Annotated in this window: 98 protein-coding genes and 3 tRNA genes (2 of these 101 cut by a window edge); 47 read left to right on the forward strand and 54 right to left on the reverse strand. The window is 65.3% G+C overall.

The features are described 5' to 3' along the window. Window positions 1-958: the 3' portion of an FAD/NAD(P)-binding protein gene (locus tag HGK27_RS04300; protein WP_206239005.1), read on the forward strand. Its footprint begins 416 nt before the window's first position; only the last 958 of its 1,374 coding nucleotides appear in the window; its start codon lies beyond the left edge, outside the window; it ends in the stop codon at window positions 956-958. A 4-nt stretch (window positions 959-962) separates the two neighbouring features. Here the strand turns inward: HGK27_RS04300 and HGK27_RS04305 are convergent, their stop codons facing one another. After that, on the reverse strand, window positions 963-1,931 hold the full coding sequence (locus tag HGK27_RS04305; protein ID WP_206239008.1) for an AraC family transcriptional regulator: 969 nt from the start codon (window positions 1,929-1,931) through the stop codon (window positions 963-965). Window positions 1,932-2,038: 107 nt separating this feature from the next. On the opposite strand from HGK27_RS04305, the gene HGK27_RS04310 reads away from it, so the two are divergent. The 3 genes from HGK27_RS04310 (at window position 2,039) to HGK27_RS04320 (ending at window position 6,198) form a co-directional block, all read left to right on the forward strand. Beyond that, a complete protein-coding gene (locus HGK27_RS04310) occupies window positions 2,039-3,346 on the forward strand; it encodes an MFS transporter (RefSeq protein WP_206239010.1) in 1,308 nt (435 codons plus the stop codon). Window positions 3,347-3,458: 112 nt separating this feature from the next. After that, complete coding sequence (locus HGK27_RS04315; RefSeq protein ID WP_206239012.1) at window positions 3,459-4,985, forward strand: alginate export family protein; 1,527 nt, start codon at window positions 3,459-3,461, stop codon at window positions 4,983-4,985. 181 nt (window positions 4,986-5,166) lie between these two features. Continuing rightward, the gene (locus tag HGK27_RS04320; protein ID WP_241126837.1) at window positions 5,167-6,198 is read left to right on the forward strand and encodes a lysylphosphatidylglycerol synthase transmembrane domain-containing protein; all 1,032 of its coding nucleotides are present in this window, start codon (window positions 5,167-5,169) and stop codon (window positions 6,196-6,198) included. Between the two features lie 37 nt (window positions 6,199-6,235). Here HGK27_RS04320 and HGK27_RS04325 read toward each other — a convergent pair whose 3' ends face one another. The 3 genes from HGK27_RS04325 to HGK27_RS04335 form a co-directional block, all read right to left on the reverse strand. Beyond that, a complete protein-coding gene (locus HGK27_RS04325; RefSeq protein ID WP_206239014.1) occupies window positions 6,236-6,730 on the reverse strand; it encodes a MucR family transcriptional regulator in 495 nt (164 codons plus the stop codon). Between the two features lie 229 nt (window positions 6,731-6,959). Further along, window positions 6,960-7,034 (reverse strand) — tRNA-Val (locus HGK27_RS04330). Window positions 7,035-7,084: 50 nt separating this feature from the next. Further along, window positions 7,085-7,159, reverse strand: a tRNA-Val gene (locus HGK27_RS04335). A 79-nt stretch (window positions 7,160-7,238) separates the two neighbouring features. On the opposite strand from HGK27_RS04335, the gene HGK27_RS04340 reads away from it, so the two are divergent. Beyond that, entirely contained in the window at window positions 7,239-7,547 is a 309-nt protein-coding gene (locus HGK27_RS04340) for a DUF3297 family protein (RefSeq protein ID WP_206239016.1), read from the forward strand. Window positions 7,548-7,818: 271 nt separating this feature from the next. Here the strand turns inward: HGK27_RS04340 and HGK27_RS31005 are convergent, their stop codons facing one another. Beyond that, window positions 7,819-8,325, reverse strand: coding sequence for a CHAP domain-containing protein (locus tag HGK27_RS31005; protein ID WP_241127328.1), 507 nt, complete (start codon window positions 8,323-8,325; stop codon window positions 7,819-7,821). A gap of 661 nt (window positions 8,326-8,986) precedes the next feature. On the opposite strand from HGK27_RS31005, the gene der reads away from it, so the two are divergent. Continuing rightward, entirely contained in the window at window positions 8,987-10,375 is a 1,389-nt protein-coding gene (gene der / locus HGK27_RS04350) for a ribosome biogenesis GTPase Der (protein ID WP_206239020.1), read from the forward strand. Between the two features lie 253 nt (window positions 10,376-10,628). Here der and HGK27_RS04355 read toward each other — a convergent pair whose 3' ends face one another. Further along, a complete protein-coding gene (locus HGK27_RS04355; RefSeq protein ID WP_206239022.1) occupies window positions 10,629-11,828 on the reverse strand; it encodes an SPOR domain-containing protein in 1,200 nt (399 codons plus the stop codon). 229 nt (window positions 11,829-12,057) lie between these two features. Between HGK27_RS04355 and HGK27_RS04360 the strand changes: the two genes are divergently transcribed. Next, the gene (locus HGK27_RS04360; RefSeq protein ID WP_206239024.1) at window positions 12,058-13,470 is read left to right on the forward strand and encodes an SPOR domain-containing protein; all 1,413 of its coding nucleotides are present in this window, start codon (window positions 12,058-12,060) and stop codon (window positions 13,468-13,470) included. 56 nt (window positions 13,471-13,526) lie between these two features. On the opposite strand, the gene HGK27_RS04365 is transcribed toward HGK27_RS04360, so the two are convergent. Together HGK27_RS04365 and HGK27_RS04370 are read right to left on the reverse strand one after the other, a co-directional pair. Next, the gene (locus HGK27_RS04365; RefSeq protein ID WP_206239026.1) at window positions 13,527-14,756 is read right to left on the reverse strand and encodes a dihydroorotase; all 1,230 of its coding nucleotides are present in this window, start codon (window positions 14,754-14,756) and stop codon (window positions 13,527-13,529) included. Beyond that, window positions 14,753-15,784 carry an aspartate carbamoyltransferase catalytic subunit gene (locus HGK27_RS04370; RefSeq protein WP_206239028.1) on the reverse strand — a complete coding sequence of 344 codons (1,032 nt, stop codon included), beginning with the start codon at window positions 15,782-15,784 and terminating at the stop codon, window positions 14,753-14,755. The genes HGK27_RS04365 and HGK27_RS04370 overlap by 4 nt, the downstream gene beginning before the upstream one ends. 159 nt (window positions 15,785-15,943) lie before the next feature. On the opposite strand from HGK27_RS04370, the gene sppA reads away from it, so the two are divergent. The 5 genes from sppA to clpX all read left to right on the forward strand — a co-directional run bounded on the left by sppA (window position 15,944) and on the right by clpX (window position 22,216). Then, the gene (gene sppA / locus HGK27_RS04375; protein ID WP_206239030.1) at window positions 15,944-17,893 is read left to right on the forward strand and encodes a signal peptide peptidase SppA; all 1,950 of its coding nucleotides are present in this window, start codon (window positions 15,944-15,946) and stop codon (window positions 17,891-17,893) included. Window positions 17,894-18,168: 275 nt separating this feature from the next. Continuing rightward, window positions 18,169-18,253 (forward strand) — tRNA-Leu (locus HGK27_RS04380). 64 nt (window positions 18,254-18,317) lie between these two features. Further along, complete coding sequence (tig, locus tag HGK27_RS04385; protein WP_206239031.1) at window positions 18,318-19,901, forward strand: trigger factor; 1,584 nt, start codon at window positions 18,318-18,320, stop codon at window positions 19,899-19,901. A 259-nt stretch (window positions 19,902-20,160) separates the two neighbouring features. Beyond that, window positions 20,161-20,835 (forward strand): ATP-dependent Clp endopeptidase proteolytic subunit ClpP, encoded by a 675-nt coding sequence (clpP, locus tag HGK27_RS04390; protein ID WP_206239033.1) that lies wholly within the window; start codon window positions 20,161-20,163, stop codon window positions 20,833-20,835. A gap of 121 nt (window positions 20,836-20,956) precedes the next feature. After that, window positions 20,957-22,216, forward strand: a complete 1,260-nt coding sequence (gene clpX, locus HGK27_RS04395) for an ATP-dependent Clp protease ATP-binding subunit ClpX (protein WP_206239035.1) — start codon at window positions 20,957-20,959, stop codon at window positions 22,214-22,216. Between the two features lie 329 nt (window positions 22,217-22,545). Here the strand turns inward: clpX and HGK27_RS04400 are convergent, their stop codons facing one another. After that, a complete protein-coding gene (locus HGK27_RS04400) occupies window positions 22,546-23,991 on the reverse strand; it encodes an aldehyde dehydrogenase family protein (RefSeq protein ID WP_241126840.1) in 1,446 nt (481 codons plus the stop codon). Window positions 23,992-24,287: 296 nt separating this feature from the next. Continuing rightward, complete coding sequence (locus tag HGK27_RS04405; RefSeq protein ID WP_206239039.1) at window positions 24,288-25,676, reverse strand: protein adenylyltransferase SelO family protein; 1,389 nt, start codon at window positions 25,674-25,676, stop codon at window positions 24,288-24,290. 93 nt (window positions 25,677-25,769) lie between these two features. Here HGK27_RS04405 and HGK27_RS04410 point away from each other — a divergent pair, with 93 nt between their 5' ends. From HGK27_RS04410 to HGK27_RS04430, 5 genes are all read left to right on the forward strand, one after another. Continuing rightward, the gene (locus tag HGK27_RS04410) at window positions 25,770-26,669 is read left to right on the forward strand and encodes an alpha/beta fold hydrolase (RefSeq protein ID WP_206239041.1); all 900 of its coding nucleotides are present in this window, start codon (window positions 25,770-25,772) and stop codon (window positions 26,667-26,669) included. A gap of 4 nt (window positions 26,670-26,673) precedes the next feature. Continuing rightward, window positions 26,674-27,807, forward strand: coding sequence for a glycosyltransferase (locus tag HGK27_RS04415; protein WP_206239043.1), 1,134 nt, complete (start codon window positions 26,674-26,676; stop codon window positions 27,805-27,807). Window positions 27,808-27,985: 178 nt separating this feature from the next. Beyond that, entirely contained in the window at window positions 27,986-28,993 is a 1,008-nt protein-coding gene (locus HGK27_RS04420; RefSeq protein ID WP_241126842.1) for a tetratricopeptide repeat protein, read from the forward strand. Between the two features lie 29 nt (window positions 28,994-29,022). Next, window positions 29,023-30,435 (forward strand): outer membrane protein assembly factor BamB family protein, encoded by a 1,413-nt coding sequence (locus tag HGK27_RS04425; protein WP_241126844.1) that lies wholly within the window; start codon window positions 29,023-29,025, stop codon window positions 30,433-30,435. A 41-nt stretch (window positions 30,436-30,476) separates the two neighbouring features. Next, window positions 30,477-31,790 carry a DUF1295 domain-containing protein gene (locus tag HGK27_RS04430; RefSeq protein WP_206239045.1) on the forward strand — a complete coding sequence of 438 codons (1,314 nt, stop codon included), beginning with the start codon at window positions 30,477-30,479 and terminating at the stop codon, window positions 31,788-31,790. Here the strand turns inward: HGK27_RS04430 and HGK27_RS04435 are convergent, their stop codons facing one another. From HGK27_RS04435 to HGK27_RS04445, 3 genes are all read right to left on the reverse strand, one after another. Next, on the reverse strand, window positions 31,791-32,555 hold the full coding sequence (locus tag HGK27_RS04435; protein WP_206239046.1) for a hypothetical protein: 765 nt from the start codon (window positions 32,553-32,555) through the stop codon (window positions 31,791-31,793). Window positions 32,556-32,575: 20 nt separating this feature from the next. After that, window positions 32,576-33,949 (reverse strand): glutamate--cysteine ligase, encoded by a 1,374-nt coding sequence (locus HGK27_RS04440; protein ID WP_206239048.1) that lies wholly within the window; start codon window positions 33,947-33,949, stop codon window positions 32,576-32,578. Between the two features lie 119 nt (window positions 33,950-34,068). After that, the gene (locus tag HGK27_RS04445) at window positions 34,069-34,839 is read right to left on the reverse strand and encodes a 16S rRNA (uracil(1498)-N(3))-methyltransferase (RefSeq protein WP_407674587.1); all 771 of its coding nucleotides are present in this window, start codon (window positions 34,837-34,839) and stop codon (window positions 34,069-34,071) included. Window positions 34,840-34,918: 79 nt separating this feature from the next. Here HGK27_RS04445 and ubiA point away from each other — a divergent pair, with 79 nt between their 5' ends. Then, window positions 34,919-35,851 (forward strand): 4-hydroxybenzoate octaprenyltransferase, encoded by a 933-nt coding sequence (gene ubiA, locus HGK27_RS04450; protein ID WP_206239050.1) that lies wholly within the window; start codon window positions 34,919-34,921, stop codon window positions 35,849-35,851. A gap of 247 nt (window positions 35,852-36,098) precedes the next feature. Here the strand turns inward: ubiA and smc are convergent, their stop codons facing one another. The 4 genes from smc to HGK27_RS04470 form a co-directional block, all read right to left on the reverse strand. Further along, a complete protein-coding gene (gene smc, locus HGK27_RS04455) occupies window positions 36,099-39,524 on the reverse strand; it encodes a chromosome segregation protein SMC (RefSeq protein WP_206239052.1) in 3,426 nt (1,141 codons plus the stop codon). Window positions 39,525-39,530: 6 nt separating this feature from the next. Further along, complete coding sequence (locus HGK27_RS04460; RefSeq protein WP_206239054.1) at window positions 39,531-40,286, reverse strand: thioredoxin domain-containing protein; 756 nt, start codon at window positions 40,284-40,286, stop codon at window positions 39,531-39,533. Between the two features lie 128 nt (window positions 40,287-40,414). Next, entirely contained in the window at window positions 40,415-41,173 is a 759-nt protein-coding gene (locus HGK27_RS04465) for a DsbA family protein (RefSeq protein WP_206239055.1), read from the reverse strand. Then, window positions 41,173-41,769 carry a DUF721 domain-containing protein gene (locus tag HGK27_RS04470; RefSeq protein ID WP_206239056.1) on the reverse strand — a complete coding sequence of 199 codons (597 nt, stop codon included), beginning with the start codon at window positions 41,767-41,769 and terminating at the stop codon, window positions 41,173-41,175. Before HGK27_RS04470 ends, HGK27_RS04465 begins: the two co-directional genes overlap by 1 nt. A gap of 56 nt (window positions 41,770-41,825) precedes the next feature. Here HGK27_RS04470 and HGK27_RS04475 point away from each other — a divergent pair, with 56 nt between their 5' ends. Next, entirely contained in the window at window positions 41,826-42,899 is a 1,074-nt protein-coding gene (locus tag HGK27_RS04475) for an A/G-specific adenine glycosylase (protein WP_206239058.1), read from the forward strand. Continuing rightward, window positions 42,896-43,816: an NAD(+) diphosphatase gene (nudC, locus tag HGK27_RS04480; RefSeq protein ID WP_206239059.1), complete on the forward strand. Its 921-nt coding sequence runs from the start codon at window positions 42,896-42,898 to the stop codon at window positions 43,814-43,816. Before HGK27_RS04475 ends, nudC begins: the two co-directional genes overlap by 4 nt. A gap of 258 nt (window positions 43,817-44,074) precedes the next feature. Here the strand turns inward: nudC and HGK27_RS04485 are convergent, their stop codons facing one another. Together HGK27_RS04485 and mgtE are read right to left on the reverse strand one after the other, a co-directional pair. Then, a complete protein-coding gene (locus HGK27_RS04485) occupies window positions 44,075-44,479 on the reverse strand; it encodes a DUF1489 family protein (RefSeq protein WP_241126845.1) in 405 nt (134 codons plus the stop codon). A 37-nt stretch (window positions 44,480-44,516) separates the two neighbouring features. Then, window positions 44,517-45,917 (reverse strand): magnesium transporter, encoded by a 1,401-nt coding sequence (gene mgtE, locus HGK27_RS04490; protein WP_206242809.1) that lies wholly within the window; start codon window positions 45,915-45,917, stop codon window positions 44,517-44,519. A gap of 229 nt (window positions 45,918-46,146) precedes the next feature. Between mgtE and HGK27_RS04495 the strand changes: the two genes are divergently transcribed. After that, on the forward strand, window positions 46,147-46,614 hold the full coding sequence (locus HGK27_RS04495) for a peptidylprolyl isomerase (protein WP_068080476.1): 468 nt from the start codon (window positions 46,147-46,149) through the stop codon (window positions 46,612-46,614). A 262-nt stretch (window positions 46,615-46,876) separates the two neighbouring features. After that, window positions 46,877-48,796, forward strand: coding sequence for a HAMP domain-containing methyl-accepting chemotaxis protein (locus HGK27_RS04500; RefSeq protein ID WP_206239061.1), 1,920 nt, complete (start codon window positions 46,877-46,879; stop codon window positions 48,794-48,796). Here HGK27_RS04500 and HGK27_RS04505 read toward each other — a convergent pair. From HGK27_RS04505 to HGK27_RS04520, 4 genes are all read right to left on the reverse strand, one after another. Further along, the gene (locus tag HGK27_RS04505) at window positions 48,793-49,680 is read right to left on the reverse strand and encodes a LysR substrate-binding domain-containing protein (protein WP_206239063.1); all 888 of its coding nucleotides are present in this window, start codon (window positions 49,678-49,680) and stop codon (window positions 48,793-48,795) included. The genes HGK27_RS04500 and HGK27_RS04505 overlap by 4 nt on opposite strands. Window positions 49,681-49,683: 3 nt before the next feature. Beyond that, window positions 49,684-50,613, reverse strand: coding sequence for a hemolysin family protein (locus HGK27_RS04510; protein WP_241126846.1), 930 nt, complete (start codon window positions 50,611-50,613; stop codon window positions 49,684-49,686). A gap of 19 nt (window positions 50,614-50,632) precedes the next feature. Continuing rightward, window positions 50,633-51,127: an rRNA maturation RNase YbeY gene (gene ybeY / locus HGK27_RS04515; protein WP_206239066.1), complete on the reverse strand. Its 495-nt coding sequence runs from the start codon at window positions 51,125-51,127 to the stop codon at window positions 50,633-50,635. A gap of 292 nt (window positions 51,128-51,419) precedes the next feature. Continuing rightward, the gene (locus HGK27_RS04520; RefSeq protein ID WP_206239068.1) at window positions 51,420-52,463 is read right to left on the reverse strand and encodes a PhoH family protein; all 1,044 of its coding nucleotides are present in this window, start codon (window positions 52,461-52,463) and stop codon (window positions 51,420-51,422) included. A gap of 277 nt (window positions 52,464-52,740) precedes the next feature. Here HGK27_RS04520 and HGK27_RS04525 point away from each other — a divergent pair, with 277 nt between their 5' ends. After that, a complete protein-coding gene (locus tag HGK27_RS04525) occupies window positions 52,741-53,190 on the forward strand; it encodes a GNAT family N-acetyltransferase (RefSeq protein ID WP_206239070.1) in 450 nt (149 codons plus the stop codon). Window positions 53,191-53,301: 111 nt separating this feature from the next. On the opposite strand, the gene miaB is transcribed toward HGK27_RS04525, so the two are convergent. From miaB to HGK27_RS04555, 6 genes are all read right to left on the reverse strand, one after another. Further along, window positions 53,302-54,621, reverse strand: a complete 1,320-nt coding sequence (gene miaB, locus HGK27_RS04530) for a tRNA (N6-isopentenyl adenosine(37)-C2)-methylthiotransferase MiaB (RefSeq protein WP_206239072.1) — start codon at window positions 54,619-54,621, stop codon at window positions 53,302-53,304. A gap of 362 nt (window positions 54,622-54,983) precedes the next feature. Further along, complete coding sequence (locus tag HGK27_RS04535) at window positions 54,984-55,409, reverse strand: Fur family transcriptional regulator (protein WP_068080466.1); 426 nt, start codon at window positions 55,407-55,409, stop codon at window positions 54,984-54,986. A gap of 133 nt (window positions 55,410-55,542) precedes the next feature. Next, a complete protein-coding gene (locus HGK27_RS04540; protein ID WP_206239073.1) occupies window positions 55,543-55,989 on the reverse strand; it encodes a MucR family transcriptional regulator in 447 nt (148 codons plus the stop codon). 174 nt (window positions 55,990-56,163) lie between these two features. Continuing rightward, window positions 56,164-56,637: a ribosomal protein S18-alanine N-acetyltransferase gene (gene rimI / locus HGK27_RS04545; protein ID WP_241126847.1), complete on the reverse strand. Its 474-nt coding sequence runs from the start codon at window positions 56,635-56,637 to the stop codon at window positions 56,164-56,166. A 9-nt stretch (window positions 56,638-56,646) separates the two neighbouring features. Next, entirely contained in the window at window positions 56,647-57,306 is a 660-nt protein-coding gene (tsaB, locus tag HGK27_RS04550; protein WP_241126848.1) for a tRNA (adenosine(37)-N6)-threonylcarbamoyltransferase complex dimerization subunit type 1 TsaB, read from the reverse strand. After that, the gene (locus tag HGK27_RS04555) at window positions 57,296-57,871 is read right to left on the reverse strand and encodes a NifU family protein (RefSeq protein WP_206239075.1); all 576 of its coding nucleotides are present in this window, start codon (window positions 57,869-57,871) and stop codon (window positions 57,296-57,298) included. The genes tsaB and HGK27_RS04555 overlap by 11 nt, the downstream gene beginning before the upstream one ends. Window positions 57,872-58,124: 253 nt before the next feature. Here HGK27_RS04555 and HGK27_RS04560 point away from each other — a divergent pair, with 253 nt between their 5' ends. The 4 genes from HGK27_RS04560 (at window position 58,125) to HGK27_RS04575 (ending at window position 63,951) form a co-directional block, all read left to right on the forward strand. Next, window positions 58,125-61,118 (forward strand): M16 family metallopeptidase, encoded by a 2,994-nt coding sequence (locus HGK27_RS04560; protein ID WP_206239076.1) that lies wholly within the window; start codon window positions 58,125-58,127, stop codon window positions 61,116-61,118. Between the two features lie 207 nt (window positions 61,119-61,325). Further along, window positions 61,326-62,702, forward strand: a complete 1,377-nt coding sequence (locus HGK27_RS04565) for a class II 3-deoxy-7-phosphoheptulonate synthase (protein ID WP_206239078.1) — start codon at window positions 61,326-61,328, stop codon at window positions 62,700-62,702. 74 nt (window positions 62,703-62,776) lie between these two features. Further along, the gene (locus HGK27_RS04570; protein WP_206239080.1) at window positions 62,777-63,271 is read left to right on the forward strand and encodes a DUF4337 family protein; all 495 of its coding nucleotides are present in this window, start codon (window positions 62,777-62,779) and stop codon (window positions 63,269-63,271) included. Between the two features lie 50 nt (window positions 63,272-63,321). Next, the gene (locus HGK27_RS04575; RefSeq protein WP_206239081.1) at window positions 63,322-63,951 is read left to right on the forward strand and encodes a LysE family translocator; all 630 of its coding nucleotides are present in this window, start codon (window positions 63,322-63,324) and stop codon (window positions 63,949-63,951) included. A gap of 296 nt (window positions 63,952-64,247) precedes the next feature. Here the strand turns inward: HGK27_RS04575 and HGK27_RS04580 are convergent, their stop codons facing one another. Further along, window positions 64,248-65,225 carry a quinone oxidoreductase family protein gene (locus tag HGK27_RS04580; RefSeq protein WP_206239083.1) on the reverse strand — a complete coding sequence of 326 codons (978 nt, stop codon included), beginning with the start codon at window positions 65,223-65,225 and terminating at the stop codon, window positions 64,248-64,250. 183 nt (window positions 65,226-65,408) lie between these two features. Between HGK27_RS04580 and HGK27_RS04585 the strand changes: the two genes are divergently transcribed. Further along, the gene (locus HGK27_RS04585; RefSeq protein ID WP_407674588.1) at window positions 65,409-67,307 is read left to right on the forward strand and encodes a CocE/NonD family hydrolase; all 1,899 of its coding nucleotides are present in this window, start codon (window positions 65,409-65,411) and stop codon (window positions 67,305-67,307) included. A gap of 257 nt (window positions 67,308-67,564) precedes the next feature. On the opposite strand, the gene HGK27_RS04590 is transcribed toward HGK27_RS04585, so the two are convergent. From HGK27_RS04590 to HGK27_RS04615, 6 genes are all read right to left on the reverse strand, one after another. Then, window positions 67,565-68,509: a response regulator transcription factor gene (locus HGK27_RS04590; RefSeq protein WP_206239084.1), complete on the reverse strand. Its 945-nt coding sequence runs from the start codon at window positions 68,507-68,509 to the stop codon at window positions 67,565-67,567. Further along, window positions 68,506-70,032 (reverse strand): ATP-binding response regulator, encoded by a 1,527-nt coding sequence (locus HGK27_RS04595; protein ID WP_241126849.1) that lies wholly within the window; start codon window positions 70,030-70,032, stop codon window positions 68,506-68,508. The genes HGK27_RS04590 and HGK27_RS04595 overlap by 4 nt, the downstream gene beginning before the upstream one ends. Window positions 70,033-70,205: 173 nt before the next feature. Then, entirely contained in the window at window positions 70,206-71,273 is a 1,068-nt protein-coding gene (locus HGK27_RS04600; RefSeq protein ID WP_206239086.1) for an oxidoreductase, read from the reverse strand. A 112-nt stretch (window positions 71,274-71,385) separates the two neighbouring features. Further along, the gene (locus HGK27_RS04605; RefSeq protein ID WP_206239088.1) at window positions 71,386-72,006 is read right to left on the reverse strand and encodes a YceI family protein; all 621 of its coding nucleotides are present in this window, start codon (window positions 72,004-72,006) and stop codon (window positions 71,386-71,388) included. A 93-nt stretch (window positions 72,007-72,099) separates the two neighbouring features. Then, entirely contained in the window at window positions 72,100-72,693 is a 594-nt protein-coding gene (locus tag HGK27_RS04610; RefSeq protein WP_206239090.1) for an FMN-dependent NADH-azoreductase, read from the reverse strand. 36 nt (window positions 72,694-72,729) lie between these two features. After that, window positions 72,730-73,503 (reverse strand): DODA-type extradiol aromatic ring-opening family dioxygenase, encoded by a 774-nt coding sequence (locus HGK27_RS04615; RefSeq protein WP_206239091.1) that lies wholly within the window; start codon window positions 73,501-73,503, stop codon window positions 72,730-72,732. A 143-nt stretch (window positions 73,504-73,646) separates the two neighbouring features. Between HGK27_RS04615 and HGK27_RS04620 the strand changes: the two genes are divergently transcribed. The 5 genes from HGK27_RS04620 to HGK27_RS04640 all read left to right on the forward strand — a co-directional run bounded on the left by HGK27_RS04620 (window position 73,647) and on the right by HGK27_RS04640 (window position 81,004). Continuing rightward, complete coding sequence (locus HGK27_RS04620) at window positions 73,647-74,531, forward strand: LysR family transcriptional regulator (RefSeq protein ID WP_206239093.1); 885 nt, start codon at window positions 73,647-73,649, stop codon at window positions 74,529-74,531. A gap of 155 nt (window positions 74,532-74,686) precedes the next feature. Then, window positions 74,687-76,537 carry a dihydroxy-acid dehydratase gene (ilvD, locus tag HGK27_RS04625; protein WP_206239094.1) on the forward strand — a complete coding sequence of 617 codons (1,851 nt, stop codon included), beginning with the start codon at window positions 74,687-74,689 and terminating at the stop codon, window positions 76,535-76,537. Between the two features lie 316 nt (window positions 76,538-76,853). Further along, entirely contained in the window at window positions 76,854-77,339 is a 486-nt protein-coding gene (locus HGK27_RS04630) for an asparaginase domain-containing protein (RefSeq protein WP_206239096.1), read from the forward strand. 458 nt (window positions 77,340-77,797) lie between these two features. Next, entirely contained in the window at window positions 77,798-80,644 is a 2,847-nt protein-coding gene (locus HGK27_RS04635) for a TonB-dependent receptor domain-containing protein (protein WP_206239097.1), read from the forward strand. A gap of 165 nt (window positions 80,645-80,809) precedes the next feature. Further along, window positions 80,810-81,004: a hypothetical protein gene (locus HGK27_RS04640; protein ID WP_206239099.1), complete on the forward strand. Its 195-nt coding sequence runs from the start codon at window positions 80,810-80,812 to the stop codon at window positions 81,002-81,004. A 22-nt stretch (window positions 81,005-81,026) separates the two neighbouring features. Here the strand turns inward: HGK27_RS04640 and HGK27_RS04645 are convergent, their stop codons facing one another. Continuing rightward, complete coding sequence (locus tag HGK27_RS04645) at window positions 81,027-81,383, reverse strand: winged helix-turn-helix transcriptional regulator (protein WP_206239100.1); 357 nt, start codon at window positions 81,381-81,383, stop codon at window positions 81,027-81,029. 116 nt (window positions 81,384-81,499) lie between these two features. On the opposite strand from HGK27_RS04645, the gene HGK27_RS04650 reads away from it, so the two are divergent. After that, window positions 81,500-82,522 carry a zinc-binding alcohol dehydrogenase family protein gene (locus tag HGK27_RS04650; protein WP_206239102.1) on the forward strand — a complete coding sequence of 341 codons (1,023 nt, stop codon included), beginning with the start codon at window positions 81,500-81,502 and terminating at the stop codon, window positions 82,520-82,522. On the opposite strand, the gene HGK27_RS04655 is transcribed toward HGK27_RS04650, so the two are convergent. Then, window positions 82,519-83,211 (reverse strand): aspartate/glutamate racemase family protein, encoded by a 693-nt coding sequence (locus tag HGK27_RS04655; protein ID WP_206239104.1) that lies wholly within the window; start codon window positions 83,209-83,211, stop codon window positions 82,519-82,521. The two genes, HGK27_RS04650 and HGK27_RS04655, sit on opposite strands and share 4 nt — an antisense overlap. Beyond that, entirely contained in the window at window positions 83,211-84,104 is an 894-nt protein-coding gene (locus HGK27_RS04660; protein ID WP_206239105.1) for an alpha/beta hydrolase, read from the reverse strand. The genes HGK27_RS04655 and HGK27_RS04660 overlap by 1 nt, the downstream gene beginning before the upstream one ends. A 202-nt stretch (window positions 84,105-84,306) precedes the next feature. Between HGK27_RS04660 and HGK27_RS04665 the strand changes: the two genes are divergently transcribed. Beyond that, window positions 84,307-84,495 carry a CsbD family protein gene (locus HGK27_RS04665; protein WP_206239107.1) on the forward strand — a complete coding sequence of 63 codons (189 nt, stop codon included), beginning with the start codon at window positions 84,307-84,309 and terminating at the stop codon, window positions 84,493-84,495. Between the two features lie 206 nt (window positions 84,496-84,701). On the opposite strand, the gene HGK27_RS04670 is transcribed toward HGK27_RS04665, so the two are convergent. After that, the gene (locus HGK27_RS04670; RefSeq protein WP_206239108.1) at window positions 84,702-87,254 is read right to left on the reverse strand and encodes an HWE histidine kinase domain-containing protein; all 2,553 of its coding nucleotides are present in this window, start codon (window positions 87,252-87,254) and stop codon (window positions 84,702-84,704) included. Continuing rightward, window positions 87,251-87,883, reverse strand: a complete 633-nt coding sequence (locus HGK27_RS04675; RefSeq protein ID WP_206239110.1) for a heme oxygenase-like domain-containing protein — start codon at window positions 87,881-87,883, stop codon at window positions 87,251-87,253. The genes HGK27_RS04670 and HGK27_RS04675 overlap by 4 nt, the downstream gene beginning before the upstream one ends. A gap of 192 nt (window positions 87,884-88,075) precedes the next feature. On the opposite strand from HGK27_RS04675, the gene HGK27_RS04680 reads away from it, so the two are divergent. After that, window positions 88,076-88,504, forward strand: coding sequence for a low affinity iron permease family protein (locus HGK27_RS04680; RefSeq protein WP_206239111.1), 429 nt, complete (start codon window positions 88,076-88,078; stop codon window positions 88,502-88,504). A gap of 17 nt (window positions 88,505-88,521) precedes the next feature. Here HGK27_RS04680 and HGK27_RS04685 read toward each other — a convergent pair whose 3' ends face one another. The 4 genes from HGK27_RS04685 to HGK27_RS04700 all read right to left on the reverse strand — a co-directional run bounded on the left by HGK27_RS04685 (window position 88,522) and on the right by HGK27_RS04700 (window position 93,662). Further along, a complete protein-coding gene (locus HGK27_RS04685) occupies window positions 88,522-89,859 on the reverse strand; it encodes a glycoside hydrolase family 130 protein (protein WP_241126850.1) in 1,338 nt (445 codons plus the stop codon). Continuing rightward, a complete protein-coding gene (locus HGK27_RS04690; RefSeq protein WP_206239114.1) occupies window positions 89,810-92,206 on the reverse strand; it encodes a glycosyltransferase family 4 protein in 2,397 nt (798 codons plus the stop codon). Before HGK27_RS04690 ends, HGK27_RS04685 begins: the two co-directional genes overlap by 50 nt. Window positions 92,207-92,458: 252 nt before the next feature. Next, window positions 92,459-92,635, reverse strand: a complete 177-nt coding sequence (locus tag HGK27_RS04695; RefSeq protein WP_206239116.1) for a hypothetical protein — start codon at window positions 92,633-92,635, stop codon at window positions 92,459-92,461. A 205-nt stretch (window positions 92,636-92,840) separates the two neighbouring features. Then, window positions 92,841-93,662, reverse strand: coding sequence for a response regulator (locus HGK27_RS04700; RefSeq protein WP_206239118.1), 822 nt, complete (start codon window positions 93,660-93,662; stop codon window positions 92,841-92,843). 339 nt (window positions 93,663-94,001) lie between these two features. Between HGK27_RS04700 and HGK27_RS04705 the strand changes: the two genes are divergently transcribed. Further along, a complete protein-coding gene (locus tag HGK27_RS04705) occupies window positions 94,002-94,697 on the forward strand; it encodes a sigma-70 family RNA polymerase sigma factor (protein ID WP_206239119.1) in 696 nt (231 codons plus the stop codon). A 63-nt stretch (window positions 94,698-94,760) separates the two neighbouring features. On the opposite strand, the gene HGK27_RS04710 is transcribed toward HGK27_RS04705, so the two are convergent. Genes HGK27_RS04710 through HGK27_RS04725 form a run of 4 tightly spaced genes read right to left on the reverse strand, consistent with a single transcriptional unit; the run spans window position 94,761 to window position 98,051 of the window. After that, window positions 94,761-95,798, reverse strand: a complete 1,038-nt coding sequence (locus HGK27_RS04710; RefSeq protein WP_206239121.1) for a response regulator — start codon at window positions 95,796-95,798, stop codon at window positions 94,761-94,763. Then, window positions 95,798-96,241, reverse strand: a complete 444-nt coding sequence (locus tag HGK27_RS04715) for a response regulator (RefSeq protein WP_206239123.1) — start codon at window positions 96,239-96,241, stop codon at window positions 95,798-95,800. Before HGK27_RS04715 ends, HGK27_RS04710 begins: the two co-directional genes overlap by 1 nt. Next, a complete protein-coding gene (locus tag HGK27_RS04720; protein ID WP_206239125.1) occupies window positions 96,238-97,704 on the reverse strand; it encodes a sensor histidine kinase in 1,467 nt (488 codons plus the stop codon). Before HGK27_RS04720 ends, HGK27_RS04715 begins: the two co-directional genes overlap by 4 nt. Continuing rightward, window positions 97,704-98,051, reverse strand: a complete 348-nt coding sequence (locus tag HGK27_RS04725; RefSeq protein ID WP_206239127.1) for a hypothetical protein — start codon at window positions 98,049-98,051, stop codon at window positions 97,704-97,706. Before HGK27_RS04725 ends, HGK27_RS04720 begins: the two co-directional genes overlap by 1 nt. A 103-nt stretch (window positions 98,052-98,154) precedes the next feature. Here HGK27_RS04725 and HGK27_RS04730 point away from each other — a divergent pair, with 103 nt between their 5' ends. The 5 genes from HGK27_RS04730 to HGK27_RS04750 all read left to right on the forward strand — a co-directional run bounded on the left by HGK27_RS04730 (window position 98,155) and on the right by HGK27_RS04750 (window position 102,059). After that, complete coding sequence (locus HGK27_RS04730) at window positions 98,155-98,406, forward strand: GlsB/YeaQ/YmgE family stress response membrane protein (RefSeq protein ID WP_206239129.1); 252 nt, start codon at window positions 98,155-98,157, stop codon at window positions 98,404-98,406. A gap of 25 nt (window positions 98,407-98,431) precedes the next feature. Beyond that, window positions 98,432-98,731, forward strand: coding sequence for a hypothetical protein (locus HGK27_RS04735; protein ID WP_206239131.1), 300 nt, complete (start codon window positions 98,432-98,434; stop codon window positions 98,729-98,731). 224 nt (window positions 98,732-98,955) lie between these two features. Then, window positions 98,956-99,864 (forward strand): alpha/beta fold hydrolase, encoded by a 909-nt coding sequence (locus HGK27_RS04740; protein WP_206239132.1) that lies wholly within the window; start codon window positions 98,956-98,958, stop codon window positions 99,862-99,864. Between the two features lie 107 nt (window positions 99,865-99,971). After that, window positions 99,972-100,508, forward strand: a complete 537-nt coding sequence (locus HGK27_RS04745; protein WP_206239134.1) for a ferritin-like domain-containing protein — start codon at window positions 99,972-99,974, stop codon at window positions 100,506-100,508. 3 nt (window positions 100,509-100,511) lie between these two features. Continuing rightward, a complete protein-coding gene (locus tag HGK27_RS04750; protein ID WP_206239136.1) occupies window positions 100,512-102,059 on the forward strand; it encodes a DUF4403 family protein in 1,548 nt (515 codons plus the stop codon). A gap of 267 nt (window positions 102,060-102,326) precedes the next feature. Here HGK27_RS04750 and HGK27_RS04755 read toward each other — a convergent pair whose 3' ends face one another. Continuing rightward, window positions 102,327-103,256: an aldose 1-epimerase family protein gene (locus HGK27_RS04755; protein ID WP_206239138.1), complete on the reverse strand. Its 930-nt coding sequence runs from the start codon at window positions 103,254-103,256 to the stop codon at window positions 102,327-102,329. 192 nt (window positions 103,257-103,448) lie between these two features. Here HGK27_RS04755 and HGK27_RS04760 point away from each other — a divergent pair, with 192 nt between their 5' ends. Continuing rightward, a complete protein-coding gene (locus HGK27_RS04760; protein ID WP_206239139.1) occupies window positions 103,449-104,651 on the forward strand; it encodes an MFS transporter in 1,203 nt (400 codons plus the stop codon). A gap of 80 nt (window positions 104,652-104,731) precedes the next feature. Beyond that, window positions 104,732-106,009 (forward strand): SAM-dependent methyltransferase, encoded by a 1,278-nt coding sequence (locus HGK27_RS04765; RefSeq protein ID WP_206239141.1) that lies wholly within the window; start codon window positions 104,732-104,734, stop codon window positions 106,007-106,009. 52 nt (window positions 106,010-106,061) lie between these two features. Here the strand turns inward: HGK27_RS04765 and HGK27_RS04770 are convergent, their stop codons facing one another. From HGK27_RS04770 to HGK27_RS04780, 3 genes are all read right to left on the reverse strand, one after another. Beyond that, window positions 106,062-106,652: a DUF4142 domain-containing protein gene (locus HGK27_RS04770; RefSeq protein WP_206239142.1), complete on the reverse strand. Its 591-nt coding sequence runs from the start codon at window positions 106,650-106,652 to the stop codon at window positions 106,062-106,064. 185 nt (window positions 106,653-106,837) lie between these two features. Then, entirely contained in the window at window positions 106,838-106,990 is a 153-nt protein-coding gene (locus HGK27_RS04775; protein ID WP_206239144.1) for a hypothetical protein, read from the reverse strand. A 138-nt stretch (window positions 106,991-107,128) separates the two neighbouring features. Beyond that, window positions 107,129-108,040 (reverse strand): aldo/keto reductase, encoded by a 912-nt coding sequence (locus tag HGK27_RS04780; RefSeq protein ID WP_206239146.1) that lies wholly within the window; start codon window positions 108,038-108,040, stop codon window positions 107,129-107,131. Between the two features lie 127 nt (window positions 108,041-108,167). On the opposite strand from HGK27_RS04780, the gene HGK27_RS04785 reads away from it, so the two are divergent. Beyond that, complete coding sequence (locus HGK27_RS04785) at window positions 108,168-108,812, forward strand: TetR/AcrR family transcriptional regulator (RefSeq protein ID WP_206239148.1); 645 nt, start codon at window positions 108,168-108,170, stop codon at window positions 108,810-108,812. A 134-nt stretch (window positions 108,813-108,946) separates the two neighbouring features. After that, window positions 108,947-111,154 carry a beta-glucosidase family protein gene (locus HGK27_RS04790; RefSeq protein ID WP_206239150.1) on the forward strand — a complete coding sequence of 736 codons (2,208 nt, stop codon included), beginning with the start codon at window positions 108,947-108,949 and terminating at the stop codon, window positions 111,152-111,154. Between the two features lie 271 nt (window positions 111,155-111,425). On the opposite strand, the gene HGK27_RS04795 is transcribed toward HGK27_RS04790, so the two are convergent. Continuing rightward, complete coding sequence (locus HGK27_RS04795) at window positions 111,426-112,202, reverse strand: helix-turn-helix transcriptional regulator (RefSeq protein ID WP_206239152.1); 777 nt, start codon at window positions 112,200-112,202, stop codon at window positions 111,426-111,428. A 225-nt stretch (window positions 112,203-112,427) separates the two neighbouring features. Here HGK27_RS04795 and HGK27_RS04800 point away from each other — a divergent pair, with 225 nt between their 5' ends. Beyond that, window positions 112,428-113,498 carry the 5' portion of a PAS domain-containing protein gene (locus tag HGK27_RS04800; RefSeq protein WP_206239154.1) on the forward strand. Its footprint extends 741 nt past the window's final position, so only the first 1,071 of its 1,812 coding nucleotides appear in the window; it begins with the start codon at window positions 112,428-112,430; the stop codon falls past the right edge of the window.

The following is a 113,498-nucleotide window of genomic DNA, read 5'->3' on the forward strand; positions in this document are numbered from 1 at the left end:
GCAGATGGCCGATGGCGAGGTGCTGGCGGCGCGTGCTCTGGTGCTGGCCTCGGGCAATTTCGCGCCCGCGATGCTGCCGCTGCTGGCCGATCTGCCCGGGACCATCCTGAAAGCTGACCCATGGGCCGACGATGCGCTGGAGGGGCTGGGCGATGACGCCCATGTGCTGCTGGTGGGCACCGGGCTGACGGCGGCGGATATGGCGATCAGCCTCGACCGCGCGGGCTTTGGCGGCAAGGTCACCGCTTTGTCACGCCGGGGGCTGATGCCGCGTGCCCATGCGGCCGAGGGGCCCAGGCCCGGCCCCGTACCCCGCCCGGCGGAGCGCGGAGCGGCCCTGCTGCAGCGCCTGCGCCACCGCGCGAAAGAGGTGGACTGGCGTGAGGCGGTGGATGAGCTGCGCCCCCATACGCAGGCCCTATGGCGCTTGCATGACCGGCAGCAACAGGCCCGGCTGCTGCGTCATCTGCGCCCGTGGTGGGATGTCCACCGCCATCGCCTGGCCCCGCCCGTTGCCGAGCGGATCGCGCAGATGCAGGCCGAAGACCGGCTGACCCTTCAGGCCGGGCGCATCCTTTCCGCGCGCGAAGAGCAGGGGCGGGCACGGATCACCCTGCGCCCGCGCGGTGCTGCGGGCGAACAGAGCCTCACTGTGGACCGCATCCTGCTCTGCACCGGGCCGGAAAGCGACATCGGGCGCTGCGGCGATCCGCTGCTCGACCGGCTGGCGGCGCGCGGCCTGATCCGCTCCGACCGGCACCGGCTGGGGCTGGATGTCGACCATGCCGGGCGGCTGATCGATGCGCAGGGCGCGGTGCATGAGGCGCTGCTGGCCGTGGGGCCGCTGACGCGCGGGGCTTTCTGGGAAAGCGTGGCCGTGCCCGATATCCGCCGTCAGGTCTGGTCCACGGCCCGCCGCATGACCCAGACTCACTGGGTGGAGGGCGAGGGGCTCTGACGCATTATGCCTGATCGGCGCTTTGGAATCCGCTGCGCTCGGCATGAGCCAGCCGCCAGGCGCGCGGCGTTTCTCCGGTCTTCTTCTTGAAGAAGCGGGTGAAATAGCTGGCCTCGGCAAAGCCCAGTTCCCCGGCGATGCCGGTCACCGACAGAGCCGTATAGGCCAGATAGCGCTGCGCCTCGGCCAGAATGCGTTCATGCAGCATGGCCTGCGGCGAGAGCCCTGCCACCTGCGTGCAGGCCAGCCGCAATTGCGAGACGCTGACCCCCAGCTGCGCGGCCATCGCATCGAGCAGCGGCTGGCGGCGGAACTGCTCCTCCACCAGAGCGCGAAACCGCGCAACCAGCCGCCCGCGCCCATGGCCCGAAGGGGCAGGCGCCGTGCCATCCGGCCAGTGGCGGAACAGATGCAGCAGCACAGCCATCAGATGAATGTCCGCGCCGATCGAACTGCCGCGGCGCCCGCCTTCCAGCTCTTGCCCCAGCCTTTCGAGGTCGGGCGTCAACTGGTCCAGCACGGCCGGCGGCAGATCGACCACGCCGGGTTTCATCATCAGCAGATGCAGGGCGGGCGCGCGCTGCAGCAGGCTTTCGAAATAATGGGTGTCGATGGTCAGGACCCAGCCTTGCGCGCTGCCCTCATAACGGAAGCCATGGATGCGATGGGGCGGCACCACCAGCACCGATCCGCAGGAGAAGGGCTGGCTCTCGCCCTCGATCAGCATCTCGCCATGCCCGCCGGTGACCAGCATCAGCTGGCAGAAGCGCGGATGGACATGCGGCTGGATCACCCAGCCACGCTCGCGGCAGCGGCGCTCCAGCGGTTCTACATTGATGAACCATTTGGGGCGCGGTTCAGCGTCGCCGTAAAGCACATAGCTGGGCACGGGCACATCGCTGCGGCTGCCCGCGATCAGGACGGATTCGACCTGTTTTGGCGATTTGTCCTGTTTAATATCATAATCGCGCATGGCGGGCCTGTACGTGATGGTTCACATTGGCGCAACCCGCAGGACCGCCGCCTCGCGCTGCCCACGACACTGCCTGACCGCTCATAACCTGCCCCAAGAGGACTGCCATGGAAGATCCCCGCGCTAGAATCGCGCGTGAACCGATGCATCTGCGCCAGACACTGGCGATTGCGATTGCCACCGCGCTCAATGCGCTCGACGGTTTCGACGTGCTCTCGATCAGCTTCGCCTCGCCGGGCATTGCCAAAGAATGGCATGTCACCAGGCAGGCGCTGGGCGTGGTGCTGTCGATGGAGCTGATCGGCATGGGGCTGGGCGCCTTCCTGCTCGGCATGCTGGCCGACAGGATCGGGCGGCGCCCCACCATTCTGGGCTGCCTGGTGGTGATGGCCAGCGGCATGCTGGCGGCCTCTTTCGCTCAAGATGTGACGATGCTTTCGGCCTTCCGGCTCTACACCGGCCTTGGCATCGGCGGCATGCTGGCGGCGACCAATGCCATCGTCGCGGAATGCTCGAATGCGCGGCGGCGCAATCTGGCCGTGGCGATCATGGCGGGCGGCTATCCGATCGGCGCGGTGGTGGGCGGCTTTATCGCCTCACAGTTGCTGGCCACGACAGGCCATTGGCAGAGCGTGTTCCAGTTCGGCGCGGCGATGACGGTGTGCTTCATCCCGCTGGTGCTGTGGCTGGTGCCCGAAACCATCGCCTTCCTGCTGATCCGCCAGCCGCGCGGCGCGCTGGAGAAGATCAACCGCACGATGGTGCGCCAGGGCCGCGAGCCTCTCGACTTGCTGCCCCCGCTGCCCGAGGCGAAGAAGGGCGTGGCGCTGGCCCAACTGTTCGCGCCGGGCGTGGCAGGTGTCAGCACGGCGCTGATCCTCGCCTATTTCTCGCATATGATGACCTTCTACTTCCTGATGAAGTGGATTCCCAAGATCATCGTCGACATGGGCTATCCCGCTGCCGCTGCCGGTGGTGTGCTGGTCTGGGCCAATGTGGGCGGGGCGACGGGATCGATCACGCTCTCCATCCTGACCCAGCGCTTTGGCGTGCGCCCGCTGGTGATCGGGCTGATGCTGGGCGGCGCCGCGGCGGTGGCGGCTTTCGGTCAGGGGCTGGGCACGCTGGAGGCGCTGTCGCTGGCGGCCTGCCTTGGCGGCTTCTTCACCAATGGCGCGACGGCGGGGCTCTATGCGGTGATCGCCCAATCCTATCCCGCCGAGTTGCGCGCGGGCGGCACCGGTCTGGTGATCGGCATCGGGCGTGCCGGTGCCGCTTTGGGCCCCATCGTGGCGGGCGCCTTGTTCGAGGCGCATTGGCCGCTCTCGCATGTGGCCGGGGTGATGGCCTGCGGCACGCTGGTGGGCGGCCTTGCCCTCTCGCTGCTGCGCTATCGCGAGGCCGATATCGCCTGATCCTTGGCAGGGCTCTGCCCCCGGACCCTGCTTTTCAATCCTGACCCTGTCTGACCGGGCCGCGCTTTTGCCCTGCGATGGCGCGCGCCCATGCCCCCGAGAGACATCACTGATGACGCGTTTCAACCTTGCCTGTCTGGCCGGCATCGTCGCCACCGCGACCATGGTCCAGACGGCCCATGCCGAAGCTCCACCACCCAGCCTTGGCACCGGCACCGATGTGCCCTCCGATCCGATGTTCGGCGGCACCAGCGCCGCGATCAGGCCCGCGCCCAGGGATGGCGATAAAAAGCCTGTGCTGCCTGCCAGCAACCAGCCGGGCGGGCGGCTGGGCGCGCCGGGCACCTATCAGATCATGCGCTGGGCCGAGGATTGGTCCAGACCGGTCTCATCCGATGCGCCGCTGACCGCGAAGATGAAGCATATCTCGCTGGGGCGTGACGATATCTATCTGACGCTGGGCGGCGGCCTGCGCCTTTACTACACCGATTGGAGCCATGCCTATCTGGGCCAGCGTGCCAATGACAGCGACCGACCCCTGCAGACGCGCGCGCGTTTGAATGCCGATCTGCATATCACGCAATATGTCCGCGCCTTTATCGAACTGGGCGACAACCGCGAATATGGCGAGAATTTCACCACCGGGCCCAATGTCGACCGCTTCGATATCCAGCAGGCCTTTGTCGATCTGACGGTGCCGCTGGGCAAGGCGGGGCAGATCACCTTCCGCCCGGGCCGCTATGAAATGCCGCTGGGCAATGGCAAGCTGATGGGCGTGCGCGAGGGGCTGAACATGCGCCTTTCCTATCAGGGCTTCCGCGCCACCTATATTCTGCCGGGCAAGATCAGCATCGACGCCTTCGACGTGCGCCCGATCAACATCAAGCCCGGCACCTTCGACGATGGCCCGAATCACACCAGCATCTATCGCGGCATCTATGCCAGCTCTGCCGCGCTGGTGCCGGGGCTGACGACGGACCTCTATTTCTATCAGGTCAACCGCGACACGGCGACGCTCTACACCGGCAAGGGCGCCGATACGCGCCAGAACTGGGGCGCGCGCATCGCCCGCAAGACGAAGCATTATGACCTCGATCTGGAGGGCAACCTTCAGCGCGGCCATTTCGTGGGGCAGCAGATCGATGCCTATGCCGTGATGCTGGATGCGGGTTACACCTTTGCCGAGCAGACATGGACGCCGCGTCTGGGCGTGCGGGCCAACATCTTCTCGGGCGATGGCAAGGCTAATGACGGCAAGGCGGGCACCTTCTGGGCAGCCTCGCCGCGCCTGCCGCTGATCAGCGAGGCGGCGTTTTTCGCGCTTTCCAACCTGATGGATGTCTATCCGATGGTGACGGTCAAGCCGCGCAAGGATCTGGCGATCACCGTGGGGCCGGACTTCCTGTGGCGTAACTCCACCGCCGACGGCATCTACATCGGCCCGGCGGGGGCAACGCTGAAGGCCTATGACGGCAGCCGGGCGATTGGCACCGATCTCAATCTGGAAGCCACCTGGCAGGCCACCAAAAGCGTGCAGTTCCGCCTTTACGAGACCTATTTCTCCGGCACGCGCTCGATGAAGGCGGATGGCGGCAGAAATGGCAATTACTTCGGCCTGCTGGGCGAGCTGCGCTTCTAGCCTTTTGTCTTGCCGCGTTTTCCGAGTCGCCGGGTGATTGCACCCGGCTTGCAAACGCTTTGGGGAGGCGAGGAACCGCCGCGCGGGGCAAGGCATTTCATCGCCATGAGATGCTTTCGCACAGAACCGGCGATCGGGCCCCACGCGCAGGGATTCGGTCTGGCCGGGCAGGGGCGCCTCCTTGGACGCTGAGCCTGCCAGACCCAGGCATGTTCCCAAGGCCGGGGCAGGGCGCTGGCGCGGCTGGTTTTTCGGCATCATGCTGGTGGGCGCGCTGGTGGCGGCGGTGCTGCGTCGCCATGAGATCGCCCGCCTGCTGGTGCTGGTGAGCAAGGCCAGCCCTGACTGGCTCGCCGCGGCGCTGGGCTTGCAAATCCTGACCTATGTCTGCCTCGCGCTGGGCTGGCAGGCGGTGCTGCGCCATGCCGGGCATCCGCAGCCGATGCCGCGCCTGCTGCGTATCGCGATCACCAAGCTGTTCGCCGATCAGGCGCTGCCCAGTGCGGGGCTGGGCGGCAATGTGGTGCTGGTGGACCAGCTGATGCTGAATGGCGTGCCGCGCGGTGCCTCGGTTGCGGCGCTGATCCTCTCGATGATCGGCTTTTACGCGGCCTATGCGGTGTTTGCCGTGGCGATGCTGATGCTGCTCTGGCTGCATGGGGCGATCACGCCCTGGATCACCGGGCTGGTCAGCCTGTTTCTGCTGGTGGCGATGGCCATTCCGGGCACGGCGCTGTGGCTGAGGCAGCGTGGACGCCGCCCGCTGCCGCGCTGGATGGCGAAGCTGGGCTTTGTGCGCGATCTGCTCGTCACTGTGGGGGAGGCGCCCGGCACCCTGCTGCGCGACCGCCCGCTGATCGCTCAGGTCACCTTCTGGAACGCGCTGATCTTTCTGCTGGATGCTGCCACGCTGCTGGCGTGCCTGAGGGCGCTGGGGCAGGGGGCGGCAGGCCAGAATGCGGGACTATGGGCCGAACTGGTGACGGCCTATATCGCCTTCATGATGGCCTCGATCGTCATCACGCTGGGGCCGGTGCCGCTGGGGCTGGGCAGTTTCGAGGCGACCTGTACCCTTATGCTCAGCCTGATGGGCGTGCCCTCCGGCACAGGGCTGACGGCGACGCTGCTGTTGCGGGTGTTGACGCTATGGCTGCCGCTGCTGCCGGGTCTGCTGCTGATGCGGGGCGCCATCGCGCCGCATCAGGATGGTTGAAAGGCCGGGGCGCCTTCTCAGCACCCCGGCACAAAACTCAGGCCGCGTTGGCTTCGGCCTCAACCTTCTTGCGGGGGCCGCGCTTGGCCGGAGCCGCGCCATCCTTGGCGGGGGTGCGGGGCTTCTTGGCGGTTTCGCCTTCGCCGGCAGGCTTGCGGCCCAGACCGATCTTCACCGCCAGCTCCTTGCGGCGCGCGGCATAATCGGGGGCGACCATCGGATAATCGGCATTGAGGCCCCAACGCGCGCGATACTCAGCCGGGCTCAGCCCATGATCGGTGGCCAGATGGCGCTTGAGCATCTTCATCTTGGTGCCGCAATCGAGGCAGGTTAGCGTATCGGACTTGAGCGAAGCACGCACCGACACCGCAGGCTCCGGCTTGTGCTCGGCCGGCGCTTCCTGGCCCAGGCCCTGCAGCGAACCGTAAACCGACTGGATCAGACGAGGCAGATCGTCACACGACACAGTGTTGTTGCTGACATGCGCCGAAACAATATCAGCGGCAAGCGTAAGCAATGTTTCATTAGCCATGGCGACTTCTCTCCTCGTTGGGCCTTGGATGGCCGCACTTTACACAAGAGAAGCGCTTTGTGGGTAAAAAATTGTAACGAATGCTTGCGGTTACAATCGATTAACTGATCCGGATCGGGTTTTTCGCGTGTTTTGCAAAGCTGCAAGGGGAAATTTGCGGGGCTGGCGCAGTCAGGGCACGCTTTACCGCATTGCCCTCCGCAAAAATACCATGAAATGAAGGATTTCATGGTGGGCGCGACAGGGATTGAACCTGTGACCCCACCCGTGTGAAGGGTGTGCTCTACCGCTGAGCTACGCGCCCGCCGTGGCGGCTGTGTGACTGGCCATCCTCCCAAAGCCAAGGCCGGGGGATGGTGGGCGCGACAGGGATTGAACCTGTGACCCCACCCGTGTGAAGGGTGTGCTCTACCGCTGAGCTACGCGCCCGCTGTCACTTGCGGAGAGGCGCCACTAGACGCACCGCGCGGCGTTGACAAGTGGCTCGCGAAAATTATTGAGCAAAGCCATGACTGACACGCCAGAAACCAGCTCGCCCGCCACCACCACCGGTACGGATACCCCGCCCGACCGTCTGGCGATCAATCCCGCCAGCCCGCATTTCAATGCCGATCTGCTCCAGCGCGGCATTGGCATCCGCTTCAAGGGCGTGGTGCGCAACAACGTCGAGGAATACTCGATTTCGGAAGGCTGGGTGCGCGTGCAAGCCGGCAAGTCCATGGACCGCAAGGGCAATCCCCTGACCATCAAGCTGAGCGGGCCCGTGGAAGCATGGTTCGAGGATCTGGGCGAAAACGCTCCGGTGGCCAAGGCCTGAGGTTTCAAGACAAGTAAGGTGCGAGGGCCATCGCCCTCGCGCTCCCTTTCATGTCTACGTTGTGCTTCGGGTTCGGCCATAGGGCCAAGTTTGCAGCGCCGCAGGCTTTTAAATTGCCTGTGTCACGTATCGATCAAAAGATTGCCTGCCTGCGGCGCCCTAATACCGCGCAGGTGGAGAGACAGGGCACTCCATTTCGGTGTCACTGCCCTTTCGCCGGAAGACGGAATGGGAGCGCGAGGGGGTAACCCCCTCGCATTATCCTTCTTCTTTACCGCCGGGAAAACGCCGCGATAATCGCCCCGATCGGATCGCTGGTCCAGCGGCTGGCCGCCAGCCCATGCACCGGCACCGCAGGCCCGCGCGGATAGATAAAGCCCGACACCGGCCAATGTGTGCTGCCCAACCCCTGAATGGGGTCGAACCACACGCGCACCTGGCTCCAGTCTCCGGCAGGGGAGACGTCCACGGCCATCACATCGCGCTCCACCTGACCGCGCTTGCCGTTGATCGGCGACCAATTGGCATGGCGCAGCAGCACGCGGCGCGAATCGACCACGCGGCTGACCATGGCGACATGGCCCAGCACCATCTTGCCATGCGGGCGGAAGGCCATCACGGCGCCGACGCGGGGCGTGTTGCCCCGGCTGTAGCGCCCGGCGGCCTGGCTCCACCATGTGCGGGCGTCACCGAAAAGCTGGATGCCTGAGGCCTGACGGGCATAGGGCACGCATTGCAGATAGCCGGGCAGCACTTCGTCAGCGGCGGAGACGGCCAGTCTCGGGGCCTTGCTCGCGGCGTAGCCTGTGGAGGCAGCCTTGCGGCGGGTGGGCGCGGCGTAGCCATAGCGCGTCGCGCGCGATGGCGTGCTGGCTTCCGGCAGCAGATTGGCCGGTGTGCTCACCCCGATGCGGTAGTTGTTGACGCTGGTCACGCCCGTCACCCGATAGGCCGAGCTGTGGCTGCTGGTCACATCCACGAACTGTATTGTGCCGCGTGCCAGCGCGGGCGCAGGTGTGAGGGCCGCAAGGCAAGAGATTGCCGTGCAAAAACTTGCCGCCCGCAAAGCCGATGCCCAAAAGGCCGGTTTCACGCGCAACGGCTCCGTCACGCATGCCCCAAGGAGAATCTGTCCCGTCATGAATGCGGCAATAACTTGCCGACTCTTAGGGGCTGGTCGCTTGATATGGTTACCAAGACCTCAACCAGATTGAACGATATCGGCGATCACAGTCTTGTCGATTTTTGGCACGGCTGGGCGGCAGGGCTGCGCCGAATCGCGGTTTTTCTTGCTTTTCGGGCGGGGTGGAGGCAAGGGGCGTCGCTTCCCGTGTGCAGCGACAGATGCCGGGGCAAGGGCAAAAGCACTGGGCTTTGCCACGCTTGCCCGGCAAAAATATGCTGACCCGGCAAATGCTTGCCTTCTGGATCATCAACACATGCTGCCTCAAGTTATCATCATCGGTCGCCCCAATGTGGGCAAGTCCACGCTGTTCAACCGGCTCGTTGGCAAGAAGCTGGCGCTGGTCGACGATCAGCCGGGCGTGACGCGTGACCGCCGCTTCGGGGAAGCAAATCTACTGGGTCTGGAGTTCACCATCGTGGACACCGCCGGTTGGGAAGATGAGGATGCGCACACCCTGCCGGGCCGCATGCGCGCCCAGACCGAGGCCGCGCTGGTCGGCGCCGATGTTGCGCTGTTCTGCATTGATGCGCGCGCTGGCCTGACCCCGCTGGACGAGGAAATTGCCCGCTGGCTGCGTGAGCAGACCGTGCCGGTGATTCTGGTGGCCAACAAGGCCGAAGGCCGCAGCGGCGACGCCGGCTTCTTCGAGGCCTTCTCTCTGGGCATGGGCGAACCGCTGGCGATCAGCGCCGAGCATGGCGAGGGCATGGCCGACCTGTTCAGCGCCCTGCTGCCTCATATCGAGCGCGAGGGCGAGGAATACGAGCAGGAAGACGAGATCGATCCCGAGGATGAGGAAGCGCTCAACCGCGCACCCCTCAAGCTGGCCATCGTCGGGCGGCCCAATGCGGGCAAGTCCACGCTGATCAACTCGATCCTGAAGGACGACCGCCTGCTGACCGGACCCGAGGCCGGGATCACCCGCGATTCGATTGCCATCGACTGGGAATGGACCGATCCGGCCAGCGGCGATGTGCGCCCCGTCCGCCTGATCGACACCGCCGGCATGCGCAAGAAGGCCAATGTCACCGAGAAGCTGGAACGCCTCTCGGTGGCTGACGCGCGCCGCGCCATCGATTTCGCCGAGGTCGTCGTGCTGCTGCTCGACGCCACGCGCGGGCTGGAGCATCAGGATCTGAAAATCGCCTCCATGGTGCTGGAGGAAGGCCGCGCGCTGATGATCGCCATCAACAAATGGGACATCGCCGAGGACGCCTCCGCCCTGTTCAACGGCATTCGCGGCGCGCTCGACGATGGTCTGGCGCAGGTGAAGGGCCTGCCGCTGATCACGGTTTCGGCGCGCACCGGCAAGGGCCTCGACACGCTGCTGACCGCTGCCTTCGAGCTGCGCGCGGCCTGGTCGAAGCGCGTGCCCACCGCGCTGCTCAACCGCTGGTTCGACAAGGCGCTGGCCAGCAACCCGCCCCCGGCGCCGGGCGGCAAGCGCATCAAGCTGCGCTACATCACGCAGGCCAAGACTCGCCCGCCCGGCTTCATCCTGTTCGGCACGCGTCTGGACGATCTGCCGATGAGCTATCAGCGCTATCTGATCAACGGCATCCGCCGCGAACTGGGCTTCGACGCTGTGCCGGTGCGCATGACGTTGCGCATGCCCAAGAATCCGTTCGCGGATAAGAAATAAGGCAGGAAGATGCGAGGGGGTTACCCCCTCGCGCTCCCATAACGTCTTCCGACGAAAGGGCAGTGGCGCCGCATCGGCGTGCACCGGCTCTCCACCTGCGCGACAGGCAGTGAATGTCTCTGCGTGGTAGACGTTAAAGCCTGCGGCGCGGCAAGCTGAGCGCAAGGCCGAACCCGATGCGCTACGTAGACATTAAAGGGAGCGCGAGGGTGTAACACCCTCGCACTTCACCTTCTTATTCTCTTGAAAAACCTTAATTCTGCGCCGGAATACAGGTGATCCCGGCAGCCACCAGCTTATGGCAAGCGGCCTTGGCGCTCTCTTCCGAATAGCCCCCGGCCATCAGACGGGTGACCTTGCCTGTGGGCACGTTCATGCGCGGATGCCCGGCGACTTCCGGCAGACGGCTGGCCTTGGCCCATTGCGCATCGACGTTGGCGGGCACGCCGAAAGCACCGAGCTGGATCTTCCAGGTCCCGCTGGCCGGAGCAGGCTTCGGCGCGGCGGGGGCGGGCTTGGCGGCGACAGGCGCGGGCTTCGGAGCCACAGGCTTGGGCGCTGGCGGCGTGCGGGTCGCAACCGGGTTCGGCGCCTCGCCGGGCGTGGCGGCGGTCGGAGTCGGCTTGGGAGCGGGCTTGGCCCTAGGCGGCGGCGGGGCCTTGACCGGCGCGGGCGAAGGCGCGGCGGCAGGCGGCGTGGCAACAGCCGCCGGGGCGGTGGCCACCGGCGAGGGCGCCACCGTGTTGCCCAGATCGTTGCTGGCGAACTGGCGCTGGCGGTTGGCGTCGATTTTGGTGCTCAGCTCGCTGGCCAGAGAGGCGCCGCGCTGGCGGTCCTCCATGGAGATGAACTTGTCCATCTGCTCCAGAGCGGCGCGGGCCTGAGGCAGCGGGGGCTGGCCGTCGACAGACTGGTTGGCCAGCGTTTCCAGAGCATAGGCGCGCACCCAGTCCTTGGGCACGTTCTCGCCGTTGAAATGGGCGATGCCGAGGAGATAGAGCGCACGCTTCTCGCCGCGATCGGCAGCGGCCTGAATATAGGGCATGGCCTGCGCGTGCTGGCCGCGCTGGAAGAGGAGAAGGCCGTAATTGTCGGCGGCCTCGGTGTGGCCCCTGGCGGCGGCCTTGGCGAAAAGCACTTCGGCGCGGGTCAGGTCCTGAGGGACGCCCTTGCCCCATTTGTAGGCTTGGCCAAGGTTGAACTGGGCATCGGGGTCGCCCTTGTCGGCCAGGGCCTGCCATTCGTGGATGGCGGCGGCATAGTCGCGCTGAGCGGCGGCCTTGTTTCCGGCGGCACTGGCGGCTTCGGCGCGGCTCCAGGCATCGACACCGGCCTTGGCATCGGCCAGCGCGGTCTGGGCCGTCAGGCCGCAGGCGGCCAGCGCGCCCAGCAGGGCGGCGCTTTTCAGGCCCGCCGTGGGGAGCGCGGCGCGGCGCCCGTGGATGCGAATCATCTTGGTTCCCTTCCGTGTGGCAGGCGGGGGCTGCCGACCATCTCGTGCTCTGCGCATAAGCAAATGTGGTAAACAAAAACTTGTAAAGGGCAGGGTGTTCATGCGGAATTCCGCGCGGATTCGAGGATGCCTTAGTGGGTTTTAAGGGTTCGTTAGGAACGATCTGCAATCTTTCCCCGTGAAAAATGCCTGCGTCCGGCTGACACGCCGATGCCTTGGGGAAAGACCGATGCTGTCCAAGCCTGCTCAAAACCGCCGTTCCGCGCTGCTTCGCGCCCCATTGCGGGTTGTGCCACTGGGCGGGGCGCTGGCTCTGGCCCTGCTGGGCGGCGCTCAGGCGATCGCCGAGGGCGCCGCGCCTGCGGGCGCTTCGGTCCAGACCATCGCCGCCGGCGAATCGGCTCTGCGCAAGGCGCCGCGCGATGCGGCCACCCGCGCCGCGCTGGGCCGTGCCTATCTGCGTGGTGGACGTTTCGAATCGGCGGTGACGGTGCTGAGCGATGCGGTGGTGCTGGGCGACAATTCGCCGCGCACGACATTGAGTCTCGCTCTGGCACAAACGGCGCTGGGGCACAGCCGTGAGGCGCTGGCCTTGCTGCAGACGGTACAGGGCACGCTGCCCGCTGCCGATTACGGTCTGGCGCTGGCGCTGGCGGGCGATTCGGCAGGCGGTGTGACTGTGCTGGCCAATGCGGCACGCGCGGGCGACGCCAATGAGAAGCTGCGCCAGAATCTGGCCTATGCCTATGCGCTGGATGGCCGCTGGGCCGAGGCGCGCAATGTTGCCGCCATGGATCTTTCGCCTGACAAGCTGGATGAGCGCCTGACGCAATGGGCCGCCACGGCCCGCCCTGATGCCACCCGCCAGCGCGTTGCAGCGCTGCTGGGCGCGCCGGTGGTTGGCGATCCGGGTCTGCCGACGGCTCTGGCCCTGCGTGATGAGGCGCCCGGCGCTCAGCTGGCCGCCAAGGCCCCCGCTGCCGCGCCTCAGCCCATGGCCGAGAAGGAATTGCCTGCCGTGGCGACGGCTGCTGTCAGCGCGCCGGTGGTTCCGGCTCGTGCGGCTCCTGCCGTTGTTTCGACGCCGGTCGTCGAGCCGGTTCGTGACGTTGCTCCCGAAGCCGCGCCAGCTCAGCCTTCGGGCCGGGCTGCGATGGGCGGGGTGATGGCCTGGTCGGAAGTCCCTGCGACTCCGGCGGCTCAGCCTGCGCCCCGCGCGGTGCCGACGCGTGTCGCTTACGAAGCGCCCGCCCCCAAGGCTCGCGGCGTGAAGGTGGCGAAGGTTCAGCCTGCCAGGCTGCGGGTGGCCAAGGCCGAGGTGACGCGTTCGGCTGCGGGCTCGCATCTGGTGCAGCTTGGCGCTTTCAGCAATCAGGCCAATGCCGAAAAGGCCCGCAAGATGGCCATGGCGCGCGGCGATCTGCGCAGCCATGAGGTCACCATCACCAAGGCCACCGTCAATGGCCGCGAATTCTGGCGCGTGGCCGCTTTGGGCTTCGACTCGAACTCGGCGCAGGGTGCCTGCGGCCGAGTGAAGAAGTCGGGCGGCGTGTGCATGGCCATGTCGGGCAAGAGTGCCGAGCCAGCAGGGCAGGCTCTGGCCATGGCCAGCGTGCCGGCGGCTCCGGGCCACAAGCGCTAAATCACAAATCCTTTGAGCGGGGTAGGCGCCTTCCTTCGGGAAGGCGCCTTTTTGCGTCAATCGACCTGCGTGCCGCCCTTGAACAGGCCCAGCACGCGGCCCTGCACGGGCTGGCGGTCAAAGGGCGTGTTGCCAGCGGCAGCCGCCATCTTGTTCGAATCGACGATCCACGGCTTGTCGGCATCGATCAGCGCGATGTCGGCCTGAGCGCCCACCGCCAGCACGCCCGCATCCACGCCCAACAGGCGCGCCGGGTTGGTGGCCAGCAATTCGAAGGCGCGGGCCATATCGATCACGCCATCGCGCACCAGAGTCATGGTCAGCGGCAGCAGCGTTTCGGCGCCCGCCATGCCGGGTTCGGCGTCCGCGAAGGGCAGTCGCTTGTCTTCGGGGCCGCGAGGATCGTGGCCGCTGGCGATGACGTCGATCGTGCCGTCGCCGATGGCGGCGATCACGGCCTTGCGGTCATCCTCCTGACGCAGCGGCGGCGAAAGGCGGCAGAAGGTGCGGAAATCGGCCAGCGCTGTGTCCGAGAGCATGAAATGCGCCGGGGTCACGCCTGCGGTGATGCGCAGACCCTTCGCCTTGGCCACGCGCACCAGATCGAGCGCGGCCTTGGTGGTGATCTGGCGGAAGTGCAGGGCGGCACCTGCCATTTCGGCCAGAGCGATGTCGCGGGCGACGGCGACGGCCTCGGCCTCACGCGGGGCGCTGGGCAGGCCGAGGCGGGTGGCCATCTCGCCTGCGGTGGCCACGGCGCTGCCGGTGATCCCGGCATCCTCGGCATGGGTGATGACCGTCATGCCCAGCATGGCGGCATAGCGCAGCAGGCGCAGCATCACGCCCGAGTCGCCGATCCAGGCGCGGCCCGTGGCGACAGCCTTGGCGCCCGCATCGCGCATCATGGCGATCTCGGCCAGCTCCTTGCCTTCCAGCCCGCGCGTGGCGGCGGCGAGGGGGTGGACCCACAGGTCGGGCTTGCCGCTTTGCGCGGCGTAGCGGGTGTTGCTCGGGCGGTCGATCACCGGGCTCTGGTCGGGCATCAGCGCGGCGCGGGTGATGCCGCCGAAGTGGAAGGCGGGCTTGTCGATGGCGAAGACACCGAGGTCCACCAGACCGGGCGTGACCAGCGCGCCCTTGGCATCGACCACGGTGTCGCCGGCTTCGGCGCTGATATCGCCCAGCGCGACGATGCGATCATCCACGGCGCGCAAGGTGCCCTTGAACGGGACCTTGCCCGGCGTGACCAGCAGGCCGTTCACGATGGTGAGGGGAGCGTGCTTCATGCCCAGCCCTCCATGCCGCGCGCGCGCCTTGTCAGGATCTCCAGCGCGGCCATGCGGACGGCGACGCCCATCTCGACCTGACGGGTGATCAGGCTGCGCTCGGGCAGATCGGCCACGGTCGAGTCGATTTCGATGCCGCGGTTCATCGGGCCGGGGTGCATCACCACAGCATCCGGCGCGGCCTTGGCGAGGCGCGCGGGGCTCAACCCGTAAAGGTGGCGGTATTCGCGGGGGCTGGGGATGAACTGGCCGCTCATGCGTTCGTTCTGCAGGCGCAGCATCATCACCACTTCCGTGCCCTCCAGCGCCTTGTCGAAATCATGGTAGGGGGTGACGCGCATCTGCTCGATCCCCTCGGGCATCAGGGCGGGGGGCGCGCAAACGCGCACATCGGCGCCCAGAGCCGTGAGCGAAAGAATGTTCGAGCGGGCCACGCGGCTGTGCAGGATATCGCCGCAGATCACGACCTTGAGGCCCACAAAACCTTCGCCGCCGGTGAACTTCAGCGACTGGCGGATGGTCAGCGCATCGAGCAGCGCCTGCGTGGGGTGTTCGTGCTGGCCATCGCCCGCGTTGAGCACCGGGCAGTCCACCTTGTCGGCGATCAGCCGCACCGCGCCCGAGGAGGCATGGCGGATCACGATGGCGTCCGCCCGCATCGCGTTGAGCGTCATCGCCGTATCGATCAGCGTCTCGCCCTTTTTCACGCTGCTGGTGGCGGCATGCATGTTCACCACATCGGCGCCAAGGCGCTTGCCCGCGATCTCGAAGCTCAGCAGCGTGCGCGTCGAATTTTCGAAAAAGGCGTTGATGATGGTGAGGCCGCGCAGCGCCTCGACGCGCTTTTCGGGCTGGCGGTTCAGCTCGACCCAGCGTTCCGCCTCATCGAGCAGGAACAGGATCTCATGCGGGGCAAGTCCGGCGATGCCGAGCAATCCGCGATGAGGAAAAGCGAGCGAGCCCGCAGGGAAGCGCGACGCCTGCCCGGCACTGGAAGCCGGCAGGGGAGGGAGCTGAAAGGATGTCATCGAAGACGATTCCCTAGTGCGCCGGGGGCTCTTGCTCAAGCCCGTTTGCCCCTTTCTCCACTTGTGTTTAAGGGGAGGGGCTCTTGCGGCGCGGAACAAGCGGCTCCACCTTGGGTTTTCGCTCTGCTGCATCATCATGGAATAAGGACGGAAAACGGCATGATCTTCGCGCGCAAGGTTTGGAACCTGCTGGTCGCGATCAAGGACGCGCTGGTGCTGGTGATGGCGCTGCTGTTCTTCTTCCTGCTGTTTGCCGCGCTGACGGCGCGTGGGCCTTCGCCTCAGGTGCGCAAGGGCGCGCTGCTGATCAAGCTGGATGGCGCGGTGGTGGAGGAACTGCCCCGCCTCGATCCCATGAGCGCGCTCACGGGCGAGGGCGTCAGCCAACAGGTGCGCGAGCGTGATGTGGTGCGCGCGCTGAAAGGCGCCGTGGCGGATGACAAGATCCGCGCCGTGGCCATTGATATGTCCGGTTTCTCGGGTGGCGGTCTGGTCCATCTGGAAGAGATCGGCGCGGCGATGGACGCGGTGAAGGCCGCCAAAAAGCCGGTGCTGGTCTATGGCCTGATGCTGGATGATGCCGGCATGCTGCTGGCCGCTCATGGCAGCGAGGTGTGGCTCGATCCGCTGGGCGGCGCTTTCGTGCCGGGGCCGGGGGGCTATCGTCCCTATTTCGGTCCGCTGCTCGAAAAGCTGATGATCAACGTCCATGTCTTCCGCGTGGGCACTTATAAGGATTTCGTGGAGCCCTACATCCGCAATGGCATGTCGGACCCGTCGCGCGAGTCGAATCAGGCGCTGATCGGCTCGATCTGGGGTGAGTGGCAGGCCAATGTCGCCAAGGCGCGCCCGCAGGCGGATATTGCCGGCGTGGTGAAGGACCCGCTGGGCCTGCTCAAGGCGGCGGGCGGCGATGCGGCTCAGGCGGCGCTGAAGGCCAGACTGGTGGATCGCATCGGCAACCGCACCGATTTCGGCCAGCGCGTGGCGGATGTGGCGGGCGATGACCGCAACGACAAGCGCCCCGGCGCCTTCGCCCATACCACGCTGGACACCTGGATTGCCGCCAATCCGGAAAGCACCAAGGGCAAGTCCATCGGCGTCATCACCATCGCGGGGGACATCACCGACGGCAAGGAAGGCCCCGGCACGGCGGGCGGCGAGCGCATCGCGCGGCTGATCGATTCGGCGCAGCAGCGCAAGCTGTCGGCGCTGGTGGTGCGTGTCGATTCCCCCGGCGGCTCGGTGCTGGGCGCCGAGGCGATCCGCGCGGCGATCGAGCGGCAGAAGAAGCTGGGCCTGCCCATCGTGGTCTCCATGGCCAATTATGCGGCGAGCGGCGGCTATTGGGTCTCCACACCCGCGACGCGCATCTTTGCCCAGCCCGGCACGATTACCGGCTCGATCGGCATCTTCGCTGTGGTGCCCAGCTTCGAGAAGGCGCTGGCTCATTGGGGCGTAACGGGTGATGGCGTGCGCACCACACCCTTGTCCGGCCAGCCCGATCTGATCACCGGCCTGACGCCTGAGGTGGAAGCCCTGCTTCAGGCCGATATCGAGGGCGGTTATGGCCGCTTTATCAAGCTGGTGGCCACGTCGCGCCACAAGACGCCGGAAGAGGTCGATGCCATCGCACAGGGCCGCGTGTGGGATGGCGGCACGGCGCGTCAGAAGGGTCTGGTCGATGCGTTTGGCGGGCTGGACGATGCGCTGGCCTATGCCGCCGATCAGGCCAAGCTGAAGGATGGCGAATGGCATGCCGAATTCCTGCAGCAGAAGCCCTCCGCGTTGGTGCAGCTGGCCCAGAGCCTGCGCGGCAGTGATGATGACAGCAGCGGCAATCAGGCCAGCGACGATGATGACAGCCATGCGCTCTCCGGCGATCTGAGCGGGCTGATTGCCGCGCGCCAGCAGATGGGTCTGGCCCGGATGGTGGCGCAGGCGAAAATGCTGATGGGCACGCAGGGCGCGCAGGTGCGCTGTGTGGAATGTTCGGTGACGCTGGGGGCTGGCGTGGCGCCCAGGGGCGGCGTGCTGGGCCAGTCGGGCTGGAGCGCCTTTACGCTGATGCGGCTGGCGCAATGGGTGGGCATCGCGCCCCACCCGTAAGGCGCTGTTTTGAAAATGCGCGAAAGCGCATTTTCGGCGCGGCACCGGCCCTCTCCCCCACCCGACCACCCATAGAATACTGCCGTTGGGTGGCCGGGTGGGGGAGAGGGCCGGTGCCGCAAATCCGGCTTCGCCGGATTTCCAAAAAAGCCTCGGATCAGCCGGTTTGACGCGGGGTTTTCACCGGTCCCGCGCTTTTCGCGTGCATGCTCTTGCCCTTTTGGCGCGAGTACACTAGGGCGCACCCCTTGAATTTTCGCGGCTTCGTGTGTCAAGCGGGCGTGGCGGAATTGGTAGACGCGCTGGTTTTAGGTACCAGTATCGAAAGATGTGGGGGTTCGAGTCCCTTCGCCCGCACCAATTTCCGCCCCGGGCCAAGGGCAGGACACACGGCGCCATCTCGCTTTGGGAAGGCTTTCAAATCATGCAGATCGTCGAAACCACGAACGAAGGCCTCAAGCGCGGCTTTACGGTCACCATCCCCGCCGCGCTGATCGCCGAGAAGGTCGATGGCGAGATCGCTCGCGTCGCCCCGCAGGTGCAGCTGCCCGGCTTCCGCCCCGGCAAGGTGCCCGCGAATCTGGTGCGCAAGCGCTTTGGCGACCAGATCCATCAGGACGCCCTGCAGGGCACCATCCGCGAGGCGCTGGACAAGGTCATCATCGACCAGCAGCTGCGCCCCGCCACTCAGCCCGACGTGGCGCTGACCGAAGGCTATGAGCTGGGCAAGGATGCCGAGCTGACCGTCGCCCTCGAAGTGCTGCCCACCATCTCGGCCCCGGACCTGACCGGTCTGAAGCTGGAAAAGCTGGTCGTGCCCGTCAAGGACGAGGCCATCGACGAGGCCGTGCAGCGCGTTGCCAGCAGCGCCAAGCGCTTCACCGACGCCGAAGAGGGCAAGCTTGCCGCTGACGGCGACCAGCTGACCATCGATTTCCTGGGCAAGCTGGACGGCGTGCCTTTCGATGGCGGTCAGGCTGAAGATGCCGCGCTGGAAATCGGCGCCGGTCGTTTCATCCCCGGTTTCGAAGAGCAGCTCGTCGGCGCCAAGGTCGGTGACGAGAAGGTCATCACCGTGACCTTCCCCGAGGACTACCCCGCCGAGAACCTGAAGGGCAAGGAAACCACCTTTGACATCAAGGTCAAGGGCATCAAGGTTGCCGCCGAAACCGTCATCGACGACGAGTTCGCCAAGAGCCTGGGCCTGACCGATCTGGAGCAGCTCAAGGGCCTGCTGAAGGGCCAGCTGGAGGGCGAGACCGCCCAGCTGACCCGCACTCAGATGAAGCGCCAGCTGCTCGACATTCTGGCCGAAGGCCATGACTTCGACGTTCCCCCCACCATGGTGGAAGCCGAATTCAACCAGATCTGGCAGCAGCTCACGCAGGAAGCTTCCAACGAGGAAGATCCCGCCGCCGCTCTGGCCGAGATCGAGGCCGAGAAGGACGATTACCGCGGCATCGCCGTGCGCCGCGTGCGCCTGGGTCTGCTGCTGAGCGAGATCGGCCAGAAGAACGGCGTCGAGGTTTCGCAGCAGGAAATGCAGATGCTGGTGCAGCAGGCCGCTCAGCAGTATCGCCCCGAGGACCGTCAGCGCTTCGCCGAGTACATCCAGAGCGAGCCGATGGCTGCTGCTCAGCTGCGCGCCCCGCTGTATGAAGAGAAGGTCGTGGACTTCCTCTTCGAGCAGGCCGAAGTGACCGAGCGCGAAGTGACCAAGGAAGAGCTGCAGGCGGCCATCGAGGCTGACGAAGGCGAAGCCGGCCACGTCCATGGCCCCGATTGCGGCCATGACCACGGTGAAGCCAAGCCCGCCAAGAAGGCGGCGAAGAAGGCTGCTGCTGACGCCGATGCCGACGCGGACGTGACCGAGGAAGCGCCGAAGAAGAAGGCCGCTCCCAAGAAGAAGGCCGAGGCCGCCGAGGCTCCTGCCGAGGGTGAGGCTGCTGCTGAAGCCGCCCCCAAGAAGAAGGCTGCCCCCAAGAAGAAGGCCGCCGAGGAGAACTGAGTTTCTCACCCGGTGGCCCGAAAGGGCACAGGAACAGGCCCGGCGCGAGGAACTTTCCCGCGCCGGGCTTTTCCGTTTTTCGCCGGATTGGGCTGCCCCGTCAGCGCCTTGGCGCGCGGTTCGCCCCACTCGCCGCAAGGCTTCTTCCGGCCCTCTGCCTTGGGGATATCGCCCCGTGGCACAGATTTCTTGGGTTAATCCCCTTGAACATCGCCCAAAGTCACGCGACATAGGTTGGCCAAGGCAAGAGGAATTTTTGATGATCGACCTGTTCGGACATGGCAGCCACAGCACGCAGGGTCAGTTCACGCGCGACCCGGTCACCGGCAGCCTGATCCCCGTCGTGGTGGAACAGTCGAGCCGCGGTGAACGCAGCTTCGACATCTATTCGCGCCTGCTGCGCGAGCGAATCATCTTCGTGACCGGCCAGATCGAGGATCACATGGCCAGCGTCATCGTCGCCCAGCTGCTGTTCCTCGAGTCGGAGAACCCGACCAAGGACATCAGCATGTACATCAACTCGCCCGGCGGCGTGGTGACGGCTGGTCTGTCGATCTACGACACGATGCAGTACATCAAGCCCAAGGTCTCCACCGTGTGCATCGGCCAGGCCTGCTCGATGGGCAGCTTCCTGCTGGCCGCCGGTGAACCCGGCATGCGCGTGGCTCTGCCCAATGCGCGCATCATGATCCACCAGCCCAGCGGCGGCGCCCAGGGCATGGCTTCGGACATCGAGATCCAGGCCCGTGAGATCCTGCGCATTCGCAAGCGCATGAATGATCTTTACGTGAAGTTTACCGGTAAGAGCCTTGAAGAGATCGAGGCCGCCATGGACCGTGACACCTTCCTTGAAGCCGATGAGGCGCTCAAGTTCGGTCTGATCGACAAGGTCTTCGAAACCCGTCCCGATGGCGATGCGCCCGCGGCCGGTTAAGGAATGATCGGGACCGGTGCTTCATGCACCGGCAAGGCCCGCCCTGATAGATGAGGGGCGGGGATGATAAGAAAGTCCGGGCCGGGGAAACCTTCCCCACCCGGACGAAGCAGGAAAGCCTATGACGAAACTGAGCGGTTCCGATGCCAAGAGCACCCTCTACTGCAGCTTCTGCGGAAAGAGCCAGCATGAGGTGAGGAAGCTGATCGCTGGCCCCACCGTGTTCATCTGCGATGAATGCGTTGAGTTGTGCAACGACATCATCCGCGAGGAAACCAAGGCCGGCATCGCAGGCAAGAAGGACGGCGGCGTTCCCAGCCCGAAGGACATCTTCGAGACGCTGAACGATTACGTCATCGGCCAGGATCGCGCCAAGCGCGTGCTCTCGGTCGCCGTGCACAACCACTACAAGCGGTTGAAGCACAGCGGCAAGGGCGGCGATGTCGAGCTGTCGAAGTCGAACATCCTGCTGGTCGGCCCCACCGGCTCGGGCAAGACGCTGCTCGCCCAGACGCTGGCCAAGACCTTCGACGTGCCCTTCACCATGGCCGACGCCACCACGCTGACCGAAGCCGGTTACGTGGGTGAGGACGTGGAAAACATCATCCTCAAGCTGCTTCAGGCCAGCGACTACAATGTCGAGAAGGCCCAGCACGGCATCGTCTACATCGACGAGATCGACAAGATCAGCCGCAAGGCCGAGAACCCCTCGATCACGCGCGACGTCTCGGGCGAGGGCGTGCAGCAGGCGCTTCTGAAGCTGATGGAAGGCACCACCGCCAGCGTTCCGCCGCAGGGTGGCCGCAAGCATCCGCAGCAGGAATTCCTGCAGGTGGACACGACCAACATCCTGTTCATCTGCGGCGGCGCCTTTGCCGGTCTGGAAAAGATCATCGCGGACCGCCTGCAGAAGCGCTCGATCGGCTTCGGTGCTCATGTGGCCGACCCCGACAAGCGCAAGGTTGGCGAGCTGCTGCAGAAGGCCGAGCCGGAAGATCTGCTGAAGTTCGGCCTGATCCCCGAGTTCGTCGGCCGTCTGCCGGTGATCGCCACGCTGGAGGATCTCGACATCCCGGCGCTGGTGCTGATCCTGCGCGAGCCCAAGAACGCGCTGATCAAGCAGTACGCCAAGCTGTTCGACCTTGAAGACGTCACCCTGACCTTCACCGACGACGCGCTGGAAGCCATCGCCAAGAAGGCCATCGAGCGCAAGACCGGTGCGCGCGGCCTGCGCTCGATCGTGGAAGGGCTGCTGCTCGACACCATGTTCGACCTGCCGACCGAGAGCGATATCGCCGAGGTCGTGGTCGACAAGGACGTGGTGGAGGGCCGCAAGGAACCCGTCCGCGTGCTGAAGGGCAAGGAAGAAGCTGCGGCCTAAGTCGCTGGTTTTTCGGAATTGAAAGGGCGGCGAGGCTTCGGCTTCGCCGCTTTTTTCGTTTCAAGGGATTTGAAGAAGGGAAATGCGAGGGGGTTACCCCCTCGCGCTCCCATGAATGTCTACGTCGCGCTTCGGGTTCGGCGATGGAGCTAAGGTCGCTGCGCCGCAGGCATGAAAGCGCCTGCGCATGCTATCGATTATGATTGGATTGCCTGCGGCGCTTAATGTCACGCAGGTGGAGAGATTGGGCGCACCATTCGGGTGCCACTACCCTAGCGTCGGGAGACGTAATGGGGGTGCAGGGGGCGTAACGCCCCCTGCTTTAACCCTTAAATGCCTTCCACTTCTTCCATCATAAACCCGGCCCCCAACACGGCCCGAGGCTGCTCCACCTCCGCCGAGGTCACCGGGAAAGCGCAACTGTCCGAAGCATAGGCCCCACCCGGACGCAGATTGCCCGACAGCCCCACGCCCCCCATCGGCGCGGCGGGCAGATCGACGGTGGTAGGCCGGTTCCAATGCACCAGCCCCGCACGGCTCTGCGCCCAGAACTGGCTGTAATGCTCCGGCGTGCCGCCCACCAGCGCCGCGCAGAGGCCATATTGCGTCTCGTTGGCCACCGCGACGGCTTCGTCGAAATCCCGCACCCGGACCACCTGCAGCAGCGGGCCGAACAGCTCGACATCGGGGCGCTGCGCCATGGGCGTCACATCGATGATGCCGGGGGTGAGGAAGGGCAGGTTGGCGTGGGGGCGGGTGGGGTGGCGGATCGGGCGCGCGCCGTTGGACATCAGCCAGATAAAGCTCTGGGTCAGCCCGTCGGCGGCGGCCATGTCGCTTAGCGGGCCCATATAGGGCACGGGATCGTCGAAGGGCGCGCCGCAGATCATCAGATCAGCCCAGTGCTTGACGGCGGTGAGCAGCGGCTCGGCCATCTCCTCCTTCACGATCAGGCGGCGGGCGCTGGTGTTGCGCTGCCCGCCATGCTGGAACGCCGACTGCACCACCAGAGCGGCGGCGTCGGCGATCATCGGCGTGTCCCAGACCACCAGCGGATTGTTGCCACCCAGTTCCAGCCGCAGCAGGCGGTCGGGCCGGTTGGCATAGGCCCGCGCGAAGCCCAGCCCCACCGAAGCCGATCCGGCAAACAGCAGGCCATCAAGGCCCTCATGCAGCGCCAACGCCTGACCCTGCTCGGCCCCGCCGACAACCAGTTGCAGCACGCCATCGGGCACGCCCATCCGCGCGGCGGCCTGCACGATGGCCTCGCCCACGGCGACGGCCTTGTCGGAAGGCTTGAACAGCACGGTGTTGCCCGCGATCAGCGCCGGGAAGATCTGGGTGAGGGGCGTGAGCAGGGGCTGGGCGAAGGGGCTGATCACCCCCAGCACGCCATGCGGCTTGTGCCGAGTGGCCATCATGCCGTTGCGGCCATTGTCGAGTTTGCGTTGGGCGCAGCGCTCGGCATGGGCGCGCACCACGATCTCCACGCGGGCGATGGCGGCGTCGGTCTCGGCATGGGCCTCCCACAGGGGCATGCCGGTTTCGCGGGCCAGCAGATGGACCAGATCCTCGCCCATGCGGCGCAGGTCGCGCGTCAGGCGGCGGCAGAACTCCACGCGGTCGGATTGGGGCAGCATCGCCCAGCGGGGCCAGGCAAGGCGAGCACGCTCCACGCTGCTGTCGATATCGCTGACAGCGCCTTGCCACAGCACCTCACCCGTCGCCGGTTCCAGCGAGGTGATCTGAGCGGGCGAGACAGACGTGTGGATCAAGAGACGGCCTTCGTTGAGGTAGAATACGTGCGATTGTCCCTTTCTTGCACGCTGCATGGTTATCAGGAGGTTTCCATAGGGCTTGGGGAAAGAGGAAAAGCAGGGGGCGTTACGCCCCCTGCACCCCCGTTACGTCTCCCGACACGGATGGAGCGCAAGGCCGGATCGTGGCGCAAACGTCCCACCGCCGGAGGCTTTATTGCCTGCGGCGCTGCGACGTTGCTCTGTCGCTGAACCCTGTGCGCCACGTAGGCATTAAAGGGAGCGCGAGGGGGTAACCCCCTCGCATTTCCGCTTTACCTTTCCTGATGCCCCACTGCCTTCAAAGGCTCCCCCAAAGCCTCCCCCAACCGACCAATCGCGGCGGTATGATCATGCAGAGCCTGCCAGTCATCCCCGGCATCGATAGCGGCCCAGATGCGCTCCACCTCATCGATGTGATTCGTCGGCGCGGTATCCTCATGCCACAGCGCATGATCCAGAGCGCCGGGCACGACTTCAGGCAGGCCTTCCAGCAAGCGCCCGCCGCGATGGATGTGGAAGAACACATCGGGGCTCAAACCGCTGGCGGCCAGAGCTTTACCGATCACGTTCAGCGCGGCGGCATCCTCTTCTGGCCCAACTTCCTGCACACCCAGACGCCACAGCACGCGCTGGGCGAGGCGGCGCTGGAAGATCGGCTCGAAGCGCTCCAGCGCGGCCACCAGCGGCGCGGTTTCTGCCAGAGGCCGCAGAGCTATTGCCAGTTGCCCGCAGTTCCAGCGAATCGCCTCGCCCTGCCGCCCGAAGGCGTAGAGACCAGCGTGATCGAAGTAGGCGGCGGTGAAGCTGGCGTCCCATGCGGGCAGCCAGCGCCATGGGCCGTAATCGAAGCTTTCGCCGGTGATGTTCATATTGTCGGTGTTGAGTACGCCATGGACGAAGCCGCTCGCCACATAGCTGGCGGCCATATCGGCCAGCCGCTCCACCACCTGATGCAGCAGGATCACGGCGGGGTTTTCTGCGTCGGGGGCGCCCTCGGGCGCCTTGGGGCCGGGGTATTGCGCCAGAGCGTAATCGACTAAAGCCGCCAGATGCGCATCCTCTTCCAGCGCCATCAACCGCTGAAAACTGCCGATACGGATATGCCCATGCGACAGGCGCACCAACACGGCGGAGCGAGTCGGGCTGGGCTCATCGCCGCGATGGAGATGCTCGCCGGTTTCGATCACGGAGAAGGTTTTGGAGGTGTTGGCGCCCAAGGCTTCCAGCATGGTGGTGGCCAGAATCTCGCGCATCGCGCCTTTCAGCGTGAGTCGCCCATCGCCCTGACGGCTCCATGGCGTCACGCCTGAGCCTTTGGTGCCAAGGTCCATCAGGCGCCCGGCGCCATCGCGCATCTGGGCAAATAAAAACCCACGCCCGTCGCCCAACTCCGGGTTGTAATGGCGGAACTGGTGGCCGTGATAGCGCAGCGCCAGCGGCTGGGGCAGATTGCCCTCCAGCGGCTCAAAACGCCCGAAATGGGCGATCCATGCCTCATCGCTCAGCCCGGAAAGGCCAACCGTTGCGGCATGGGTGTCATCACGCCAGCGCAGGATATGTTGGGGGAAATTGGCGGGGGGCACCTTGTCCCCCAGCCAATCGGCGATGGTGTTGATCTGTGGATCAGGCCTGTAGGGCGATGCTTGCGGTTCTTGGCGCATGGCCGCATAAGTGGGGGCGTGTCCGGCCCGGCGCAAGCGGGAAAGGGCGAGCGGGTGCCGCACCCTCATGCGGTTTCGTGAAGCACAGGACTGATGACCTCTTTCACCGACCGGCCCAGCGCCGACCAAGCCTATACCGACCGCCACTGGCAAAGTGGTGACGGGCTCTCCCTGCATTTTCGCGATTACGCGGGTCCAGAAGGCGGCATTCCGGTGCTCTGCCTGCCCGGGCTGACCCGCAATGCGCGTGATTTCGAGGGGCTTGCCGCAAGGCTGGCCGGGCGCTGGCGCGTGCTCTGCCCGGATATGCGCGGGCGGGGTGACAGCGCCTATGCCAAGAACTCCGCCACCTACAATCCGCTGCAATATGTGGCCGATGTGAACGCCTTGCTGGAGCAGGAGGGCATCACGCGCTTTATCGCGGTGGGCACCTCGCTGGGCGGCTTGATGACGATGCTGATGGGCATGGTGGAGCCGGGGCGAATCGCCGGCGCGGTGCTGAACGACATCGGCCCGGTGATCGAGCCTGAAGGCTTGGCCCGTATCCGCGACTATGTGGGGCAGGGCGGCACCTTCCCGACATGGATGCACGCCGCCCGCGCTTTGGAAGAAGACCAGAGCGCGGCCTTCCCCGATTATCAGGCGGCGGACTGGCTGGCGATGGCCAAGCGGGTGATGGTGCTCAACGCCAATGGCCGCATCGTCTACGATTACGACATGAAGATTGCCGAGCCCTTCGAAAAGCCGGGCGGCGAGGCGGGTGTCGATCTGTGGCCAGGGCTGGAGGCTTTGCAACAGGTGCCGGTGCTGTTCATCCGCGGCGCCCTGTCGGACATTCTCTCGCCCGAAACGCTGGCGCAGATGACCCGCCGCCTGCCCAGGGCCGAGGCCGTCACCGTGCCCCGCACCGGCCATGCCCCCACGCTGGACGAGCCCGAAGCTGCCGAGGCGATCGAGCGCCTGCTGGCCAGAATCGTGACTCCGGTGGCCTGAACGCATGAGCCTTTTGAAAGTACTGCATCTCCATTCCAGCTTCGATCCGGGCGGGAAGGAGCTGCGCTGTGTGCAGCTGATGAACGCCTTCGGGCCGGATGTGCATCACGCGGTGGTCTCGGGCGTTCCGGGGGCGATGGGCGCGGCTGCGCGGCTCAAGCCCGGCCTGCGTGTGGATCTGGCGCCGGATTTTCCGTCCTTGCAGGGCAAGCCCACGCCGGGTCGGCTGATGGCGCTGGCCAAGGCCATGGCGCCTTACGATCTGGTGCTGACCTATAATTTCGGCGCGATGGATGCTGTGTTGGCGCATACGCTGTTCGGCGATGTGCTGCGCCTGCCGCCGCTGGTCCATCATGAGGACGGCTTCAACCAGGATGAGGTCGACAAGCGCAAGCCCAGCCGCAACTGGTATCGCCGCATCGCTTTGGGCCGGGTGAAGGCGCTGGTGGTGCCCTCGCAGCGGCTGGAGGCGATTGCCGTTACCGAATGGCACCAGCCGCCCGGCAAATTGCGGCGCATCGTCAATGGCATCGACACCGCCGCCTATGGCCGCAAGCCCAAGGCGGACGTGCTGCCGCGCCTGATCAAGCGCCCGGGCGAGAAGTGGCTGGGCACGCTGGCAGGGCTGCGCGCGGTGAAGAACCTGCCGCGTCTGGTGCGCGCCTTTGCCGATCTGCCCGACAATTGGCATCTGGTGATCCTTGGCGAGGGGCCTGAGCGCGACGCTATCCGTGCCGCCGCCATGGCGGCCAAAGTGGGGCATCGCTTCCATCTGCCCGGCCATGCCGCCGATCCTTCCAAGGTGGTGGGGCTGTTCGACATCTTTGCCCTGTCCTCCGACAGCGAGCAGTTCCCGATCAGCGTGGTCGAGGCGATGGCAGCGGGGTTGCCCGTGGCGGCCACCGATGTCGGCGATGTGCGGGCGATGGTCTCGGTGGAGAACCAGCCCTATATCGTGCCCGCCAGCGATGAGGCGCTGGGCGATGCCATTGCCCGTCTGGCTCAGGATGATGCGCTGCGCACCCGCATCGGCGCTGCCAACCGTGCCCGCGCCCGCGCCGAATATGATCAGGCGACCATGCTGGAAGCCTATCGCGACACCTACAGCGCGGCTCTGGGGGGCAGGGCTTTTCCCTGAGCGGTTCAGCACCTCTTCAGGCGTGATCGGCTTGAAGGCGTGTTAAAGCCTGAAACGGGCCGGGGGAAACCAAGCATAGACATTGAAAAGCGCGGCCCATCCGCTAAACACCCCCGCTGATGCCCGGCTTTGTCAGCTTGTCGGGCGGACCGTACCACGTTGAAGAAAGCGAATTGCCTTGGCCCTGCGTCCTACCCGTCCCCAGTCGAGAGCCGATCAGCTGGCCGCGCGTGATGCGGCCCAGACCGATGCCTTCATGCGCGAGGTGGATGAGGCGCTGCGCGAGGACCAGATGAAGTCCGCCTTCAAGCGCTGGGGCCTGCCTGCGGGGATCGCCGTGGTGGCGGCTCTGGGCGCGCTGGGCGGCGGCCTGTGGTGGAACCATCACAAGCAGGCCGAAGCCGAGGAACGCGGCATCGCCATCACCCGCGCCATCGACCAGATCGAGGGCGGTCGCATCGATCTGGCCACCGCCAGCCTGGATACCATCGCCGAGGGCGATGCGGCGGGCAGCGCGGCGCTGGCCAAGCTGATTCAGGCGGGCATTGCCCTGCAGCAGAACAAGCCTGCCGATGCGGTGAAGCTGTATGACGCGGTTTCGGGCGATGCCAATGCGCCGCAGCCCCTGCGCGATCTGGCGACCCTGCGCGGCGTGGCCGCCGGTTTCGACACGATCGGCCCGGACAAGGCGCTGGAGCGTCTGAAGCCGCTGGCCGTGCCGGGCAATCCGTGGTTCGGCCCGGCTGGTGAGCTGGCGGCGCTGGCCTATCTCAAGCTGAACAAGCCCGATCAGGCCGGAACCCTGCTGCGCGAAATCGCCAAGGACAAGGACACGCCCGAGACGCTGAAGGCGCGCACCCGCCAGCTGGCCGGTCTGCTGGGCTTCGACACCATCGACGATATCGCCCGCGCGCCCGAGGAAGCGCCTGCCGCTGCCGGTCCCGCGCCGGCTGGCCCTGCCGCCGGACCCGCTCCGGCTGAGGCCGCGCCTGCCGGCGCGGCAGCCACGCAGGCTCCGGCGCCGCGCGCCGAGGCACCTGCCGCGCGCATGCCGGCGGCGCCCGCCCCGGTCAAGCTTGCTCCCGCCAAGCCTGTCCCCGCCGCCAAGGCGACCCTGGCCCCCGGTCTTGCGGCGCCCATCACTGCTGCTCCCGCGCCTGCCGCACCTGCTCCGGCTCAGCCGTGACATCGGATTTGAAAGAGGATTTCCCGCGCATGACGCCTTCCGTTTCCCGTCGCACGCCGATTTCGCTGATGCGCGGTGCCCTTGGTCTGGCGCTGGCCGTGTCGCTTGCGGCTTGCGGTCATGCGGGCAAGCATGATGTGAATTCGGTGTCCGACACGGATGCCGCCAAGCCTGCCAAGCACAAGAAGCGCGGCAAGCGCGCGACGCCCGCCAATGGCAACCGCATCCCGATCCTCAGCCGCATCGAATCGGCCAATAAGGTCGACAATGACATTGCCAATATGGCGGTGGTGGTGCCCACGGCTGAGGAAAATGCCGATTGGGCCCAGCCGGGCGGCTCGGCCAACAAGGCCTCGGGCAATCTGGCACTGGCCAAGGCGCCCAAGCGCGTCTGGGCCGCCGAAGTGGCGGGCAGCAATCCGCGCCAGCGTCTGGCTGCCGCGCCGGTCGTTTCGGGCGGGCTGCTGTTCATGTTCGACACCAACGGCATCCTCCATGCCTTTGACGCCAAGACCGGCGCCAACAAATGGACCGCCAGCTTCGATGTGGCGGGCATGCTGGGCCAGGCCGTGTTCGGCGGCGGCGCCAGCGTGGATGGCGGGCGCGTCTATGTGACGACCGGCCTTGGCGATGTGGCCGCGCTGGAGGCCGCCACCGGCAAGCAGGTCTGGAAGGTGAAGCCTGCGGGCCCGCTGCGCGGCAGCCCGACGGTGGCTTTCGGCACCGTCTTCGTGATGACCCAGAACAATGAAATCCACGCGCTCAACGCCGACGATGGCAGCGAGCTGTGGCAGGAAGCCGCCTCGCTGGGCCAGACCGGCGTGTTCGGCGTGGGCGCTCCGGCGGCGGGTCAGGGTTCTGTGGTGGCGGGCTTCTCCACCGGCGAGCTGGTGGCCTATCGCTATGAGAACGGGCGCCAGCTGTGGTCTGATGCTCTCTCGCGCACCTCGCTCTCCACCAGCGTGGGCGTGCTGACCGACATTGACGCCGCGCCGATCATCGACCGTGGCCGCGTCTTCGCTCTGGGTCAGGGCGGGCGCATGGCCTCCTACGATCTGCTCACCGGGCAGCGCGTGTGGGAGCTGAATGTCGCGGGCATTTCCACCCCGGCGATCTCGGGCGACTGGATCTTCACGCTCACCGATGACGACCGCCTGCTGTGCATCGCGCGCAGCAACGGCAAGGTGCGCTGGATTTCGCAGCTCAGCCGCTATCACAATGCCGAGAAGAAGCAGGGCGAAATCTTCTGGACCGGCCCGGTGCTGGCGGGCGACCAGCTGTGGGTCGCCAATTCGGAGGGCTCGCTCTTCACCGTTTCGGTGATGGATGGTCTGGCCAAGCGCTATATGGATTTCAAGACGCCGATCTCGCTGGCCCCGGTGGTCGCCGGATCGACGCTCTATGTGATCGAGGACAGCGGCAAGATCACGGCGCTGAAGTAAGCTTATCTCGCTCTTAACCGTGACGGCCCTAGGACGGCGGGATGAGCGAGATCAGCCAGCATGAAACTCTGAAGCGCCCGGCCAGCGATGTGTCGGGCGCTGTCGGTTGGGTGGGCCTTGCGGGGCTGGCCTGCTGGGTGCTGATCTGCCGCCATTGGGGGCAGGTGGCCGATACGCTGGGCATTGCCGGGCCGCGCCAGCCGATGTCCGGGCCTTATGCCGCGCTGATGGGCGTGCTGGCCTGCGGGCTGCCGATGGTGCTGTGGTCTCTGGCGGTGGACAAGGTGCATCGCCGTGCCTCCACGGGGCTGAACTGGTCTCAGCCGCGCCCCTGGCGCGAAGGGCTGTCCACGGCGTCGGTCAAGCTGCTCGGCCTGTGGGCGACATGGGCGATGATCGGCGCGTTCTATGTGCTGGAGCGCTATTACTGGCAGGGCAGCTATCTCTTCGCGATCCGGCTGATGGGCGTGGCGGTGGTGCCGCTGGCCTTGCTCTCCATCCCCTATGTGCTGTGGCTGGAGCGCGTGCTGGTGCAGCGCCATGATGGCGCGTGGCATTTCGGAGCGATGCTGCTGGCGCGCGAGGGCTGGGATGGCCCGCATGTCTTGCGCTATCTGCGCAGCTGGGCGGTGAAGGGCTTTTTCACGGCCTTTATGCTTTCGATCCTGCCGGGTGGCTTTGCCGATCTGGTGAACTGGCAAGCGTGGAGCGAGCCCATCGCTTTGACCAATGGGCTGACGCTGGCGCTGTTCGTGGTGGATGCGCAGATCGGCACGGTGGGCTATCTGCTGACGGTGCGCCCGCTCGATGCGCAGATCCGCAGCGCCAATCCTTTCCTCGATGGCTGGCTGGCGGCGCTGATCTGCTACCCGCCTTTCACGCTGATGAGCGAGGGCGGGTTGCTCGACTATCACCCCGGAACCTCTGACTGGAGCCACTGGTTGGCCGATTATCCCGCCCTGCTGTGGATCTGGGGTGGCTGGCTGGTGCTGCTGGTGGCGATCTATGCCTGGGCGACGATGGCTTTCGGCCTGCGCTTTTCCAACCTGACCTATCGCGGCGTGCTGACCCATGGCCCTTACCGGCTGACGCGCCATCCGGCCTATGTCTCGAAAAATCTGTTCTGGTGGTCTTCCACGCTGCCCTTTTTCGCCACCACGCATCAGTGGTCGGACATCATCCGCAACTGCGTGATCATGGCGGCGGTGAGCGGCGTCTATTGGTGGCGCGGCGTGACCGAGGCGCGCCATCTGGCCGCCGAAGACCCCAAATATCGCGCCTATTCGGACTGGGCGCAGCACCATGCGCCGATCACCCGCGCGATCGGCCGATTCCAGCGCTGGCTGTTCGACTGATTATTCCGCTGAAGACGCCGCCGCTTGTGGCAGCAGCGGCGCATCCGGCCCCGGCGTGCCATCGGGGTTGCGGCAGACCAGTGGCTTGGCGTCATACAGCGACAGCAGCTTCTCTACCGCCACCTTCAGCCCTTCGGCGCGGGTGCGGGTGGAGAGCAGCCAGTCGTTGGAATTGACGCTCTGCGACAGCGTGCCGGACTTGCTGGAACTGCCGCTGAAAGGCGCGGTGCTGGAATTGTCCTGCTTGGTGGCGCCCACCAGATGCACGCAGCCGCTGGTCTTGCAATAGAAGCGGAGCGCCGCCGTGCCATCGTCATGCGGCACGATCGTCAGCGAGGGTTGCAGATCGGAGGGCAGCAGGCTGTAGGTCAGCGTGCTGCCGGTCTGATGCGTGTCTGTGCCCAGGAACGCTGGCTGCTGGCTGGTGATGCTGCTGGTTTCGGTCCAGCGCCAGCCGGTGGCGTCCAGCGACGCGATTTCGATGCTCCAGTCCAGCGCGCGCGGGTTCTGGGGATCGTTGTTGCCTTCCGTCACCTTGTCCAGCGTGGTCTTGATGATGGTCTGCTGCTGGGTGATCTGATCGGCATTGCCCTGCGTGGCCTGCGTGTTGCGCGTTTCGCAGGCGCGGATCGCCTCCTTGTCGGAAGCGGCGCGGGCCGCGGCCTTCTGCTTGGCGACCTCCTCGGGCGAGGGCCCGAAGAGGTGGCACGAGGATGGCCCGCAGGCCACCAGCATAAAGGAAGCGAGGATTATTCCCTTGTTCATGGGCACTTTGCGCATGGGTCTTAGAAGCTCTTCACATCATAGATGCGCGACAGATCGCCGTTCCATTCGCCATGGTACAGGTCGAGCAGGCGCTGGGCCGGAACCTTGCCGGTGGAGACCACCTCGTCAAGCGGGGCCAGGAAGCCGGTTTCATCGTCACCGATGGCGTTCTTCTGGGCGCGCGCGCGCAGACCCGAGCGGGCGATGTCCAGCACCTCGCGCGCGATGTCTTTCAGTGTGCCGCCGCCGGGGATCGGTGCATCCAGCGCCAGCTTGGGGACAGAGGAACGCAAAGCTTCGCGCCCTTCCATATCCCAGCCCTTGACCAGATCCCACGCCGCATCCAGCGCCGCCTGATCGTAAAGCAGGCCGACCCACAGGGCAGGCAGGGCGCAGATCCGGTCGGTCGGGCCGCCATCGGCGCCGCGCATTTCGAGGAAGCTCTTCAACCGCACCTCGGGGAAGGCGGTGGAGAGGTGATCGACCCAGTCGCTCTCGCGCGGCAGTTCGCCGGGCAGGACCGAGAGCTTGCCCGCAAGGAAATCGCGGAAGGAAAGCCCCGCCGCATCGATGTATTTCCCGTCGCGGTAGACGAAGTACATAGGCACATCGAGCATATAGTCGACGTAACGCTCATACCCGAAGCCATCCTCGAAGACGAAGGGCAGCATGCCGGTGCGCGCCGGATCGGTGTCCGACCAGATGTGGCTGCGGTAGGAAAGATAGCCGTTGGGCTTGCCCTCAAGGAAGGGCGAATTGGCGAAAAGCGCGGTGGCCAGCGGCTGAAGCGCCAGCGAAACGCGGAACTTCTGCACCATGTCGGCTTCGCTGGAATAGTCCAGATTGGTCTGGATGGTGCAGGTGCGCAGCATCATGTCCAGACCCATCGAGCCCACGCGCGGCATATGGCGCAGCATGATCTCGTAGCGGCCCTTGGGCATGATCGGCAGCTCTTCGCGGGTCTTGTCGGGCCACAGACCCAGACCGAGGAAGCCGGTGCCGGTGGCCTCGCCAATGGCCTTGACCTGCTTCACATGGCGCGCGCTTTCCGCGCAGGTCTCATGCAGGTTGACCAGCGGCGCGCCCGACAGCTCAAGCTGCCCTGCCGGCTCAAGGCTGACATTGCCGTCCTTGCCCTTCAGGGCAATGATGTTGCCTCCTTCCATGATCGGCTCCCAGCCGAACTGGCCCAGCGAGACCAGCATGTCGCGGATGCCGTGGGGCTCGTCATAGGAGGGCGCGCGGTGGTCGGCGGTGCGATAGACGAATTTCTCGTGCTCGGTGCCGATGCGCCAGCGATCACGGGGCTTTTCGCCCCCGGCCATCGGCGCGATCAACTGCTCGCGCGTGGTGATGACCGGATCGACGCGATCCGAAACTTCCTTGGTGCTCATGCCTAATTCGTCCACCGCTGAATGCTGGCGAGTGTTAGGGCACAGCCCGGACCCAAGCCAGCGCTAAATGACGAGGGTGACCCCCGCCGCCAGCGCGTTTGAGCATTTGCGGGAGAAAATCAAGAATTTTGTACCGACCAGTCTCCAATTACCCCCATCCATAATGCGGTGGCGGCGATTGTGGCTGTTTCACCACGCAAAATACGGGGGCCGAGCGTGATGGGATGAGCGCTGGCAAGGGCGCGGATGGCGGCGCGCTCGCCCTCGTCGAAGCCGCCCTCGGGGCCGGTGAGCAGGGCGGCGGGGCCTGTGTTGGCGATGAAGGTGGCGGCGGCGGGAGCGCCTCCGGTTTCATCGGCGAAGAACAGGGCGCGTGAGGGCTCCCAGCCTTTGAGCAGGGAGTCCAGCTTCACCGGTTCCGCCAACACCGGAAGAGCGGTGCGGGCGCATTGCTCGGCGGCTTCGGTGAGCAGGGCGCGGGCGCGGTCCATGTTCAGCTTGTCGGCCACGCAGCGACGGGTCAGCACCGGCTGGATGCGGGCCACGCCCAGCTCGCAGGCCTTTTCCAGCACCAGATCGAAGCGATCCTTCTTGAGCAGCGCCGCGCAAAGCGTGAAATCGGGCACATCCTCGCGCGGACGCAGCAGCACTTCGCAGGTGACGGCCAGATCGCGCTTGCCGACATGGGTGGCGCGCGCGGCCCATTCGCCGCTGGCGTCATCGCACAGGATCACCGCATCGCCCACGCCGATGCGCATCACCCGGCCCAGATAATGCGCCTGAGCCCCCTCGATCACCACCTGCGCATCCTGAACCAGCGGCCCAGGCACAAAAAGACGCGGCGCGCTGCGCGGAGGCCAGGCGGGGGTGGCGGGCAGATGGTCACTCATAACGCTTCCCTAGCGGCGCGCAGCCCCCAAGACCAGAGCAGCTCTTGTGAGCCGACCACGGCAGGGATATGCCGCGCAGATGACCCAGCCCATTCAGCCCCAAACCGTGCCCGACAGCGAACATCGTGGCCTGATGGCGATCCTGCCCCCGGTGGCGCGCGATTACGCCGCTCTGGCTCGGCTGGACCGTCCCATCGGCTGGTGGCTGCTGTTCTGGCCCTGCGCCTGGGGTGTGCTGCTGGGCGGCGGCATGCCCTCGCTGATGACCGGGCGCTGGGGCCTCCTTGCGTGGCTGCTGCTGGGATCGGTGGCGATGCGCGGCGCGGGCTGTGTTTACAACGATATCGTAGATGTGGATATCGACCAGCAGGTGGCCCGCACCCGTGCCCGCCCCATCGCCAGCGGGCGGGTTTCCAAAAAAGCCGCATGGATCTGGCTGCTGGCCCTGTGCCTGATCGGCCTGATGGTGCTGCTGCAACTCCACTGGCAGGCGCAACTGGTGGCACTTGGCTCGCTGGCGCTGGTCGCGGCCTATCCCTTTATGAAGCGCATCACCGGCTGGCCGCAGGCATGGCTGGGGCTGGTTTTCACATGGGGCGCTCCCGTCGGCTGGGTCGAGGTGATGGGCTTCGAGCAACTCGATGTCCTCGGCCTGCTCTACCTCGGCTGCTGGGGCTGGTGCGTGGGCTATGACACGATCTACGCCTGTCAGGACCGCGAGGACGATGTGCTGGTTGGCATTGGCTCCTCGGCCCTGTCACTGGGCGGGCGCATTCGTGAGGGCGTGCTAGGCTTCTACGCCGTGGCACTGATCAGCTGGGGTCTGGCCTTCTGGCGCCTGCGCCCGGACGTGCTGGTGCTGGCGGCGCTGGCCCCGGTGGCGGTGCATCTGCTCTGGCAGGCTTTGAGTTTGAACCCTGAGGATGGCGGCGGGGCTTTGGCCCGCTTCCGCTCAAACCGGTTTGCCGGGTTGTTGATGGCTTTGGGGTGTTGGGTGGTAGGGAACGCCTGAAGAAGGGGTTTGAAGGGAAGAAAGATGCGAGGGGGTTACCCCCTCGCGCTCCCATTCCGTCTCCCGACGAGATCGCAGTGGTTCCGCATCGTTGCGCACAATCTCTCCACCTGCGCCACCTCAAGCGCCGCAGGCTTTAAATTCACTGCCTGCGGCGCAGCGACCTTGCTCTGCCGCCGAACCCGAAGCGCAACAAAGACACTAAAGGGAGCGCGAGGGTTATGACCCTCGCATTTCCTCTTCCTTTTTAAACCTCTGCCAGCAACTGCTCCGCCGCTTCCAGATCGACACTGACCAGCCGCGAAACCCCCTTTTCCACCATCGTCACGCCAAACAGACGATGCATCCGGCTCATCGTCACGGCGTTGTGGGTGACGATCAGGTAGCGCGTGTCGGTTTCCCCCACCATCGCCTCCAGCAGATCGCAAAACCGCTCGATGTTGGCGTCGTCCAAAGGCGCGTCCACCTCGTCCAGCACGCAGATGGGCGAGGGATTGGTGAGGAACAGGGCGAAGATCAGCGCTACGGCGGTCAAGGCCTGCTCGCCGCCGGATAGCAGCGTCAGCGATTGCAACCGCTTCCCCGGCGGCTGGGCGAAGATTTCCAGCCCGGCCTCTAGCGGATCATCCGAATCGACCAGCGCCAGATGCGCCGCGCCACCCTGAAACAGGCGGGTAAACAGACGCCGGAAATGCCCATCGACGGCCTCGAAGGCGGCGCGCAGGCGCTCGCGACCCTCGCGATTGAGGCTGCCGATCGAGCCGCGCAGACGGGCGACGGCCTCGGTGAGTTCGGCGCGTTCGCGCTGCGAATCGCTGGCGCGGGTCTCGGCGATGGCCAGCTCTTCGGCGGCGACGAGGTTGACCGGACCGATGCGCTCGCGCTCGGTGGAGAGGCGCTCCATGGCGCTGGTTTCGTCAGCGGCGGAAACGCTGGCGTTCTCGTCGAAACCGAAGCGCTCGGGCAGCAGGGGCGGGGGGCACTGGAAGCGCTCGCCAGAGATGCGGCCCATTTCGGCGCGGCGCAGCTCCTCGTTTTCGGCGCGGGCGGTGGCGCCGGCGCGGGCCTCGCGGGCATCGCCCAGCACCTCTTGCGCGGCGGAGAAGGCGGCATCGGCGGCTTGCGCTTCGGCGGTGGCGGCGGTGAGTTCGCTTTCGGCCTGCGCCAGTTCGGCGGCGATCCGGTTGCGGATGTCCTCGGCCTCGGCGATGCGCTTTTGCAGCGCGGGCGGTTCGGCGGCGACGACGGCGCGCTCTTCCTCGATCTCGGCAAAGCGGCGGCCCATTTCGGCGAGGCGCTTGGCGGCATCGCCGGCGCGGGCCTGCCAGCTGGCCATATCGGCGGCCTGAGCGATCACGCGCTCGCGCGCCACAGCCAGCATCTGATCCTGCGCGGAAAGCGCTGCCGTGGCGTGCTGATGTGCGTTGCGGGCGGCCTGATGGCGGGCTTGCGCCTCGGCCAGTTCGGCGCGGCCAGCATCGGGCGCGGGCAGGGCGGCGCGGGCATCCAGAGCGGTCTGGTGCTCGGCGCGGGCGGCGTTCAGCTGTTGCTCCAGATCGTGAGCGGCACTGGCCAGTTCGGCGCGGCGGCGGGCGAGGCGTTCCTTCTCCGCCTCGGCGCGGTCGACGCGGCGCAGGGCTTGCCGTTCCGCCTCCGACGCCTGAGTCACGGCGCGTTCGGCGGCAATGGCGGCCTGCGATGTGGCGGCCAGATCGGCGGCGGCTTTGGCTTGCGCCGCCTCGGCCTGAGCCAGAGCCTCGCGCAGCGGCGGCAGTTGCGCGTCCAGCGTGGCGAAGCGGTTGTCGGCCTCCAGCCTTGCCGCTTCCGCCGCACCTTCGCCGCGCGCGACAAAGCCGTCCCAGCGGCGCAGATGGCCCGCGCGCGTCACCAGCCATGCGCCGGGGGGCAGGGCGCGGCCATCATCGGCCTCCACCACCTGCACCAGCGCGAGGCGGGCAGCGAGTTCGGGCGGAGCGCCGGGGACATGGGCGGCCAGCGCATCAGGCAGAGCCTTCGGCGCCTCGGCCCCGGTCCAGAAGCGACCCTCGGCCTGAGCAGGCGCCGGGCCCAGCGGCGCGCGGGCATCGCGGCCCAGCACGGCGGCCAGAGCGCGCTCATAGCCCGGTTCTGCGCGCAGATGGTCGAGGGCGAGGCGCTGCCCTGCCGAACCCCTGGCGGCCTTGGCGCGGGCTTCCCGGTCACGCTGCAGGGCCGTGTGTTCGCGCTCGATTCCCGCCAGATCGGCGCGGGCCGAGGCCACCGCTGCCGCGCCTGCATCGCGTGCCGCTTGCAGACTGGCCTTGGCATTCTGGGCCTCATCCAAAGCCGCGCGCGCCTGCGCCAGATCCTGCGCGGCAGCAGCATTGGCGGCCTGAGCAGCGGCCAGTTCCGCCTCCACATCGCCCGCCGCTTCCAGCGCGCGCATGGCGGCCGCAGACCTGTCGATCTCCCCCTGAGCGCGCGCCAACCGGCTGGCGGCGGCGCTGACCTGAGCGTCAGCCACGCGCCATTCCGCTTCGATCCCCGCCTGTTTGGCGGTGGCCTGTGCCGAGGCGATCTCCGCCTCACGCGCCGCGCGATCGGCCTGTTCCAGCGCCATGGCGAGGGCAGGGCGGCGGGTTTCTTCTGCCGCCAGTTGATCGCGGGCGGCGGCGTGTTCGCGCTCCAGCCGCTCGATGGCGGCGGCGGCATCGCGGGTCAGGCGGTCGGCTTCGCCCTGATCCTCTTCCAGACGTGTGTGCTGGCGGGTCAGGTCCTTGAGCTGCCGTTCCACGCCCTCCAGCTTTGTCGTCAGCTGGGCCAGCAGATGGCCCTGCGCATGGGCATCGTCGCGCCGGTCGGTCAGGGTCTCGCGGGTTCTGGCCATGGTCTGGGCGGCGGCGGCCTGACGGTTCTGGGCGATGGCGGCCAGAGTTTGCGCCTTGGCCACCTGCTCTTCAGCGGCGCTGGCCTGAGCGCGCGCCAGCTTCGCCGCCTCTGCCGCCTCGCGCCAGCGGGCGTAGATCACGCGCGCTTCGGCGGTGCGGATCAGCTCGGAAAGGTTGCGGTATTTCTCGGCGGCGCGGGCCTGTCGGCGCAAGGCGGCGATCTGCCCGTCCAGCCCGGCCATGATATCGTCGAGGCGCGTCAGATTGGCCTCGGTGGCGCGCAATTTCTGTTCGGCATCGCGGCGGCGCACATGCAGCCCGGCGATGCCGGCGGCCTCTTCCAGCATGGCGCGGCGCTCGCCCGGCTTGGCGGCGATGACCGCGGCGATGCGGCCCTGAGACACCAGCGCGGGCGAATGCGCGCCTGTCGCGGCATCGGCAAAGACCAGCGCCACATCCTTGGCCCGGCAGTCGCGCCCGTTGATGCGATAGGCGCTGCCCGCGCCGCGCTCGATGCGGCGCACCACGTCCAGCGGCTCGCCCTCGGCGTCCATCGCGCCCAGCACCACTTCGGCGAAATCGCGCGGGGGGCGGCTGGCGGTGCCTGCGAAGATCACATCTTCCATGCCGCCGCCGCGCATCGATTTGGCGCTGCTTTCGCCCATCACCCAGCGGATGGCTTCCAGAAGGTTCGATTTGCCGCAGCCATTGGGGCCGACAACGCCGGTCAGCCCCGGCTCGATACGCAGTTCAGCCGGCTCGACGAAGCTTTTGAAGCCCGACAGTTTGAGCCGGCTGATACGCATGAAGGATCAGACCGCGCCGGCGGCCTGCAGCGCTTTGTCCACATCGGTCCACTCGGTCGAACCGACCTTGTTGCCGTTGACGAAGACGGTGGGGGTGGAATCGATGCCCTTGCTGCTGATGGCTTCGCTTTCCTTGGCCACCTTGGCGGCGGCGGCGGTGTCGGCCAGGCACTTGTGCTGCTGATCGACCGAGAGGCCGCGCGCCGAGAAGAACTCGGTGTAGCCAAGCGCATCGGCCACGGTGATCATGCGCTGGGCAGGCGGCTGGTTCTGCGCGGCCTGAGCCTGCGGGAAACCGGCTTCCGAACGCTTTTCCATGGCGTCGAAATTGGCGAAGACCTGCTCGATCAGGCCGAAGGAAGCCTCTGTGGGGGCGCAGCGCACCAGCACGGTCAGCGGCACATCCTGCGGGTGGATGGCGAAGCTGCGGAATTCATAGGACACCTTGCCGCTCTTCACATAGGTGCCGACGATCTTCTCCATGCCATCCTGAGCCAGCTTGGCGCAGTGCGGGCAGGAGAGCGAGCCATATTCCACCAGCTTCACCGGAGCGGCGGGATTGCCCATCACCAGACCGCCCTCGGCGGTGGGGACGATCACGTCCGACCACTGCTTGCCGGCGGGCGGCGTGGTGGGCGCGGCCACGGTGGGCGTGCTGGAGGTGGCGCCATTGTCGGCCTTCTTGCAGGCAGCAACGCCCAGCGCCAGCGGAACGATGGCAGCGAGAGTCAGGGCGCGCTTATGCGACAAAAGGGTGGTCATATCAGGCCTGTCCTCATTCATATGATGGCCGTTGGGCCGGGGTTTTCGCGGGTGAGACAGCCGCCATGGGGGCAACGGCGGCCAGAGATGTTAGAAAGGCAAATTGGAACGCCAGATGACTGGCGACATTACAGGCGCGCCTCAAGCTGAGGGCGCAGGGTGGCCCAATCATAGGTGCCGGTCAGCAGCACGCCGTTGATGAAGAAGCCGGGGGTGCCGGTCACGCCCTTGGTCTGGGCGTCAGCGGTCTGGGCGGCGATGCGCTTGGCCAGCGCCTCATTGGTCAGGCAGCGGTCGGCCTCGCCGCGCGACAGGCCGCGCGTCTCGACGAAATCATAGAGTTTCAGATCATTGGCGATGGCGCGCATGCGGGTGGGCATCGGGCCCTCGAACCAGCGCTTCTGCTGATCCTTGGAGAGATTCGAGGCCGGAGCCAGCCACTTGGACTGCTGGGCCAGGAAGGAATCATGCAGGAACTGGAACTTGGCGGGCGGCACGCAATTGGTCAGCAGCGCGACGGCCATATCCACCGGATCGCGCAGGAAATGGCGCACCTCGAAAGAGCCCTTGCCGTTTGCGATCATCGACAGGCGCAGCGTGGGCACGCCCTCTTCCTGGAAATGAGCGCAGTGCGGGCAGGTGTAGCTCATATACTCGACCAGATGCAGCCCCGCGTTGGGATTGCCGATCAGATGGCCGCCTTCAGGCGTAAGCGTGACGGTGTTGCCCCAATTGCCGCCCGCATTTGCGGAGGCAGCGGGCTTGGGGGGAGCGGAGATGGCCGGGCTGAGCGTCAGCGCGCCCAGCAGCGCCATCAGCGCAAGCAGGGCACGGGCGGCCAGTCGGAGGGGGCGAGCGGGCAATGTGGAGCAAAGCATGGCGCGCATTATTGGCCTTCCTCTTCGCGTCCTGCAAGGCTGCGCGCGAGGGATTCCAGCACGGCCTTCAACTCCGGGTCGCCGATGTCGCGTAGCGAATCGCCCAGTTCCACCGGGATGGGCTTCAGCACGGGCGCCTCGGCCGCGCCGGCTGGGGCATAGGGGCGGGGTTTGACCTCGCCCTGCCTGATCTTCACGCGCTCCACGGCATTGTAGCCGAAGAAGCGGTTCACCCGCTCGACAATCTCGGGCAGCATCATGCTGACGATCGGCGCATGGGCGGGCACGACGACCAGTTGCAGGATGCCGTCGCCTTTTTCGCCGGGGGCAAAGCGGATGGATTCGGGCGCGCAGATTTTCGCCCGCGCGGGCCCCACGATTTCGGGCCAGCGCGTCACCACGCTCGATTGCACAAAGCCGAATCGGCGAAAGGCGCTGCGCCCCACATCGGGCATCAGATCGGAGATCATCCGCGCCTGTCCGCCGCGCGCGCGTTCGAAAAGTTTGGGCGCGGTCTCTTTGGCTTTGCCTTTGGGGGCGGCTTTTGCGCCGCTGCTTTTAGTGCCCTTTGGGGCAGGGCGGCCCGCTTTGCGCTGTTCGTCCATGGCCCTGCACCTTCCACGGCGTTTCCTTGAGCGGCTCGCCATGCCATAGGCGCCGCATGGATGCCAGAGGCGACTCCCCGCAGAACCCCATCACCCAAGCCCTGCTGGCATGGTATCGCAGCCATGCCCGCACGCTGCCATGGCGCGCGCCGCCCGGTGCGCCGCGCATGGAGGCCTATCGCATCTGGCTTTCCGAGGTGATGCTGCAGCAGACGACCGTGGCGGCAGTTATCCCCTATTTCGAGACATTTACCCGCCGCTGGACCAGCGTTGAGGCTTTGGCTGCCGCTCCTGAAGAGGATGTGATGGCCGCCTGGGCCGGGCTTGGCTACTATTCCCGGGCCCGGCGTCTGGTGGAATGCGCGCGGGTGGTGGCCGGATTGGGGGCTTTTCCTCAAGATGAAGCGGGGCTGCGGGCTCTGCCGGGGCTGGGGGCCTATACGGCGGCGGCGGTGGCCTCGATCGCTTTCGGGCAGCGCGCGGTGGTGGTGGATGGCAATGTCGAGCGGGTGGTCTCGCGCCTGTTCGCCATCGATACGCCTTTGCCCACCGCCAAGACCTTGATCCGCGATGGCGCGGATAGTCTGACGCCTGACGATCATCCCGGCGATTTCGCTCAGGCCATGATGGATCTGGGGGCGACGATCTGCACGCCCCGCTCGCCCAAATGCCTGATCTGCCCGGTGGCGGAGTGGTGCGAGGCCCGCGCCGAAGGCAAAGCCGAGGCCTATCCCGTCAAACCGCCCAAGGTGGCCAAGCCCGCGCGCATCGGCACCGTTTTCTGGATCACGCGAGAAGGCCCGCAAGGCGCCGAGGTCTGGCTGGTGCGCCGCGAGGGCAAAGGCCTGCTTGGCGGCATGCGTGCTCTGCCCGAGGATGGCTGGACCGCGCGGCTCGATGGTTCCCGCCAGCCGCCTTTCGCCGCAGCTTGGCGCGATCTTGGCGCGGTAACCCATGTTTTTACACATTTCTCGCTGACCATGACGGTGCAGGGCGCTACAGCACCCACACCCCCCGAAGGCCCGGGCGAATGGTGGCCGCTGGCCCGCATCGATGAGGCGGGGCTGCCCACCGTCTTCGCCCGTGCCGCAGCCCGCGCCATGGCGGGCCTAGAACTGGAGTTTCCATGACTCTCGATACGATTCTGAGGAGCGGCCGCCCCCCCGTCGCCTTCACCGGCAGCCTGCTCGACCGTTCCGACGCCCTGCGCCGCGATGAGGCCGCGCTGGCCGCTCTGGCTGCTGCGCCGGAAGCCCGGCTGCTGATGCTGGACGGCATCGATCCGCAACTGACCGGAGATGGCGCGCTGGTCTGGGGCAAGGTGGCGCAGGCCGGTGAGGCCGAGCTGGTGTTCCTCGGCGTCGATCCGGCAGGCGTGGGTGCCTTCGCCGCCGTGCCTTTGCCCGAGCAGAGCCATGTCGGCCCGGCATCGCCTGCCTTGTGGGCGGCCATGGCCACCATCGCGCCCTCCGATCTGGCGATCTATGGGCTGGCGCGCAGTCTGGTCGGCTGGCACGCCCGCCATCGCTTCTGCCCGCGCTGCGGTTCGCCCACGGTGCTCGGCAAGGGCGGCTGGCAGCGGGGATGCACCAGTGAGGCATGCGGCGCCGACCATTTCCCGCGCACCGATCCCGTCGTCATCATGTCCGTCGAGCATGACGGGGATCTCCTGCTGGGCCGCCAGCCGCGGTTTCCCACGCATCGCTACTCCACGCTGGCCGGTTTCGTGGAGCCGGGCGAATCGCTGGAGGAAGCCGTCGCCCGCGAGATCTTCGAGGAAGCCGGGATCGCGGTGGAAGATGTGCGTTTCATCGCCAGCCAGCCATGGCCGTTTCCGTCATCGTTGATGCTGGGCTGCCATGCGCAGGCCCTCTCGCGCGAGTTGACGATGGACGCGACCGAACTGGAGGATGTCCGCTGGTTTTCCCGGGCCGAGGTCGCTGAGGCGATGGAGGCGCGGGAGCGGGGCGAGGATGGTGTGGCCTTCAGCGCGCCGGGGAAGCATGCCGTGGCGTGGCATTTGATGGAACATTGGTTGAAGAAGTAAGAAGGAAGATGCGAGGGGGTTACCCCCTCGCGCTCCCATAACGTCTTCCGACGCGAGGGTAGTGGCGCCGAAGCGGTGCGCTTAACCTCTCCACCTGCGCGATCTTAGGCGCCGCAGGCTTTAAAACCGATAGCGCTATTCCGGGAATACTGCCTGCGGCGCGGCGACGTTGCTCTGTGGCCGAACCCGATGCGCAACGCAGACAAAAATGGGAGCGCGAGGGTGTAACACCCTCGCATTTCCTCTTTTTCCCTAAACTTAAACCAACCCCAACTTGGCCAGTTCACTGACAAGATGACCGGGCAGAGCCTCCGAGCCATCCCCGCCGGAGCCCAGATCCGCCGGCGCATCCTTGCCCGCCAGATAGCGCCACCCCTGATGCGCCCGGCGCGGCATCGGCGCCACGGGGATCAACTCCGGCGACAACCGCACCCAGAATCGGCCATCTTCCTTCTGCTCGAAGCCCAGAATAGGCGAGCGGCCCACGATCATATGAGCGTGAATCCAGAAGAGCGACCCGCCCTCCATCTCTTTCGCGCGGGTGGGCAGGTAGCGGGTTGTGATCCGCGCTTCGGGGGATTGCGCTTCGAGGCGCGCGCGCAGGTCGGCGGCGCTCTCGCAGCCGAAGGCGATCTTGGTCATGTTGAGGGGGAGGTCAGCCATGGCGCCTAGGTGGTGGTTCCGGGCGCCCCGGTCAAGCTCAGTGGAGGTGGAATGCGGCGGCGAGGCCGAGGAAGAAGAAGAAGCCCAGCGTGTCCGTCATGGTGGTAACGAAGACGGTGGAGACCACGGCGGGGTCGATCTTCAGCTTTTCAAGGCCAATGGGGATCAGCACGCCGGAAAGGCCTGCGTTGATCGAGTTGAGGATCATCGCCAGCACGACCACGACGGAGAGCCACATATCGTGGTAGATCAGCTGGCAACCCAGCGCCATCAGCGCGCCAAGGCCCCAGCCATTGGCGTTGGCGATCCACCATTCGCGCATGATCATGCGCCAGGTGTTGTGGTTGGTGAGCTGGTTGGTGGCGAGGGCGCGGACGGTCACGGCCATGGTTTGCGTGGCGGCATTGCCGCCCATGCCGGAGATGATCGGCATGATAACCGCCAGCGTGACCAGCTTTTCGATGGTGCCCTGGAACGCGGCGACCACCGAGGAGGCCAGCATCGCCGTGCCGAGGTTGATGAACAGCCACCACAGGCGCGACTTGATGGTGAGGTGCAGCGGCTCGTTGATGTCGCCGTCGCCGGCGCCGGAGAGGGCCAGAGCGTCCTCGCCCGCCTCTTCCTGAATGATGTGGACCACGTCATCGACCGTGATCTGGCCAACGAGCCGCCCGCTTTCATCCACCACGGCGGCGGAGATCAGCGCGTATTTCTGGAAGCGGAGGGCAACCTCTTCCTGATCCATCGTGACGGGGATCAACGTCTGGTCGCGCTTCATCACATCGGCCAGCGCCACATCGCGCGGCGAGCGCAGCAGCCATGACAGCGCGCAGGTGCCCACCGGATGGTGGCGGGCATCGACGATGAAGATTTCCCAGAATTCGGTGGGCAGATGGCCGTTGCCATTGCTGCTGAGGTAATCGATCAGATCGCCAACACTCATCGCCTCGCGCACGGCGATGACGTCGCGGCTCATCAAGCGGCCGGCGGATTCGTCCGGATAGGCCAGAGCCGATTCGATGGCGGCGCGGTCTTCCGGCTCCATCTCGGCCAGAACGGCCTGCTGGTCTTCGACATCGAGGTCCTCGATCAGGGCCACGGCGTCATCCGTGTCCATGTTCTCGGCGATTTCGGCGATGTCTTGTGCGGGCAGTTCGTCGACCAGTGCTTCACGCACGTGGTCGTTCATTTCGGCGAAGACCTCGCCGCTCATCAGGTCGGAGATGGCGTGGGCCAGCGCGCCGCGTTCGTCAGAATCGACCAGCTCGAACAGGTCGGCGATGTCGGCGGGGTGCAGCGGTTCGACGAGATCGTAGACCTGATCGACCTCGCCGGCCTCCAGCGCGTCGCGCACGCGGTGGATGAAGTCGCTTTTCAGGCGATTGTCTTCGTCCAGACTGTCGCTTTCGGTCTCCGCAACGGGCGCGTGATTGTCCATCACGTCCAGATCGGCGTGATCGGGGCCATCATGGGGCTCGTGAAGGGGCGCGCTGGGCTCGACAGTCATCGCGAGGAGGTCTAGGCATGCCACCGGCAAAAGCAACCGGGCAAAGGCTTGGCCGTGCGTTTTTTGCTCTCCGATGGCGGAGGGCGGAGCGAGGCGGCGGGTCTGACCGAGGTTGCGGGAAACGCCCAGGATTTTTGCCAAAAGTTTTCAAGGAGTGAACATGGCCGACGAATTTCTGACCCTGACCGTGGACACCGGCAATGGCACCGGCGACGTTGTGATCAAGCTGCGTCCCGATCTGGCCCCGGGCCATGTCGCGCGCATCAAGGAACTGGCCGGCGAAGGCTTCTATGATGGCATCAAGTTCCACCGCGTGATCCCCGGCTTCATGGCGCAGGGCGGTTGCCCCAACGGCACCGGCACCGGCGGCAGCGACAAGCCCGACCTGCAGGCCGAATTCAACGAGGAGCCGCACACCCGCGGCGCCGTCTCGATGGCCCGCACCAGCTATCCGCACTCGGCCAACAGCCAGTTCTTCATCGTGTTCGACGATGCCACCTTCCTTGACCGTCAGTACACGGTGTGGGGCCGCGTGGAATCGGGCATGGAACATGTTGACGCGCTGCCCAAGGGTGAGCCGCCGCGTAATCCCGGCAGCATCGTGAAGGCTACCGTTTCGGAAGGCTGATCACGGATCAATCTGCGTTCGATTCTTGCGGGATTCGAATCGCGACGGCAAAGGGCCGGGTCATGGGGAGAGCATCCCCGTGGCCCGGCCTTTTCCTTGCGCATAGCCGGTTAGCCCAAGGCCCAGAGCCAAGCGTAAAGCATATCTTAACCGCAAGACACGCGCCGACACTTGGGCGCAGGCAGGGGGAGGTTGAAACTTAAGCCCTACAGCAAGGCTGCAATCACGCGCCCTGGCGCGCCTTGCCCTTGGGGGGTCGTTCATGTTGGGCCGTTTCAGGATCAGTACCGTTATCACGGCCGGGGTTCTGGCCTTGTCGGTGATCATCGGTCTGGGGGCTTTCACGGCGGTGATCGGTGCCCGCAGAGGCGTTACCGTGCTGACCTACAGCAGTGAGAATCTTGTGCCCAGCGTCGATGTTCTGGGTCGTGCGACGATCGATTTCGAACTCTCGCGGGTCTATCTGACGCGCTATCTCATGGCGCTGGACCAGCAGGAACGTGACTGGGCCGAGAACAACATGCACGCCAGCATGGCCCGCGTCGACAAGGATCTGGAGGAGTATAAACCCCTGATCTCCGACAGCAGGGATGGCATGCTCTACCAGAACAGCGTGAAGCTGTGGACGACCTTCAAGGCGGATCTGCGGCATGTCCACGATGTGGGCGCCAGCGGAGACCGGGAGGGTGCTGTCCGGCTCTATCGCGGCGAGTTCATCCACAACGCCTTTGCCCTGCAGGCGGCGCTGGACGCCAGCAGCCGTTACAATGTCGAAGAATCCTATCGCTATTCCAGAGACAACATTCTGGAAGCCAAGGCGGCGAGCTGGCGTTGCCTGGTCTCGGGCATCGTCGGGTTGGCGCTTGGCTGGCTGATCCTGTTGCTGTTCTCGCAGCGGGTGATCAAGCCGCTGGACAAGCTGCGCAATGCCATGCGGACCATGGCTTCGGGGCAACTCGATATCGTCGTGCCCGGCGCCGATCAGCAGGATGAGCTGGGCGAGATCGCCCGCGCGCTCGATGCCATCAAGGTGAGCATCGCCCGCCGCGCCCGCGCCGAGGCCGATGCGCAGGTTGCTGTGCAGCGGCAGGTGACCGGCGCGCTGGAGGAGGGGCTGAGTGCGCTCAAGGCCGGGCGGCTCGACCACCGCATCCTTGAGGCCTTTCCCAGCGAATATGAGCAGCTGCGCCATGATTTCAACGCGATGATGGAGACGCTGGGCGAGCAGATGGAAGAGGTCGCCCATTCCTCCAGCGCGGTGCGCGATGGGGCGGGGGAGATTTCCGCTGCCGCTCAGGATCTGGCGCTGCGCACCGAAAAGCAGGCCGCCAGCCTGGGCGAGACGGCGCTGACGGTGAAGGGCCTGACCACATCCGTGACCGAGGCGCGCAGTGCTGCCGCCGGGGCCGCCTCTGCCGCGCAGGATGCCGAGAAGGAGGCCACCGCCAGCGGTCAGCAGATGGGCGAGGCTGTGGCGGCGATGACCTCCATCGCGGCGACATCGGAGCGGATGCGCAGCATCGTCGAGATCATCGATGGCATTTCCTTCCAGACCAATCTGCTGGCGCTCAATGCGGGGGTGGAGGCGGCACGCGCGGGGGATGCCGGGCGCGGTTTTGCCGTGGTCGCCAGCGAGGTGCGCAGTCTGGCCGAGCGCAGCGCTCAGGCCGCAAGGGAGATCGCGGCGCTGATCGTCACTTCGGGGCGCGAGGTGCAGCATGGGGTGCAGATGGTCAGCCAGACTCAGGCCTCGCTGCTGCGCATCGTGCGGCAGGCCAGCGATCTGGCGGATATGATCGGTGGGCTGGCGCAGGGCTCGGCGCGGCAGGCCGATGCCATCGCTCAGGTCAATGGCGTGATCGCCGATCTGGACAAGGCGACCCAGCAGAATGCCGCGCTGGTCGAGGAAACCACCGCGGCTGCCACCAGCCTTGCCAATGAGGCCGAGCGGCTGGCACAGGTGGTGGGCCGCTTCACCCTGACAGGCGTGCCTCAGGAGGCGCTTTTGCCCTGGCGCGCCTTGCCCGTGCCGGTGCCTGCCAGCAGTTTCGATCCCGAAGCGATCACCGGTTTTGCCCGCGTGACGGCGATTCCCGCCCGCGCTACGCAGCGCCGCCTGCCTTCCCCTTCAAGCCCTCAGGCCGCCGTGGTGAGCGAGGCCGAGGACTGGTCGGAGTTTTAAAGCATCGTCTTGATCAGCCAGTCATGGAAGAGGCGCACCGGGCGGCTTTCCAGCTCGCGCGGGCGGCAGACGAACCAGTAGCTGTAGGGGCTTTCCACCGTCACATCGAACAGGCGGACCACGCGGTCATCGCCGCTGCGTTCGGGGTGGTCGTCGTTCAGAATGGCGATGCCGAGGCCCTGAGCCGCCGCTTCAAGGATCAGCTGCGCCGAATCGTAATGATCGATGGCCGCCGGTTCCAGATCTTCCATGCCCAGCGCCGTCTTCCACGCATCATAGCTTTCGGGCAGCGCGCCGGAGATCAGGAAGGTCTGCCTTGCCAGCTTGGCCGGATCGGGGTGCAGGCCGATCTCCGCCGCCAGCTTGGGCGAGGCGAAGGCATGGACCTGATTGTGATCGAGCCGCACCGCATGCAGCAGCGCATCCGGCCCCTTTGACAGCACAATGGCCGCATCGAGCGAATCGCCCAGTCGCGTTTCCAGCTGAGGGCCGGTGTCGATATCGATATGCAGGCGCGGATGCAGCTTGCGCAGCTCGGGCAGGTGGGGGAACAGCCGCTCACCAGCATAGAGCGCGGGAACGCCCAGATGCAGGCGCATCACATTGCTGGTTTCCATCTGCGATTCGACCGCCTCGGCCAGCTGCTCCAGCTTGGGGCTGACGGCATTGTAGAAGGTCTGGCCGTCCTCGGTCAGCTTCATGGCCTGATGCTGGCGGGTGAACAGGCGCTTGCCCACGAAATCCTCCAGCGCGCCCACCCGGCGCGACAGGGCCGAAGGGCTCAGGCCAAGCTCATTGGCCGCCGCCTTGGCCGAACCAAGCCGGACGATCCGCACAAAGGCTTCCAGAGCGCGCAGGGGGGGGAGGCGGCGTGGGGCCGGCATCGATCAATCCTCGTTCGACGGTTTTTCGGGGGTTACGGGGGGGTGCAGACGCAGGCGGGTGACATGGCGCTCATCGCCCGCCGTCACCTCGATGCGCCAGCCGCTGTCATGCTGAAGGATGGTGCCCACCGGAGGCACCTGCTCGGCCAGCAGGAAGGCCAGACCGCCCAGCGTGTCGATGTCTTCTTCCACTTCGGCCAGACGCGGGTCGATCTCCTCGCCCACATCTTCCAGCAGGGCGCGGGCATCGGCATCCCACATGCCGCCTTCCAGCGGCACCAGCAGGGCGACGGGCGCGTCATCATGCTCATCCTCGACGTCGCCGACGATTTCCTCGACCAGATCCTCGAAGGTGACGATGCCCTCGGTGCCGGAATATTCATCCAGCACGATGGCCAGATGCACGCGGCCCCGGCGCATATCGGCCAGCACATCGAGCGCCGGGCGCGGGCAGGGCACGAAGAGCGGCTGGCGCAGCAGGGTCAGCCAATCCGTAGGCTTGTTGCCGCTGGCGAGGAAAGGAAACACATCCTTCATCAGCACCATGCCGATCACCTCGTCCAGCGTCTCGCGATAGACGGGCATGCGCGAATGGCCATGGTTGGCAAAAGCCGCAACGACCTCGGCCCAGGTGGCGGTGTTGGGCACGGCGATGATCTCGCCACGCGGAATGCAGATGTCAGCGGCGTCCATCTCGCTGAAATGGAGCAGGTTGCGGAGCATTTCCCGCTCGGACTGCTGAAGATCGCCCTGCACGGTGCCTTGCGCGGCATCGGCATCCTCATGCTCGTCGATCACCTCTTCGAGATGGGCGCGCAGCGACTGATCCACCTCTCCGCTGTCGAAAAAGCGCTTCACAGCACGCCACAGCGAACTTTTACTGTCCGCATCTCCATTGCCGCCGTCACCGGCACGGCCCACATCGGCCCCCACTCTATGCACTCCTGTTCGATTAAACTCTGTCGCCATATGGGTCCGCGATGCCGAGCAGCGCAAGCGCCTTTATTTCCAGCGCTTCCATCGCGACAGCGTCGTCCTCGGAAATCTCATGATCCAGCCCGGCCAGATGGAGCAATCCGTGAATCAGCAAATGGCTGGCGTGATCTTCGAGGCTTGCGCCCTTTTCCTCAGCCTCCCGCTTGCAGGTCTCGTAAGCCATGGCGATGTCGCCCAGCATTTCGGGCGGGCCGTCTTCGTCCAGATCGAGCAGATCTTCCCGCTCCAGCATGGGGAAGGAGAGGACGTTGGTGGGCTTGTCCTTCTCACGCCACTCCTTGTTGAGGGCGTGAACCTCCTCGTCGCTGGTGAAGATCAGGCTGACGATCAGCCGATCATGCGCGAGTTCGGGCGCGACTTGCGCAATGGCTTCGGCGGCTTTTTCAGCCAGCGCTTCCCAGTCCTGAGTCTCGGGCCAGGGGGATTCGATGTCGATTTCAAGAGTGAGCATCGAGGGGGCCTTAAGCAGGAAGAAGGTGAAATGCGAGGGGGTTACCCCCTCGCGCTCCCATTATTGTCGATCTTGTGTCTCACTCATGAATGGGCGCATGGGTTCATAGCGCCGCAGGCCGTAAAGTTTGATGACACGATGCTATGGGGTTTTATGCCTGCGGCGCGGCAAGCGGGGCGCAAGGCCGAACCTGATGCGCAACGTAGACATTAATGGGAGTGCGAGGGGCCAGAGCATTTCTCTTGAGAAATGCGACCAGCAAAGACTCCCCCTCGCACTTACCCTTTATCCCTTAAGCCTGAGGCCCTTCATAAGCCTCAACAATCCGCCCCACGATCGGATGGCGCACCACGTCTGCGGCATTGAAGCGCACCGTGGCAATGCCATCCACGCCGCTCAGACGCGACACCGCATCGGCGAGGCCGGACATGGCCGTGCCGCCGGGAATATCGACCTGATTGGGGTCTCCGCACACCACCATGCGGCTGTTCTGGCCGAAGCGGGTGAGGAACATCTTCATCTGGGCGGGCGTGGTGTTCTGCGCTTCGTCCAAAATCACGAAGGCATCGGCCAGAGTACGCCCGCGCATGAAGGCGATGGGCGCGACCTCGATCTCGCCAGATGCCAGACGGCGCTCCACCTGCTCGGGTGGCATGCAGTCGTAGAGGGCATCGTACAAGGGCCGCAGATAGGGATCGACCTTGTCCTTCATGTCGCCGGGCAGGAAGCCCAGCTTCTCGCCCGCTTCCACCGCCGGGCGTGAGAGGATCAGCCGCTGCACCGCGCCGCTGATCAGCATGCTGACCGCCTGCGCCACCGCGACATAGGTCTTGCCGGTGCCTGCCGGGCCCAGCGCGAAGATGATGTCGCGGCTGGCCAGCGCGCGCATATACTCGATCTGCGTCGGGCTGCGCGGCACGATGGTTTTCAGGCGGGTGCGGATCATGATCGGCGGATGATGCGCATCGCCGGTGATGATGCCCTCCAGCGTGGGCTCGGTGGACATGGCGATCAGCGATTCGACCGCACCGGCGTCGATATCCTGCCCGGCCAGCAGGCGCTTGTGCAGGCCGTTGAGGACGTCACGGGCGCGGGCGACCGCGTCCTCCGTGCCCTCGATCTGCACCTTGGTGCCGCGGGCCGCGATATAGACGCCAAGCCGGTTCTCGATCAGCACCAGATTGGAATCGAACTGCCCGAAGAGCACGCCAAGAATGGTGGCTTCCTCAAACTCCATCTCCGATCGCGCGCGGCGGGTGGGGCGAGAGGTTGCTTCGGGGCGGAGTTGCGCCACATCTGCCGATGCTTCGTAGGCGCGGATATGCTTGCGGGCCATGCGCTCCTTGTCTGCACCCGGAGTCGTTGCGTGAGCCGGATGCATCTACAAGATATGGTGCCTTGGGCTGGGTGCAAGCGGGGGGCGGTGTTGTGGCGGTGGAAAAGTTTTTCGCCGGTTTTCGGGAGGGAAGAAGGAAAGTGACATGCGAGGGTGTTACACCCTCGCGCTCCCGGGTTTTGCCAGCGCAGGGCCTTCGGGTTCGGCGTGGGAATGAGTTCGCTGCGTTGCAGGCGGATCGATGGCGGCGCTTTGGAGCATGCCGAGGGGTGAATGTATGGAGGAATTGGTCATTCGGCATGCGGGGATGGCTGATCTGGCCGATCTTCTCACCCTGTACACGCATCTTAATTCCCATGACGAAGTCTATCCTGCAGAAGAGGCAAAGGAACGTCTGGATCAAATTGAGCGCTATGCTGGCAGCGGCATCCTGATCGGCACATTGCATGGACAGCTTGTTGCAAGCTGCACGCTTATCGTGATCCCGAATCTGACAAGGGGCGGCAGATCTTACGCCTTGATCGAGAATGTGGTCACGCATCGCTCATGGCGGCGGCGGGGTTTCGGAGCCGCATTGCTGAAGGCCGCTGCCGATCAGGCGTGGCAGCATGGGTGTTATAAGGTGATGTTGCTGACGGGTTTAAAAGAGCCCGGCACGCTCGCGTTTTACGAAAAGGCTGGCTTCGAACAGAGCAAGACAGGCTTCCAGATGCGGGCGCATCCATAAGCTCTTGCCCAAACATCCCGCCAGAGCGCAACGACCGTGTACCACCAACGCTTCGTCGGGAGACGAAATGGGAGCGCGAGGGTGTAACACCCTCGCATTGTCTCTTTCTTCTTAAATCAACCGTCCGGCCAAAGAATTGGGCCCAGCCTGCACCAATTCCACCTTCACCAGATCGCCGACCGAAGCCTCGCCCTGAAAATGCACCGATTGCAGCCACGGCGATTTACCCAGCCACTGCCCCGCAAGGCGCCCGCGCTTCTCGACCAGCACATCCGTCACCTTGCCCACCGAAGCCGCGTTGAAAGCCACCTGCTTCTCGATCACCAGAGCCTGCAGGCGCTTGAGGCGCTCATCCATCACCTCGGCGCTGATCTGCTCGTCCATCGTGGCGGCGGGCGTGCCGGGGCGCGGCGAGTATTTGAAGCTGAACGCTGCCGAATAGCCAACCTGATCGATCAGCTTCAACGTATCCTCGAAATCAGCCTCGCTCTCACCCGGGAAGCCGACAATGAAATCGCCCGACAGCGCAATATCGGGCCGCACAGCGCGCACGCGCTCCAGCACGGCGAGGTAGCTTTCCACCGTATGGCTGCGGTTCATCAGGCGCAGGATGCGGTCGCTGCCGGACTGCACGGGCAGGTGCAGATAGGGCATCAGCTTGCCGATATCGCCATGCGCGTCGATCAGCCCCTGCGCCATATCGTTGGGGTGGCTGGTGGTGTAGCGGATGCGCGCCAGATCGGGGATGGCGTCCAGTTCGCGGATCAGGCCTTCCAGCCCCACGGTCTGGCCCCTGGCGTTCTCGCCGGTCCAGGCGTTGACGTTCTGGCCCAGCAGCGTGATCTCGCGCGCGCCGGCATCGACAAGGCGCTTGGCCTCCTCGATCAGATCGCCATAGGGACGGCTGATTTCCGCGCCGCGCGTATAGGGCACCACGCAATAGGTGCAGAATTTGTCGCACCCTTCCTGCACCGTCAGAAACGCCGAGGAGCCCGAGCGGCGGCGCTTGGGCAGCGCGCCGAACTTGGTCTCGGTCGGCATGTCGGTGTCGGTGACGCGCTCGCCGTTCTTCGCACGCTCCAGCATGTCGGGCAGGCGGTGATAGGCCTGCGGGCCCACGACCATCTTCACGCTGGGGGCGCGGGCCATGATTTCCTCGCCCTCGGCCTGAGCGACGCAGCCCGCCACGGCGATCAGCGGCGTGGAGCCATCCTCGCGCTTGAGGCGGCCGATATCCGAATAGACCTTTTCTGCGGCCTTCTCGCGGATGTGGCAGGTGTTGAGCACCACCAGATCGGCATCGTCACCCTCGGCGGCGGCGGTCAGGCCCTGCTCGGTGAGCAATTCGCCCATGCGATCACCGTCATAGACGTTCATCTGGCAGCCGAAGCTCTTGACGCGATAGGTTTTGGGGGCGGTGGAGGTGCTCATGATCGCGCGCCCTTACGCCAAATGAGGGGGGATTTGAAGTCAGGAAGTATGACAGCAGGGGGCGTTACGCCCCCTGCACCCCCGTTACGTCTTCCGACGAAGCGGCGGTGGCACCCTATCCCTGTGCCTAACCTCTCCACCTGCGCGGCCTACAGCGCCGCAGGCAGGCAGAGATTATGCGAAGCTGTGCTGGGGAATATTGCCTGCGGCGCCGCGACGTTGCTCCATGGCCGAACCCGATGCGCAATGCCGACAAGTCATGGGAGCGCGAGGGGGTAACCCCCTCGCATGATTTCTTTTCTTAAAAAGAAAACGGCGAAGCCGAAGCCCCGCCGTCTTTCAAAACACCCAAAAAGAGATGCTTATTTCTTGCTGCTGTCCAGCTTCACGCCGTAAAGCTCAAGCCGGTGATCGACCAGACGATAGCCCAGACGCTCCGAAATCAGGCGCTGCAGCGTTTCCAGCTCGGGATCGACGAATTCGATGACCTGCCCGGATTCCACATCGATCAGGTGATCGTGGTGGGCTTCGGGCGCCGCTTCATAGCGCGCGCGGCCATCGCCGAAATCGTGGCGGTCAAGGATACCGGCTTCCTCGAACAGGCGCACGGTGCGGTAGACCGTGGCAATCGAGATGCCGGGATCGATGGCGGAGGCGCGTTCGTGCAGCTTGTCCACATCGGGGTGGTCGCTGCTTTCGGACAGGACCTTGGCGATGACGCGCCGTTGTTCGGTGATGCGCAGCCCGCGTTGTTGGCACAGGGCTTCGATGTCGATCGGTTGGTTCACGGCATATCCGAATAAAATTGACCCCGCCGGATATGAACCCGGCGGGGCGAAACTGCAAGTATGGGAAAAGTGATTTTCCCCATGACTGAAATGCAGAACCTTAATGATAATGCCTTGCAGTCAAAGCTTTCAGTTAAGCTGCAGCGGCAGCCTTGGCCTTGCGCGGACGCTTGGCGCCGGGCTTGCGACCCAGACCGATCTGCTTGGCCAGTTCGCGGCGCTTCTCGGCATAGTTGGGGGCGACCATCGGATAGTCGGCGGGCAGGTTCCAGCGCGCGCGATACTGTTCCGGGGTCAGATTGTAATGGGTGGCCAGGTGACGCTTGAGCATCTTAAGCTTCTTGCCGTCTTCCAGGCACACGATGTGATCGGGCTTCACCGAAGCGCGGATCGACACGGCGGGCTCGGGCGGGGTTTCGGCCACGGGGGCTTCCTGACCCAGCGAGGCCAAAGCACCGTAAACATTGGTGATCAGCGTGGGGAGTTCTTCAACCGCGACGCTGTTGTTGCTGACATGAGCGGCGACGATATCCGAAGCCAGCGTGATCAGCGTTTCCTTGATGTCGTTGATATTGTCCATGATTTCCGACCTCTTATGTCTTTTTGCGACCCGTTAGTTCTTGGGGGTTTGCTCTGGACTGTAAATCCAGTGCGATCATTTATAGACTTTTGACATGATTGTTCAAGTCTCAATATCGCCCAAGTGGGGCCGACTGTGGGCGTAATAAAAGTTTCTTGGCGCCGAAATTTTGGATCAATTGATATCCAGTGCGAAGGTGATTGCATCGATACGTTGCCCTTCGCGGGTGCGGTAGTATTGCGGGCGTCGGCCAACAGGCTGAAAGCCGCAGGCCCGGTACAGGGATTCGGCGGGATTGTTATCGCGCATTTCCAGAAAGATGCGCTTCACACCGCGCGAAGGCGCAGTTTCGATCAATTGCTGCAGCAGCGTTCTGCCCAATCCGCGCCCGCGCCATGCGGGGGATACTGCGAAAAGCAGCAGCTCTTCTTCGTCCAGAATGGTGCGGGTCAGGGTGAAGCCGGCGGCGGGGGCCATGTCTTCGGGTGCCTGTCCGTCCGGGGTGATCATGGCATAGCTGCAATGACCCAGCACCAGCGTGTTGTCGAGCTGAGCGCGGGTCCAGGCCTCGCCATAGGCCGGGTCGAAGGCTTCCTGCATGACCGCCATGATCCGGTCGATATCGTCATGCGGGGCGAGGCTGACCATGGCTGTTCCTCAGGCGGCGGTTGGCAGCAGTCCGCCGGGCAGGCGTGCATCGGGCGCTCTGCCGTACAGCGGGGAGAGATCGCTGGTCAGTGCGCTGTCGTGAAGCTGCATCAGGGCGCGGGCGTCGGGCCACAGCACGCGGGCCTCGCCGGAGCCGCGCAGATCGACCAGCGCCTGCGCCTGACTGCCCGCCACGCGCGCAATGTTCTGAGCGGCGGCAGCCTGCGGAGCCAGCGAGGCGAGGGGGGCAAGCGCCTCGCCATCCGCGCCAAAGCCCTGAACGAACCATTCGCCATGGCCGCCGGTGGTGGCGGCCAGCACGTCAACAGCGTCATCGGCGCGGGCCATGGCGGCGATCAGCGCCAGCGTGGGGTAGCCATAGGCCTGTGCGCCCCATGCCAGAGCCAGCGCGTGGGCCGCGGCCAGGGCGATCCGCACGCCGGTAAAGCTGCCCGGCCCAAGCCCGGTGACGATTGTCTCGGCCTTGCCGCGATCGGGCAGGGCGGCGATCATCGGCACCAGAGCCTCGGCATGGCCGCGGCCCAGCTGGCGGAATTCGCCCGCGATCAGGTCCCCGTCCTGAAACAGGGCGACGGAGCAGGCCTCGGTTGCGCATTCGATGGCCAGAATTCGACCATTCCGCAAAGAAAAGGCAGGATCAGGCAGCACGAACCTCGGTCACCTCTGGCACGTAATACTTGATCAGGCTTTCGATGCCGTTCTTCAGCGTGGCGCTCGACGAAGGGCAGCCCGAGCAGGCGCCCTGCATCTTGAGGAACACGACGCCTTCGCGGTAGCCGCGATACAGCACATCGCCGCCATCATTGGCCACGGCGGGGCGGATGCGGGTTTCCAGCAGATCCTTGATCTGGTCGATGATGTCGGCATCTTCGGGGCTGTCGCCCAGATCCTCGTCATCCTCGCCGGGCACCTTGAAATCGGCGCTGGCGGCGGCGAACAGCGGCGCGCCGGAAATGAAGTGATCCAGCAGGATCGCCACCACCTGCGGCTTCAGGGCCGACCAGTCGACGCCTTCGCCCGAGGTCACCGCGATAAAGTCACGCCCGAATAAGACATTCGTCACATCGCCCAGCGCGAAGAGCGCCTCGGCCAGCGGCGAAGCGGCGGCTTCCTCGTCATTGGTGAACTCGCGCGATCCGGCGGGCATCACCTGCTGACCCGGAAGAAACTTCAGGCTCGCGGGGTTGGGGGTGGTTTCGGTTTCAATGAACATGAGGCGCCTTTCCTGCTGCTGCGCATGTAGGGCGCGGTGAATCAGGGTCAAGGGGCGTTCGCGACATTGGCTTCACCAAATCCGGGGCAGTTCTGGAGCTATGCTGACTCCATTCTGGCCACAGGATGAACGAAACCCCACGATTCGTCGCGTATAGACTTTCGGCCCATCCGAAATTGTTCCTTCAACGTCCTCTCGGGCATCTGCTTCTATTCACTGGCCCTTAAGGCTGGGCGACCCTATAGATTGGTTTATGAACCGTGCCTCCCGCGTCGCTCGCCGTCCGCTCTTCCTGCTGATTCCGCTGGCCGTTCTGGTCGCCATGCCTCAGGCGGCGCCCGCCCGGCCTCAGGCGAAGGCGGCTGCCAAGCCCGCTGCCGCAGCCCCTGCGGCCATTCCGCCCTCGGCCCTGCCGCCGCTGCCGCCTCAGGACGATCCCTGGCTCTATCAGGGCAGCGACATTCCGCATGACAAGGAATGGGCCTTCGGCACGCTGGAAAACGGGCTGCGCTGGGCCGTGCGTGCCAATTCGGTGCCGCCGGGTCAGGTTTCCATTCGCATTCGCATGGATGTCGGCAGTCTTTATGAAAAGCCCGAAGAAGCCGGTTACGCGCATCTGATCGAACATCTGGTCTTCCGCCAGTCGAAGTATCTCGGCCAGAATGAGGCGATCCCGACATGGCAGCGCCTTGGCGCCACCCTTGGCAGCGACACCAATGCCGAGACCAGCAACACCGCCACCGTCTTCAAGATCGACCTGCCCAACGCCACGCCCCAGACGCTGGATGAGAGCTTCAAGCTGCTCTCGGGCATGATGGCCGAGCCGAATCTGTCGGAAAGCGATATCCGCACCGAAGTGCCCATCGTGCTGGCCGAAAAGCGCGAGCGCGGCGGCACGCAGGAGCATATCTCCGACGCGCTGCGCGAGATGATCGCCTATGGCCAGCCGCTGGCCGATCACGCCACCATCGGCAGCGCGGCGACGCTTCAGGCCGCCCATCAGGACAGCGTGCGCGCCTTCCATGACCGTTGGTATCGCCCGGAGAATGCCGCGATCATCGTCTCTGGCGATGCCGATCCGCGCCTGATGGCCGCGTTGATCCAGAAGTGGTTCGGCGATTGGCACCCCGAAGGCAAGCACACGCCCGCGCCCGATTTCGGTGAGCCTGCCGCGCCCATCGGCGGCGATCCGTCCAATCCGGTCACCTATGCCCGCGTGCTGGTGGAGCCTTCCGCGCCGCGTGCCTTGCAGATGGGTGTGCTGCGCCCGTGGCATGAGAAGCAGGACACCGTCACCTACAATCAGGGGCTGATGATCGATCAGGTGGCGCAGGCCATCATCAACCGCCGCCTTGAGGCGCGTGCGCGCAGCGGGGCAAGCTATCTCACCGCCTCGGTCAACCAGCAGAACCAGAGCCGCAGCGTGGATGGCACCTTCGTCTCGATCCAGCCGATCGATGGCGACTGGCAGGCCGCTCTGCGCGATGTGCGCGCGGTGATCGCCGATGCGCTGGCCACGCCGCCGTCGCCTGAGGAAATCGCCCGCGAGGTGGCCGAGATCAACGTGGCTTTCGAAAGCGCGGTGCAGCAGCGCGCGCTTCAGCCCGGTGGCCGTCTGGCCGATGATCTGGTGCAGGCGCTCGACATTCACGAGACCGTCGCCAGCCCCGAGGTGGTGCTGGATATCTTCAAGCAGTCGATCCCGCTCTTCACGCCCGAGGCGATTCTGGAGCATGGCCGCAAGCTGTTTCAGGGCCGCGCCATCCGCGCGCTTTACGTGACCCCCGATGCCAAGGATGGCACCAGCGACGATCTGAAGCTGGCCCTGATGCAGAAGGTCACGCCTGATTCCCATGCGCGGCTGGCGGAGAAGGCGGTTTCCTTCAAGGATCTGCCGCCCATCGGCACCCCTCAGCAGGAGGTGGCTGATAGCCAGACGCCCTTGCGCGGCATTGAGCAGGTCGATTTCGCCAATGGCGTGAAGGTGCAGCTGTGGCCCACGCAGGACGATCCGGGCCGGGTGACGGTGAAGGTGCGCTTCGGCGCCGGTGCCCGCGCCTTTGACGCGAAGAACGATGTCTATGCCCTGCTGGGCGGCATGGCGCTGGTCGGCTCGGGCGAGGGCAATCTGGGGCAGGAGGAGCTGGACCGCATCTCCACCGGCCGCAAGATGGGCTTCGATCTGAAGTCGGACGAAAGCTTCTTCCTCTTCTCGGCTGACACGCGCGCGGAAGATCTGGGCGACCAGCTCTATCTCTTTGCCGACAAGCTGGCCGATCCGCGTTGGGATCATGCGCCCTTCAAGCGCGCTCAGGCCGCCGCCAAGGTGCAGTACAGCAGCTATTCTTCCAGCCCTCAGGGTGTGCTTGAGCGTGATCTCAAGGCGCTGCAACGTGGGGGCGATCCGCGTTTCGCCGCCCCCACGCCCGAACAGATTTCCGCCGCGACCCCGGAACAGTTCCGCGCCGTGTGGGAGCCGATCCTCAAGCAGGGCCCGGTCGAGGTTCAGATTTTCGGCGATTTCAACCGTGACAAGGCGCTGGACGCGCTGCGCCGCACCTTCGGCGCCCTGCCGACGCGCGGCAACCTGCCCGCCGATACGCTGCCGCCCAGCGTGCAGCCGCCGCTCTCGCCGCCCGGGCCGATCGTGCTGCGCCATGATGGCGATCCGGGGCAGGCCGCTGCGGTCGTCAGCTGGCCGACCAGCGGCGGCACCACGCTGCTGCGCGAATCGCGCCAGCTTGATGTGCTGGGGCAGCTCTTTGCCCTGCGCATGATGCAGGCCATGCGTGAGAAGGCCGGGGCCAGCTATGCCCCGCAGGTCAGCAGTGACTGGCCGCTGGACCTGACCAATGGTGGCACGATCACCGCCACGGCCATCGTCCAGCCCGAGGTGGTGCCCACCTTCTTCGCCACCGCGCGCGAGATTGCCGCCGATCTGGTCGCCAAGCCGGTGAGTGCCGATGAGCTGGAGCGTGTGGTTGAACCGCTGCGCCAGCAGATCCAGCGCGCCGGTTCCAGCACCGCCTTCTTCATGCAGCAGACCGAGGGCGCCACGCAGGACCCGCAGCGCTACAATGCGATCCGCACCCTGCTGGTGGATTACACCGGCGTCAGCCCCGAGGCGATCCAGCAACTGGCCGCCAAATATCTGACTCCCGAGGCACCGCTGCGCGTGGCCGTGATTGGCGACAAGGCCGAGGTGCCTGCCGGTCTGGCCGCCGCCGCTGCCAAGAAGAAGCGCTGAGCCCTGTTGGGTCATTCGGTGCATCGGGCCTTTATGGCTTCATGTACCGAATGGTTACTGAAAGGCGTGATTTGCGCAAAAAAGTGTCGCCCAGCGGCCGCCTTGCAAAATATGCGCAAATCCGATCAGGCTGATCGCTTGCGCATGCTTTGATTTTTGCGATTGTTACGGCTATGGGCGCTCCTTCCACGAAAGGAGCAAACTAAAGTGAGCAGGATCTGGACCCCCGATAGCTGGAAGCAGGCCGAAGCGCGGCACCTTCCCGTCTATACTGACGCCGAGGAACTCGGCCGGGTGGAAGAGACCCTGGCCAAGTTTCCTCCCTTGGTCTTTGCGGGCGAGGCCCGCGCGCTGAAGGCCGAGCTGGCCAATGTGGCGGCGGGCAAGGGCTTCCTGCTGCAGGGCGGCGATTGCGCCGAAAGCTTCCAGGAATTCCACGCCGACAACATCCGCGACAGCTTCCGCGTGCTGCTGCAGATGGCGGTGGTGATGACCTTCGCCTCGAAGCAGCCGGTGGTGAAGGTGGGCCGTATGGCCGGCCAGTTCGCCAAGCCGCGCAGCGCGCCCACCGAAACGCAGGGCGGCGTGGAGCTGCCCAGCTATCTGGGTGACATCATCAACGGCATCGAATTCGACGCCGCCGCGCGCCGCAACGATCCCGAGCGGATGCTCAAGGCCTACACGCAGAGCGCCGCGACGCTGAATCTGCTGCGCGCCTTCGCCAGCGGCGGTTACGCGAATCTGCGTCAGGTTCACAAGTGGACGTTGGACCATATCTCGCGCAATCCCTGGGGCGACAAGTTCAGCCAGACCGCCGATAAGATCGGCGAGGCGCTGGACTTCATGGCCGCTTGCGGTGTCGATCCGCAGACGGTGCCTCAGCTGCAGGGCACGGCTTTCTACACCAGCCATGAGGCGCTGCTGCTGCAGTATGAGCAGGCGCTGACCCGTCAGGATTCGCTGACCGGTGACTGGTTCGATTGCTCGGCGCATATGCTGTGGATCGGTGACCGCACCCGCTTCGACAATTCGGCCCATGTCGAATTCCTGAAGGGCGTGAAGAACCCGATCGGCGTGAAGTGCGGGCCTTCGCTGGAACCCGATATGCTGATTCGTCTGCTCGACGAGCTGAACCCCAGCCGCGAGCCGGGCCGCATCACGCTGATCGCGCGTTACGGCTATGACAAGGTCGAGGCCGGGCTGCCCAAGCTGGTGCGCGCGGTGAAGGCCTCGGGCCATCCGGTGGTGTGGAGCTGCGACCCGATGCACGGCAACGTCATCAAGGCCGACAGCGGCTACAAGACCCGTCCGTTCGAGCGGATTCTGGGCGAGGTGCGCGGCTTCTTCGCCGTCCACCGCGCCGAGGGCACGCATGCCGGTGGCATCCATATCGAGATGACCGGCAAGAATGTGACCGAGTGCACCGGCGGGTTGATCGACATCACCGATGGCGATCTGGCCGACCGTTACCACACGCATTGCGATCCGCGCCTGAACGGTTCGCAGTCGATCGAGCTGGCCTTCCTGATCGCGGAAGAGCTGAATCGTGAGGCGCAGGACCGCACCGCGCGCGAAGCCGCGTAAGCTGAAAACCCGCGCGAAGCGGCTTGATTAAAGCGGGCAGGGGCGCCAACGGCGTTCCTGCCACGCTGGAGTTGATGATGAGCCGTTCCGAACAAGCGCCGATGGGCCCCCTGATGACCGGCGTGATCGCGCTGGCGCTGCTGCTGGTGCATTTCACGTTGGGCCATGTCCAACAGAACGCCCTTGCCGCGACCATCGCCGCCAGCGACGCCCAGATCGCTCTGGAAGCCCAGAAGCTGCGCCAGTCAGTGCTCTTCGCCCATGCCAACCAGCCCGGCCTGGACCGCGATGTGCGTGCCGATGAAATGGGTGAGGCAGCCTCGATGGGGCAGGGGCGCGGCATCGGCGGGCTGACCGAGGATCTCGAAAAGCTGCGCGACACGGCCCAGCATGAACATGCCCGCGCCCGCGTGATCGAGCTGGCCGAAGTGGCGCTGGAACTCGCCATCCTGCTGATGGCGGCCGCCATGGCCGGTCAGTCGCGCCGTATTATGTATGGCGCCGGTGTCGTGGCTGCGCTGGGCGTGGTGCTGGCGGCTCTGGCAGGCGTGGGCATTACGCTGTTCTAACACTTGTCCCTGCTCCACGCGCAGGGCATGTCCCTGACAGGAGGCAGGCCATGACATTTCATCTCTGGAGCATGTTTTTCATCGCGGCGTTTCTGGTTTCGGCCACGCCGGGGCCCAACATGCTGCACATCCTCTCGCGCAGCGTGGAGCTGGGCCTGCGCGGCTCCTTCCCTGCCATGTTCGGTTGCCTGTGCGGGTTGCTGACCCTGCTCGCGGCCTCCGCTGTGGGCCTGACCGCGCTGCTGATGGCGCTGCCCGGCGCTTTCGATGTGCTGCGCTATGCGGGCACGGCCTATCTCTTCTACCTCGGCATCAAGGCCTGGCGCGCGCCGGTTGAGCCCAGTGACCACCATGAGGAAATGATCGTCGCGGTGCTGTCGCCATGGAAGGTCTGGCGCGTGGCCTATGCCGTCGCGGTGTCCAACCCCAAGGCGATGCTGTTCGCCGCCGCCTTCCTGCCGCAGTTCATCAACCCCGCCGCGCCCAAGCCGCCGCAGTTCGCCATCCTGCTGGCCACCTTCGGCGCGATCGATGTGATCTGGTACTTCACCTATGCTCTGGGCGGTCGCGGTCTGGCGACGCACCTTGAGAAGCCCTCGATGAAGCGACTGTTTAATCGCTTTACGGGCGGCGTTTTCGTCGGGTTCGGGGCGATCTTGCTGAAGAGCAAACCTGCTTAAGAAAAGGAGAAATGCGAGGGTGTTACACCCTCGCGCTCCCATGAATGTCTACGTTGCGTCAAGGGTTCGGCCTTGGAGCAACGTCGCCGCGCCACATGCAGGAAAGGCAGGCACAGCGCTGTGATTTTAAAGCCTGCGGCGCCCAAGGTGGTGCAGGTGGAGAGGCAAGGCGGAACAGTCGGGCGCCACTGCCTTTGCGTCGGAAGACGTTATGGGAGCGCGAGGGGACGTTTCTGTTGGTCGCATGTCTCAAGAGAAATGCTCCAGGCCCCTCGCATACCCCTTCTTGCCACCCTTCAAACCGTCAAAACCGTAGACCCCACCGTCTCCCGTGCTTCCAGAGCCCGATGCGCTTCGGCCACGTCTTCCAGCGGGAAGGTCTGCCCGATCGTCAACTTCACCTGCCCGCTGCGCAGCATCGACCACACCCGGCCCATACCGGCGGCGCGTTCTTCAGGCGTGGTGTAATAGTCGCCCTTGGTGGGCCGCGTGACGAACAGCGAGCCATGCGCCGTCAACTGCCCCAGCGCCACGCCGGTCACGGCGCCCGAGGCATTGCCATAGCTGACGATCAGCCCACGCCGCGCGGCGCATTTCAACGAGACCTCCCATGTCGCCGCGCCCACGCCGTCATAGACCACGGGCACGCCCGCGCCTTCCGTCAGGGCGCGGACCTTGGCGGGGAGCTCGGGGTCATCGGTGAGGAAGGTGTGGGCTGCGCCGCATTGGCGGGCGATGGCCAGCTTGGCCTCGCTGCCCGCCGTGGCGATGACATGGACCCCCTTGGCCGTCAGCCATTGCACCAGAAGCTGGCCCACGCCGCCTGCTGCGGCATGGACCAATGCGTGGTCGCCCGGGATCAGCGTTGCAGCGCGCTCGGCGAGGAATTCGGTGGTGCCGCCTTTCAGCAGCACGGCGGCGGCGGTGGTGAAGTCCACATCGTCGGGCAGGTCGAAGAGTTCGGTGGCGGGGACGATGCGCGCGGTCGCATAGTCCCCGCGCGTGCCACCGCTGTGGCCCACGCGGTCACCCACGGAGACCGCCTTCACGCCTTCACCCACGGCCAGCACGACGCCTGCGGATTCGCTGCCCAGATCGGCGGGCAGGGGCAGCGCGTAGAGGCCGCTGCGGTGGTAGGTGTCGATGAAGTTCAGGCCCACCGCGCGGATCTCCATCAGCACTTCGCCGCGGCCGGGGGCGGGAAGGTCGACCTCCTTCCACTGGATCACCTCGGGGCCGCCGTGGGTGGCGATATAGGCTTGGCGCGCTTTCATGGGCTTGGGGGGCTTTCATCGGGAAGAGAGAGGAGAGCTTATGGATTGGCGGAATTTACCCGGCTTCACAAGCGCCCGATGGTCGGCATTGGAGATGGCCTGTTGCTCATGCCTTTTCCTGCCCGCGAAAGCTGCTAACAACCCTGTCAGTAATGCAGGCCCAACAGGGCAGGGAGACAATTGATGCGCAGCATGACAGGGGTTTCGGGGCTGGTTCTGGCTCTGACGATGATGGCTGGCACGCCCATGGCACAGGCCAAGGACGCGCCGCTCGATGCGATGACGCCCGACAAGGTCGCCTCTTACGACTGGGTCCGCCCCGAGGCCGATTATGTCCGCCAGGAGGTGATGATCCCCATGCGTGACGGGGTGAAGCTGCACACCTTCATCGTCTATCGCAAGGGCGTGACGGATGCACCGATCATCCTCTCGCGCACGCCTTACGATGCCGATGCCTCCACCAGCCGCAACCGCAGCCAGAAGATCGAGGAGCTGCTGCCCATCGTGGACACGCCCTTTGTCAATGATGGCTATATCCGCGTCTATCAGGATGTGCGCGGCCTGCATGGTTCGGAGGGCGATTATGTGATGACGCGCCCCCTGCGCGGGCCGCTCAACCCCACCGCCGTCGATCATTCGACCGATGCCTATGACACGATCGACTGGCTGGTGAAGAATCTGAAGAACTCCAACGGCAAGGTCGGCATTACGGGTTCGTCCTATCTGGGCTTCACCTCGCTGATGGCACTGATCGATCCGCATCCGGCACTGAAAGCCGCAATTCCGCAGTCGCCGATGGTCGATGGCTGGATGGGCGACGACTGGTTCCACAATGGCGCCTTCCGCGCCTTTGGCTACAATTACGTGCTGGGCCAGACGGTGAAGAAGGGCGGCAAGGGCGGCCTGCCCACCGGCAAGGAAGACGAATACGACACCTATCTCGCGGCGGGGAGCGCGGGCGATCTGGCGCGCAAATGGGGCGTCGATCAGCTGCCCGGCGTGCGCAAGATGCTGGAGCACCCCGCCTATGACCAGTTCTGGCAGGAGCAGGCGCTCGACAAGCTGCTGGCCAAGCGCCCGCTGACCGTGCCGACCATGCTGGTGGTCGGCGAGTGGGATCAGGAGGATTCCTGGGGCACGCCGGCGGTGTACCGCGCCCTGTCCGCCGATCCGGCCAAGCGCGCCAATGTCAGCATCGTGGTCGGCCCGTGGCGCCATTCGGGGGTGAATTACGAGGGTTCCTCACTGGGCAATCTGAAGTTCGAGGGCGACACCGCGCTGCAATGGCGCCTCAATTACATGAAGCCCTTCTTCGACTGCCACCTGAAGACCAACCCGGCGCCCTGCCACACGCCCCGCGTGATCACTTACGCCACCGGCACCAACAGGTGGGAAGAGGCGGATGATCTCAGCCCCTCGACCACGCCGCTCTATCTGGGCGGCCATGGCGAGGCGAGCTTCGACAAGCCTGTCGGCGAAGGCGTGGAAAGCTACGTTTCCGACCCCGCCAAGCCAGTGCCCAGCGTGCCGCGCCCCGTCTCGCTGGGTGGCGATGAATGGAAGACCTGGCTGGTGCAGGATCAGCGCTTCACCGATGGCCGCACCGATGTGCTCTCCTTCAAGACCGGCGTGCTCTCCGCGCCTGTCCATATTCGGGGCGCTCCCAAGGTGGACCTGCGCGCCGCCACCAGCGGCAAGGACAGCGACTATGTGGTCAAGCTGATCGACGTCTATCCCGGCCAGAACACCGCCAACCCGGTGATGGCGGGCTACGAATTGGGCGTGGGGATCGAGATCTTCCGTGGCCGCTACGTCCATGGCTACGCCACGCCCGCGCCGCTGGTGCCGGGCAAGACCTATGCCTTCCAATGGCTGCTGCCCACGGTGGACCACGTCTTCCTGCCGGGCCACCGGATCATGGTGCAGGTGCAGTCATCGCTGTTCCCGGTGTATGACCGCAATCCGCAGAGCTGGGTCCCCTCGATCATGGACGCCAAGGCAGAGGATTACGTGAAGGCCACCGAGACGATCCACTGGGGTGGCAAGGATGCCAGTGCCGTGTGGTTGCCGGTGGTGAAGTAAGGTTTTGAAGAAAGGATAAGTGCGAGGGGGTTACCCCCTCGCGCTCCCATGAATGTCTACCTTGTGACCAGTCCTATCGGTCAGGCACGAGTTCATAGCGCCGCAGGCAGGAAATCGATGGCGCAGCGCCGGAGATTTTAAAGCCTGCGGCGCTTTGATTTAAGCGCAAAGCTGAACCTGTGGCGCAAGGCTGACAATAAAGGGATTGCAAAGGGCGATGGCCCTTTGCCCGCCGGAGGCATAACCCACTTCCGACTTTACCCTTCCATACTCCGCACCGCCAAGGCAGCAGCAGCAGCCCGCGTCTCCACGCCAAGCTTCTCGAAAATCTGCTCCAGATGCTTGTTCACCGTGCGCGGCGAAATCGCCAGAATGTCCGAGATCACCCGGTTGGGCTTGCCATAGCTGACCCACAACAAAACCTCGGCCTCACGCGTGGTCAGCGCATGGCGGCTTTGCAGGCGGGCGATGGTGGCGGCGGGGTTGACGTCATTGACGCGGATGAGGGTTTCCTCACCGCGCAGCTTGGCCACCATCACCAGTTCCAGCGTGGCGCCGCCGACTTCCACACGGGCGGAGGTGCCGCTTTCCTCGCTCTGCAGCACGCGCAGCAGGGCAGGGCGCAAAGCAAGCGGTGAAGGTCCGGGGGTGCGGTTCCATTCGGGGATGGACTGGGCGATCAGCTCACCCGCCTGAGGCGTCCACCACACCATGGTCTCGTCACGGGCGACGGAGATCAGATGGCGGCCCGAAGCATCCAGCGCCGCCTGCGATCCGACCGCCTTGCGCGCATTGGCCATATGCACGCGCACGCGGGCGACCAGCTCGTTGACGATCAGCGGCTTGCGCACATAGTCCACGCCGCCCGCCTCCAGCGCGGCAAGAACATGCTCGCTCTCGGTCAGGCCGGTCATGAAGACGATGGGGATATGGGTGGTGCGCGGCGCGCGCTTGATCAGGCGAGTCGCTTCGAAGCCGCCCATGCCGGGCATGATGGCGTCCATCAGGATCAGGTCCGGCGTGACGTGATCGAGCAGGGCAATCGCCGCCTCGCCGCTGGTGGCGATGAGGACGCGCATGCCCTCGGCCTCCAGCGTATCGGCCAGAAAGCGAAGCGATTCAGGTGTATCGTCGACGACCAGAACCGTATCCACATCGGCGGGATTGGCGGTGGCGGCAGAAGCGGAAGCAGCTGTGTTCATGTGGTGCCCTGTTGTGCCTGTCTGACGGCTGCGGCCAGCCCCGAAAGATCGACCCGGTCGAGGCAGGCGTGCAATCGTGGGATGATAGGGGCGGACTGCGGAAATTGCTCGGACAAGTCGCGTATTGACTTTTCGACCGCGCGCAGGTGGCCGATGCGGATGTCGCGCTCCAGCTGGGCGAGCAGCGGGCTGGCCTCGGCGGGTAGGCTGATGCTGTCGGGCGTGGGAGCGGGAGGTTCGGCAGGCTCCACATTGGGGCCCTGCCAGCGCAGGCGCAGCAGGCCGCCCACCGCATCGACCAGCGCGTTGAGTTCGATGGGTTTCAGCAGGAACTGGTCATGGGCGACAAAGCCCGCGCCCGCACGCTGGAACTCATGCGCGTCGGCCGAGACCATGACGATGCGGATATCGGCGCCGAATTTCTCACGCAACCGGCGGGCGACCTCCCATCCCGTCAGGCCGGGCATGGTGATGTCCAGCAGCACCAGTTCGGGGCGGTAGATATCGGCCAGCGCCAGACCGGATGTGCCGTCCAGTGCGGAATGGATCACGAAGCCCAGCGGGCCCAGAAGGCCGCGCAGCAGGGCCAGCTGGTTGGCATCATCATCGATGCACAGGATCGAGCGCGCGCGGCCTTCGTAACCGGTGATGGTCTCGGTGCGCGGGCCCTCCTGCGTCGGCACATTCACCTGACCCAGCATCAGGCGCAGGGTGAAGGTGGTGCCTTTGCCCTGCACCGATTCCATCGCCAGATCGCCGCCCATGATGCGCACCAGCGCCTGCGTGATCGCCAGACCCAGACCGATGCCGCGCTGGGCATTGACCTCGGGCTGGTTGCCGCGTTCGAAGGGGGCGAAGATGCGCTCGCGGTCTTCGGGCGCGATGCCGATGCCGCTGTCCTCGATGGAGATCGTGACGAGCGAGGCGCGGAAATGCACCTTGAAGGCGACATGGCCGGCGCGGGTGAATTTCACCGCATTGGAGAGCAGGTTGATCAGGATCTGGCGCAGGCGCTTCTGATCGGTGCGCACGAATTCGGGCAGCGTGCCCTGACTGTCATAGATGAACTCGATCCCGCGCGCCGAAGCCTGCGGGCGAAACATATTGGCGATCTGGTCAAGGAAGGGGGCGATCCGCACCGTATCGTTGGAGATGCGCAGCACCCCGCTTTCGACATGGCTGATGTCCAGCAGGCCTTCGACCAGATTGGTGAGATGCTCGGCGCTGCGGCGGATGATGCGCGCGGCTTCGGCGGGGGCGATATGGTGGCCGCGCTCCAGCAATTGCGCATAGCCATAGATCGAATTGAGCGGTGAGCGGATTTCGTGGCTGACACTGGCGAGATAGCGGCTCTTGGCGGCGCTGGCGGCCTCTGCGGTTTCGCGGGCGCGGGACATCGCTTCGAGGTCTGCCGCATGCTGCTCGGCCTGCGCTTCAAGCTGCGCGATGCGGGCGCGCAGGGTGGCGCTGTCATCCAGGGTTGTCTGGTCGGCCTTGGGATCGGAATGCGCGTCGGAATGCACGATAAACTCCTCGCCTTGCGGGCGGGGTGAGGGGAGGCGTCAAGGCTGCGGTGTCTCCACAGCGAAAGCGGCGAGGCAAGGGATTGCCTGAAATATCTTGAAAAAGCGAGTCATCCTGTCGTCTCTGGGGTAATTGACGCAAGATTCCTCGCTTTTTGTGATGTTTTGCTTTCTCAGGGCAGCGGCAGGGCGACCACGCGGCCCTCACGCGCGGAGGTTTGCGCGGCCTCGATCACCTCCTGCACCGCCACAGCCTCCTCCGGCGTGACCGGGATGGGCGCAGTGCCCTGAAGGAAGGCGGCCAGCTGCGCATAGAAGGTTTCCTGCCGACCGGTGATCGCCGGGCGGGTGGAGGCAACCCCTTGCGCATCATGGACCACCAAAGGATCGGCATCCTCGCCCCAGCCAGAATCGCCGGGGTGCATGCCGGACACCAGCTGATTTTCCTGACCGTCGAGCAGGCGCTTCACCAGTCGGCCTTGCGTGCCATCCACGGCAAAGCGGGGCGCGCCGCCGCCACCGGCGTCCGGCGTGTTCATGCTGGCGCCCAGCTGCACGCGCAGGCCGGGGTAACGCAGGGTGATGGCCACCTCATCATCCGCCGCGCCGCCTTCGCGCAGGATGGCGATGTCGGCGCTGACGACCTCGGGCTTGCCAAACAGCACCAGCGCCTGATCGACCAGATGCGGCGCCAGATCATAAAGCAGCCCCGAGCCCGGCGAACCATCCTCACGCCAGCGGTCACGCACCTGCGGGCGGAAGCGGTTGAAGCAGGACCACAGGCGGGTGACGCGCCCGATCACGCCATCCTCGATGGCCTGACGCACGGTGAGGAAGCAGCTGTCCCAGCGGCGGTTGTGGAAGACGGTGAGGGTGAGCTGCGTCTCGCGCGCCAGATCGGCCAGAGCGCGGGCTTCGGCCAGGGTCAGGGTGAAGGGCTTGTCCACCACCACATGCTTGCCTGCCAGCAGGGCGGCGCGGGCCAGTTCGGCATGGGTGCCGGTGGGCGAGGCGATCACCACCAGATCGATCCCGGGGTCGGCGATCAGCGCTTGCGGATCGGCCACGGCACGGATCGCGGGATCGAGCGCGGCCACCTCTTCCTTGCGCGAGGTGGCGATGGCGGTCAGCTGCAGCGCCGGCACCGCGCGGATCAGTCCGGCATGAAAGACCCGTCCCGCCAGACCGAAGCCGATGATGCCGGTGCGGATGGGCCTGCGGATGGGGGCGGTGCTGTTCATGGCCGGGTTCTCCTTGGTTGCCGCCTTCTAGGAGCCCGCCGGGATACAGCAAAGCCCCCGACGCAGGCGCCGGGGGCTCGTTACGTATTCGCCAGAGCGAAACGGCTTGTGATCAGTTCTTGCGCTCGAAGGCGGCGCTGATGCGCAGTTCGACGTCATCGCCGATCAGCGGCACATAGGTCTTCACGCCGAAGTCGCTGCGCTTGATTGCGGTGGTGGCGTTGAAGCCCACGGTGGTGCCCTTGTCGAGCGGGTTCACACCGCTGGCGTTGAAGCTGGTCTTCAGCACGACAGGCCTGGTCACGCCGTGGAAGGTCAGATTGCCGGTGATGAGGGCGGTGCGGGCGCCGGTGGGGGTCACCTTGGTCGAGGTGAAGTGGATTTCGGGGTACTTGGCGGCATCGAACCACTGGTCGGAGCGCAGCTCCTCATCCAGCTTGGCGTTGGTGGTGACGACGCTGGCGGTGGGGATGGTGATGTCCACCTTGGCGGCGGCGGGGCTCTTGGGGTCGATGGTCAGCTGGCCCGAGGCGCCGGTGAAATCGCCATACCACTCGGTGAAACCCATGTGGCTGACGGTGAACTGCACGCGGGTGTGGGCCGGCTCAACGCCATAGGTGCCGGCCTGAACGGCGGCCGGGTTGGGGTTGGCGACGGGACCCTGAGCCTGAAGGGCGGCAGGGGTGGCAGACAGAGCGGCGGCGGCAAGCAACAGGGCATGGATCGGGCGCATGGGAAGGCCTTTCAAGGGACGAACAGCAGATGTGGGGGAGGGGTGTGGGGTGGCGGGGCCCCGAAGGGGAAGACAGAGCCCCGCCTGGTAAGATTAACGGGCGAAGGCGGCGATGGTTGCGGTGGCTTCGCTCACGGCTGCCTCGGCAACCTCGGGACCGAAGGCCATGCCCTCGGCGGTGACCACGTCCACATCGTTCACGCCGACGAAGCTCAGCAGCGACTTGAGATGCGGCACGGCGAAGGGGAAGCCGCTGGCATCGTCATACTTGCCGGCGCGGGCGTGAGCGATGATCGCCTTCTTGCCCTTGACCAGACCCTCGGGGCCCTCGGCGGTGTACTGGAAGGTGGTGCCGGCGCGGCCCACGTAATCGAACCAGGCCTTCAGCGTCGAGGGCATGCCGAAGTTGTAGAGCGGCAGGCCGATCAGCAGCACGTCGGCGTCGAAGACTTCACCGATGATCTCGTCCTGAAGCGCGCGGGCCTCGGCGAAGGCGCCGCCCTCGGGGGCCTGACGGCCGATGCCGGCGAGGCTCTGATGGGTGACGTGGGGCACGGGGTGCTTGTCGAGGTCACGCTCGACCACGGTCGAACCGGCGGGCAGAGCGGCCAGATAGGCGTCGATCAGCTTGTTGCTGACCGAATTGGCACCATTGGCGGACGAACGGATCACAAGAATTTTGCTCATGGGAAGGCTCCTGTGGGAATAGGGGGAGGGAAGGTTTCAGTTGAAAGCGTAAGCGTCGAGCCGCAGCGCACCCAGCGTGGTGCTGACATGCAGGCGTTGCGGTTTGGCGTCAGGCCCGGCGGCGCCCAGTGCCACAAAGAGCGGCAGCAGATGCTCGTCGGTGGGATGGGCCATGGCGGCATGCGGGGCAAGGCGGCGATAGGACACCAGATCGCAGGTGCGACCCGCCATCAGCGCATTGTGCATCCAGTCGGCAAATTCAGTGGCCCATGCAGGCTCGTCATTGCCGCCGCGCCGGTCGAGACTGCGCAGATTATGCGTGAAACCGCCGCTGGCGATCACCAGAATGTTCTGTTCGCGCAGATTTGCCAGCGCCCGGCCCAGTTGCAGGTGATGGCCCGGCCCCAGCGCGCTCTGGATCGAGAGCTGGATCACCGGAATATCGGCCTGCGGATACATCAGCATCAGCGGGATCCAGGCGCCGTGGTCGAGGCCGCGCGCCGCATCGGTGTGAGCGCGCAGGCCCGCATCGCCCAGCGTGTCGGCGATGCTTTCGGCCAGCTCCGGATCGCCATGGGCGGGGTAGCTCAGGGCGTAAAGCTGCTGGGGGAAGCCGTAGAAATCATGGATCGTGTCCAGATTGTCTGCGGCGCTCAGCGTGGGCACGTCATTGTCCCAATGGGCCGAAACCAGCAGGATGGCCCTGGGGCGCTCAAGCGTCTGGCCCAGCGAGGCGATGAAGCTGCGCGCCGGAATGTCCTCGAAGGGCATCATCGGCGAGCCGTGAGAGAGGAACAGTGTGGGCTGCATGACAGGCTCCGGCGAAAAGGGGTGGCGGCGCGCTGGGGGGATGGGGGGAGGGGCGCGCCGCCTTGAGAGGTGAAATAGGGTAATGATCTTTGCATGCCTATTCGCTAAAGCGGCATTCTGATTATGCGAAAACGGATAGTGTGATGGATTGGGAAGACGTTCGCAGCTTTTTGGCCATTGCCCGCATGCGTACCTTGTCGGGCGCGGCGCGCTCGCTGGGGGTGAGGCAATCGACGATGAGCCGCCGCCTCTCCGCGCTGGAGCAGCGCGCGGGCGCCCGCCTGCTGCAAAAGACCCCGGCGGGTTACGAACTCACCGGTCTGGGCGAGGCCGTGCTGGGCAATGCCGAGCGCATGGAGGCCGAGGCCATCGCCGTGGAACGCATGGTGCAGGGGCGCGATGTGGCGCTTTCGGGCGTGGTGCGGGTGACCACGGTGGACATCATGGCCAGCCGCCTGATGCCCGGCACGATCACCCGGCTGCAGGCGCGCTATCCCGGCATCAGCGTGGATGTGCTGGCCGATATCCGTTCGCTGTCCTTGTCGCGGCGCGAGGCCGATCTGGCGATCCGCATGGTGCCCTTCGAGGGGCGCGAGCTGGTGGCGCGGCGCATGGGGCGGGCATCGGGCGCGCTCTATGCCAGCGGGCCCTATCTGGCGCAGCATGGGCGCGATCTGTCCTCGCCGGACCATTCGGTCATCACCCTGCTGGAGGATCAGGCCCATATGCCCGAGGCCCGCTGGCTGGCGCAGATGGTGCCTCATGCGCGTGTCGCCATGCGCAGCAACAGCCGCGAGACTCAGGGCGGCGCGGCGGCGGCCGGGCTCGGGCTGGCCTGCCTGCCCTGCTATCTGGGCGATGGTCTGCCGGGGCTGGAAAAGCTGAAAGAGGCGGGCGGTCCGCCCCCGCGTGAGGTGTGGCTGGGGGTTCACCCGGACCTGCGCCATATGCCCCGCATCCGCGCCGTGATCGATGCGCTCGATGCGGAGTTTGCGGCACAAGTGCATCTGCTGGCACCGGATGATTGATTGAATGTTGCTTTTATCGTTTCCATGAAGTAACAAGATTTCGCGCATTGGCCATTTGCCCTGCATGCAGGCGGTTCCCCCCGTCGTGCTATGCTGGTAAAGGCGCGCGCTCAAACCCACCGAACCATCCGTTCAGCCAGACGAGTCGATATCCCATGCCTCATTATCGTTCACGCACCTCCACCCATGGCCGCAATATGGCGGGCGCACGTGGCCTGTGGCGCGCGACGGGCATGAAGGATGAGGATTTCGGCAAGCCGATCATCGCGGTGGCCAACAGCTTCACGCAATTCGTGCCGGGCCATGTTCATCTGAAAGACCTCGGCCAGCTTGTCGCGCGCGAGATCGAGGCGGCGGGCGGCGTCGCCAAGGAATTCAACACCATCGCCATCGATGACGGCATCGCCATGGGCCATGGCGGTATGCTCTATTCGCTGCCCAGCCGCGACCTGATCGCCGACAGCGTGGAATATATGGTCAACGGGCACTGCGCCGACGCCATCGTCTGCATCTCCAACTGCGACAAGATCACGCCCGGCATGCTGATGGCCGCGATGCGCCTCAACATTCCGGTGGTCTTCGTCTCGGGCGGCCCGATGGAAGCGGGCAAGGTGACGATCCGCGGCAAGGAGCGCGCGCTGGATCTGGTCGACGCCATGGTGGTCGCCGCCGACGACAGCTACACCGATGAGGAAGTGGCCGAGATCGAAAAGGCCGCTTGCCCCACCTGCGGTTCGTGCAGCGGCATGTTCACCGCCAATTCGATGAACTGCCTGACCGAGGCGCTTGGCCTGTCTCTGCCGGGCAATGGCTCGGTGCTGGCCACCCACGCCGACCGCGAGCGCCTGTTCCGCGAGGCAGGCCGCGTCGCCGTGGACCTGTGCAAGCGTTACTACGAGCAGGACGATGAGAGCGCCCTGCCGCGCAACATCGCCACGCGCGCGGCCTTCGAGAACGCCATGAGCCTCGACATCGCCATGGGAGGTTCGACCAACACGGTGCTCCACCTGCTGGCCGCTGCCTATGAGGGCGGCGTGGACTTCACCATGGCCGATATCGATGCGCTTTCGCGCAAGGTGCCCGTGCTGTGCAAGGTGGCGCCCGCCGTGGCCGATGTGCATATGGAAGACGTCCACCGCGCCGGTGGCATCCCCGCCATCCTCGGCCAGCTCGACCGCGCCGGTCTGCTCGACACCAGCGTGCCCACCATCCACTCGCGCACGCTGGCCGAAGGGCTGGACCGCTGGGACGTCAGCCGCAGCAATGCCGAAAGCGTTGCCGAATTCTTCCGCGCGGCGCCCGGCGGCGTGCCCACGCAGGTGGCCTTCAGCCAGTCGCAGCGCTGGAAGGAACTGGACATCGACCGCGAGAAGGGCGTGATCCGCAGCGCCGAAAACGCCTTCTCCAAGGATGGCGGTCTGGCCGTGCTGTTCGGCAATCTCGCCCCCGAAGGCTGCATCGTGAAGACGGCGGGCGTGGATGAATCGATCCTCACCTTCAAGGGTACGGCCCATGTCTTCGAAAGCCAGGACGCTGCTGTTGTCGGCATCCTTGGCGGCGAGGTGAAGGCGGGCGAAGTGGTGGTGATCCGCTACGAAGGCCCCAAGGGCGGGCCGGGCATGCAGGAAATGCTCTACCCCACCAGCTATCTGAAGTCCAAGGGGTTGGGCAAGGCCTGCGCCCTCATCACCGACGGGCGCTTCTCGGGTGGTTCCTCGGGGCTTTCCATTGGCCACGTTTCGCCGGAAGCCGCCGAGGGCGGGTTGATCGCTCTGGTGGCGACGGGCGATCCGATCATCATCGACATCCCCAACCGTGGCATCACCCTCGACCTGCCCGACAGCGTGCTGGCCGAGCGTCGCGCCGAGATGGAAGCGCGCGGCGCCAAGGCGTGGAAGCCGGTGGGCCGCAAGCGTGAGGTGTCTCTGGCCCTGCGCGCTTACGCCGCGATGACGACCAATGCCGCCAAGGGTGCGGTGCGGGATGTGACGCAGATTGAAAAGTAAGAAGGGTTAAAGCAGGGGGCGTTACGCCCCCTGCACCCCCATTACGTCTCCCGACGAAACGGCAGTGGCATCCGATTGGTGCGCCCCGGCTCTCCACCTGCGTGACGCAAGGCGCCGCAGGCAGGCAATCCTTCCATAGGCCGTGCCTGCGATTTTATGCCTGCGCCGCTATGAAGCCGTGCCTGACCGATAGGTTGCGCACCACGTAGACATTAAAGGGAGCGCGAGGGCGATGGCCCTCGCATCTTCTCTTTTCTTCCCCCTGCCTTCTGTCTACCTGATCCGCCTGCAAATCATCAAAACAGGCGCTCGATCCATGGCTGACATTCTGATCCTCACCACCGGCGGCACGATCGACAAGGTCTATTTCGACGCTCTGTCGGAGTTTCAGGTGGGCGACACGATGGTCACCAAGCTGATGGAGATCGGCCTGGTGAAGCATGATGTGCGCATTCAGGAAATCTGCCGCAAGGACAGCCTTGAGCTGGACGACACCGACCGTGCCGCCCTGCGCCAAGCCATCGAAAGCGCTTCGGAAAGCCGCATCGTCATCACCCATGGCACGGATACGATGACCGACACGGCGGCAGTGCTGAAAGACATTCCGGGCAAGACCGTGTGCATGCTGGGCGCGCTGAGCCCGGCGCGCTTTGCCGAGAGCGATGCCACCTTCAATCTGGGCATGGCCTTTGGTGTGGTGCAGTCCGCCGCGCCGGGCATCTACATCGCCATGAACGGCACGGTGTTCGATGCTTCGAAGGTGCGCAAGGACCGCAGCATCGGCGCTTTCGTCTCGATCTGAAGCCAGCCTCAGCGCCCGTTCGATCCGCCCATCGCCTGATGGGCCCGGGCGCGGCTGACCTTCGTTTGCATGGTTGAGCTAATTCAGCCCGCCTGATCAGCAACTTGCGGTTCAAGCTGATGGATCATGGCCTGAAACTTATAAGTCCTTATCGGGTGGTGAGCGATGAAATGCGCTCACTTCAATCAATTGACGTGCCCGGGGCTGGCGGCTCAGGGGTGATTTGAATGACCCTAAACCGAAAATGAATAGCGGGGCCGCGCGCCGTTTCTGTCATTGAACATGCATGGTTCAGGTGAGCCGGTCGGTCTGTTGTAGGGCGATCAAGGCATCACACACCGCGACGTGCGCAGGAACGGGCGACAGAACAGGGTCGCGTCGCGGAGAGAAAAGAAAACCCTGACCGAGGGAGGATCAAAGTGAGGAAATTTGTCGCTGCCTTTCTGGCAGGAGGAAGCATGCTGGCCGTTTGTGGCGTGGCGGTGGCCGGTACGGCCGCGGCGCAGCCTCAGCAGGCCGATGCTCCGGCAGCCGCGCAGGATGCGGCCCCTCTGGCCCCTGCGGTGCCTGACAAGGATATCATCGTCACCGGCTCGCGCACGGTGAAGAATGGTGACGCCAGCCCCACGCCGGTCACGGTCGTCACCACCGAGAATCTCACCAATCTGCGCCCCACCAGCATCACGGAATCGATCAACACCCTGCCGGTGTTCTCGGGCTCACGCGGGGCCTTCAGCAATCCGGGCGCGTCGGGCGGCGTGTCGGGCGGCAATGGCAATGCCGCGCAGCTCAACCTGCGCAATCTGGGCGGCCAGCGCACGCTGGTGCTGCTCGATGGCCGGCGCGTGCCGCCGACCTCCTTCACCAACATCGTCGATGCCGACGTCATTCCGCAGCTGCTGGTCAAGCGCGTGGATACGGTGACGGGCGGTGTCTCGGCGGTCTATGGTTCGGATGCGGTCTCGGGCGTGGTGAACTTCATCACCGACACCAAATTCGAGGGGCTGAAGATGCAGGCGCAGGCCGGGATCTCGCAATTGGGCGATGATCCCAGCCAGGAAGCCGCCATCGCTTTCGGCAAGAAATTCGCTGACGGCAAAGGCCATTTCGAAGCCAGCTATGAGTTCCGCAACGATTCCGGCATCGACAGCCGCGCCTCGCGCTCGTGGCTGAACCGCCCGGTGGTGACGGGGGCGGGCACGGCAGCCTCGCCCTACACGCTGACGACCAACACCACCATCTCCACCAGCCCCTTCGGTGGCCGCATCAATGGTTGCGGCACGGGCTGCGCGCTGGCCGGCCAGTATTTCGGCGCCAATGGTGTGTTGAGCGCCTTCAACAATGGCACCGCTTCCAACAGTGCGGGTGTGCAGAGCGGTGGTGCGGGCGGCTACTATGACAATTCGCTCAAGGCCGCGACGCGCCAGCATCAGATCTATGCCCGTTTCGACTATGATCTGACTGACGACATCCATGCCTTCTTCGTGGGCAGCGGCAACTTCAAGCACAACACCTCTTTCGGCAGCGCCTATCAGCTGGGCACGGGCGAGACCTATTCGACCGGCAATGCCTTCCTCTCGCCGGCCTATGCCTCGCAGATGACCGGCTCGACCTTCACCATGAGCAGCATTCTGGCCGAGGCCGGGCGCCCGCGCTATGATTCCGACACGCGCCAGCTGATGTTCACGGCGGGTCTGGAAGGCAAGATCGGCAGCAAGTATGACTGGTCGCTCTCCTATGTGCGGGGTGACTCGCGTCTGACCACCGTCATTTCCAACGATCTCAACCAGCAGAAGCTGTCGGCGGCGCTTGATGCGGTGAATGTGAACGGCGTGGCCACCTGCTATGCCGCCACGCAGGCCAACACCGCCGCCGCCTATGCCAATTGCTCGCCGCTCAACCTGTTCGGGCCCAGCGCGGCCAGCGCCGCCTCGCTGGCCTATATCATGGACACCACGCGCTATGTGGCCAGCACCGGCCAGCATGACGTGAACGCCTCGATCTCGGGCAGCCCTTTCTCGACCTGGGCGGGTGAGGTGACCACCGCTCTGTCGGGTGAGTGGCGCATGCAGTCCTTCTCGGCGACCAGCACCTCGACGCCGACGATGTATGCCAATTGCACCAATCTGCGCTACAATTGCTCGTCCTCGACCACGCTGGACAACATCACCCTGCCGTCGAACCCGCATGTCTCGCAGTCGGTGTGGGAAGTGGCGGGCGAGGCCAATGTGCCGCTGGTCAAGGATGCCCGCTTCTTCCGTGACCTGAGCGTCAATCTGGCCGCGCGCTACACCAAATACAACACGGTGGGCGCCTATTGGACCTGGAAGATCGGTGGCGACTGGAAGGTCAGCCATGAGCTGCGCTTCCGCGGCACCATCAGCCGCGACATCCGGGCGCCCACCCTGAACGATCTCTATGCCACCCAAAGTGTGGTGCCGGTGAGCAATCAGGATCTGCTGGGCAAGACGCCGACCGGCACGCTGGTGCCCTCGGTCAATCTGTCGAACCCCAATCTGACGGCGGAAATCGGCAAGACCTGGACGGCGGGCTTTGTCTACAAGCCTGATTTCATTCGTGGCTTCAGTCTGGCGGTCGATTATTACAACATCAAGATCAGCAATGCGATCACCACGGTGCAGGGCTTCCAGCCTTCCACCCAGCAGGGCTGCAACACGGGCGGCATCTCGCTCTATTGCAATCTGATCCAGCGCGATCCCACCACCGGCGCGGTGACGGCCTGGTATGTGCAGCCGATCAACCTGTCGAAGATCACCACCTATGGCGTCGATTTCGAGGCCAATTACGCCACCCATATCGGCAACCACGCCTTCAACCTGCGCGGGTTGACGGCATGGCAGCCGCATATCCGCTACATCCAGCCGGGCGTGGCGGTGATCGATCAGGGCGATGTGGCCTTCGGCAGCAACGGCCTGACCGCCAGCCCGAGCTGGCGCATCACCGGCACGGCCAGCTTCAACGTCACGCAGGCCTTCCGTCTGGATGCGATCTATCGCTGGCGCAATTCCATGAAGCTGTGGGGTGATCCCACGGTGGTCTGGGCGCCGGGGCAGGGCACTGTGGGGGCCTTCGGCCAGCTGGGCCTGAATGCTTCCTTCAGCTTCGATGCGATGAGCGCGGGCAAGGGCGAGTTCTTCGTGAACGTGCAGAATCTGTTCGACGCCAAGCCGCAGGCGATCAATGCGCCGGGCACCTCGACCGGCCCGGGCGGCTTTGGCGGCTGGGCCATGACCGACGATCCGGTGGGCCGCTATTTCACGGCAGGCGTGCGCCTGAAGTTCTGATCCTCTGTCGCAACGGATCGGACGGCGCCCCGGAGAGGATCATCCTTTCCGGGGCGCTTTTTATTGATCGATAAAATCGCTCATAGATTGCATTTCAAGCAATTTTTCAAATCAGGCGGCGTGCAGCATAAGGCCCTCATCACGCAGATGATGGAACTTCAGACGATGACCAGCCTTCCTTTTGACATGGCTTACTCTGCCCGCCCTGTCCGCACCGCCAGCCGCGCTATTGCTCTGCATCGCCGCCCGGCTCAGGTGGAGAATGGCCTGTGGCGCGCTCTGCCGCTGGCCTTTGCCCTCAGCGCGGGGCTGTGGGGCATGGGGGCTGGCATTGCCATCGCGGCGCTGCATCACCTCTAAGATCAGGCCGACGTTTGGCCGGTTACGCCGCCAGCCTTCGCCCGAAGAGGTCCATATTGGCCTCACCCCAGTCCTTCAGCGCCATGATGATCGGCGAAAGGGACAACCCCCGATCCGACAGCGAATAATCCACCCGGGGCGGCACTTGTGCAAAGACCTCGCGGTGGATCAGCCCATCGGCTTCCAGCTCCCGCAATTGATTGGTCAGCATGCGCTGGGTGACATCGCCCACCATGCGGCGCAGGGCGTTGAAGCGGATCGGGCCATCGAGCAGATGGTAGAGGATCACCGCCTTCCACTTGCCGTCAATCAGGCTGACAGCGGCTTCCACCGCGCAGCCGGGCGTGCAGTCGAGGCGGGAGTGGCGGGCCTTTACCATGGCGAAGTGACCATCTTACGGTATCCTTTTTGATACTATAGGCGTTTTTTGTGCTTATGACATGAACCGGGCCCATGAGTGAGGTCCTTTCACTCTCAAGTGAAAGGAGACCTTCCATGCGTGCCATCGGTTATGCCCAGCCCGGTTCCCTCGATCGAGCGGATGCTCTGATCGATATCGACTTGCCACAGCCAGTGCCGCAGGGGCGCGACATTCTGGTCAGGGTGAGGGCGGTGTCGGTCAATCCGGTGGATACGAAGGTGCGCCGTGGTGCCGGGCCGCTCGGGGGGGCGGACTGGCGCGTGCTGGGCTGGGATGCTGCCGGTGTGGTGGAGGCGGTGGGGCCGCTTGTAACGCGCTTAGGGATTGGCGATGTGGTCTACTACGCCGGCAGCATCTCACGCGATGGCAGCAATGCCGAGTATCAGCTGGTCGATGAGCGGATTGTGGGGCGCAAGCCTGCCAGTCTGGATTGGGCGCAGGCCGCTGCTCTGCCTTTGACGGCGATCACCGCGTGGGAAGCCCTGTTCGACAGGCTGCGCGTGCGTGATGCCGTGCCCGGTGCGGCGCCTGCGGTGCTGATCATTGGCGGCGCGGGCGGGGTGGGCTCGATTGCGATCCAGCTGCTGCGGGCCCTGACTGACTTGACCGTGATCGCCACCGCCTCGCGCCCCGAAACGCGTGATTGGGTGAAGGAGCTTGGTGCGCATCATGTGCTGGATCACAGCCAGCCTTTGGCGGCTCAGGTTGCGGCGCTGGGGCTGGGCGCGCCGGGGCTGGTCTTTTCCACCACGCACAGCGACCAGCATCAGGCCGAGATTGTCGAGCTGATCGCGCCTCAGGGCCGTTTCGCGCTGATCGACGATCCGGAGAGCTTCGATATCATGCCCTTCAAGCGCAAGGCGGTCTCGGTGCATTGGGAGATGATGTTCACGCGCCCCCTCTTCGAAACCGCCGATATCGAGGAGCAGGCGAGGCTGCTCGATGCGGTGGCCGATCTGGTCGATGCGGGCAAGATCCGCAGCACGCTGACCGAGGTGATGCGGCCCGTTGATGCCGCCAACCTCAAGCAGGCCCATGCCTTGCTGGAAAGCAACCGCATGCGGGGCAAGCTGGTGCTGGAAGGCTGGCCGGATTAACCCAGAGCAGCCTGCACAGCGGCCCCGGCATGCAGCGCGGTGGTGTCGAACACCGGCACTGCGCTGTCATCGGGGCCGACCAGCAGCATGATCTCGGTGCAGCCAAGAATGATCGCTTGCGCGCCGCGTTCCACAAGGCGAGCGATCACCGCGCGATAGGCCTCGCGTGAGGCGTCCAGCACCTGACCTGCCACCAGCTCCTGATAGATGATGCGGTGGACGGTCGCGCGGTCTTCGTCCTTGGGCACGATCACATCGAGGCCGTAGCGCTCGGTCAGGCGGCCCTTGTAGAAATCCTGCTCCATGGTGAAGGCGGTGCCCAGCAGGCCGACTTTGGTGAGGCCCTGCGCGCGGATCGCTTCCGCCGTGGGGTCGGCGATATGGAGCAGGGGGATGCTCACCGCCGCCTCCACCGCGCCTGCGAGCTTGTGCATGGTGTTGGTGCAGATCAGCAGCAGATCGGCGCCTGCTGCCTCAAGCTTTTGCGCGGCATCGGCCAGCTTTTCGCCCAGCGCGTCCCACTGGCCATCGTGTTGCAGCTTTTCGATCTCGGAAAAATCGAAGGACCACAACAGGCAGCGCGCCGAAGCGGTCGGCCCCAGCGCATCGCGCACGCCCTCATTGAGGATGCGGTAATATTCGGCGGAGCTTTCCCAGCTCATGCCGCCGATCAGGCCGATGCTGCGCATCAGTGCTGGAACCTGTCGAGCCACGTCACCAGCCGTGTCGCCAGAGCAATGCGCATATCGGAAAAGCTGTGATCGGTGGGCATTGTTTCGGCGTCCATCTGCTTGGCCCCGGCCTTGCGCGCTGCCTGAGCCGCCGCCGCTGCCATCGTACCGATCCCGCGCTGCGCCCCGATCAGCGCCAGCGGTCGCCCGGCCAGAGCGGGCATGGCCGCCACCAGATCGAGGTTCGCGCCGGCATGCTCCACCTCATCCATGATCGCCTGCTCGCTGGTGCCCGCCAGCGGGGGCATATCGCCGCGCACCTCATCGTTGAGGAAATCCTCACGCGCGCTGGGCTTGGAGAAGCTGCGCCCGATGGCGGCGAAATCGGCCGGATCGATCAGGAAGGCGCCCAGCACCTGAGCATCATCCGCCGCCACGCGCGCGGCGACAATCCCGCCCATGCTGTGCCCGGCGACCGCAATGCGCGAAGGGTCGATGCGGAATTTGATGATCGTGTCGCGCTGGCGCACGAAGGCCAGAGCATGGGCGCCATCCTCCTCGCAATGGGCGAAGGAGAAGGTGCCCGGGCTGCCCCATGAGCCGCGATAATGCAGCGTCAGCACATTCCATCCGGCGCGGCGCGCGGCCTGCGCCAGATCGAGGTTCTGCTCATTGCCCGGAAAGCCGTGGAACAGCAGCAGCGTGGGATGCGGCCCGATGCCGGCGGCAGTGTACATCACCGCATTGAGCGCGCCGTCCGGCACGGGAATGACGAAAGCGGACATGCTGGCGGGATGGGCGCTGTCGCGCGGCGGGTCCGTGGTGACGGCGGCAGGCGCGGGGACGGGCGTGGTTGCCGCCTGGGCCATGGGTGATGTGGCCAGCAGAAAAGGAAGAAGAACCAGACGCATCGATGCCCCCTGTTATGGTCGGGGCTTACCGTGGGGCATCGGCTTCCGGCTGGCAAGAGGCGGTTGGCGCAGGGGCCATCGCCTGATGTCATCGGGTTTGCGATCAGTTGAGTTTGGGCATGGAACATGGCCCCCGTCCGGCTCTTTCCTAAGGCGAAGGATGAGCCTTCGTCCGATCCGCAAGTCCATGAGGAGACAGACCATGAGTTCGACCACCGACCGCATTTCGGGTGCCGCCAATTCCGCCATCGGCAAGGTGAAGGAAGCCATCGGCAAGGAAACCGGTGACGCCAGCCTGGCCGCCAAGGGCGCCGCTCAGGACGCCAAGGGCAAGGTGCAGAGCGCCACGGGCAAGGCGAAGGATGCGATCAAGGATGCCGTTGACCGGTAACGGTTGGCCGAGAGGCCGGGCCTGAGGCGCGTTTTCCCCTGCGCGTCTGCGTTACAGAGCCCGGTCCGGCAGGCATCGAAACGGGGCGCAAGCCCCGGCCAGCCCCCGCCATGAGAATGGCGGGGGCTGTTTGCATGCGGGCCGAGGAAAGGTGCCCCGCGCGTGGTGCGGGGCTCAGGGTTTCAGGGCAGGCGCGAAGCGACGATTTAAGGCAATCGCGACGCGACGATGGCCCGTTCCAGCGCAATGGAATCCAGCGGCTTGGTCACCACCGGCACCTTGGGGCCATGGGCCCATGGCACCTCGCCATAGCCGGTGGAGAAGGCATAGGGCGTGCCATTGCCCTGCAGCACATCGGCGATCGGCTGGCTGCTCTCATTACCCAGATTGACGTCGAGCAGGGCGAATTCATAGCTGTTGGCCGCGATCAGGCTGAGCGCCTGCGCCACATTGTTGGCCAGATCGACCGTATGGGCGCCCAGCGCCAGCAGCTGGTCCTCAGCCTCCATGCCGATGATGATGTTGTCCTCCACCACCAGAGCGCGCTGCGAGAGCAGGCTGGTGGCAGGAACGGGGCCCGGCGATCCCGTGGGCGAGGGGGTTGGCGTATCAGTCATGAATTGCACCCTTTCGGCGGGGATGGTGAAGTGGGCCTCAAGACCCTCGGCATGGAAGGTAACGCGCGCATGGCCGGAGAGTTCATGCGGGATCGAGCGTTCGACAATGGCCATGGCCATACGGTCATGCCAGGCGCTGCCCCCGTCGCTCCCGGTTTTCGCGCCGCCGCTTTCGCGCCATGAGAGGGTGAGGTCTGCGCCCTCGGTCTGGGCCAGTTCGATTTGCACCTGCCCCTCGGGCGCGGCCAGAGCGGTGCTGTGCGCGACCAGCTCATGGATCACCACCGCCAGCGTGGTGAAGGCGGAGGGGCGGATCAGCACCTGAGGGCCGGTGATCGTCAGCGCGCCATGGGTTTCGGGGAAGGCGGCGCGCACGGTTTCATGGATCAGCGGGCCCAGCGGGAAGGGCGCCCAGCTGGTGGCGTTGACCTGATCATGCGCGCGGGCCAGCGTGGCGATGCGCGCGCTGACCCGGCTGCAAAAATCGGAGAGCGTGGCCGCGCTGCGCTGCCCCTGGCTCACCATCGCCCCGATCATGTTGAGCGAATTGCGCACCCGGTGGTTCAGCTCCGCGATCAGATCCTGCTGACGGCGGGCGGCGGCTTCTCTTTCCGCATTGGAGGCGTCGAGCAGTTGCAGGATCACCTCGATCAGCGTGACGCGCAGCTTTTCGGCAATCGCCTTTTCATCGCCCGACCAGGGTTTGGATTGGCGGCGGCGTTCCTCTTTCCACAGGGCGAAACTCTTGCGCGGGGTGAGGCGGTCACCCAGAGGACCGGGGGCCTGTTTGGGCGCGCCGGGATCGCCGGCCCACAGCACCTCATGGGCATATTCGCGGCGGAACAGCACGAGGAAATCGCGCGGCACGCGGGAGACGGGCACGGCCAGCAAGCCGCAAACCTTGTCGCCAAAGGCCTGCGCCGGAGGATAGACCAGCGCCAGATGATGGGTGGACCAGCAGGCGCCATTGCCCGTGGTGTTGAGGAAGCGCGCCAGATCGAGAAACTGCGCCTGAGACGGCGTCTGCCCCAGCGCGACATAATCGCCCGCCACATAGCCGACGATGCCGTCGAAGGGGATCACCTGACGGATCAGATCGGCAAAACGGTCGAAATTGGCGAGCAGCGATCCGCCATGGGCGACTTGCGCCGTCAGATCGTCATGCAGCTTGGTGGCGGTTTCGTGCTGGGCCAGCGTGGCGCGGATTTCCATCTGCTCCAGCAGGCCGGAGAAGAACTCGCCGAAGAGTTCCGCCGCCGTGCGCGTCGCATAGGGCAGACCCAGCGGCGCGTAATGGTGGCAGGCAAACAGCCCCCACAGCTTGCCACCGCGCAGGATCGACACCGACATGGAGGCCTTCACCCCCATGTTGCGCAGATATTCGATATGGATCGGCGAGACGGCGCGCAGTCCGCTGGGGGTCAGATCCAGCGGCTGGCCGTCGGCATCGAGCGCGGGATGGATCGGCACCGGCGCATCGTCGATGTTGGCAATGATGCGCAGCAGATTCCGCGTGTAGAGCTTGCGCGCCTGTTTCGGAATGTCGGAAGCGGGGAAGTGCAGGCCGAGGAAGCTGTCGATCTGGTCGCCGCGCGCTTCGGCCACCACTTCGCCCGCGCCGGTTTCATCGAAGCGGTAGACCTTCACGCGGTCAAAGCCCGTCAGGCGGCGCATCTGGCGGGCGGCGATGTCGCACAGATCGTCAAGGTTGGAGGCCTGCCGCGCGGCATCGAACATCGGGCGCACCAGCGAGAGATAGTCGCGCGCCGTGCCCTGATGCGAAGGCTCGATCTCCAGCACGAATTGCCGCCCGGCGCGGTAGAGCGCCACATCGAAAGGGCGCCAGTCAGGCGTCAGCGGCAGGTTGAAAAGGCGCTCGACCTGACCCGGCGACAGGTCGGCCAGCCTCTGGCGGATCTGCTCGACAGCGGTGGGCGTGAAGAAATCAGCAGCGGGATGGCCCAGCGCCTCGGCAGCCGGGCGGCCCAGCAGGGCCTCGCAATTGGCCGAGGCGCGGGCGACGATCCAGTCGCTGGAGAGCGCCACCAGAAAGCCGAAGGGCTGGATGCCGCCGATGATATGGATCGGTTCGAGATCGCAGCTGTTCAGATCGACGCCCTGGTCGGGATAGGTGAGGGTCATGAGGGGAGGGCGCCCTCATGGTCGGGAAGGGGCATGGTCTGCGCCAGATGCAGGCCTTGCTCGAAGGCGGCGAAGCTGGCGCGGGCGGTGGTGAGGGCAGCCTCGTGCCGGGCTTGCGGCAGGTCGCGCAGGGCTTTGACCAGCGGTTGCCACAGCGCGCGCAGGCTGTTGTCTTCCATATAGCGGCTGAAACCGGGCGTGCCGGGCGACCAATAGCCGTGTGAACGCAGCACAGCCGTGCCCAGTCGCGATCCGATCAGCACATAGGCTGCGCCCGCATGGGCTCCGGCGCCTGCATCGGCTCCGGCGCCCGCCGAGCCCTCATCAGGCAAAGCAGGCAAAGCAGGAAGCGGCGCGGTGCAGCCAAGGTCGGCCAGATCTTGCGCGACCATCGCCTGCACATCGGGCATGGCCAGACCAAGCTCATCCTGAAGGAAACGGGTCGCCAAGGGCGCCACCGCCTGAAGGCCGATGGCATGGGCTTGCAGAAAACGCGTCAACCCGGCGCGCGTCGAGAGAACGCAGGCGCCCAGCAGGGCATCCAGCCGCTCGTGATCTTCACGCGTGCCCAGCCTTAGGACATGGCGCAAATCCTCTGGCGCCATGGCGGGCATAGGGGTTTCGGGCATTGCAACCTTCGCTTTCGGTACCGTACCTGATGCTTAATGCATCAGGCGCCCCAAGGCTCCCTTCACCCCGATAAAATCCAGGCAAAAATCCGGGGAGGGAACATCATTCGGGGCGACTGCTTAGGAGATCAAGGCATATCTGTCTCGCAGGAAGACAGGCCGCCATCCGCTTTCCCTTAAGGCTCTCCCGCCATGCCCAGCGCCTTTTCCCGCTTTGCCGAACGCGTTTCCGTCTGGACGGGGCGGCCCATCACCTTTGCGCTGGCTTGCGTGGTGGTGGTGATCTGGGCGGCCAGCGGGCCGGTCTTCCATTATTCCGACACATGGCAGCTGGTGATCAACACCGGCACCACGATCATCACCTTTCTGATGGTCTTCGTGATCCAGAATTCGCAGAACCGCGATATTGTGGCGCTGCATTCCAAGATCGACGAAATCCTGCGCTCTGCGGACAAGGCGCGCAACCAGCTGATCGGGCTGGAACACAAGAGCGACGCCGAGATCGAGGCCATCCGCGACGCTATCGAGCAGGAATGCGATGTCGAAGACGTGGAGGAGGCCATCGAAAGCGCCGAAAAGACCCTTGAAGAGGTGAAGGAGCGGCTGCCCGAAAAACGCTGAGGCCAGGCGCTGAGGCGTTACACCATCAGCGCCAGCAGATCGTCCAGCCGGGCCTTGGCAAAGCCCACCGAAATGTCCGAGATGCCATAGGGGATCAGCAGCTCATCTTTGCCCATCAGCAGCGCGCCGCAAGTGTAGACCACATTGGGCACATAGCCTGCGCGGTCGGCATTTTCGGCGGTGAGCACAGGCTCGCGCACGCGGCCAATGATGCGCGAGGGATCGTCGCGGTCCAGCAGCACGCAGCCCAGCGCATATTTGCGCATCGCCCCCACGCCATGGGTGAAGAGCAGCCAGCCAGCGTCCGTCAGGATCGGGCTGCCGCAATTGCCGATCTGGATGAACTCCCAGGGGTATTTCGGCTCCATCAGCAGCACGCCCTCATCGTCCCAGCGTTCCAGCCGGTCCGATTTGAGGAGGTAGAGGTTCTTGCCGTCCTGACGGCCCACCATCAGATAGTGTCCGTCGATCTTCTGCGGGAAGAGCGCCATGCCCTTGTTGCGCCCGGCGCGGCCCTGCACCGGCTCCAGCGTGAAGCGATGAAAGTCGCGCGTGCGCAGCAATTCGCTGCGGATCGAGCGGCCCGAATAGGCGGTGTAGGTGCCGACCCATTCGATGTCGCCCCCGCCATGGTCGAGCCGAACCAGACGCAAGTCTTCAAGCCCGTTGGCCTGCTGCTCGGTGATGGGGAAGATCACCGTGTTGGAGAGGCTGCTTTCGGGATGGCGCTCCACCTGAACGGGGGCGTCCTCATCCTGAATGCCAAGGCCATGGTCGCAGCGCTGCACGGCGGTGGCGAAGGCGGATTCGGGCCAGAGCGAAAAGCTGCCGTCATCGCTGGCGATCCCCTCGCGGAAGGCGACCGAGCTGATATGCCCTTCGCCCACCGCGCGCAGCGAGAGGATGAAGCGCACCGTGCCCTCCTTCATCCCGCTCTGATCGGGATGGGGCACGATGGAAGGGTTCATCAGCGCGGCGGCGGCATAGGTGTATTCATGGCAGAAATAGGCGCCGATCAGCTTGCGCCGCGTGGGCGAGAAATCCGCCACGCCCAGGTCGCGGCGGCCTAGTTCCAGCGCGATGGCCACCTCCTCGAAGCGGGCCTCGAACATATGTTCGGTCTGCCAGTGGCGGTCGAGGAAATCGTGGAGGACCAGCGCATATTCGCGTTCCACCCGCGCCTCGTCCAGCCCGGCGACATCGCGCACAAGACGCAAGGCGCGCCCTTCAGGCGCGCCTGCTCCCTGCCACCCCAGATGGAAGGGGCGCAGAACGACCCGCGTGGGGTCGGCATGAAGTCTCTCATCAAGAATATGCAGCGGATTGCGCGACAGGACGTGCAACTGTTTGTCCAAGGTTGATCCCCTTGATGGGCGTCTGGCTGGCCGTGGAAACGACGGCTTGTGTGAACTGGGGCGGCTGAAGACGACGCAGCAGGCGCGACAGGCTGTGATGGCCAAGCTGGAAGGCCAGAATCGATTCCGCGCCCGAATTTTCGTTACGCCCTCTCGGCGTTACACCGTCCCGGCACCGTCCGGTGGCGATATCGGCCAGCACGACGCCGCGATCATTGGCGCCGAAGAACCATTGATACACCTGCAGGGCCTGATCGGTCCACCCCTTCTCGCCGGTTGCGACGAAAGCGCTATGCGCGGCCTCGATAGCGGCCTGCGCTTCAAGGGGTTGTTGATCAAAGGGTTGCCATGTGCCCTGACGGCCAAAGCTTTCCGAGCCGATGGGGCGGAAATGGCCCTGAATGCCGGTCTGGCAACGGCTGATCCAGTCGAGCGTTTCAAGGCCGATGGCCAGCCAGTTCTTCTCGCCCAGCAGATGGCCCGCCTCGATCAGCACCTGGCACAGGCGCGGATTGTCATAGCCCAGCACCGCCTCGAACCATGCCCAGTCGGGGCGGCGGGTCTTGTCGAGCAGATGGGCCAGCATGTTGCAGCTGTCGATCACCATGTCGCGCGCGCCGCCATGGCGGTGCCCGGCGCGCATCAGCGCCAGCGAGCCCAGCGCGGCAAAGCCCATGGCGCGGGGGCTCTGCAGGGGTTCGATCCCCTCCAGAACCGTGTCGAAAAGATCGAGCGCCCATGCCTTGATATCGGGCAGGGGCGAATGCTCCACCGTATGACCCAGCGCCCAGAGCGCACGGCCATTGGAATCCTCCGAGCCTTCGGTTTCGCACCATGTCCGGTCGAAGTTCATGAAGTTGCGGAAGCGGCCCTTGTCCGGGTTCCAGGCATATTGCACGAAGGCGGCGTAGCAGATGCTCCAGCGCATGCGCTCGCTTTCGCTCAGCGAGGTGGAGACATTCATCAGCATCAGCGCACGGGCATTGTCATCAAGGCAATAGCCATGGCGGCGATCCGGCACGATGCCCACCGCATGCTGAAGCATCCCCGTGGCATCGCTCATGGCGAAGACGGCGGAGAGCCCCGGCACCATCTGCGGCGACGCCGGCTTGGGCGAAGGGGCCATGGTCTCACGCACCAGCGCCGCCCCGGCCTTGGCGAACTGCGGCCAGATCGTCTGGCGGCCACGCTGATAGGCGCGCAGCTTGGTGGCCATCAGCGCCTTGGGATTGTCCAGCAGCGCGTTCACCGCCTGAGCGATGGCGTCCGGCGCATTGGTGTCGATCAGGCAGCCCACGCCATCGGCCAGCAGCTCGCGGGCATGGACATAGGGCGTTGAAACCACCGCCTTGCCCAGCGCCACCGCATAGCTGAGCGTGCCCGAGGTGGACTGGCCCAGATTGGGGTAGGGCGTGATGTAGATATCGCAGGCCTCAAGCTGGTCGAGCAGCTCATCGGTGTCGAGGAAGCGGTTTTCCCAGACGATATGTTGGGCGACGCCCAGCTCTTGCGCGCGGGCGATCAGCCCTTCGCGATAGCTTTCACCGTCGCGCGCCAGCAGCACCGGATGGGTGGCGCCCAGAATGCGATAGACCACCTGAGGATGCCGCGCGATGATCGCGGGCAGCGCTTCGATCACCTGCTCCAGACCCTTGCCGGGGCCCAGCAGGCCGAAGGTGGTCAGCACCTGCTTGCCGTCCAGCCCCATGCGCGCCTTGGCGCCTTCCTCGCCGCCGAAGGGGCGGTCTGGCGCGCCATGCTCGATGATCTCGACGATCTCGGGTCGGGCCTTGTAGGTGGAGGTGAGCAGATCGGCCCCATGGCGCGACATCACCATCACCTTGCTGGCTCGCTCAAGCAGATGCTGCGTCACCGCGCGCTGCCCTGCGGAAGGCTCGGCCAGCACGGTGTGGAAGGTGATCAGCAGCGGGGCCGCGACGCCATCGACCAGCTCGCGCACCATATCGCCATCGGGGCCGCCGAAGATGCCGAACTCATGCTGCAGCCAGACCACATCGGCGCCGCTCTCATTGATCAGCCGCGCGGCGCGGGCATAGGCCTGCGCGCTGTCAGCCTCGATGGTGCGGACATGGTCTTCATAGGCGAGGCCAGAATCCTTCTGGTCCAGCGCATAGACATCGACGTCGATATCGGGGACGAAGGCGGCCAGCTTCTCGCGGATGTCGCAGGTGAAAGTGGCGATGCCGCAGCGGCGCGGAGTGTAAGTGCCGATCAGCGCCACGCGCAGGCGGGGCATGCGGGGCTCCGAAGCGAAAAGGTCCACCACCTCGGCCACGAGTTGGTCGGAGGGCTTCTGATCGCGCAGGCTGGGGAAGTCGTCGGTCATGGTGGGTCTTCCCTCTTGCTGGCGGCGTCTCGCTGCCGGATGGGCCGGTCGATCCGGGCCTATCTGGGACAATGGGTCAGCCATGGCGGAGTTCCACGCGTTTCCGGCAAAAACCGACTGGTGGTATAAGGCTTGCGACAAAGGCACTTGGCTGTGTCTGACGGGCCTGTGGCGCGCGAATCCGGCGCGGCTGTTCACGGCTGCGACAGAGCGCAGCAGGCCGGTCTGGAAGGGGCTTTCATCCCCGGGCGATCATTTGATCTTCTTGGCGATCTTGGCCATCAGGCTCTCGAACTCGGGCGGCACGCCTTCATCCACGGCAGCATTGTAGAAGTCGCGGATGTCCTTGCCCCATCCGGTCTGCTCAAGCAGCTTGTCGGAGCTTTCGATTGGCTGGTTGCCAAACAGGGAAGGGCTGGGATCGGGCACGGTCAGCTTCCAGTCGAGAAAACATCATGGCATGGCGGCGGCGATCATAGCGCCGTAACACAAACTCGGCGAGACTAGCGCCAGAGAGCAGCGTTACGGTTAAAATCGCAGCGCCATGCTCTGAATTCGAAAATGTTATCCCCCGGCGAATGTTCCGCATTGCACAACGGCTGGGCGCAAGCGGCATTCGCCGGGGCGAGCAGGATCAGGCATTCAGATTCGAGCCGAAGAACAGCGCCTGGCTGATGGTGGTCAGCACGGTTTCCTCGCGGAAGGGTTTGCTGATCAGCAGGGTGGGTTCCAGCCCTTCGCCGGTCAGCAGCTTTTCGGGGAAGGCGGTGATGAAGATCACCGGCACCGGGCCGATCTTGAGGATATCCTCCACCGCATCGATGCCCGAGCTGCCATCGGCCAGCTGAATGTCGCTGAGCACCAGCGTGGGGCGATGCGCCGCATAGGCCTCACGCGCCTGCGAGGCGGTGGTGGCGCTGGCCACAATGCGATGGCCCGCGCTGCTGACGATATCGGCCAGATGGGTGGAGATCAGCGGCTCATCCTCGATGATCAGCACATCGGCCACATTGTCCCGCGCGATATCGGCCAGCGCTTCCTTCACCAGCTCTTCGGCCTCTTCATCCGAAACGCTCAGGATCTGCGCGGTTTCGGGAATCGAGAAATCCTCCAGCTGGCTGAGCAGCAGCGCCTGCCGACGCAGCGTGGACACGCGGCCCAGCTGCGAGGGGCTGCCTTCTTCCGGCCCGGCGCCATCGCGGCCCACATCGGGGTCCACCGAGGTCCATACGCCGGTAAAGGCATGATAAAGTCCAACGCGGCTCTGCGAGATACGCTCCAGCAGATCGGCGTCTTCCAGCGCGGCGTTCAGGGTCATGCGCACCAGATTGTCGCCCATGGACTGCGATCCGGTCACGGCGCGGGCATAGCGGCGTAGATAGGGCAGGGAGGATGCCAGTGCCTGGGTCGGTGACGTCTGGGTAGCGGGGTTGGGGCGATCCGAAGTAAGCGGCATCAAACGATCCTTGATCCTGGCAGGACAGCCACGCTCCGGCGTCAGGCCTCTGCCGATCGTTTCATGGCTGCTTGCGCCTGCCGATCTGCGGAATTCCCCCTGCGCGCCCGGGCGCTGTCCTGAGGCTTTACGATTTTGCCGCCTGCTTGTTCCGCCTCATGCTGCGCAGCATGGCGAAAATTATTTTTTGCATCGGCTGAACCTTGCGCGGAACCCCGGTTTTCTGCGGGATTCGCGGTGACGGCAAGGGCGCCGAACCGTACAGGGGGCTGGATATGCTGCGGAACCTATGCGGCGCCCGGCCATTGAAGGGTTAACACAGACGACGGGAGACGCCCCATGATCGAACAGACGATCGACGAGAACAAGCAGCTGGCTCCCCAGCGTAATCTGGCGGCCAATGGTGCCAGAATTCAGGGAAAGATCGAAGGCGACCCGCTTTCGGACGCCGATTTCCACAAGGAACTGACCGCCGCCATTCCGCATCTGCGCGCCTTTGCCCGCATGCTCTGCGGCGATCGTGACCGGGCCGACGATCTGGCTCAGGAAACGCTGATGAAGGCCTGGGCCGCGCGTGACCGCTATGTGGCGGGCAGCAGCTTCCGCGCCTGGACCTACACGATCCTGCGCCATCACTATTTCGGTCAGGTCCGCCGCGAACGCTTCGTGGGCGAATATGACGAGACCGAGGCCGAGCGCATCCTCAACATCCAGGGTTCGCAGGAAGGCCGCCTTGAGGCTGCCGACGTGCTGCGCGCTCTGGCCACCCTGCCTGCCGCCCAGCGCGAGGTGCTGGTGCTGGTCTCCATCGGCAGCGTCAGCTATGAGGAAATCGCCGAAATCTGCGGCGTGGCACTCGGTACGGTCAAGAGCCGCATCGCCCGTGCCCGTGCGGCGCTCTCTGCCGCGATCGACAGCGGCGTGCTGCCCGATGCCCGCAGCAGCTTCGTGCTGAAGGGCGAAGTGCTCGATGCTTTCCTTGAGGAGCTGCGCAAGGTCGCGCCGCCTCACATCATCGCTCGACTGGCAGCCTGACCCTTCCCTGCCAGACCCGCCGGCGGCCTCGCGCAAGCGATGGCCGCCGGTTTTCGTTTCCGCCTAGCGTAAAGGCGCGATCAGCTCCGCGCGCAGGCCCGGGGCGGTGTTGATGACAGACAGCTTGCTGCCCAGCGCCTCGCTCATGGTGCGGATCAGCTGAGAGCCAAGGCCCGTCCCCTTGGCCGGGGCGTCCGGATCGTAGCCGCGCCCGTCATCCTCCACCGCCAGACGGTAGGCATCATCGCCCTGCGCCTGCAGATAGATGCGCACCTCGCCCGGCTCATGCTCGGCATAGGCGTATTTGCAGGCGTTGCTGACCAGTTCGTTGATCAGAATGCCCAGTGTCACCGCCACCGAGGCCGGCAGCACCAGCGGATCGACAAAGACTCGCATCACGCGCGGTGAGGCCTCGCTGGAAAAGCTGCCCGCCAGATCCTCGGCCAGGCCCAGCACATAGCTGTCCATCGCGATGGTGGTGGAGGCGCCGCCCACGTAAAGCTGACGATGCACCCGCCCCACGGCATGGATGCGCTGACGAATATCGCGCAGCATGGCCTGCGCTTCCTCGCCGCGCGCGATGCGCGATTGCAGCGTCACCACGGCAGACACCATCTGCAGACTGTTGGCCACGCGATGGTTCATCTCGCCCAGCATGGCTTCCAGCTTGGTGTTGGTTTCGCGCAGGCGTTGTTCGGCCAGTTCCTTCTCGATCAGCGTGCGCCGCGCCGCCAGCGCCTGCCCGATGGTGCGGGTGAGCAGATCGAAGAAATCCTCGCTGACGGTCTTGATGACGTAATCGACCGCGCCCGCCTTCAGCGCCGCCACCGCGATGCTGGTCTCTTCCGATCCGGTCACATAGATCACGGCGGGCGGGTTGGGCAGCCCCATCAGCTGGTCCAGCGTTTCCAGCCCGTTCTGCCCCGGCATATAGTGATCGAGCGCGACGACATCGAAACTCTGATCGCGCGCCAGCTCCACGCCCTGCCTGCCGCTGTCGCAGGTGGTGACGTCGAAACCCTCGCGCCCCAGCCGCCGCTTGGCGAGCAGGCACAGGCCCTCGTCATCGTCGATATAGAGCAGGCGCGGCTTGGCTGACATCAGAGCCCGGCGTCCGGCACCTGGATCACCGAAAGGAACAGGCCCAATTGGCGGATGGCAGCGGCGAAATTCTCGTAATTCACCGGCTTGGTGATGTAGACATTGCAGCCCAGATCATAGCAGCGCTCGATCTCATGCTTGTCGTCGGTGGTGGTCAGCACCACCACGGGGGTGCGGCGCAGATGCTCCTCGGACTTGATCTTTGTCAGGATGTCGATCCCGCTCATGTCCGGCAGGTTGAGGTCCAGCAGGATCAGCGCCGGGCCATTGTGCACCGGGCCGCGCGGGGCGTTGAAGATGAACTCCAGCGCATCATGGCCGTTGGAGAGATGCACGATCTCGTTGGAAATCCCGGCACGGCGGATGTTCTTCTCGATCAGCAGAGCATGGCCCTCATCGTCCTCGATCATGATGATGGTGACGCTGTGATGGGTCTGGGTCATGATTGGCTCTGCGATCCGGAGTGGTGACGGGGGAGGTTTATGGTGAATGTGGCGCCCTTGCCAAGGGTGGAATCGACCATCACCGTGCCGTCCAGCCGATAGGCCAGCGCGCGCACATGGGCCAGTCCGATGCCCTCGCCGGGCCGGTCCTGCTGGCCGGAGCGGCGGAACAGGTCGAAGACGCGCTCATGATCGCGCGGATCGATGCCCCGGCCCTGATCGGCCACGCTGATCTCGATGCGCTCGCCGATCTCACGGCCCGAGATACGGATTTGCGGCGGTGCCGCGCCCGCGCCATATTTCAGCGCATTCTCCACCAGATTGGCGATCATCTGCTCCAGCCCCATACGGTCGCTGAAGAGGCGGGGCAGGGGCGAGGCGATCTCCACCTGAGCGCCGCTTTCCTCGATCCGCATGTGCAGCGTATCCACCACGCCTTGCACCAGCGCGTTCATATCCAGCCATTCCGGCGCGATCTCCCGCCGCCCGAGGCGCGACAGGCGTAGAATGGCGTTGATCAGCCGGTCCATCTTCTCGGTGGAGGAACGGATAAAGCGGATCGCCTGAGGCAGATCCTCGCGGATGATGCTGTCTGTGGCGGGGGCGATGGTGTCGGGGCGCTGCGCCTGTGCCTCATCCAGCAGAGCGGTCAGCGTTTGCGTCGCGATCTCCATCTCGGCGGTGAAGCCCATCACATTCACCAGCGGCGAGCGCAGATCATGGCTGACGATATAGGCGAAGCGCTGGATCTCGCTGTTGGCGCGTTTCAGCTCGGCGGTGCGCTCCTGCACGGCGGCTTCCAGCCCGGTGTTGGCCATGCGCAGCGCCTGACGCTGGGCATCGATCTCACGCGTGTAGGTCTGGATCGTGGTGAAGGTCAGCGTGCCCATCGCCACCAGCAGCAGGCCAGTGATGCCAAGCGTGACGTAGAAGCCGCGCTCGATGCCGCGCTGGCTGGCGTCGCGATAGGCCAGCAGCTGCTCCTCATGCGCCTGCATCGCGCGGGTGATACGGAAGATCAGATTGTTGGGCCGGTCGATCAGCCCGCCCGGGGCCATGGCGCCCGGAGCAGGCAGGCCCGCCTGCACCTCGATCTGCGCGGCAATGGCGGTGAGCAGCGGGATGCGGGCCTGTTGGCGCGGATTGTCAGCGGTCAGTGTGGCCAGCCGGGCGATGCTCTGATCGAGCTGGGTGCGGGCCGCGGTCAGCGGCCCCTCGCTCTCGATGGTCAGATCCTGATTGCGGCGCAGATTGGCGGCGACCAGCCTTGTGGAGGCCAGACGCAGCGCGATGATCTGGCTCTGCACCTGATAGGTATGGGCGATCAGCCTGGTCTGGCGCTGGTTCATCGCCATCAGCACGCCGGCCGAGATCACCACCCCCAGCAGCGCGGCAAAGCCCAGCCCCATAAAGCGCATCAGCGAGCGGCGGAAACGGCGCTGTGCGGCCTGTCCCTGAGGCATCAGCGCAGCACCTCGGCACAATCCGTCACCAGCCGGTCGCCCGAGGCCTTGTCCCGCGCTGACAGGCTGCAGCCGCGCGCGCAGACGAAACCGGCGGTCCGGGGGCGAGGCATGGCGGTGGCGCGCAGGGCGGCTAGGCATTGCGGGCCGTCCCTGTAAGGCCCGCTGACCTGCGCGGGCGCATCGCCCATCACATCGGCATAGCTGTAGCCATGCCAGTCCCGACCGTCGGAGGGAGCGCAACCCGCCAGCAGCGTCACGCCGAACAGTGCGGCAAACAGGCCCGGGCGAGGGGCGAAACGCCGCCCGAGCCTCCTGTGGGCCGTCTGTTCGGGACTGAATGTCACGATATCATTCTCGCTATCCCCTTATCGTGGCGATGGAACATTGCTCGCGGTCTCCTGTTCCATCGCCATAGCAAGGTTTGGCGCAACTTGAGGAGACGGTACAATGGGTATCCTTATCTGGCTGTTGATCGGTGCCGTGGTCGGCTCTCTGGCAGGCATGATCATGCGCGAAAGCTTCGGCCTGATCGGCAACATCGTCGTCGGCATCGTGGGTTCGGCCATCGGCGGCGCGATTTTCGCGCGTGGTGACATCAACAACAGTCCGCTGACGGTGGGCACCTTTGCGGTCTCGCTGCTGGGTGCGATCGTGCTGCTGGCCATCGTCAATCTGCTGCGTCGCGGGTCTTTGACCTGAGCGGCCTGATCACGGGGAGGATTGTATGAAGAAGCTTCTCACGGCGGTGGCGGCGCTGGGTCTGGTGGCGGGCCTTTCGGCCTGTTCCAAGCCTGACACGCAATCGCAGGCCGCGGATTCCGCACAGGCCGATGCCGCGCTGAGCAGCGCGGGCAAGGATCTGAAAGCCGGGCTCGGCAAGATCGGCGATGCGGCCAGCCACACCGCCGACAGCATCGAAGCCTCGGGCAAGGAACTGGCCAAGCAGGGCAAGGCCGCCGCCGCCGATGCGGCGAGCGATGCCAGCACCGCTGCGTCCAAGGCCTCCAAAGATCTGCGCAACTGATTCAGGCCATCGACTGCGCAGACAATGCCGCCGTTCCGCATCCAGCGGGAGGGCGGCATTGGCATATCCGTCCCCCGCGTTTCGATCGGCATTCGACCGGCATAGGCAGGGCCACGCCCTGCCGCTTGGACCGCGCCAGTACGGACCCATTCGCCACGCCGGTGGTTGGAAACCATGGTTGCAACCGGCGCGACAGACCGCGCGCGACAATGGGAGACACGCCGATGACGATGGTCGAAACCCGCGATGGCACGCATCTTTTCGCCAAAGCCTGGGGGCAGGGCCGCCCGGTGGTGCTGATCCACGGCTGGCCACTCTCCTCTGACAGCTGGGACCCGGTCGCCAATCGCCTTGCCGATGCCGGTTTTCAGGCGATTTCCTATGACCGGCGCGGCTTTGGCCGTTCCAGCCAGCCCTCGGGCGGCTATCATTACGACACCTTTGCTGACGATCTGGCCGATGTGATGGCCCATTTCGGCGCCAGCCGCGATGTGGCGCTGGTCGGCTTCTCGATGGGTGGTGGCGAGGTGGCGCGCTATATGTCGCGCCATCAGGGCAAGGGGGTCAGCCAGGTGGCGCTGATCAGCTCGGTGGTGCCCTATATGCCCAAAACCTCCGACAATCCCGAGGGCGTTCCGCTGGAGGTCTTCGATGAGATCGAAAAGGGCCTGCTGGGCGACCGCGCGCATTTCCTCGCCGGTTTCTTCAAGCAGTTCTTCGGCGTCGGCCTGCTGGAAAAGCCGGTCAGTCAGGAGGTGCTGGACAACGCTGTGCATGTGGCGATGCGGGCGGGCCTGCGCCCCACGCTTCAGGCCGCCCGCGCCTTTGCCACCACTGACTTCCGTGGCGATCTGCCCAGCATCCATGTGCCCACGCTGATTGTCCATGGCACGGCGGACAAGACGGTGCCCATCGCCGCCACCGCGCATGAGGTGGCCCGCCGCCTGCCGCGCGCCGTGCTGGTGGAGTATGATGGTGAGCCCCATGGCGTTTTTGCCACGCAGCATCGCCGCCTGTCCAACGATCTGATCGCTTTTCTTGAGGGCAGCGGCATCGTGCTCAACGAAGGCCCCACGCGACAGGAGCTGATCGACGACGCCACCGCCAATATGGTCGTCGCGCCCTCATTGTAGGGAGTGATCGGGCGGGCCGCATCCCAAGGCGGTCCGCCCTTTTCACGCCCGTGGAACAGAGCGCTGCCTAGCGCATTGCATCAGGGCAGACCGTAAAGGAGCCCGTGATGGCAACGCTTCTCAAGGACACATTCACCCCCACCGAAAAGCTGCGCGCCGAGGCCCGCAAGCATGTCGAGCAGGGGCCGATCACCGAAAGCTATCCCGAGGATCGCCCGGTCATCGTCGAGCAGCTCAACCGCGCTCTGGCCACCGAATGGGTCTGCGTGCTGCGCTATCTGCGCCATGCCTATTGCATCAGCGGCGTGATCGCCGAGCCGATCAAGGCCCATTTCCTCGAACACGCCCGCGAGGAACAGGTCCATGCCGGAAAGCTGGCCGAACGCATCGTTCAGCTGGGCGGTGAGCCCGATCTCAACCCGGCCACGCTGACCAAGCGCTCGCATGCCGAATACAAGACCGGCGAGTCCATCGAGGATATGATCCGCGAGAACCTCATCGCCGAGCGCATCGCGGTGGAGGCCTATCGCGAGCTGATCCGCTTTATCGGTGACCGTGATCCCACCACCCGCGTTCTGCTGGAAGGCATTCTGGCGCAGGAAGAGGAACACGCCGACGAGCTGCGTGACCTGCTTGAGAATTAAGCGATGACGGCTGACGCCGGGGCGCCTCCGCCCCGACGCATCATCACCGGCAAGCGCGTGCTGCTCCTGTTTGGCGCGGCACTGGTCGCGGGCGGCGGCGGGCTGTGGTATGCCATGTGGCATCACCGCGCGCCCTCCGGCCCGCCGCCGCATGCCACAGAGATGGCGGTGCCTCCGGCGATCAGCTCGACCATTGCCGTGCCGCTCTCCAGTGAACTGGGGGCGTTGCAAAAGCTTCTCGAACAGGAAATCCCCAAGGATCTCTGGACCATCGATCAGCCCGGTGCCACCTGCGCCGGGCCGCAAAAGGTCAGACTGTTCGGCGCGGACATCGGCGTTACCCCCAAGCTGAAATGCCATATCGTGGGCGTCGCGCATCGCGGGCCCATCACTTTGCATGGGCAAGGGCAGGTGATCGTGGCCGATCTGCCGATCAATGCCGATGTACGGGCGGAAAATGTCGGCGGGCTGGTCAATGCCCATGCCACCGGCAGCGCCATGGCCCATGCGCGCATCACCCTGTCGCTCAGCCCCGACTGGCATGCCCATGGCAAGATTGCCCTGGCCTATGACTGGTCCACCCCGCCCGGCATCGATCTGCTGGGCCAGCGCGTGACCTTCACCGACAAGGCCGATGAAAAGCTCAAACCCCTGATCGCCAAACTGCAGGCCAAGCTGCCCGAGCAGCTGGACAAGCTCAACCTGCGCCAGCAGGTGCAGGGCCTCTGGGCCAAGGGCTTCACGGTGCTGAACCTCAATCAGGACAATCCGCCCGTCTGGATGCGGATCGTGCCCCAGCGCATCGACTATGGCGGCTACACCATTGCCGGCAACCGGCTGACGCTCAACCTCGGCATGGTCGCGCTGACACAGGCCGTGGTGGGCCAGCGCCCCGCCGATCCCGCGCCCACGCCGCTGCCGGATATGGGCAAGGCCTCGCCGCAGGATCAGCAGGTGAAGATTTTCGCCCCCGTCATCGCCGATTATGACCAGCTTGTGCCCGTGCTGAACAAGGCGCTGGCCAAGCGCTCGGCCAAGCCTTTCGTGCTGCCCGGCATTGGCCCGGTGACGGCCAGCTTCAGCAACATCGAGATCTTCGGCGCCAGCAAGGGCCGCATTGCCGTGGGCGCCGACGTAACGGCCTACGCCGGGGCCAACGCTTCGGCTGCCACGCATGGTCGCATCTGGTTCGCCGCCAAGCCCGACAACGCCGATGGCAGCCAGCTTGTCCATTTCAGCGACCTTTCCGTCAGCGGCGGCACGGATAACGCCGGTGGCGACCTGCTGCTGGCCATTGCCAACTCGCCCGGCTTCTCCGGCGCGGTGGCGGATGCTTTGCAGCAGAACTTCGCTCGCGATTACAACAATCTGATCGGTAAAATTCAGCGCGCTATCGATGAGCGTCAGCAGGGCGATTTCCGGATCAAGGCCAAGCTGGCCGAGGCGAAGAACGGGCGGATGGTGCCTTATGCCAACGGGCTCTACATGCCGGTGTGGTTGCGGGGGCAGGCGAGTATTGCCTATGTTCCGGGGGGTAAGGGAGGGAAGTAGGCCTCCGGCGGGCAAAGGGCCATCGCCCTTTGCAATCCCTTTAATGTCTGCGTGGCGTATCGGGTTCGGCCTTAGAGCTAAGGTCGCCGCGCCGCAGGCAGGGATTGCCAGCGCAGCTTATCATTCCGCGATTTGATTGCCTGCGGCGCCTTATGTTGCGCAGGTGGAGAGGCTGGGCGCTTGGCTTCGGCGCCACTGAGCTTTCGTCGGAAGACGTCATGGGAGCGCGAGGGGGTAACCCCCTCGCATCTTCTACTTTCCCCTTCCTTACGCGGAGCGTTCATGAGTCAGGCTCATGCTTGCCTTCCACACCTCCCCCGGAGGCAAGACAATCACCCCCGGCTTCTGAAAGATATCGCCTGAGAAATCGTCCGCATCGGCGTGGCCTTGCCATGGCTCGATGCAGATGAAGTCGGCGTCGGGCTTGGTCCAGATGCCAAGGTCGGGCAGGTTCTCGGTCTGGAGGCGGATCGCCGGGCCGCCCGGAGAGGTGTAAGTGAAGGCGTGGCTGTTCACTTCGGGGAAGATCAGCGCGTCCTGCTCGAACAGGGCGTCGCGCAGGCGCAGTTCCTGACCTTCCAGTGGCGAGGGTTCGCTGCGGGCCAGCAGGCCGTTGCTGTCGAGGCGGGCGATATCGGGCGCCTCGGGCCTGTCGAAAAGGATGTGATGCGCGGCGCGCAGGCCGCCCTGGGGCAAGGGCCAGCGCAGGGCGGGATGGAAGCCGAAGCTGAAGGGCATGGGGGTGTCGCCGCGGTTGGCCACTTCGGCGCCGATGGTCAGCGTGTTGCCGGTGATGGCGTAGCTGATCGTCAGGGCGAAGGCGAAGGGGTAGGCGGCGCGGGTTTCGGCATTGTCCTCCAGCCGGAAGAGGGCGTGATGGTCGTCATGGGCGCCGGGCGTGAAGCGCGCGTGGCGGGCAAAGCCGTGGCGGGGGAGGCGGTAGACATGGCCATCGTGGCGGTAGCTGTCATCGCGCAGGCGGCCGACGATGGGAAAGAGGATCGGCGCACGGCCCGACCAGATGTCGGGATTGCCGTTCCACAGCAGATGGCCGCCGTCACGGTCACGCAGGAACCAGAGTTCCGCGCCCAGCGGATTGATTGCCGCATCCAGCCCGCCCGGGGCGCCGATGGGGACCAGATCCTCGGGCGGCGTACCCTGAGGCAGGGTGGGGATCAGGGGGGATTGCTCGTTCATGACGGAAAAATGACTGGAACGCTGCGGTGTTCCGGACTCCACCCCGCTTGAGATCGCCTGTTTGAGCCTGAGCGTGTTGCGAAAGCGGCAAGCGCCCATGTCGCCAAAAGCATTGCCTGTGTGGGTGGGGGAGGCCTATGGGGAAGTTCGCGCTGACATCCCCCCCTCAGCGGCTTCATCGAAGGACAATCCATGCCCCATCCGCAGGCCGGTGCCACCGCCGCTGCTCGCCCCTCTGTCACTCCGGCGCTTCCCACGCTGGCCATGGCGGTGGCGACGGGCATGGGTGTGGCCAACATCTATTACAACCAGCCGATGCTGGGGCTGATCGAGCGCGAAATGCCCGGCACGCTCTCTGCGATGCTGCCGATGGTGACACAGCTGGGCTATGCGGCGGGGCTGGTGCTGCTGGTGCCGCTGGGCGATCTGCTGGAGCGGCGCCGGTTGATCGTGGTGCAGTTCCTGCTGCTGGCGGGGGCTCTGGCGCTGCTGGCCATGGCGCCCAATGCCGCGATGCTGCTGCTGGCGGCTGCGGTGGTGGGCGCGATGTCGACGGTGGCGCAGCAGATCGTGCCTTTTGCCGCCCATCTGGCCAGCCCGGAGAAGCGCGGCGCGGTGGTGGGCACGGTGATGTCCGGCCTGCTTTGCGGCATTTTGCTGAGCCGCACGCTGGCGGGCATTGTGGGCGGCCATGCCGGGTGGCGGGCGATGTTCGCGCTGGCCGTGCCGCTCTCGCTGTTGGCCGGAGCGCTGATGCGCTGGCGCTTGCCGCACAGCAAGCCTGATGCCGGGCTGGGCTATGGCGCCTTGCTCGCCTCGATGGAGCATCTGTGGCTCGATTTTCCCGCGCTGCGGCTGGGGGCGATCAGCCAGGGGCTGGTCTTCGGGTCCTTTTCGGCCTTCTGGTCGATCCTGGCGCTGCACCTGCAGGAGCCGCGTTTCGGGCTGGGCGCAGGAGCGGCCGGGTTGTTCGGCGTGATCGGCCTTGTCGGCGTGGCGGCTGCGCCTTTGGCGGGGCGCGTGGCCGACAAGCATGGGCCGCGTCCGATGATCGTGGCCGGCGCTCTGGTGGTTGTGGCCGGCTGGGTGGTGATCCGCCTGTGGGATACGCTGGCAGGCATGGTGCTGGGGGTGATTGCGCTGGATTTCGGGGTGCAGATCGCGCTGATTTCCAACCAGCATATCATTTTTGCCCTCAAGCCCGAGGCACGCTCGCGGATCAACACCATCTTCATGGCGGTGATGTTCGTGGGCGGCGCGCTGGGCTCGGCGGGCGCCGCCTGGGGCTGGGCGCATGGCGGCTGGCCGCTGGTGGCGCTGATCGGTCTGGGCGCCTCGGCGTTGGCGGCAGCAATCCAGCTGTTTTTCGCGCGAAAATCTTCGGCCAATACCTAGGTAGCTCTTGACCATAGGGCGGAACGGGGTGATCTTTGGAACGTTGGGTTACGGGGGTAGTGTAAAGGAAGAGAACAGGCATGTGGTTGCTTGACCGTTTGTTGCGCCGGCTGATCCGTCATGGGTCCTTGCAGATCACCGATGCCGATCTTCGCGTCTACACATACGGGCAACCCAGCGAAAACCCGATCCGCCTGACCTTTACCGACAAGCGCACTGCCAACCACATCGCCCGCTATCCCGCTCTGGGCGCGGGTGAAGCCTATATGCGCGGCTGGATGGTCGTCGAATGCCCGCATGACATTCGCGATCTGGTGCTGATGTTCAGCGCCGAGGCCCGCGCCGCCAAGACCCATATGCAGGCGCCGGGCAAGCTGCGGAACCTGTTCGACAAGATCGGCTGGTGGGCCGATCAGTTCAACTATCGCAAGCGCGCCAGCAGCAATGTGCGCCACCATTACGACCTCAACCGCCAGTTCTATGAGCTGTTCCTCGATGAGGACCGGCAATACACCATGGCCTATTTCGCCGATGACAAGGCCACGCTGGAGCGGGCGCAGCTGGAGAAGAAGGCGCTGATCGCCGCCAAGCTGCATCTGCCCACCGATGGTTCGGCCAGGGGCATGCGGGTGCTGGATATCGGCTGCGGCTGGGGCGGGTTGGCGCTCTATCTCAACCGCCATTACGGCTGCGAGGTGCTGGGCATCTCGCTGGCGCCCGATCAGGTGAAATTCGCGCAGGAGCGGGCCGAGGCGGCAGGCGTTGCCGATAAGGTGCGCTTCGAACTGGTGGATTACCGCGATCTGAAAGACCAGTTCGACCGCATCACCAGCGTGGGCATGATCGAGCATGTGGGGGCGCGGCATTTCGGCGAATATTTCGGCCATACGTTCGACCGGCTGAAGGATGATGGGATCATGCTGACCCATACCATCGGTCGCACCGGTGGCCCGGGTTTCACCGATGCCTGGACGCGCAATTACATCTTCCCCGGCGGCTACATTCCCGCAATGAGCGAGCTGGTGAAAGCCATTGAGCGCACCGGCTGGCAATTGGCCGATGTGGAGATCCTGCGCTATCATTACGGCCACACGCTGGCCGAATGGTATCGCCGCACCACGCTGCATTCCAAGGAAATCATCGCGCTTTACGATGAGCAATTGCTGCGCATGTGGCAGTTCTATCTCGCCGGGGCCGAGCAGGCCTTCCGCAATGACGAGATGGTCAACTTCCATCTCCAGAGCGTGAAGAGGCAGGATGTGCTGCCCATGACCCGCGACTATATCACCACCGAAATGCAGCGGCTGATCGGTGAGGAAGCGCCGCCGCAATGGCATCTGGCGCCCCGCGTGGCTTGAGGCATCACGTTGATCAAGGGATGGCCGGGCGTGATGCCCGGCCATTCTCGTTTCAGCCGCTGATCTTGTTCAGCATGGTGATATGGTCGCGCACCACGGGCACGATGTTGTCGGCCACCACCTTGAGCTGAGGCGTGTCGCCACCGGCGCCATAGCTCTTGTGCAGGGCCAGAGCGGCCTGATGGCCTTCCTTCTGATCCTCGATGTAGAGCTTGTCGGCATCCTCGCCCTTGGCGGCCTTGATGGCATCCAGCTTCTGCTGAAGCTCGGGCGGTAGCGTAGGTTCGGGCGCCTTGATGCCCGCCGCCATGGCCGCCTTCTTCACCTTCTCGGTGGAGTCCTGATGGGCCGAGATCATCATCTTGGCGAAATTCTCGATCTCGGCATTCTTGGTGGTCTTGAGGATGGCGCGCGAGGATTCGATCTCGAACTTGTCGCCCGCGCCGGCCTTTTCGATATAGCTCCTGGCATCGGTCACCGGGGCGGTGTCGATGGCACTGTCGCTGCTGGAGACGGCGGCGGGGTCGTCAAGCGCGGCACTGCTGCTGACGGCATCGGAGGTGGAGGGCGCCTTCTGGCAGGCCGCCAGAGCCAGCGCGGGCAGCAGAGCGGGCAAGGTGAGCCGGATCAGGGATTTGTTCATCACTCTCTCCTCAAACATGCTTGGGTTTCAGACAGGCTTCCGGGCGTCGCGGGAAGGCGCGATGCTGCACCCTTGCTGCATGCCATGCTGCAGGGTGATGGGGGCAATGCAGTCCCCGGAGGCATGATGGTGCAATGGGCGTGAGGGCCAAATGGTCCCGGTGTTTTTGAACCAGGCTGTGTTGGTTATGGTGCGCCTCTGTTCAGCGCCCAGAGCACGATCATGCCAAGGATCGTCACGCTCAGCCCGATCAGCAGCATCCAGCGCACCACGCCGGGGGTGGAGCCGCCGCGAGCCTTGTCGGTCTCGATATGGATTTCCTCGTCGTCGCCCTGCATGGGATCTCTCCTCAGGTGCCTCCCGACAGACATTCCATGTCGGTTACGCCTGAGGAGGCCCAGAGTTTCCTTGCGGTAAAATTGAAGCCGGCAGAGGGAAAGGTGTTCAGGGCAGCCGGTCGTCAGGGCAAACAGTCGTCAGGGCAGGGCTTCGCCGCGCGCCGCCACCAGCACTGCGTACCAGTCCTGACGCGTCCAGCGGATCTTGAGCGCTTCCATGCCCTCGGCAATGCGCGCGGGGTTCTGCGAGCCGACGATGGGCACGATGCCCGAAGGATGCGCCATCAGCCAGCCATAGGTAGCCGCCATGCGCGACACGCCCTGCTCCTGCGCCACCTTGTCCAGCGCCGCCGCCACGGCCTTTTCACGCGGGCTCTGCGGATCGGCCAGACGGCCACCGCCCAGCGGTGACCATGCCAGCGGGGTCAGCCCCAGCATCATCGCCTGATCCAGTTCGCCATTTTCGAAACAGGTGAGCCGCAGCGGGCTGATTTCGGGCTGGGTGGCGACCAGCTTCTGCCCCAGAAACTGGTTCAGCGCCGCCGTCTGCGCCACGGTAAAGTTCGAAACGCCCAGCGCCCGGATCTTGCCTGCCGCCACCGCATCGTCCAGCGCGCGCGCCACCTCTTGCGGATGGGCGAGGATATCGGGGCGATGGACCTGCCACAGATCCACGGTCTCCACACCCAGACGCTTGAGCGAGGCATCGATCGCCTCGGCCAGATAGGCGGGGCTCTGGTCATAGGGCAGGGGCGGGCGGATGCCGCCCTTGGTGGCCAGCACCATGCGCTGGCGCAGCGCGGGTTCGGCGCGCAGCACCTCGCCGAGCAGGCTTTCCGCGGCGCCAAAGCCCGCATCGCCAAAGCCATAGATATCGGCGGTGTCCAACAGGGTGATCCCGGCGTCCAGCGCGGCATGCACGCGGCGCGCGGCCTGCTCCACCGTGGCGGCGCCCTCGGTCAGGCGCCACATGCCCCAGGCGATGGGGGAGATGGCAAGGCCGGTATCGCCCAGCAGGCGCGAGGCGGGAGGCGGGGGCAGCAGGCTCATCGGGGGCATCCTTCATAGGGCAACACCTTGGCCGATAAGGGCCGCCTTTGCTGCCCGCAAGCCGCAATCCGTGCTGAATACGAAGCGATCCTTGCTCCTCCCGGCGATTGCAGCGATGATTGCCGGCATGACCTCTTCGCGCGCGCCCCGCCGTCCACCGATCCAGCCCCGGGCCGAGGAAACCCGTGCCCGCATCCTGCAAAAGGCACGCGATGCCTTTGCCGAACAGGGCTTCGACGGCGCCAGCAGCCGCGACATCGCGCGTGAGGCGGGGGTCACCCATTCGATGATCACCTATCATTTCGGCACCAAGGACGCCCTGTGGCGCGAGGCCGTGCGCGACATGTTCGCCCTGATCGATGCTCAGGTGAATGCGCCGGAGATTTATGAGCAGGATCTCGATCCGGTCGAGCGCTTCCGCCAGCAGATGCGCCGCTACACGCGCTATTGTGCGCAGCATCCCGAGCATGCCCGCATCACCATCGCCGAGGCCATCCGTGGCGGTCCGCGTCTGGAATGGATGATCGAGGAATTTGTGAAGCACAACCACGCGGGGTTCATGCCTCAGTTGAAGACGTTGATGGAGGCGGGGATTTTGCCTGCGGTGCCTCCGGAATCCCTGCTCTATGCCATCGTGGGCATGGCGCAATTGCCCTTTGTGCTGGCGCGCGAGGCGCAGGGCGCGCTGAATTACGACTTCACGCAGGAGGCCGCGATCGAGCGCCACGCCGATGCCATCCTGACCCTTCTGCTGCGCCGTAACGAGGCCTGAGCAAGGCTGGTTGACAAAACCATCCAGCTGGATGATTTCTGCGACAGGATCAACGAAGGGAGAGGCCCGCCGGTCTGCCTGCCGCCTGTTGTGCGTGCTGACCGGCTGCCTTGAAAGACAAGGATATCAAGCGCATGGTAGCAAAGCGGATGGTGCAGGCCGGACGGATCGGCGTGGCTCTGATGGCGTTGGCAGCCGCCGGAGCGGCGGCAGCAGCGCCAACCGATGCCGAGCAGCGCGCGGCAGCCACGGTCAAGGCGATGACGCCCGAGGAAAAGACCGTGCTGACCCATGGCATCATGCCGCTGCCCATCGTGCCCAATGCGCCGCCGCCGCCGCCGGGCGCCATCATCGGCGCGGGCTTCATTCCCGGGATCGACCGCCTTGCGGTGCCGGCGCTCAAGGAAACCGACGCCTCGCTGGGCGTGGCCTATGTGATGGGCCTGCGCAAGGATGGCGCCACCGCGCTGCCCAGCGGCGTGGCCATGGCCGCCAGTTGGAACCCGCAGATCCTGCGCGAAGGCGGCGCGATGATCGGCAGCGAAGCGCGCGCCAAGGGCTTCAACATCCTGCTGGCGGGTGGCACCAATCTGACGCGCGATCCGCGCAATGGCCGCACCTTCGAATATCTCTCGGAAGATCCGCTGCTCTCGGGCGTGCTGGTGGGCAACGCCATTGCGGGCATCCAGTCGAACCATATCATCTCGACCATCAAGCATTTCGCGCTGAACGGTCAGGAGACGGGCCGCAAATTCGCCGATGTGAAGATCAGCGACGCCGCCGCGCGTGAAAGCGATCTGCTGGCGTTCAAGATCGGCATCGAGGTCGGCAACCCCGGCTCGGTCATGTGCTCCTACAACCGCGTGCATGGCGAGCAGGCCTGCGCCAGCGACTATCTGCTGAACACAGTGCTGAAGAAGGACTGGCGCTACAAGGGCTTCGTCATGTCCGACTGGGGCGCGGTGCCGGGGCTGGACGCGGCGCTCAAGGGCCTCGACCAGCAGTCTGGCGAGCAGCTCGATCCGGGCATCTTCTTCGCCGACAAGCTGGCCGCCGCCGCCAAGAGCGATCCGGCCTATGCCGCCCGCCTCGACGATATGAACAAGCGCATCCTCTGGGCGATCTACGACAACGGGCTCGACAAGAATCCCGCCAAGCCCGGCGGCGAGATCGACTTCAAGGCCGACAGCGCCGTCTCGCTGGAAACCGCCAGGCAGGGCATCGTTTTGCTGCGCAACACGGGCAACGCCCTGCCGCTGGCCAAGACGGCCAAGCATATCGCGGTGATCGGCGGCTATGCCGATACCGGCGTGCTGTCTGGCGCCGGCTCCAGCCAGGTGCAGGGCAAGGATGGCCCTGCGGCCGTGATCCCGCTGGGCGGCACCGGCCCCTGGGCCTCCTTCATCGCCGAACAGTATCACCGCTCGGCCCCGGTCGATGCGATCAAGGCGCTGGCCCCTCAGGCTGAGGTGAACTTCCGCACCGGCACCTACATCTCCGACGCGGTTGCGGCGGCCAAGAAGGCTGACGTGGCCATCGTTTTCGCCACCAAATGGGCCTCCGAAGGGCTCGATCAGGCCGATCTGACACTGCCACGCGGGCAGGACGCCTTGATCGAGGCCGTCGCCGCCGCCAACCCGCACACCATCGTCGTGCTGGAAACCGGCAACCCCGTGCTGATGCCCTGGCTCGACAAGACCGCCGCCGTGGTCGAGGCATGGTTCCCCGGCGCGCGCGGCGGCGAGGCCATCGCCAGCGTGCTCTTCGGCGACACCAACCCCTCGGGCCGCCTGCCGATCACCTTCCCGGCCAGCGAGAGCCAGCTGCCCCGCGCGAAGATCGACGGCTACGATCAGTACGATCCCAACTTCTCCGGCGACGCCCCCAGCAAGGACGCCCAGCTCCATGTCGATTACGACATCGAGGGTTCGGACGTGGGTTACCGCTGGTTCGCCCGCCAGAACGCCAAGCCGCTGTTCCCCTTCGGCTTCGGCCTGAGCTACACCAGCTTCACCAGCGGCGCCCTGAAGACAGACGGCCACAAGGCCAGCTTCGCGCTGGCCAACACCGGCCAGCGTGGGGGCGCCACGGTGGGTCAGGTCTATCTGGTGAGCCGCAATGGGCAGAAGCTGCGCCGTCTGGTGGGCTTCCAGCGCGTCGAGCTGGCGCCGGGCGCTTCGCAGAATGTCGCGTTCAACATCGATCAGCGTTTGCTGGCCGATTGGAAGGATGGCGGCTGGTCGGTGCCTGCGGGTGACTACGGTTTCGCCGTGGGTGAGAATGCCGAAACGCTGGGGCCGGTGGTGAGTGTGAAGGTGAAGGCTGCGCGTTGGAAGGATTGAAGGGTAGATGAAAGGGATAAATGCGAGGGTGTTACACCCTCGCGCTCCCATGAATGTCTGCGTTGCGCATCGGGTTCGGCCATAGGGCTAATGTCGCTGCGCCGCAGGCTTTAAAAACGTGAACACCTCTATTGATCAGGATCTCGCTGCCTGCGGCGCTTGACGTTACGCAGGTGGAGAGGTTGCGCGCACCGGTTGGGTGCCACCGCCTTATCGTCGGAAGACGTTCCGGGGGTGCAGGGGGTGTAACACCCCCTGCTTAGCCTTCTTCTCATTCTTCAGAAGGCACCAACACCACCAGCTTGTAATCGCTGCGCTCGGTGGGGTGCAGCGTGTGCTGCCGATAGGCGATCAGACCCTGCGCGGGATGCACAAAACCCCGCAGCCCGCCCTCGCGCGCGACCACGGCCTGACGGTCCCACACTTCGGCGAAGAACGGGCTCTCGGCTTTCAAACCCTCCACCAGCGCCAGAGCGCGCGGATCGTCCAGCGCCCGGCCATAATCGGCGCGGAACTCGGCCAGCAGACGGGTGGCGCGGTTTTCCCAGTCGGGGATCAGGGCGCGGGCGGCGTCTTGGGTGAAGACGTAGCGCAGCAGATTATGGGGCCCGTCGCCCTCCAGCCATGGGGCGAAAAGCTGGCGCGCCGCCTCGTTCCAGCAGCAGGCGTTCCACAGGCGGTCGAGGCCATAGGCCGGGTGAGCGATCAGCCCGACCATGGCGTGCAGAGCCTCGGGCGCATCGGCGGCGGCAGAGGGTGCGGGGGCGTCGGGATCGCGGCGGCCGGCCAGTTCGAAGAGATAGGCGCGCTCTGCCGGGGTCAGGGCCAGCGCCATGGCGAGGCGGCGCAGGGCCTCGGGCGAGACGCTGACGTCGCGACCCTGCTCGATCCAGGCGCACCAGGTGGCGCCGATCCCGGCGCGGGCGGCCAGTTCCTCGCGGCGCAGGCCGGGGGTGCGGCGGCGGGCGGTGGGCAGGTCGGGCGTGAGCCCCTCGCGGTGCGAGCGGATGAATTGGCCCAGCAGGCGGCGTTGCTCCTCGCTCCTCATGGGGTGCCTATAGGCGAGGGCGGGGCGGGGGCCAAGGCATTGCCTGCACGCATTTTTCCGAGGGGCTGGCGGAAAGATGCAAGTTTCGCGCGTCGTCTCCTGCTTGGAGGCCGCCGGGAAAGCCTTGCCGCACCCTTCCTTCCTGCGCCCCGAAATGGTAAAAGGCCGGCGCGGGGAGGATGGACTCTGCAGGGCTTGCGTGGGTTCTGGCGGGACGGTGCGGGCATGATCGAGGGACAACAGCCGCTTACGGGTGAGGCTGATGCGGCCGTGGGGCTGCGCGCCGTTTTTGACGCCATCGATGAAGGTGCTTGCCTCGTCGAGCGCCTGCCTGCCGGGCCTGAGGCTTCGCGCAACTATCGTTATCTGGCGATCAACCCGGCGATGCGCGCCATGTTCGGCATGGGCGATCTGACCGGCCAGACCATCCGCGACACCTTCCCCCGCGAAGCCGAGGCCTGTTACGATGCCTATGATCGCGTGCTGGCCAGCGGCAAGCCGATGCGGTTCGAGCGGGAGAGGGGCCCTCATGGCATGGTGCTGGCGGTGTCGGTTTCGCCGCTGAAGGGCGCGCCGGGGCAGTTGTTGATCGTGATGCAGGATATCACCCAGCGCCGCCGCGCGGAGGAGGCCCTGGCGCGCAGTGAGCAGCGGATGCATGCCCTGCTGCGCGCCAGCTCTGACATGATCTACCGCATGAGCGCCGATTGGAGCGAAATGCGCGAGTTGCAGGGCCGGGAGATGCTGGCCGATACGCAGGGCTCCAGCGTCCGCTGGCTGGAGGATTATATTTTCCCCGAGGATCAGCCCATGATCCGCGCCGCCACGCAGGAGGCCTTGCGGCGGGGCGGCACCTTTGAGCTGGAGCATCGGGTGAAGCGGGCTGATGGCTCGGCGGGCTGGGTGTTTTCGCGTGCCATTCCGCAGTTCGATGCCGATGGTGCGCTGGTCGAATGGTTCGGCATGGCCAGCGATATCACCGCCCGGGTCGAGGCTCAGCAGCAGGCCGAAGCGGCTCGCGCGACACTGGCCGAAAGTGAGGCGCTGCTCTCGAAAATCCTCGACGCTTCAAGCGATTGCATCAAGCTGATCGAGCTGGACGGCACGCTCGGCTTTATCAATGAAGGCGGCATGCGCACCGCCGAGATCGCCGATCTGGCGCAGGTGAAGGGCACCTATTGGCCCGATTACATGGCCACGCCGGAAAGCCGCGATCTGGCCCGTGTCGCCCTGCTGGCGGCGCTGGCGGGGGAGACCTCGCAATTCGAGGGCGCGGGGCTTACGCTGTTGGGGCGG

Origin of the sequence: Novosphingobium terrae (assembly GCF_017163935.1) — a bacterium.
Lineage (GTDB): Bacteria > Pseudomonadota > Alphaproteobacteria > Sphingomonadales > Sphingomonadaceae > Novosphingobium > Novosphingobium terrae.

Coding starts and splice junctions, on each gene's coding strand:
- HGK27_RS04305 (WP_206239008.1), bottom strand. CDS start 1,931: ATGCGCGATTATGATATTAAACAGGACAAATCGCCAAAACAGGTCGAA.
- HGK27_RS04310 (WP_206239010.1), top strand. CDS start 2,039: ATGGAAGATCCCCGCGCTAGAATCGCGCGTGAACCGATGCATCTGCGC.
- HGK27_RS04315 (WP_206239012.1), top strand. CDS start 3,459: ATGACGCGTTTCAACCTTGCCTGTCTGGCCGGCATCGTCGCCACCGCG.
- HGK27_RS04325 (WP_206239014.1), bottom strand. CDS start 6,730: ATGGCTAATGAAACATTGCTTACGCTTGCCGCTGATATTGTTTCGGCG.
- HGK27_RS04340 (WP_206239016.1), top strand. CDS start 7,239: ATGACTGACACGCCAGAAACCAGCTCGCCCGCCACCACCACCGGTACG.
- der (WP_206239020.1), top strand. CDS start 8,987: ATGCTGCCTCAAGTTATCATCATCGGTCGCCCCAATGTGGGCAAGTCC.
- HGK27_RS04355 (WP_206239022.1), bottom strand. CDS start 11,828: ATGATTCGCATCCACGGGCGCCGCGCCGCGCTCCCCACGGCGGGCCTG.
- HGK27_RS04360 (WP_206239024.1), top strand. CDS start 12,058: ATGCTGTCCAAGCCTGCTCAAAACCGCCGTTCCGCGCTGCTTCGCGCC.
- HGK27_RS04365 (WP_206239026.1), bottom strand. CDS start 14,756: ATGAAGCACGCTCCCCTCACCATCGTGAACGGCCTGCTGGTCACGCCG.
- HGK27_RS04370 (WP_206239028.1), bottom strand. CDS start 15,784: ATGACATCCTTTCAGCTCCCTCCCCTGCCGGCTTCCAGTGCCGGGCAG.
- sppA (WP_206239030.1), top strand. CDS start 15,944: ATGATCTTCGCGCGCAAGGTTTGGAACCTGCTGGTCGCGATCAAGGAC.
- tig (WP_206239031.1), top strand. CDS start 18,318: ATGCAGATCGTCGAAACCACGAACGAAGGCCTCAAGCGCGGCTTTACG.
- clpP (WP_206239033.1), top strand. CDS start 20,161: ATGATCGACCTGTTCGGACATGGCAGCCACAGCACGCAGGGTCAGTTC.
- clpX (WP_206239035.1), top strand. CDS start 20,957: ATGACGAAACTGAGCGGTTCCGATGCCAAGAGCACCCTCTACTGCAGC.
- HGK27_RS04405 (WP_206239039.1), bottom strand. CDS start 25,676: ATGCGCCAAGAACCGCAAGCATCGCCCTACAGGCCTGATCCACAGATC.
- HGK27_RS04410 (WP_206239041.1), top strand. CDS start 25,770: ATGACCTCTTTCACCGACCGGCCCAGCGCCGACCAAGCCTATACCGAC.
- HGK27_RS04415 (WP_206239043.1), top strand. CDS start 26,674: ATGAGCCTTTTGAAAGTACTGCATCTCCATTCCAGCTTCGATCCGGGC.
- HGK27_RS04425 (WP_241126844.1), top strand. CDS start 29,023: ATGACGCCTTCCGTTTCCCGTCGCACGCCGATTTCGCTGATGCGCGGT.
- HGK27_RS04430 (WP_206239045.1), top strand. CDS start 30,477: ATGAGCGAGATCAGCCAGCATGAAACTCTGAAGCGCCCGGCCAGCGAT.
- HGK27_RS04435 (WP_206239046.1), bottom strand. CDS start 32,555: ATGAACAAGGGAATAATCCTCGCTTCCTTTATGCTGGTGGCCTGCGGG.
- HGK27_RS04440 (WP_206239048.1), bottom strand. CDS start 33,949: ATGAGCACCAAGGAAGTTTCGGATCGCGTCGATCCGGTCATCACCACG.
- HGK27_RS04445 (WP_407674587.1), bottom strand. CDS start 34,839: ATGAGTGACCATCTGCCCGCCACCCCCGCCTGGCCTCCGCGCAGCGCG.
- ubiA (WP_206239050.1), top strand. CDS start 34,919: ATGACCCAGCCCATTCAGCCCCAAACCGTGCCCGACAGCGAACATCGT.
- smc (WP_206239052.1), bottom strand. CDS start 39,524: ATGCGTATCAGCCGGCTCAAACTGTCGGGCTTCAAAAGCTTCGTCGAG.
- HGK27_RS04460 (WP_206239054.1), bottom strand. CDS start 40,286: ATGACCACCCTTTTGTCGCATAAGCGCGCCCTGACTCTCGCTGCCATC.
- HGK27_RS04465 (WP_206239055.1), bottom strand. CDS start 41,173: ATGCGCGCCATGCTTTGCTCCACATTGCCCGCTCGCCCCCTCCGACTG.
- HGK27_RS04470 (WP_206239056.1), bottom strand. CDS start 41,769: ATGGACGAACAGCGCAAAGCGGGCCGCCCTGCCCCAAAGGGCACTAAA.
- HGK27_RS04475 (WP_206239058.1), top strand. CDS start 41,826: ATGGATGCCAGAGGCGACTCCCCGCAGAACCCCATCACCCAAGCCCTG.
- nudC (WP_206239059.1), top strand. CDS start 42,896: ATGACTCTCGATACGATTCTGAGGAGCGGCCGCCCCCCCGTCGCCTTC.
- HGK27_RS04485 (WP_241126845.1), bottom strand. CDS start 44,479: ATGGCTGACCTCCCCCTCAACATGACCAAGATCGCCTTCGGCTGCGAG.
- mgtE (WP_206242809.1), bottom strand. CDS start 45,917: ATGGACAATCACGCGCCCGTTGCGGAGACCGAAAGCGACAGTCTGGAC.
- HGK27_RS04495 (WP_068080476.1), top strand. CDS start 46,147: ATGGCCGACGAATTTCTGACCCTGACCGTGGACACCGGCAATGGCACC.
- HGK27_RS04500 (WP_206239061.1), top strand. CDS start 46,877: ATGTTGGGCCGTTTCAGGATCAGTACCGTTATCACGGCCGGGGTTCTG.
- HGK27_RS04505 (WP_206239063.1), bottom strand. CDS start 49,680: ATGCCGGCCCCACGCCGCCTCCCCCCCCTGCGCGCTCTGGAAGCCTTT.
- ybeY (WP_206239066.1), bottom strand. CDS start 51,127: ATGCTCACTCTTGAAATCGACATCGAATCCCCCTGGCCCGAGACTCAG.
- HGK27_RS04520 (WP_206239068.1), bottom strand. CDS start 52,463: ATGGCCCGCAAGCATATCCGCGCCTACGAAGCATCGGCAGATGTGGCG.
- HGK27_RS04525 (WP_206239070.1), top strand. CDS start 52,741: ATGGAGGAATTGGTCATTCGGCATGCGGGGATGGCTGATCTGGCCGAT.
- miaB (WP_206239072.1), bottom strand. CDS start 54,621: ATGAGCACCTCCACCGCCCCCAAAACCTATCGCGTCAAGAGCTTCGGC.
- HGK27_RS04540 (WP_206239073.1), bottom strand. CDS start 55,989: ATGGACAATATCAACGACATCAAGGAAACGCTGATCACGCTGGCTTCG.
- rimI (WP_241126847.1), bottom strand. CDS start 56,637: ATGGTCAGCCTCGCCCCGCATGACGATATCGACCGGATCATGGCGGTC.
- HGK27_RS04555 (WP_206239075.1), bottom strand. CDS start 57,871: ATGTTCATTGAAACCGAAACCACCCCCAACCCCGCGAGCCTGAAGTTT.
- HGK27_RS04560 (WP_206239076.1), top strand. CDS start 58,125: ATGAACCGTGCCTCCCGCGTCGCTCGCCGTCCGCTCTTCCTGCTGATT.
- HGK27_RS04570 (WP_206239080.1), top strand. CDS start 62,777: ATGATGAGCCGTTCCGAACAAGCGCCGATGGGCCCCCTGATGACCGGC.
- HGK27_RS04575 (WP_206239081.1), top strand. CDS start 63,322: ATGACATTTCATCTCTGGAGCATGTTTTTCATCGCGGCGTTTCTGGTT.
- HGK27_RS04580 (WP_206239083.1), bottom strand. CDS start 65,225: ATGAAAGCGCGCCAAGCCTATATCGCCACCCACGGCGGCCCCGAGGTG.
- HGK27_RS04585 (WP_407674588.1), top strand. CDS start 65,409: ATGCGCAGCATGACAGGGGTTTCGGGGCTGGTTCTGGCTCTGACGATG.
- HGK27_RS04590 (WP_206239084.1), bottom strand. CDS start 68,509: ATGAACACAGCTGCTTCCGCTTCTGCCGCCACCGCCAATCCCGCCGAT.
- HGK27_RS04600 (WP_206239086.1), bottom strand. CDS start 71,273: ATGAACAGCACCGCCCCCATCCGCAGGCCCATCCGCACCGGCATCATC.
- HGK27_RS04605 (WP_206239088.1), bottom strand. CDS start 72,006: ATGCGCCCGATCCATGCCCTGTTGCTTGCCGCCGCCGCTCTGTCTGCC.
- HGK27_RS04610 (WP_206239090.1), bottom strand. CDS start 72,693: ATGAGCAAAATTCTTGTGATCCGTTCGTCCGCCAATGGTGCCAATTCG.
- HGK27_RS04615 (WP_206239091.1), bottom strand. CDS start 73,503: ATGCAGCCCACACTGTTCCTCTCTCACGGCTCGCCGATGATGCCCTTC.
- HGK27_RS04620 (WP_206239093.1), top strand. CDS start 73,647: ATGGATTGGGAAGACGTTCGCAGCTTTTTGGCCATTGCCCGCATGCGT.
- ilvD (WP_206239094.1), top strand. CDS start 74,687: ATGCCTCATTATCGTTCACGCACCTCCACCCATGGCCGCAATATGGCG.
- HGK27_RS04630 (WP_206239096.1), top strand. CDS start 76,854: ATGGCTGACATTCTGATCCTCACCACCGGCGGCACGATCGACAAGGTC.
- HGK27_RS04635 (WP_206239097.1), top strand. CDS start 77,798: ATGCTGGCCGTTTGTGGCGTGGCGGTGGCCGGTACGGCCGCGGCGCAG.
- HGK27_RS04640 (WP_206239099.1), top strand. CDS start 80,810: ATGACCAGCCTTCCTTTTGACATGGCTTACTCTGCCCGCCCTGTCCGC.
- HGK27_RS04645 (WP_206239100.1), bottom strand. CDS start 81,383: ATGGTAAAGGCCCGCCACTCCCGCCTCGACTGCACGCCCGGCTGCGCG.
- HGK27_RS04650 (WP_206239102.1), top strand. CDS start 81,500: ATGCGTGCCATCGGTTATGCCCAGCCCGGTTCCCTCGATCGAGCGGAT.
- HGK27_RS04655 (WP_206239104.1), bottom strand. CDS start 83,211: ATGCGCAGCATCGGCCTGATCGGCGGCATGAGCTGGGAAAGCTCCGCC.
- HGK27_RS04660 (WP_206239105.1), bottom strand. CDS start 84,104: ATGCGTCTGGTTCTTCTTCCTTTTCTGCTGGCCACATCACCCATGGCC.
- HGK27_RS04665 (WP_206239107.1), top strand. CDS start 84,307: ATGAGTTCGACCACCGACCGCATTTCGGGTGCCGCCAATTCCGCCATC.
- HGK27_RS04670 (WP_206239108.1), bottom strand. CDS start 87,254: ATGACCCTCACCTATCCCGACCAGGGCGTCGATCTGAACAGCTGCGAT.
- HGK27_RS04675 (WP_206239110.1), bottom strand. CDS start 87,883: ATGCCCGAAACCCCTATGCCCGCCATGGCGCCAGAGGATTTGCGCCAT.
- HGK27_RS04680 (WP_206239111.1), top strand. CDS start 88,076: ATGCCCAGCGCCTTTTCCCGCTTTGCCGAACGCGTTTCCGTCTGGACG.
- HGK27_RS04690 (WP_206239114.1), bottom strand. CDS start 92,206: ATGACCGACGACTTCCCCAGCCTGCGCGATCAGAAGCCCTCCGACCAA.
- HGK27_RS04700 (WP_206239118.1), bottom strand. CDS start 93,662: ATGCCGCTTACTTCGGATCGCCCCAACCCCGCTACCCAGACGTCACCG.
- HGK27_RS04705 (WP_206239119.1), top strand. CDS start 94,002: ATGATCGAACAGACGATCGACGAGAACAAGCAGCTGGCTCCCCAGCGT.
- HGK27_RS04710 (WP_206239121.1), bottom strand. CDS start 95,798: ATGTCAGCCAAGCCGCGCCTGCTCTATATCGACGATGACGAGGGCCTG.
- HGK27_RS04715 (WP_206239123.1), bottom strand. CDS start 96,241: ATGACCCAGACCCATCACAGCGTCACCATCATCATGATCGAGGACGAT.
- HGK27_RS04720 (WP_206239125.1), bottom strand. CDS start 97,704: ATGCCTCAGGGACAGGCCGCACAGCGCCGTTTCCGCCGCTCGCTGATG.
- HGK27_RS04730 (WP_206239129.1), top strand. CDS start 98,155: ATGGGTATCCTTATCTGGCTGTTGATCGGTGCCGTGGTCGGCTCTCTG.
- HGK27_RS04735 (WP_206239131.1), top strand. CDS start 98,432: ATGAAGAAGCTTCTCACGGCGGTGGCGGCGCTGGGTCTGGTGGCGGGC.
- HGK27_RS04740 (WP_206239132.1), top strand. CDS start 98,956: ATGACGATGGTCGAAACCCGCGATGGCACGCATCTTTTCGCCAAAGCC.
- HGK27_RS04745 (WP_206239134.1), top strand. CDS start 99,972: ATGGCAACGCTTCTCAAGGACACATTCACCCCCACCGAAAAGCTGCGC.
- HGK27_RS04750 (WP_206239136.1), top strand. CDS start 100,512: ATGACGGCTGACGCCGGGGCGCCTCCGCCCCGACGCATCATCACCGGC.
- HGK27_RS04755 (WP_206239138.1), bottom strand. CDS start 103,256: ATGAACGAGCAATCCCCCCTGATCCCCACCCTGCCTCAGGGTACGCCG.
- HGK27_RS04760 (WP_206239139.1), top strand. CDS start 103,449: ATGCCCCATCCGCAGGCCGGTGCCACCGCCGCTGCTCGCCCCTCTGTC.
- HGK27_RS04765 (WP_206239141.1), top strand. CDS start 104,732: ATGTGGTTGCTTGACCGTTTGTTGCGCCGGCTGATCCGTCATGGGTCC.
- HGK27_RS04770 (WP_206239142.1), bottom strand. CDS start 106,652: ATGAACAAATCCCTGATCCGGCTCACCTTGCCCGCTCTGCTGCCCGCG.
- HGK27_RS04775 (WP_206239144.1), bottom strand. CDS start 106,990: ATGCAGGGCGACGACGAGGAAATCCATATCGAGACCGACAAGGCTCGC.
- HGK27_RS04780 (WP_206239146.1), bottom strand. CDS start 108,040: ATGAGCCTGCTGCCCCCGCCTCCCGCCTCGCGCCTGCTGGGCGATACC.
- HGK27_RS04785 (WP_206239148.1), top strand. CDS start 108,168: ATGACCTCTTCGCGCGCGCCCCGCCGTCCACCGATCCAGCCCCGGGCC.
- HGK27_RS04790 (WP_206239150.1), top strand. CDS start 108,947: ATGGTAGCAAAGCGGATGGTGCAGGCCGGACGGATCGGCGTGGCTCTG.
- HGK27_RS04795 (WP_206239152.1), bottom strand. CDS start 112,202: ATGAGGAGCGAGGAGCAACGCCGCCTGCTGGGCCAATTCATCCGCTCG.